Below are 115343 nucleotides of genomic sequence, written 5' to 3'. Positions count from 1 at the left end.
AGGACCGAAGGCGAAGAGTGCATCGATCTCGCCGGAGGCCAGCATCGGCTCGCGCACCGGCAGGCCGATCGTCTCGATCCTGATCTTGCTGTCGTCGATCTTGTTGAGGCTCTTGAAAAGCGGCCATTGCGCGAAGCTGGCATCGATGGCGGCCGTGCCGAGCTTGCGCCCTTCGAGGCTCGCCGGCGCGGTGGTTATCCCCCGGCTCTTGCGGCCGATCAGGGCATAGCCCGGCCGGTCATGGACGATCATCACCGCCTTGAGATCAGCGCCTGGATTCTCGTCGCGGAAACGGATGAGAGCATTGATGTCGCCGAAGCCGGCATCCTGCACACCGGCCGCCATGCGCTGCAGCATGGCGCGTGCGCCATTGCCCGGCTCGATCACGACATCGAGCCCCTCGGCGCCGAAATAGCCCTTGTCCTGCGCCGCCAGGAAAGGCGCCGTCAGCGCGTCGAAACGGCGATCCAGCGCAAAGCGGATGGCGGTGTTTCCCTCCGCATGAGCCGTCCCGCCCCCGGCGAAGCAGGCCAATGCAGCTCCTGCCGCCAATTGTCCGAACCCGCGCCGGCTCGGCATCGAGGAACGAGAGGGCGAAGCGATCGGCATGTCTAGCCTCCGGGCGCCTGGCTGGTTTCGGCACGACACATCCGTGCGTTCAGTCTTCCTGACATCATAAGATGTTGAAATGCCGTCAACACGATGGAAGTTCCGTTACGATTTCTGACCGCAGCCGGCCCTTGGTCCTCCCATCACGCTGGGGGGCCGGCCCATCCTACAGCGAATCAACCTCAGCCCCTCCTGCAAACGAACGAGGGGCCGCAAAGGCCCCTCGTCGGATCGTTCGGTTTTCGGATGAAGCCCTCAGGCGGCCCGGTAACGCGCCAGCCAATGCGCATAGGGCGGCGGCAGGGTCGCCCAGGCCGGGTTCTCGACGCCGAGGGCATGCGCCGCGGCATAGGGCCAGTGCGGATCGGCCAATAGCGGCCGGCCCAGCGTCACCAGATCGACCTTGCCCTCGCGCACCAGCGCGTCGGCCTGCTCGGGCTTGCTGATGTACCAGCTCGTCGAGGCTGGCAGGCCGGCCTCGCGGCGCACCCGCTCGGCGACCGGCGCCAGGAAGGCAGGCCCCCACGGAATCTTCGCCTCATTGGTCGAGAAGCCGACGCTGACATCGATGAAGTCGAGCCCTTCCGCCTTGAAGCGCTTCACCAGCTCGATCGCCTCGGCGAGCGTCTCCTCGTCGCGCCCGTCATATTCGATCACGCCGAGCCGGGCCGAGAGCGGCCGGTTCTCCGGCCAGACCTTGCGGACGGCCACCAGCGTCTCGATCAGGAAGCGGCTGCGGTTCTCGAAGCTGCCGCCATAGGCATCGTCGCGCTTGTTGGCATGCGGCGAGAGAAAGTTCTGCGCGAGATAGCCGTGCGCGAAATGCAGCTTCAACCACTCGATGCCGATGTCGCGAGCGCGTTCGGCAGCCGCGACGAAATCACCGCGCACGCGCGCTATATCGGCAGTGGTCATCGCGCGCGGTACGCGCGGCAGTCCCCCGCCATGTGCAACGGCCGAAGGCGCAATCGTCTCCCAGCCGCGCTCGTCATTGGCCGGGATATGATCGTCGCCTTCCCAGGGCAGGTTGGCGCTGGCCTTGCGCCCGGCATGGCCGATCTGGATGCCGGTGACCGCGCCGGCCTTGCGCATCTCGGCAACGATCGGCGCCAGCGCCTCAGCCTGCCCATCGTTCCAGAGGCCGAGGCAGCCGGGCGTGATCCGTCCTTCCGGCGAGACGCCGGTCGCCTCGATGACGACGAGGCCGGTGCCGCCGCGCGCCAGCCCGGCGAGATGCGCCCGGTGCCAGTCATTGGCGACGCCATCCTGGGCCATGTACTGACACATCGGCGAGGCGACGATACGGTTGCGAAGGGTGACGTCTTTCAGGCTGAAGGGATCGAACAGGCCAGGCATGATGCGGCTCCACACGGGTGGGTTTCTATGTTTCGATAGTTCGATATTTCTCGAACTTTGGCAAGTTCAAAACCCTGTGATAGATTGCAACCCATGCGCCATGCCCGCCTGCCCACCTCCGAAGAGATCGCGCTCGAAGACGTCTTCCATGCGCTGAGCGACCCGTTCCGGCTGGAGGTCGTGCGCCGGCTCGCGGTCGAGGGCGAGCAGAGCTGCCAGGCGCTGGAGGGCGACCGGCCGAAGTCGAGCGTCTCGCATCATTTCCGTGTGCTGCGCGAGGCCGGGCTGATCCGCACCCGCAACGAGGGCGTGACCCGGATGAACGCGCTGCGCCGCGACGATATCGAGCAGCGCTTCCCAGGCCTTCTCGCCTGCGTCGTTCCAAAGCCGAGCGATTGATCCGCTACCGGTTCCGCTTCGCGCGACGCCACCCTATGCTTGCGTCATGAGCCTCCCCTACCGTCCCAATGTCGGCATCGCCCTGTTCAATGCGCAGGGCCTCGTCTTCGCCGGCCGCTCGCATAGCGCCGGCCCCGAGATCGTCCTGCCCGGCTTCGACTGGCAGATGCCGCAAGGCGGCATCGATCCCGACGAGGACATCGTCGCCGCCGCCCGCCGCGAACTGGCGGAGGAGACCGGCGTCACGCAGGCCGATCTTCTGACCGTCACCGATGAATGGTGGAGCTACGATTTCCCGCCCTATGACGGTCCCTGGCACAAGCTCGCCGCTTTCCGCGGCCAGCGCCAGCGCTGGGTCGCCTTCCGCTTCATCGGCAGCGAAGAGGCGATGGATATCGGCAAGCCCAATGGCGACGAGCCGCCAGAGTTCAGCGAATGGCGCTGGCATCCGCTGGCGGAGATGCCGGGGCTGGTCGTGCCGTTCAAGCGGCCGGTCTACGAAAAGGTGGTGCAGGCCTTCGCGGCTTTCGCCGAGGCTTGAATGCAGAGCACGTCATTCTCGGGGCGAAGCGAAGCGCAGACCCGAGAATCTCACGCGGCATGAAGCGCCTCCAATTCCAGAGATGCTGGGGTCGAGCCCGAGCATGGCGCGAGTGTCGGCCGCTCACGAAAAAGGGCCGCTCGCGCGGCCCTTTCCAAATTCTCGAAGCTCAACGGCAGATCACGCCGCCTTGCGCTGCTCGAAGACGTGCTTGAACTCGCGCAACTGCACCAGCGTGTCGTGCAGGCGCTTCTTCTCGTCGTCGTTATGCGAGCCGGCGAGACGGGTCTCGGCAGTCAGGATCTCGGCGTCGAGCACGGCGGTGTCGACATCCTCGAGGAAGCGGCCCTGCTCCGCCAGGATCGTCGTCGAAGCCTGGTTGATCTCGACAAGACCACCGTTGACGAAGAATTCCTTGCCGTTGCTCTCGGTCGTCTGAACGAAGACGATCCCGGCCTTGAGCGTCGCGACCAGCGGCGCATGCCCCGCGAGCACGGTCATCTCGCCCTCGACCGAGGGGACGATGACGCTGACGACATCGCCCGAGAACAGGATGCGCTCCGGCGAGACGAGTTCGAACTTGAAGGTGGCCATCGCCTGTCTTTTCCTCCGACGTCACCCCGATCGCCGGACAGCGCCGGGGGCCATGCCAGATCTTTCAACAATCCATGCCGGGCATGGTTCCGGGCGGCCGAAGCCGCCCGAAAGGAAGAATGCGCGAAGCTTACGCGGCCTCGGCGGCCAGGCGCTGAGCCTTCTCGACGGCTTCGTCGATCGAGCCGACCATGTAGAAGGCCGCTTCCGGCAGGTGGTCGTACTTGCCCTCGACCAGGCCCTTGAAGCCCTTGATCGTGTCCTCGAGCGGGACGAGCTTGCCGGGCGAGCCGGTGAAGACTTCCGCGACGAAGAACGGCTGCGACATGAAGCGTTCGATCTTGCGGGCGCGCGCCACGGTCAGCTTGTCGTCTTCCGAGAGCTCGTCCATGCCCAGGATCGCGATGATGTCCTGCAGCGACTTGTAGCGCTGCAGGGTCTGCTGGACGCGGGTCGCGACATCGTAGTGCTCGTCGCCGACGATATCGGCCGAGAGCATGCGCGAGGTCGAGTCGAGCGGGTCGACCGCCGGATAGATGCCCTTTTCCGCGATCGAACGCGACAGAACGGTACGGGCGTCCAAGTGGGCGAACGAGGTCGCGGGCGCCGGGTCGGTCAGATCGTCCGCCGGGACGTAGATCGCCTGCACCGAGGTGATCGAGCCCTTGTTCGTGGTGGTGATGCGCTCCTGCAGGTTGCCCATGTCGGTCGCCAGCGTCGGCTGATAGCCCACCGCCGAAGGAATACGGCCGAGCAGCGCGGACACTTCCGAGCCGGCCTGCGTGAAGCGGAAGATGTTGTCGACGAAGAACAGAACGTCCTGGCCCTTGTCGCGGAAGTCCTCGGCGATGGTCAGGCCGGCGAGAGCGACGCGCATGCGGGCACCCGGAGGCTCGTTCATCTGGCCGTAGACCAGGGCGCACTTGGAGCCAGCGGTCGAGCCGTTGTTCTCCTTGGGGTTCTTGTTGACGTTGGACTCGATCATCTCGTGGTAGAGATCGTTGCCCTCGCGGGTCCGCTCGCCGACACCGGCGAACACCGAGTAGCCGCCGTGGGCCTTCGCGACGTTGTTGATCAGTTCCATGATCAGCACGGTCTTGCCGACGCCGGCGCCGCCGAACAGGCCGACCTTGCCGCCCTTGGCGTAAGGCGCCAGCAGGTCGACGACCTTGATGCCGGTGACGAGGATCTGCGCCTCGGTCGACTGCTCGGAATAGGCCGGGGCCGGCTGGTGGATGCCGCGGGTGGCGGAGGTCAGGATCGGGCCGGCTTCGTCGACCGGCTCGCCGATGACGTTCATGATGCGGCCAAGCGTCTCGTCACCGACCGGAACCGCGATCGGGGCGCCGGTATCGGTGACCGACTGGCCACGGACCAGACCTTCGGTCGAGTCCATCGCGATGGTGCGGACGGTGTTCTCGCCGAGATGCTGGGCGACCTCGAGGACGAGGCGGTTGCCGAGGTTGTCGGTCTCGAGCGCGTTCAGGATCTCCGGCAGGGCGCCGTCGAACTGCACGTCGACGACGGCGCCGATGACCTGGGCAACGCGGCCGGTGCCGGTGTTGGCGGGCTTCTCGGCGGTCTTCTTGGTGGTCTTGGTAGCGGCTTTGGCCATGGCGGAACCTCGGGACTAGCGCATTCGGATGTGACGGCAGCCGGTGGATCTCTCCACCGGCGAAGATTAGGCGGTTAGAGCGCTTCCGCGCCAGAGATGATCTCGATCAGTTCCTTCGTGATCATCGCCTGGCGTGAGCGGTTGTAGATCTGCGTCTGCTTCTTGATCATCTCGCCGGCGTTGCGCGTGGCGGAATCCATCGCCGACATGCGCGCGCCCTGTTCGGAGGCGGCGTTCTCGAGCAGCCCGCGCAGGACCTGGACGGTCAGGTTGCGCGGCAGCAGCGCTTCCAGAATCTCGCCCTCGTCCGGCTCGTAATCGTAGACGGCGTCGGTCTGCTTCGTCCCTTCGGGGATTTCAGCCGGGATGATGCGCTGCGCGGTCGGGATCTGGGCGATCACCGAGCGGAAGCGCGAGAAGAACAGCGTCGCGACGTCGAACTCGCCGTTGCCGAAGCGGGCCAGCACGTTCTGGGCGATCGCCTCCGCATTGGCGAAGCCGACCTGCTTGAATTCGCGCAGGTCGATGAACTCGATGATCTCCGCCGCGAACTGGCGCCGCAGGATATCGTAGCCCTTCTTGCCGACGCAGATGATCTTGACCGTCTTACCCTCGGCCTTCAGCGCATTCGCCTTGTCGCGGGCGAGGCGCGCGATCGAGGAGTTGAAGGCACCGCACAGGCCGCGCTCGGCGGTCAGCACCAGCAGCAGATGCACCTTGTCGGAGCCCGTGCCGGCGATCAGGCGCGGCGCGCTCGAACCGGACACGCCGGAAGCGAGGTTCGACAGCACCGTCTCCATGCGCTCGGCATAGGGCCGCGCGGCCTCGGCGGCCGTCTGCGCCCGGCGCAGCTTCGCAGCCGCAACCATCTGCATGGCCTTGGTGATCTTCTGCGTCGACTTCACCGAAGCGATGCGATTGCGTAGGTCCTTAAGGGACGGCATCCGATCTTGATCCCCTACTCGTCAGCCACGGCAGGCGCGGCAACGAAGCAATCCAGAGAAGCAGCGCGGCGGAGCTGAGAACTCGGCCGCGCCGGCAATGATGATCAGGCGAAGGACTTCGCGAAGCCCGCGACGATGTCCTTGAGCTTGGCGGCGTTGGCGTCCGACAGGTCCTTGGACGAGCCGATCTCGTTCAGCATGTCGGCATGCTTGCCGCGAACCAGCGCGAGCAGGCCGTCCTCGAAGGCGCGGACCTTGCTGACCGGCAGCGCGTCGAGATAGCCGTTCACGCCGGCATAGATCACGACGACCTGCTCTTCCATCTTCAGCGGCGAGAACTGCGGCTGCTTCAGGAGCTCGGTCAGGCGGGCACCGCGGTTGAGCAGGCGCTGCGTGACCGCGTCGAGGTCCGAACCGAACTGGGCGAAGGCGGCCATCTCGCGATACTGGGCGAGTTCGCCCTTGATCTTGCCGGCGACCTTCTTGGTGGCCTTGGTCTGCGCCGACGAACCGACGCGCGACACCGAGAGGCCGACGTTCACCGCCGGGCGGATGCCCTGATAGAACAGGTCCGTCTCAAGGAAGATCTGGCCGTCGGTGATCGAGATCACGTTGGTCGGGATGTAGGCAGACACGTCGTTCGCCTGCGTCTCGATGACCGGCAGCGCCGTCAGCGAGCCAAGGCCGGCGGCCTCGCCCATCTTCGCCGCGCGCTCGAGCAAGCGGGAGTGAAGATAGAACACGTCGCCCGGATAGGCCTCGCGGCCCGGCGGGCGGCGCAGCAGCAGCGACATCTGGCGGTAAGCGACGGCCTGCTTCGACAGGTCGTCATAGATGATGACGGCGTGCATGCCGTTGTCGCGGAAGAACTCGCCCATCGAGCATCCGGCGAACGGCGCCAGGAACTGCATCGGGGCCGGGTCGGAGGCGGTGGCCGCCACGACGATCGAGTACTCCAGCGCGCCGCGCTCCTCGAGCACCTTCACGAGCTGGGCGACGGTCGAACGCTTCTGGCCGACGGCGACGTAAACGCAGTAGAGCTTCTGGCTCTCCGGGGCGCCTTCGACGTTCAGCGGCTTCTGGTTCAGGATCGTGTCGAGCGCCACGGCGGTCTTGCCGGTCTGGCGGTCGCCGATAATCAGCTCGCGCTGGCCACGGCCGATCGGGATCAGGGCGTCGACCGCCTTGAGGCCGGTCGCCATCGGCTCATGCACCGACTTGCGCGGGATGATGCCGGGCGCCTTGACGTCGACGCGGGCGCGGGCCTTGGCCTTGATCGGGCCCTTGCCGTCGATCGGGTTGCCGAGAGCGTCGACGACGCGGCCGAGCAGCTCCTTGCCGACGGGAACGTCGACGATGGCGCCGGTGCGCTTGACGGTCTGGCCTTCCTTGATGTCACGGTCGGAACCGAAGATCACGACGCCGACATTGTCGCTCTCGAGGTTGAGCGCCATGCCGCGCACGCCGGATTCGAACTCGACCATCTCACCGGCCTGGACCTTGTCGAGGCCGTAGACGCGGGCGATGCCGTCGCCGACGGAGAGAACCTGGCCGACTTCGGTGACCGAAGCTTCCGAGCCGAAGTTCGAAATCTGGGCCTTCAGGATGGCGGAGATTTCAGCGGGGCGGATGTCCATCAGCCGACCTCTTTCATGGCAAGACGAATTGAGTTGAGTTTGGTTTTCAGCGAGGCGTCGACCATGCGGGAGCCCATCTTGACGATGAGCCCGCCGATCAGGGCCGGGTCGATCTTGATCGAGACGTCGACATCCTTGCCGGCGACGCCCTTCAGCGCCGCGCGGATCTCGTCGACGCGCTTGGCCGTGGGCTCCTCGGCGACCGTCACCTCGGCGGAGACGATGCCCTTGGCCTCGGCGACCAGACGCTTGTAGCCGGCGATCATGCCCGGCAGCGCGAAGAGACGGCGCTTGCTGGCGACGAAGCCGATGAAATTGGCGGCGAGGCCGGTGATACCGGCCTTCTCGAGCACGGCCTTGATCGCCGCGACCTGCTCCTCGGCGGTGAAGGCCGGGCTCTCGATCAGGCGGCGGAGGTCCTCGCTCTCGGCGAGCAGGCCGTTGAAGCTATCCAGAGCCGCCGCGACGGTGTCGATCGCACCCGCCTCCTCAGCCAGCTCGAACAAAGCGGTGGCATAGCGCTGAGCTACGCCCGACACCAATGTCCCCTGCGATCCGCCTTCAGCCACGCTTCCCGTCTCTCGTTTCAAGGAACCGCACCGGCGACCTTCAAGACGAAGGTGGAGTGCATGGTCCCGACGCTGCGAGTATCATAGGCGCGAAGCCGGCAAGACGACTTCGCGACCGAAATGTGGCGGTGCGATAGCATGTGGTTCCGGGCCGCGCAATCGCTGATTGCCCATCATAAGCGGCGATTTTGCCGCGCCTTTCAGCTCTTCAAAGGAAGCTTTGCGGATCGACATCGACCGCGACCCGGACCGAGCCCTTGGGCCTGGGCGCCCGTTTCAGCCAGCCGCGCAGGTAATCCTGCAGGTTGATCTCGCGCGCCGTCTTGACGATCAGGCGCATGCGATGGCGCCCCCGCAGCACCGCCAGGGGCGCTTCCGCCGGCCCCAGCACCATGATTCCGTCGCCGGCCTCGGCCGAGCGCGCCAGAGCCCGCGCATGGCTCTCGGCCTCCGCCTGGCTGTTGGCCGAGACGATCAGCGCCGCCAGTCGGCCGAAGGGCGGCAGGCCCGCCGCCTCCCGCGAGGCCTCCTCTGCGGCATAAAACCGCTCCGGATCGCCCGAGATCAGAGCTTTCAGCACGGGATGCTCGGGGTCATGCGTCTGAAGCAGGGCGCGGCCCGGCTTTTCGCCCCGCCCCGCGCGGCCCGTCACCTGTCGCAGCGCCTGGAAGGTTCGCTCCGCCGCGCGCGGATCGCCGGAAGTCAGCCCGAGATCGGCATCGATCACCCCGACCAGCGTCATTCCCGGGAAATTATGGCCCTTCGCCACGAGCTGCGTGCCGATGACGATATCGAACTCGCCTTCAGCCACCGCCATCAATTCCTGCTTCAGCCTCTCCGTCCCTCCCGGAAAGTCGCTGGAGAGCACGATCGAGCGCGCCTGTGGAAAAAGCGTCGCGACCTCCTCGGCCAGCCGCTCCACCCCCGGCCCGCAGGCGATCAGGCTCTCGGGCTTGTGGCAGGCCGGGCATTCATGCGGCCGGCGCTCGACATGGCCGCAATGATGGCAGACCAGCGCCCGCCGGAAACGATGATCGACCAGCCAGGCCGAACAGTTCGGGCACTGGAAGCGATGACCGCAGTCCCGGCATAGCGTCAGCGGCGCATAGCCACGCCGGTTGAGGAAGAGCAGCGACTGCTCCCTGGCCTCCAGGTTGGCCTCGACTGCCTTGATCAGCGCGCCCGAAAGCCAGCGCCCCCGTTCCGGCTTGTCGCGGCGCAGGTCGACGAGGCCGAGCTGCGGCAACTCGCGCCCGCCGAAGCGCTCCGGCAGCTTGAGATGGACATAGCGCCCACGCTCGGCATTGACGCGGGTCTCCAGCGAGGGTGTCGCGGAAGCGAGAACCACCGGCGCGTTCTCGATCCGGCCTCGTACCACCGCCATGTCGCGCGCATGATAGGAGACGCCGTCCTCCTGCTTATAGGCGCTCTCATGTTCCTCATCGACGATGATGAGACCGAGATCGCTATAGGGCAGGAACAGCGCCGAACGGGCGCCGGCCACGACCTTGGCCTCGCCTGATGCGATAGCCGCCTGCAGGCGCTCGCGCTTGCGGCCGGTCACGGCCGAGTGCCACAAGCCGGGCCTGACACCGAAGCGGGCCTCGAAGCGGTCGATGAACTGCGCGGTCAGCGCGATCTCCGGCATCAGGATCAGGCTCTGGCGGCCGAGCCGGATCGCCTCCGCGACGGCCTCGAAATAGACCTCGGTCTTGCCGGAGCCCGTGACGCCTTCGAGCAACGAAACGCCGAACGCCTTCGCCTGCACCGACCTGACCAGCGCCTGCGCGACTTCGCCCTGCCCGTCCGAGAGTTCCGGCACGGCATGGTCGGGATCGGGCAAGGCTGCGATCGCCTCGCGCGGCAGGGGCTCGATGATGAAGGTGCCGGCATCGACGAGGGAATCGATCACGGCCGCGCTGACCGAGGCCGCCTCCGCCAGCGCCGATTTCGCGATCAGCAGCCCGCCTTCGGCCGCAGCGATGGCCCGCGCCCGCGCTGGCGTCATTCGCCCCGGCGGTGGGCCCGCCAGCCTGACGCCAAGTTTAGGCCGCTCGGGCGTATCGTCGGGCTGCCGCCGCAGGGCCAAGGCCAGCACGGAGCCCTTCGGCGCCAGCGTATACCAGGCCACCCAGTCGACGAGCTTGCGCAGCGCCGGATCGAGCGGCGGCATGTCGTATTTTTCGGTGACCTTCTTGAGATTGCCGCCACGCCCGCTACCGACATCCCAGACGACGCCGACGGTCTCGCGCGGCCCGAGGGGCACCTGCACGACATCGCCGGGTTTCAGCACGAGCCCGGCCGGCACGGCATAGCTATAGGCCTGGTCGAGCCCGAGCGGGATCAGCACGTCGACCGTGCCGGCCGGCGCCTCTTCGCTCATACTGTCGTTGATCAGGTCGAACTGCGCCATCTTTACAAATAAGGCCGTGTCATCCCGGGCGACCGGAGGGAGACCCGGGATCCATGCCGGAACGGTTCAGGCATGGATCCCGGATCGGCACCGCTGACGCGGCTTGTCCGGGACGACGGCGTGTTTCCCAAGCCAGTGTCTAGCATCGATTCGGCTGGTGTTAAGGCAGGAGCGCCATGCTACCCGCATGACCGACTTCGACTCCTTCCGGCGCGACTGGCTTTCGCACCTCTCGGCCGAGCGGCGCCTCTCGCCGAAGACGCTTGAGGCCTATTCCCGCGATCTCGGCCAGTTCCACGTCTTTCTCACCGAGCATCTCGGCGGTGCGCCCTCGCTTTCCGACATCGCGGCGCTGAAGCCGGTCGACCTGCGCGCCTTCCTCGGCCAGCGCCGCCGCGACAATGTCGGCAACCGCACTTTGATGCGCCAGCTCGCGGCTTTGCGCTCCTTCGCCCGTTTCGGCGAGCGCCAGGGCAAGCTTACTGCCGCAGCCTTCGCCGCGACGCGGGGTCCGCGCCTCGGCAAGTCGCTGCCGCGCCCGCTCGAACCCTCGGCCGCCCGCGCCGTCACCCAGGCCGACACCCGCGCGGGCGAAGAACGCGAGCAATGGATACTGGCTCGCGACGCCGCCGTGCTCGGCCTGCTCTATGGTAGCGGCCTGCGCATCTCGGAGGCACTCTCGCTTGCCCGCACCCAGGCGCCGCTTCAGGCCGGCGATACGCTGACTGTCATCGGCAAGGGCAGCAAGACGCGGATGGTGCCGGTGCTGCCCGTCGTGATCACCGCCATCGCCGAATATCTCAAGCTCTGTCCCTGGCGCCTGCCGCCGGAAGGCCCGCTCTTCGTCGGCGCCAAGGGCGGGCCGCTCTCGCCGCGCATCATCCAGCTCGCGGTCGAGGGCTTGCGCGGCGCGCTCGGCCTGCCTTCATCGGCCACGCCGCATGCCCTGCGCCACTCCTTCGCGACGCATCTGTTGGGGCGCGGCGGCGACCTGCGCGCCATCCAGGAACTGCTCGGCCACGCCTCGCTCTCGACGACGCAGATCTACACCCGCATCGATTCGGCCCGCCTGATGGCGGCCTATGACGCCGCCCATCCGCGCGCCGGGCGCTGAGGCCACCCTGCCCTCTTGCTGCCCGAGCGGAAAGCCTTAAACAGCGCCGCCACCATGGCGCTACGAGGTGATTCGTGTCCGGTTCCGTCGAAATGCCCGAGGGCGGCAACAAGCGCATCGCCTTGCTGATCGCGCTGCTCGCGCTCACCCTCGCCTTCTCCGAGATCGGCGGCAAGAACGCCGAGCAGGAGGCCGTCGCCAAGAATATCGAGGCCTCCAATCTCTGGGCCTTCTTCCAGGCCAAGACGATCCGCGGCACGACGGTTCGCACCGCCACCGAGGCGCTGGAGGTCGAGCTTGCCGGCGTCACCGACGAGGCCGCCCGGCAGCGCCTGACTAAGCGCATCGAGAGCTGGAAGCAGACCGCCGCGCGCTATGATTCCGAACCGGAGACCAACGAGGGCCGCAAGGAGCTCGCCGCCCGCGCCAAGGCGGCCGAAGCTCAGCGCGACATCGCCGCCGCCCGCGACGACAAGTTTGACATCGCCTCGGGCCTGATCCAGATCGCGATCGTGATCTCGTCCGCCGCGATCATCACCGGCGTCAGCCTGCTCGCGGTCACCGGCGGCCTGCTCGGCATCGCCGGCATCGCGTTGATGGCGCTTGCCCAGTTCGCCCCGACCGCCTTGTTCTGAAGAGACTACCGGGCCCGCCGCAGCCGCGGATCGACCGCATCGCGCAGGCCGTCGCCGAGCAGGTTGAAGCCCAGCACGGTCAAGGCGATCGCCGCGCCCGGGAAGATCGCGAGCCAGGGCTGCGCCGCCATGAAGGTCTGGGCTTCGTTGAGCATCCGCCCCCAGGACGGGTTCGGCGGCTGGGTGCCCAGTCCGAGATAGGACAGGCCCGCCTCGGCCAGCACCGCCAGCGCGAACTGGATCGTCGCCTGCACCACCAGGATACCGGCAATGTTGGGCAGGACATGGCGCAAGGTGATCTGCCGGTTGTTCAAACCGGCCGCCCGCGCTGCCTGGATGAAATCCTGCGCCCAGACCTGCAGAGCCGCGCCGCGCGCGAGCCGGGCGAAATAGGGCAGGTTCAGCACGGCGATGGCGACGACCGCGTTGAGCATGCCGGGGCCGACGATCGCGGTCATCATGATCGCGGTGAGCACGGCCGGGAAGGCATGGGTGAAGTCGGCCGTGCGCATGATTGCATGGTCGAGGAGGCCATCGCGCCGGACAGAAGCCGCGAGCCCCAGCGTCGTCCCGACGACCATGCCGATGCCGACAGCACCCAAACCCACGGCCAGCGAATTGCGCGCGCCGACCATGATCATCGAGAAAACGTCGCGGCCGAACTGGTCGGTGCCGAACCAGTTCAAGGCGGACGGGCCCTTGAGCCGGTTCAGGATCATCATCTGCGTCGGCTGGTAGGGCGTCCAGACATAGGAGATGAGCGCCGCAGCGACGACGAGCACGGCCAGCCCCACGCCGATCACGAAGGAGGGCGCGAGCCACCAGTGCCGCTTGCCGCCCGGCGCCTTGTCCTCAACCGCGCTCATGCTTGCCTCAGGCGCGGGTCGAGCAGCCCGTAGAGCAGTTCGACCGCGAAATTGATCAGGATCGCCAGTCCCGCGAAGAGCATGACGAGGTCCTTGACCACGATCAGGTCATGCTGGGCGATGGCCTGAAAGACCAACCGCCCCAGCCCCGGCAGCGCGAAGACGTTCTCGATGATGATCGCGCCCGCGATCAGCACCGAGAACTGAAGGCCGAGGATGGTGACGACCGGGATCAGCGCGTTGCGCAGCGCATGCCGGCGCATCGTCGTGCCTTCGCTCAGGCCCTTGGCGCGGGCGGTGCGGACGAAATCCTCCTGCAGCGTGTCGAGCATGGAGGAGCGCGTCACCCGCGCGATGATCGCCGCCTGCGGCAGGGCGAGCGCCAAGGCCGGCATCAGCAGGGCTTTGAGCGAGACGCCGATCCCCGCTTGCCAGCCCGGAAAGCCACCGGCCGGCAGCCAGCCGAGGCCGACTGCGAAGACCAGCACGAGCAGGAGGCCAAACCAGAAATTGGGGATGGCGAGCCCGGCCTGCGCGAACGCCATGACACCGGCATCGGCCAGCCTGCCATGGCGCGAGGCTGCGAGCATGCCGAGCGGGATGCCGATCGCCATGGCCAGCGCGATCGCCATCAGCGCCAGCGGCAAGGTCACCGCCATACGCTCGGTGATGAGTTGCAGCACCGGCACGCGGTAGGTATAGCTCTGGCCGAGATCGCCCGTGACGAGCCCGCCGAGCCAGATGAAGAAGCGCAGCGCGGCCGGCTTGTCGAGCCCCATCTCGGTGCGCAAGGCCGCCAGCGCTTCGGGCGCGGCATTGAGGCCGAGCGTCACCGCCGCCGGGTCGCCCGGCAGGATTTCGAGCACGACGAAGATCACCAGCGCCGCCGCGAGCAGGGTCAGGCCCAGCGCGACGAGCCGGCGCAGGATATAGCCGATCACGCCGTGGCCCTATCCATGCGGTCATCCCGGACAAGCGGCGAAGCCGCGCCGATCCGGGATCCATGCCGGAACGCTCCCGAGACAGGTTCAGGCATGGATCCCGGGTCTCCCTTCGGTCGCCCGGGATGACCCGGTTGGGTCCACGACGGTGAGCTCACCGCCAGCGCAGTTCCGCCAGCGGCGTCACCGGTAGCGGCCAATCGGTCCACATGCCCTCGAGCGCGGCGTTCGCCACCGTGATCTTGGGCAGGATGAACAGGAAGCCGTTGACCGCGTCCTGAGCCAGCTTGCGCTGCGCCTGCTTGTAGAGCTCGTTGCGCTCGGCTTCCGGCAGGGTCACCGCGATCTTGGCGATCAGCTCCTTGAACGACGGGTCCTTGTACTGGAAGTAGTAGCCGTCACGGGCATAGATATCGATGTCGAGCGGCTCGGTATGGGCGATGATGCTGAGATCGTAATCCTTGTTGCGGAAGACGCGCTCCAGCCATTGCGGGAATTCCAGCGGCTCGATCGCCGCATTGATGCCGACCTGCGCGAGCAGCGCCGCCACGATCTCGCCGGAGCGGCGGGCATAGGAGGGCGGCGGCAGCTTCAGCGTGCAGTTGAAGCCATTCGGGAAGCCGGCCTCGGCCAGCAGCGCCTTGGCCTTGGCGGGATCGTAGGGATAGGTGCCGGTCAGGTCGACATAGGCCGGGTGCAGCGGCGAGAAATGGCTGCCGATCAGGTTGACGTCGAAGCCGTAGACGCCGAGCGCGATCGTCTTGCGGTCGAGCGCATGGGCGATCGCCTGACGCACCTTCAGGTTGTCGAAGGGCGGCTTGGCATTGTTGATGCCGAGCACGGTCTCGCCCTCGGTGCCGCCGATCGTGACCTTGAGCTTGGGATCGGCCTTGAGCTGCGGCACGGCCTCCGGCGCCGAGAGATTGGTGTGGGCATCCACGTCGCCCGCCCGGAGCGCCGCGACCTGCGCCTGCGGATCGGACATGAACCGGAAGACCGCCTTGGCCAGCGCCGGCTTCTCGCCCCAGTAGCTGTCGTTGCGGGCGAGTTCGAGCCGGTCGCCGCGGTTCCAGCGCACGAACTTGAACGGGCCGGTGCCGACCGGATTGGTCTTGTTGTTGGCAGCCGTGGCCGGCGCCACGATCACCGCATCGCCCCAGGCGAGGCCGAACAGAAAATTCGCCGTCGGCTGCTTCAGCTTGATCACCACGGTCGCCGGGTCAGGTGTCGTGATCTCGGCGATCGGCGTGAAGAGCTGGCGCTGGGCGTTGGTGGAATCGGCCGCGACCGCCCGCTCGAACGAGAACTTCACCTGCTCGGACGTAAAGGGCGTGTCGTCGTGGAACTTGGCGCCCTGTCGCAGCTTGAAGCGGTAGGTGACGTTATCGTCGGCGATCTGCCAGCTCTCGGCGAGGCAGGGTTGCAGCTTGCCGGTCCGGTCGATCTTGACCAGCCCCTCGAAGATGTTCTGCAGCGTCACTTCGCGGATCGCCTGCGCGGCGCCGGAGGTCGGGTCCAATGTCGGCGGCTCCAGCGTCTGGGCGATGGTCACGCTGTCCTTCGCCTGGGCCAGCGCGACGACGGGAAGCTGCGCCGCCAGCGCTGCCAGTCCCGCCCCTGCGAGGAGTTCACGCCGCGTCATCATGTCCATCGCTCCGGTGCCGTTGCGGCGCGAGGATGGCGCGGGAAACCCGGCGAACGCAAGCCCGCTTCCAACGCAATCCCCGCTGGGTATGAAACGGCATCTGGCGCACTAGTATACCAGGCGATTGACCCCCGTCGCAGCCGGCTCTAGAGATCGGGGCGACCGATGGAGATGCCCATGCTGCTGCACGACGATCGCCTCTTTCCCGCCGATCCGGTAACGCGCGGCATCGCGCGCCGGCTCTTCGCCACGGTCCGCGACCTGCCGATCATTTCGCCCCATGGCCATACCGACCCGCGCTGGTATGCCGAGGACAATGCCTTTCCCGATCCGGCGACCCTCTTCGTCAAGCCGGACCACTATATCTTCCGCATGCTCTATTCGCAGGGCGTCCGGCTGGAAGATCTCGGCATCAACAGAAAGGATGGCGGCGAGGTCGAGACAGATCCGCGCAAAATCTGGAAGCTCTTCGCGGATCACTGGCACCTGTTCCGGGGCACGCCGACGCGGCTCTGGTTCGAGCATGCCACCTCGACCGTCTTCGGCATCAACGAGCGCCTGACGCCGGAAAACGCCGACAAGATCTACGACAGGATCGCCGCGAAGCTGGAAGAACCGGAACTGCGCCCGCGGGCCCTGTTCGAGCGCTTCAACATCGAGGCGATCAGCACGACCGAGGGGGCGCTCGACGATCTGCGCTGGCACGACATGGTCCGCGAATCCGGCTGGAGCGGCAAGGTCGTCACAGCCTACCGCCCCGACAGCGTCGTCGATCCCGAGTTCGAGGGCTTCGCCGACAATCTCGACAGATTCGGCGAATTGACCGGGGAGGATATCGGTTCCTGGACCGGCTATCTCGCCGCCCATCGCAAGCGGCGCGCCTATTTCAAGGAGCGCGGCGCCACCTCCTCCGACCATGGCCATGCCACGGCCCGCACCGCCAATCTTTCGGATGCGGAGGCCGAGAAGCTCTACGCCAGGATCCTGAAAGGCAAGGTCTCGGCCAAGGATGCCGACCTCTTTCGCGGCCAGATGCTGACCGAGATGGCCAAGATGAGCCTCGACGACGGGCTCGTCCTGCAGATCCATCCGGGCTCCCATCGCAACCACAACGCGGCGCTGTTCGAGCATTTCGGCCGCGACATGGGCTGCGATATCCCGACCGAGACGAATTACGTGGAGGCGCTGAAGCCGCTGCTCGATGCGGTCGGCAACGAGCGCAATCTCACGGTCATCGCCTTCACGCTGGACGAGACCACCTATTCGCGCGAACTCGCCCCCCTCGCAGGCCATTACCCGGCGCTGCGGCTCGGGCCAGGCTGGTGGTTCCTCGATGCGCCGGAGGCGATGCTGCGCTTCCGCGAGCTGACGACCGAGACGGCCGGCTTCTACAATACCGTCGGCTTCAACGACGATACCCGCGCCTATCTCTCGATCCCCGCCCGCCACGATGTCGCGCGCCGCGTCGATTGCGCCTATCTCGCCAAGCTCGTCGCCGAGCACCGGCTGGAAGAGGACGAGGCGGCCGAGGTCGCCTATGACCTCGCCTATCGCCTCGCCAAGGAGGCCTACAAGCTGTGACCCGCCTCTCCGCTTCCGCTCTCGCCGGCCTGCCGGCTTCCGTCCGCCGCCCGGCCTATGACCGCGCCGCGCTCAAGCCCGGCATCGTCCATCTCGGCCTCGGCGCCTTCGCCCGCGGCCATCTCGCCGAGTACACCGAGGACGCGCTGGAGAAGCGCTTCGGCGCCTGGGGCATCACCGGCGCCAGCCTCCAGCGCCCCGACCAGCGCGACCGGCTGAAGCCACAGGATGGGCTCTACACGCTGCTCAAGCTCGCCCCGGCCGGGCCGGAACTGCGTGTCATCGGCTCCGTTCTCGACGTGCTCGTCGCGCCCGAAAGCCCGTCAGCGCTGATCGCCCGGCTCGCCGCGCCCGAGACCCGCATCGTCTCGCTGACCGTCACCGAGAAGGGCTATTGCCACGATCCGGCGACCGGGAGGCTCAAGGCCGATCATCCCGATATCGTCCATGACCTCGCCAATCCCCACGCACCGCGCTCGGCCGTCGGCATCCTCGTCGCCGGCCTGAAGGCCCGCCGTGATGCAGGCCTCGGCCCCTTCACCGCGCTCTGCTGCGACAACCTCCCCTCCAACGGCCATGTCCTGCGCGGCCTCGTCCGCGATCTCGCGGCGCTGACCGACGACAAGCTCGCCGCCTGGATCGAGGCCAACGGCGCCTTCCCGGCGACCATGGTCGACCGCATCGTGCCTGCCACGACCGAAGCCGACATCGCCGAGGTCGCCCGGCTGATCGGCGCCGAGGATGCGGCTCCCGTCATCGGCGAGCCCTTCCGGCAATGGGCGATCGAGGATGTCTTCGCTGCCGGCCGCCCGGATTGGCACGAAGTTGGCGCGCAGATGGTCTCCGAGGTCGCGCCCTTCGAGTTCATGAAGCTCCGGATGCTCAACGGCGCGCATTCCTCGCTCGCCTATCTCGGCTATCTCGCCGGCCACGAGACGGTCGCCGAGGCCAGCGGCGACCCCGTCCTCGCCCGCTTCCTTGGGGGACTCTGGGCCGAGATCATCCCGACCGTGCCGGCGCCGCAGGGCGTCGTGCTCGCGGATTACGCCAAGGCGCTGCTCACTCGCTTCCAGAACCCGGCGATCCGCCACCGCACCTGGCAGATCGCCATGGACGGCTCGCAGAAGCTGCCGCAGCGCCTGCTCGGGACTATCCGCGAGCGGTTGAAGGCAGGCGCCGGAATCGACCATCTCGCGCTCGGCGTCGCTGCCTGGATGCGCTACGTCACCGGCACCGACGAGAAGGGCGGCGCCATCGACGTGCGCGATCCGCTGGTGGCGGAATTGAAGCGCCGCACGGAGACCGCCGGGCGGGACGCCAAGGCACTGGCCGAGGCTCTCACCGGCATCGAGGCCATCTTCGGAACCGACCTGCCGGGCGATAGTCGGTTTACAAAACCGGTGGTCGCCCATCTCGCCTCGCTCCTCGACAAGGGCGCGAAGGCAACGGCAGCGAGCCTCGGCTGAGTTTTCTCCGCCGTGCTCGGGTCAAGCCCGGGCATGGCGGCGAGGCCTTGATCCGCATCGGCATCCGAAGCCACATAGGTGCGATGCTTCGCGCGCTCGTCCTCGCCGTCTCGCTTCTCACCGCCGCCACGGCCCTGGCGCAGGAGCCGCCGCGCATCGCCATTCCCAATCTCTGGGACCAGCGCATCCGGCTCGACCGGCCGGAGCCCGGCCCGCCGCGCGTCGTGCGCTTTCTCGCCGATGACGACTATCCGCCCTTTCATTTCGCCGGGCCGGACGGCGCGCTGACCGGCTTCTCGGTCGAGCTCGCCCGTGCCGTCTGCGACAAGCTGGCCTGGACCTGCACGATCCAGCCGCGCCGCTTCGATACGCTGGCCGACTCGCTGGCCGAAGGCCGCGGTGATGTGCTTGCGGCGGCGATGAACCTGACTCCGGCCCTGCGCGAGCGCTTCGCCGCGAGCCATCTCTATTTCCGTGCGCCCGCCCGCTTCATGACCACGCGCGGCAACGCCCGCGCGACGCTCGACGGAACGGCCCTGCAGGGGCGACGCGTCGCGGTCGTTTCCGGCACAGCCCACCAGGCCTTCCTCGAACAGCTCATGCCTTTCGTTCAGCGCCGCGAGAGTGCCAATCTCAACGCCGCGGTGGCAGCGCTCCGCAGCGGCGAGGCGGAATATGTCTTCGGCGACGGCGTGGCGTTGTCCCTGGCGCTCGGCGGCAGCGGCGGCGAGTTCGCCTTCTCCGGCGGTCCCTATCTGGAAAGCCGCTATTTCGGCGAGGGCGTCGCCTTCCTGCTGCGCAAGGACGACCCCGCCCTGAAGCGCGCCATCGATTACGCGCTGCAGGGCCTCTGGGACGACGGGACTTACGCCCGCCTCTATCTACGCTTCTTCCCGGTCAGCCCTTACTGACCGAGCCATACCTTTGTCATTCCGGGGTGCGCCGCAGGCGCGAACCCGGAACCCACGACGGGGTGGAACATCTGATACCCGGTTGCCGGCCGCTCACCCAGTCGTGGTTTCCGGGTTCTTCGCTGCGCGAAGCCCCGGAATGACAAGGCAACCCAATCTCACGGCGCGTTGCTGGCCAGGGCCTGCTTCGCCACCGCAGCAAACCAACCGGAAGCGGCAGGCAGGATCGCGTCATTGAAGTTGTAGCGATCGTTGTGCAGGACGCCGCCTTCCACCACCGGGCCGTTGCCCATCCAGATGTAGCAGCCCGGGCGCTTCTCCAGGAAATAGGCGAAATCCTCGCCGGTCGTGCTCGCCTTCATGTCGCGCCGGACGGGCAAACCCGCGGCCTCGCCGGCAGCGGCGGCCATGTCCTCCTCCGGAGCCGTATTGATCGTGGCGACGCCATAGTTGAATTCGACCGCCGCCGTCATCTCGAAGGTCGCCGCGATGTTCTCGGCGATGCCCTGGAGGCGCGCCAGCAGACGGTCGCGCACGGCCGGCACGAAGGTCCGGAAGGTGCCTTCGATAAAGACATTGGTCGGAATCTGGTTGGAGGCGAGCCCGCCATGCACCTGGCCGATCGAGACCACCGCCGATTCCATCGGGTCGACATTGCGCGAGACGATCGTCTGCAGGGCGACGATGAGATGCCCCATCGCCACGATCGGATCGTGGGTCTGCTCGGGCAGGGCCGCGTGGCCGGCCTTGCCGGTGAGCGTGATCTTGAAGCGCCCGGCCTCCGACATCACCGGCCCGCGATGCACCGCGACGGTGCCGGCCTCCAGCCCCGGCCAATTATGCAACGCGAAGACGCGCTCCATCGGGAAGCGCTCCAGCACGCCGTCCGCGAGCATCGCGAGCGCGCCGCCCGTGCCCTCTTCCGCAGGCTGGAAGACGAACTGGACCGTGCCGCTCCAGCCGTCATCGGCCTTGAGCAGCGCCGCCGCACCGAGCAGCGAGGTGGTGTGGCCGTCATGGCCGCAGGCATGCATTACATTCGCCGTCTTCGACTTGTAGGGGAGATCGTTGACCTCCTGGATCGGCAGCGCGTCCATGTCGGCGCGCAGGCCGACCGTGCGCTCGGACGCCCCCTTCGTCAGCGTCGCCACCACGCCGTAGCCGCCGACATTGGCGACGAAGGGCACGCCGAGCTCGGTGAGCTTCTCCTGCACGAAGGCGCTGGTCATCTTCTCCTCGCGCCCGAGTTCGGGATGGGCGTGGAGATGTCGTCGCCAGGCGGTCAGCTTGTCGAGCAGGTCGCGGTCCAAGGCGGCATCCTTTCAAAGGCATGGTCGAACTGAAAAAAGACGAATGCGAACCTATACCGCCACAGCAAGCCGGCAAGGCGCTTTGCGCGAGGGCCGCACCCTCGTTTGCCGCATTTCAGGCGCCTTCTCGCATTGACGGCGGCCTTCGCAATCTGCGAAAGCCCTTCTTCGCATAAGCGATATCGCTTTCTCACTCAGGAGAGGACACCGCCCCTCATGCCCGCCTTCGACGCAGCCCTCGTTGACGCCGCCCAGCGTTCGGCCGCCTGGCCGTTCGAGGAGGCGCGCAAGCTCGTGGCCCGCATCGAGAAATCCGGCAAGAAATCGGTGATCTTCGAGACCGGCTACGGCCCCTCGGGCCTGCCGCATATCGGCACTTTCGGCGAAGTCGCGCGCACCTCGATGGTCCGCCACGCCTTCCAGGTGCTGACCGGGAACACCATCCCGACCCGGCTCGTCGCCTTCTCCGACGACCTGGACGGCCTGCGCAAGGTGCCGGACAACGTGCCGAACAAGGAATTGCTCGCCGCCAATCTCGGCAAGCCCTTGACCGAGGTGCCGGACCCGTTCGGCACGCATGACTCGTTCGGCCGCCACAACAATGCGCGGCTCTGCGCCTTCCTCGACAGCTTCGGCTTCGATTACGAGTTCAAGTCCTCGACCGACTCGTACCGCGCCGGCGAGTTCGACGCCACGCTGCTCAAGATGCTCGCCCGCTACGACGCCATGATGAAGATCATGCTGCCGACTTTGCGCGAGGAGCGGGCCGCGACCTATTCGCCCTTCCTGCCGATCCACCCGAAGACCCGCATCGTGATGCAGGTGCCGATCGACGAGGTCGATGTCGAGGCCGGCACCATCGCCTGGACCGATCCCGAGACGAAGGAGCGCTTCGTCTCCCCGGTCACCGGCGGCCATGTGAAGCTGCAGTGGAAGCCGGACTGGGCGATGCGCTGGGTCGCGCTCGGCGTCGATTACGAGATGGCCGGCAAGGACCTGATCGACTCGGTCAAGGTTTCCTCGCAGATCGCGCGTGCGCTCGACGGCACCCCGCCGGAAGGCTTCAACTACGAACTCTTCCTCGACGAGCAGGGCCAGAAGATCTCGAAGTCGAAGGGCAACGGCCTGACGATCGAGGAATGGCTGACCTATGGCCCGCCGGAGAGCCTGGCACTCTACATGTTCCAGCGCCCGCGCGAGGCCAAGAAGCTCCATTTCGACGTGATCCCGCGCGCGGTCGACGAGTACCTTCAGTTCCTCGGCGGCTACGAGAAGCAGGACTGGAAGAACCGCCTCGGCAACCCGGTATGGCACATCCACGCCGGCAACCCGCCGGCGCCTGAGGTCATCGCCTCGGGCGAAGGCGACAATGCGGTCAGGACGCAGGTCACCTTCGGCCTGCTGATGAACCTCGTCGCCGTCGCGAATTCCGAGGACAAGGCGGTGCTCTGGGGCTTCCTCCAGCGCTATGCGCCAGGCATGTCGCCCGAGACGCATCCGCGCCTCGATGCGCTGGTCGGCTACGCCATCGCCTATTTCCGCGACTTCGTGAAGCCGGCGAAAAGCTACCGCCCGGCCGACGAGGTCGAGCGCGACGCCTTTTCCAAGCTCGACGCCGCCTTGGCCGCCCTGCCGGCCGATCCGACGCCCGAGATGGTGCAGGACACGGCGCTCGACGTCGCCCGCGCGATTCCCCGCTACCAGAACCTCACCGCCAAGAACGCGACGCCGGAACGGCCGGGTGTCTCCGGCGACTGGTGGAAGGCGATCTATCAGGTGATGTTCGGCGAGGATCAGGGCCCGCGCTTCGGCTCCTTCGCGGCGATCTACGGCCTGCCCAACACCCGCGCCCTGATCGCCAAGGCGCTGGCCGGCGATCTGGTCAAAGAACATGCCGCCTTCCTCGCGGCGCGCAAAGCCGACTGACGAGCCGACGGAGCCTGCCATGACCATTCCCGACGATGCGCTTGCGGCGCTGGCGGATGTGGTCGGGGCCAGTGGCCTGCGCAATGGCGAGGCGATCCCCGCCCGCAACCGCAAGGATGCCTCCAAGACCGAAGAGGGCCTGCCCGCCCTCCTCGTCATGCCGCGGACGACCGAGGAGGTCGCCGCAGTGCTGGCGATCTGCTCTCGGCATGCACTCCCCGTCGTCGTTCAGGGTGGTATGACGGGCCTCACCGGCGGCGCCGCGCCGCAAGCCGGCGAGATCGCGCTCTCGCTCGAAAGGATGACCGGCGTCGAGGAGATCGATCCGGTGACGCGGACGATGACCGTGCTCGCCGGCACGCCGCTCGCTGTCGTGCAGGAGAAGGCGGCGGCTGCCGGCTTCCTCTATGGCGTCGATCTCGGCGCGCGCGGGACCTGCACCATCGGCGGCAATGTCGCCACCAACGCCGGCGGCGTGCAGGTGCTGCGCTACGGCATGACCCGCCGCAACGTGCTCGGGCTTGAGGCGGTGATGGCCGACGGACGCATCGTCAGCCACCTCAAGAAGGTGGTGAAGAACAATGCCGGCTATGACTGGACACAGCTCTTCATCGGCAGCGAGGGCACGCTCGGCGTCGTCACCCGCGTGCTGCTAGCGCTCCAGCCGGCGGTGACCGGCACGCAGACCGCGCTCTGCGCCGCCGGCAGCGTCGCCAATGCACTCGCGGCGCTCAACCGTCTCGAAGCCCGGCTCGGCGGCGGCCTGCTCGCCTTCGAGGCGATGTGGTCGGAATACATGAAGGCCGCGACCGAACAGGGCGGCCTGCCCGTTCCCTTTGCCGGAGAGCCCGAACTCGTTCTCGTCATCGAGGCCGCGATGGGCCCGGGCAGCACGGGCGAGGAGGTCTTCGCCGAAGCTCTTGCCGAGCTGGCGGAGGAAGGCCTGCTGGACGATGCCCTGATCGCGCAGTCCGGCCGCGACCGGCAGCGCTTCTGGGCCTATCGCGAGGCGAATTACGAGTTCTATCGCGACCTGCCGCCGGGCGTTCATTTCGACGTCAGCATTCCCTTGGGCGCCATGGCCGATGCCGTCGCGCTGCTGCGCCAGCGGGTCAAGGCCCGCAGCCATACCGCCTTCCCGATCGTCTTCGGCCATCTCGCCGACAGCAACCTGCATCTCTCGCTGCACGACGAGACCGGCGACCTCTCCGGCTTCGCCGAGATCGTCTACGAATTGGTCCGGGAAAAGCAGGGCAGCATCTCGGCCGAACATGGCGTCGGCGTGCTGAAGCGGCCCTATCTCGGCATGAGCCGCTCGGATGCCGAACTCGCGCTGATGACGACGCTGAAGCGGACGCTCGACCCCGGCAACATCCTCAATCGCGGGCGCATCCTGCCGGCTTGAGCGCTGGCGATCGGCTATGGCGCAGCGCCATCGGCTCTGCCAGACTTCCGCATCGCGGAGACGCGGAGCATGATCGACGAGATGACGCCTGACCAAGCCATCGAGCGTGCGATCCGCGCGCGCCGCGCCATCCGCGCCTTCCGGCCCGACCCGGTCGAGCCCGCCCTCGTCCACCGCCTGATCGATCTTGCCGCGCAGGCGCCTTCCGGCACCAATATGCAGCCCTGGAAGCTCAGGGTGATCGGCCCGCAGACGCGCGCGCGTCTCGAAGCCGCGCTGCTCGCTGCTGTCGAAGCCGGCGAGCGGCCGGGCGTGGAAGAGTACCGCTACTATCCCGCCCAGTTCCGCGAGCCCTATCTAGCCCGCCGCCGCAAGGTGGGCTGGGATCTCTACAGCCTGCTCGGCGTGGTCAGGGGTGATACCGAGGGCATGAAGCGTCAGACCGCTGCGAACCTGCGCTTCTTCGATGCGCCGGTCGCGCTGATGCTGACCATCGACCGCGACCTGGAGATCGGCTCCTGGCTCGATCTCGGCATGTTCATCCAGACCCTGCTGATCGCCGCGCAGGGCCATGGCCTCGATTCCTGCCCGCAGGCGATCTTCGCGCAGTTCCACCCGATCGTCCGGCGCGAGCTCGCGATTCCCGAGGACGAGGTCGTGGTCTGCGGCATCGCCATCGGCAAGGCCGATCCCGATGCGCCGGCCAATCGCCTCGTACCCGAGCGCGAGCCGGTCGAGGGCTTCACCACCTGGCTGGATTAAGCGACGTCAGGCGCGCGTCTGCGCCGCTGCATCCCTCCGGAACAGCCTGATCAGAGGCCCGACCAGCCAGCGCATCGCGACGATGGTGAGGCCGCCGACGATCACTCCGAACACGGCCGCAAGCCCCGCTCCGGCCAGCCACTCCCCGGCGCCGGCGAGAGCCGCCGGCAGCGCGCGTCCGGCCGCGGCAGCGAGATCCTGCACGCCATGGCCGAGACCCTTGAGGCCATATTCTTCCAGCCCATGGATGATGATGCCGCCGCCGACCCAGAGCATCGCGGCCGTGCCGACCACGCCGAGCAGGTTGAGGAAATGCGGCATGGCGACGACGAGGCCGCGTCCGAAGGGCTGCGTCAGCCAGGACAGCGCGCGATCGAATGCCCCCGCCTTTCCGGCGTCCGGCCGCCTCAACCCGAGCAGGCTCGCCGCCGGCCGCTGGTTGGCGGCGAGCGCCATGCCTGCATCGTCGGCCTTCACGATCAGCGCCACGACGCCGTAGACCACCACGGTAATGCCGATGCCGACGATGGCGAGCACGGACGCCTTCATCCAGAAGGACTGGTCGGAAACGCCGGCGAGCGTGATCGCCATGATCTCGGCCGAGAGGATGAAATCCGTTTTCACCGCACCGGCGATCTTCTGCTGTTCGAGCGCCGCCGGATCGCCGGTCGCCTCGCCGGCCTTGCTGTCGCCATGGGCGCCATGCGGCATCACCAGTTCCAGCAGCTTCTCGGCACCCTCGAAGCAAAGAAAGACACCGCCCGCCATCAAGAGCGGCGTGATCGCCCAGGGCGCGATCAGCGCCAGCACGAGCGCGCCCGGCAACAGGATGAGCAGCTTGTTGCGCAGCGAGCCCATCGCGATCCGCCAGATGATCGGTAACTCGCGCGCCGCCGCGAAGCCGACGGCATAGCGCGGCGTCACCGCGGCATCGTCGATGACGACGCCGGCAGCTTTCGCTCCGGCCTTGCCGGCCTGCGCCACGACATCGTCGACCGAGGACGCCGCGATCTTGGCGATGCCGGCGACGTCGTCCAGCAGCGCAAACAGCCCCGAAGCCAAGCGGCTCTCCTCGGATGGTTGTCGATCAGGCGAGGATAGAGCGCTTTTGGCTCACCGCAATGACAGTGCGCCGCCTCACCCCTTCAGGCTGGCGAAACCCCTGCCCTCGGACGCCAGGCGCCTGAGCAGCGGCGCCGGCTCCAGCGCCTTGTCGCCGATCTCCGCCGCCAAGGCTTCCAGCCGCTTCACGATGACGTCGAGCCCGACGCTGTCGGCCCAGAACATCGGCCCGCCGCGCCAGGCTGGCCAGTTATAGCCGTTGATCCAGACGATATCGATGTCGCCCGGCCGCGCCGCGATTCCCTCTTCCAGGATGCGCGCGCCCTCGTTCACCATCGGGTCGAGCAGGCGGGCGAGGATTTCTTCCTGCGTGAATGAACGCCGCGTCACGCCCTGCTCTGCGGAGATGCGGGCGATCAGCGCCTCGACCTCGGGGCAGCGCTGCCCGGCGCGCGCGCCTTGCGGATAGATGTAATAGCCGCGCCCGGTCTTCTGGCCGAACCAGCCGGCCTCGCAGATCGCATCGGCCACGGCGGCCTTCAGCCCGCGCGCCTTGCGCGAGCGCCAGCCGATATCGTTCCCGGCGAGATCGGCCATGGCGAAGGGGCCCATCTTGAAGCCGAAGCCGACCAGCGCCGCATCGACCTCATGCGGCAGGGCGCCGGCGACCAACAGGCGCTCGGCGGCGCGGGTGCGCTGCTCCAGCATGCGATTGCCGACGAAGCCGAAGCCGTTGCCGACCACCACCGGCACCTTGCCGAGCTTGCGGCCGAGCACGACGGCGGTTGCGATCGCATCGTCGGCCGAGCCCTTCGGCCGGACGATCTCCAGGAGCTTCATGACATTGGCCGGGCTGAAGAAATGCATGCCGATCACGTCCTGCGGACGCTTCGTCGCCGCCGCGATCGTGGGCACGTCGAGATAGGAGGTGTTGCTGGCGAGGATCGCGCCGGGCTTCGCCACCTTGTCGAGCTCGCCGAAGATCTGCTGCTTGACGCCCATCTCCTCGAAGGCGGCCTCGACGACGATATCCGCGCCGGCCGCAGCCGCGAGCCCGACCGCCGGCTTGATCAGCGCCATGCGCCCGGCCTTCGCCTCCGGCGTCAACGATCCCCGCGACACCGAGATGTCATAGATCGCGCCAATGCGGTTGACGCCGTTGTCGAGCGCAGCCTGCGCAGTCTCGATCAGCGTTACCGGGATACCGGCATTGGCGAAGCACATCGCGATGCCGCCGCCCATCGTGCCGGCGCCGATCACGGCAGCACTGGCGATCTCGCGCGGCTTTACCTCCGGCCCGATGCCCGGCACCTTGGCGACCTCGCGCTCGGCGAAGAAGACATGGCGCAGCGCCTTCGAGCGCTCGTCGACGAGCAGCGACAGGAAGAGCCTGCGCTCGACGGCCGCGCCCTCGGTGAAAGGCAGCGTAAAGTTCGCGCTGATGGCCTCGACCAGCGCCGCGACGTTCGGCATGCCCTCGGCTTTCTTCACGGCATCCTTGGCCTGCGCCTCGAAAGCCTCGCGGTCGGCCTCGGTCAGTTCGCCGGTCGCTGCGCTCGTGACCGGGCGGCGCCCTTCCGCCGCCAGCGCCTCGGCCAGCCGGCTCGCGGCAGCGACGATATCGCTGGAGACGACCTCGTCGACGAGCCCGTATTCGAGCGCTTTGCCAGCCGAGATCGGCTCGCCCGAGAGCATCATCGGAAAGGCCTTGGCCGCCCCGATCAGGCGCGGCAGGCGCTGCGTGCCGCCGGCACCAGGAATGAGTCCGAGCTTGATCTCGGGCAGGCCGAGCCTGGCAGCCGCCAGCGCGACGCGGCCATGGCAGGCGAGCGCGACCTCCAGTCCGCCGCCCAGCGCCACGCCCTGGATCGCCGCGACGACCGGCTTTGGCGAATTCTCGATCGCGTCGAGCACATCCGGCAGGCTCGGCGGGGCCGGCGGCTTGCCGAATTCGCTGATATCGGCGCCGGCGATGAAGGCCTTGCCGGCGGAGGCGATGACGATCGCAGCGACGGCGGCATCGGCATTGGCTGCCTTGATGGCACTCGCCAACCCCTCGCGCACGGCCGCGCCCAGCGCATTCACTGGCGGGTTGTCGATGGTGGCGATCGCGACCTTGCCGCGAACCTCAAGCTGAACCTTCGTCATCGACGTCTCCGCAATCCCTGTCTTGCGCCCGACTCGCAAGCCGAGGCAGCGAAGGCGTCTGGGCAGGCAAGGGAGAATCCGGGCCGCGCGATGTCAAGCGCCGGGCGGCGACGAAAGGCGCATCCGGCCTCGCTTGACCCTCGCAGAAGGCCCATGCCATCCCGGCTGCACAATCAGGAGCGGACCGATGAGCGAAGTGCTGAGCGAAACCGTCGCGGCCGGCGTGGTGCAGGTCACCATGAACCGGCCCGACCGCAAGAACGCGCTCGACCGCGCGAGCTATGCCGGGCTGATCGCCGCGATCGCCGCCGCCGAGACTGATGCCTCCGTGCGCGCCATCCTGCTGACCGGCGCCGGCGGCACCTTCACCAGCGGCAACGACATCAAGGATTTCGCCATCGCCGTCGCGGCCGGCGAGGGCACCCGCGTCGCCATCGATTTCCTCGAGGCGATCTCGACGGCGAAAAAGCCGATCGTCGCGGCGGTCGAGGGCTTCGCGGTCGGGATCGGCACGACGATGCTGCTGCATTGCGACCTCGCCTTCGCGGCCCGCTCGGCTACCTTCCGCCTGCCCTTCGTGACGCTCGGCCTCTGCCCCGAAGGCGGATCGAGCTATCTGCTGCCGCTGGTCGCCGGCTCGAAGAAGGCGGCGGAACTACTGATGCTGGGCGAGGCCTTCAATGCCGAGACGGCGGCCGCAGCCGGCCTCGTCAACGCCGTCACCGAGGACGGCACCGCGCTGGAAGCCGGTCTCGCCAAGGCGAAGGCGCTTGCCGCGCTGCCGCCGGAATCGCTCGCCCTGACCAAGATGTTGCTGAAGCGCGGCTCGGCCCAGGCCGTGGCTGAGACCATTGCGACCGAGGCCCGCCATTTCGGCGAGCGCCTGAAATCGCCGGAGGCCATGGCCGCCTTCATGGCCTTCCTGAAGAAGTGAAGCGTGGCGGCCCCTCAGGCCGCCGCCACCCGCCTGCGGCCCTTCAGCCAGTCGCGCGTCCAGGAGAAGACCGGCCAGAGCAGCGCCGCGAAGGTCATCGCCGCCAGAACCGACGAGACCGGCCGGTCGAAGAAGGGCAGCACCGAGCCGTCCGACTTGATCAGCGAGGTCACGAAGTTCTGTTCCACCATCGTGCCCATGACGATGCCGAGCACCATCGCCGCGACGGGATAGCCGTTCTTCTCCATCACGAAGCCGAACACGCCGAAGAAGGCGACGCACCAGACCGCGAACAGGTTGTTGCCCGCTGTCGCGAAGGCGCCGACCGCGCAGAAGATCATGATCACCGGCATCACCGCCGAGCGCGGCGCGCCGACCACCTTGCTCGCCAGCCGGATCATGATGATGCCGAAGGGGATCATGATGATGTTGCCGAGGATGAAGATGATGTAGAGCGCGTACATGCTCTCGGCCTGACTGGTGAACAGCGTCGGCCCCGGATTCAGCCCCTTCATGTAGAGCACGCCGATCGCGATCGCGGTGATCGTGTCGCCGGGGATGCCGAAGAGCAGCGCCGGCACCCAGCCCGAGGCGAGCGAGGCGTTGTTGGAGGCACCGGCCTCGATCAGCCCTTCCGGATGGCCGGTGCCGAACTTCTCCGGCGTCTTCGAGAAGCGCTTGGCCATGGCATAGCTGACCCAGGCCGCCATGTCGGCGCCGGCTCCGGGCAGCACGCCGATGATGATGCCGACGATGTTCCCGCGCGTCTGCTGCTTCGGATATTCCTTGGTGAGCTTCCACTGCCCCTTCAGGATCGAGCCGAGCTTGCGGTTTTCGATCTTGGGCGGATCCCGCTCGGTCAGCGAACGCATCACCTCCGCCAGCGCGAAGACGCCGACCAGCGCCGGGATGACCTCGATGCCGCCCAGGAGATTGGTCGATCCGAAGGTGAACCGCGGGACGCCGCCGGGATTGTCGATGCCGATGCAGGTGATGAGGAGGCCGAGCAGCATCGCCGCGATCGCCTTGATCGGCGAGGAGCGCGCCACCAGCGTCGAGCACATCAGGCCGAGCATCGCGAGCCAGAAATTCTCGTAGGTCGAGAAGGACAAGGCCATCTCGGCCAAGAGTGGTGCGATCAGCATCAGCGAGAGCGTGCCGGCAATGCCGCCCAGCGCCGAGAACCACAGGCAGATGCCGAGCGCCGTCTCCGCCTGGCCCTTGCGGGTCATCGCATAGGCCTCGTCGGTATAGGCGGCCGAGGCCGGCGTGCCGGGAATGCGCAGCAAACAGCCCGGAATATCACCGGAGAAGATCGCCATGGCGGATGCGGTGATGATCGTCGCGATCGCCGCGATCGGCGAGAGATAGAAGGTGACCGGCACGAGCAGCGCCGTCGCCATGGTCGCGGAAAGGCCGGGCAGCGCGCCGACGGTCAGCCCGTAGAAGGCCGACGCCACGATGGCGATCATCACGTCGAATTGGAAAACCAGCCCGAAGGCCTTGATGACGGTATCCATCGTCAGGCCTCGCTCACCAGGGGAACGGCAGGATGCCGCCGGGCAGCGGCACCCGCAGCAGCTTCAGGAAGATCAGGTTGATAATGAAGGGCGCAATGATCGCGAGCGGCACGGCGAGTTTCGGCTTCGCGCCGAAGGCGAGACTGCACAGCAGCACCATGATCGCCGTCGTCGGCAGGAAGCCCAGCGTCTCCGAAGCCATCGCGTAAAAGGCAAGCAAGGCCGGCGGCAGCAGCGCCAGCCAGTTGCGCCAGGCCGGCAACGGCACGAGCTCTTCCGGCGTCGCGTGGCTGACCACGTCAGCCTCGGCGACCTCCTCGAAATGGCGGCCGATCCCGAAAACGATCAAGCTGCCGCAGATGACGAGCCCGGCCCCGACGACCATCGGAAAGGCGGAGGGGCCGACCTGCTGGCCGGGCACCGGCGGCAATTTCGAGCCGTAGAAGAAAGCGACGGCTCCAAGCGCGGCGAGCGCTGAACCGGTAATGCGGTCGGATAGTTGCAAGGGCGCAACCTCCCTGGACGATCAGATCATGACGAGACGAAAACGCCGGGAGCTTCGGCATCGACCCGAGAAGTGGAATCCGGTTCTCGGAGAAGTCGATGCCCAGCAAAGAACAGCAGCATCTACGATGCTGCTGTTGCTCCCGGCGCTCAGCGTGTCCGGCCGTTCAGCCCTTGGCGAGGCCTGCTGCCTTCATGGCGGAGGCCATGGAGGTGTCGCTAGCCGCCATGAAGTCGGCGAAGCCCTTCCCGTCCGCGAACTTCATGCCGAAGCCGCGCGCATTCATGAAGTCCTGATAGTCCTTCGAGTCGAAGGCCTTCTTCAGCGACGCCGTGAGCTTCGCCGCGATCTCGGGCGGCAGGCCCTTCGGCGCCCCGATGCCGCGCCAGGCGCCGATCGAGTAGTTGATGCCGAGCGTTTCGTTGAGCGTCGGCACGTCCTTGAACTGCGGGTTGCGCGCGCTCGCCATGATCGCCAGCGACTTGGCCTTGCCCGCATCGATCATGGCGCGCGCTTCCGGTACCGAGCAGGTCACGATATCGATGCCGCCGGCCGCCAGATCCTGCATGCCGGGCGCCGCGCCGTTCGACGGCACCCAGGCGACGTGATCGGGCTTCAGGCCCATGGCGACGAGCCAGCCGATCAGGGCGAGATGCCAGATGCCACCCTGGCCGGTGCCAGAGGCCTTGAGCTTGCCGGGAGGGGCGGCCTTGATCGCGTCGGCCAGCGCCTTGATGTCCTTGTAGGGGCCGGCGGTCGAGACCTGCACGCCCGGGGGGTCCTCGTTCATCAGCGCGAGCGAGGTATAGCTCGTCGATTTCAGGTCGGTCAGGCCCTGATGATGCATCATGGCGATCTCGACCGTCAGCATGCCGATATTGTAGCCGTCCGGCGCCGCCGTCGCGATGGCCGAATGACCGACCACGCCCGAGCCACCCGTGCGGTTGACCACGTTGACCGGCTGGCCGAGGTCCTTCTCCAGAAGCTGTGCGACGATGCGCGCGGTCGCGTCCGTGCCGCCACCGGCACCCCACGGGCAGACCATGGTGATCGGCCGCGAGGGATAGTTCGCCTGCGCTATGGCGGGCGCCGCGATCAGGCTCGCGCCGGCCGCGGCCGCGCCCTTGAGCACAGTTCGCCTGTCGATGAAATCGCTCATTCCCCAATTCCTCCCGTTAAATCGATTTAGTGTCCGGGCGCTCCTCGTCAGCGACGGGGCTCCCTTGATCCGACGGATGTCATCTGAGCCGATCACACGGCCAGTGACAACCTCTCATTTTGGCCGAGGCTACAGCCCGCAGACGATCGGCTGGACCGCGCCGGAAACCCGCTCGACCACCGCACCGGTGCTGAGCTCCGTGCCCGCCGCTGCCGCCGGCAACGACACTCCCGCCTTGCCGAGCATAGCCTGGATCGCGGCCGTGTCGGCGAAGGCATAGCTGCGCTGCGGCGCGACGCCGGCGATCAGGACCTTGTCGGAAGGGTTGTCGGTGACAACCCCGACGAGCCGGCCCTGCCGGTCGAAGGCCGGCGCACCCGCCTGCCCCGGCTGGAGCGGCGCACTGAGCGCCAGCTTGCCGCCGGCCTGCACGCCCAGCCCGGGCAATGCGACGGCAGCCCGCTTACCGCCATCGTTGCCGTAGGCCACCAGCACTAGCGCGTCGGAGGCGTTCGCCGCCTCGCTGCGCAGGCCCGGCGGTTTCGATGCGCCCGCGCCTTCCAGGTCGAGCAAGGCAAGCCCGCTGGCATCGTCCTTCAGGCGCAGCTTCGCGTTGCGATTGCCGACGCGCAGGCTGCGGCAGTTATCGACCGCAGCCCCAGCGCTCAAGGCCACCCGCTCGTTCAGCGCCAGGGCAACGCCATAGCGCTCATTGCTGCGCGCGGCAGGCGCAAGCAGCGACGACAGTCCCGAGGACGGAGTGGTAGCGGCGCCAGCGACCGCCGAAGGCTGGGCCGGAACCGCCCCGGTCGGGAAGGGCTCGAAGCTCGCGGCGATCGCGATGACCAGCTTGTCGACGGTCGGCGCCAGCGCCTTGTCATAGCCGATCGAGAAGCCGCGCAGGCCCTGCGGCCCGGCCGAGAGCCGGCGGTAGAAGCGCCCGGTCGGCGTCTCGCCGGTGACGACGAAGAAATCCGGTCGCAGCAGCTTGTAGGTGATCTTGCGCGGGCTGTTCGGATTGACCGCGATCGCCTTCTCGTAGATCGCCGCGAGGTCCTCGCCGCCGGGCGGCGTGGTCGAGGTGTCGAGCGTGACCTTCTGGTCGGCGCTCTGCCAGCGGCTGCCGCCGGCAGGCAGCGCCTCGCGCTTCGGCAGGAGCTTCATGGGAATGCCGATCTGCACGCCGCTCTTGTCGTCGGCCAGCACCTTGAACCCGGCCGTATCGCGCGCCGCCTGCGCCGCCCTGGCAAGCGCCGCCCGCTCGGCCGGCGGCAGCAGCCCGTCGGCCGGGCCCCGCGCGCCCTTGAAGGCGTTGATCGCCCGGAAGGTCAGCGGCCCATAGGAACCCGACACCGCACCGTTGAACTGCCCGGCCCAGATCAGGTCGTTCTGGATCGCCTTGCGCTCGGCTTCGGGCAGCGCCTCGAAACCCGCCTGCGCCGCCGCCATCTGGGGTGAAGGGCCCGGCGCGGGCGCCTGCGCAGAGACAAGCGGCGCCGACAGCAGCGCGAGCGAGAGCGTCACGCTGCGAAGCAACGTGATTCGCAGCGGGTGGAAAGGGGCGCGCGGCATGGGTCTCGTCCTCGAGAACGGGCGAAATGGCTGCATTGAGCGTCAGATCGCGCCGCACCGCAACCATGGCGAACGACTCCCGTAACGGCACCCGCCGCCCCAGCGCACCCTGCATTCGCATGACTTGAACGAACGCGGCACGGTGATAGCCTGCCGGCCCCGTCTCACGCCGTCATCGGCCTGAAGCCATGTCCGGCGATCCTGGCCGGGCCGATCGACGAAGAGGACCGACGATGACCCTGCTTTCCCGTCTCGCGCTCGCCCTCTCGCTGACCTTCGTGGCAGTGCCTGCCCTCGCCCAGAAGGCCTATGTGCGCAACGACCTGCTCGCAGATGGCCAGCGCCTGGAAGAGCGGCTGAAGCGCGAGGTCGCGTCCGGCAATCGCTCCGCGGCGGACGCCATCCGCGCCGGAGAGATCGCGCTCGGCCGCGGCGATGCCCGCTCCGCCCTGCCCCAGGCCAATGCCGCGATCGTCGCCGATTCCGCCAATGCCGCCGGCTGGCGCCTGATGGCGCGCGCCGCCAACGCGATCGAACCGCGCGACTATCGTGAGCGCTGGGAATTGCGCGAGCGCGCCGTCGCCGCCGCCTATCTCGCCTATCAGCGCTCGACCAACCGCAATGACGAAGCGGCCTCGCTCGGCGTGCTCGCCCGCACATTCGAGAAGAACGAGCTCTGGCGCCCGGCGCTGACCACCTATCGGCTCAGCCTCGATCTCGCCGCCAATGCCGCGCTGCAGAGCTCCTATGAGAGCCTGCGCGAAAAGCGCGGCTTCCGCCTCATCTCCAACAAGATCGATTCCGACGCTGCGAGCCCGCGCGCCTGTTTCGTGTTTTCCGAAGCCCTCGCACGGGGCAGCGTCGATTTCGCGCCTTATGTTGCGATTTCCGGCGGCAAGGGCGACTTCGCCGTCAGCGCCGAGGATCGCCAGATCTGCGTCGATGGCCTCAAGCATGGCGAGCGCTATGCCATCGTCATCCGCCAGGGCGTGCCCTCGGCGATTCCCGACGAAACCCTGCTGAAATCGGCCGACTACGAGATCTATGTCCGCGACCGCACGCCCTCCGTGCGCTTCACCGGCAAGAACTACGTGCTGCCGCGCACCGGCCAGCAGGGCATTCCGGTCGTCTCGGTCAATTCCGGCAAGCTCGATCTCGAGGTCATGCGGATCGGCGACCGCAACCTGATCAACTCGGTCCATTCCGAGGATTTCCTCAGTCAGATCGGCTCCTATTCCGCCCGCCAGATCTCCAGTGACAAGGGCCAGACCGTCTGGACCGGCACGATGGATGTGAAGTCCGAGCTGAACCAGGACGTCATCACCGCCTTCCCGGTGACCGAAGCGGTCGGCAGCCTCAAGCCCGGCGTCTACGTGATGTTCGCCAAGCCTTCGGGCGGGCCGGCAGCGGCAGCGCCCAGCGATGATGGCGATTCCTACGATGACGGCTCGACGCGGGCGACGCAGTGGTTCGTCGTCTCCGATCTCGGCCTGACCTCCTTCACCGGCCCGGACGGCGTGCATGTGCTCGCCCGCTCGCTGGCCGATGCCAAGCCCATCGCCAATGCGGAACTGCGCCTGATCGCCCGCAACAATGAGGTGCTCGGCACCGCCAAGACCGATGGCAACGGCTATGCCCGCTTCGATGCCGGACTGGGCAAGGGCCAGGGCGGCAACGCGCCCGGCCTCGTCACCGCCTCGCTCGCCGAGGATTACGGCTTCCTCGATCTTAAGCAGACCGCCTTCGACCTCTCCGATCGCGGCGTGAAGGGCCGCGTCGCGCCCGCCGGGCTCGACGCCTATCTCTATACCGAGCGCGGCGTCTATCGCTCCGGCGAGACGGTCTATCTCACCTCGCTGCTGCGCGATGCCAAGGGCGCCGCCGTGACCGGCCTGCCGCTGACCATCGTCGTCAAGCGCCCCGATGGCGTCGAATACCGTCGCCGGCAGGTCGAGGATCAGGGCGCGGGCGGCCGCGCCCATTCGATCCAGCTCGTCTCCGGCTCGGCGACCGGCACCTGGCGCGTCCTCGCCTATTCCGATCCGAAGGGACAGGCGATCGGGGAGACCTCCTTCCTCGTCGAGGACTATGTGCCCGAACGGCTGGAGCTGACGCTGACGCCGAAAGCGCCGCTGCTTCAGGCCGGCCAGCCCGCCGAGCTCGACGTCAACGCCCGCTATCTCTACGGCGCACCGGGCTCCGAGCTCGACGTCACCGGATCGATGACGATCCGCGCTGCGGACGCCAGCGCCATCCCCGGCTTCAAGGACTATCAGGTCGGCCTCACCGACGAGGCTTTCGAGCCGGTCCAGAGCGAGTTCGAGGAGAGCACCACGACCGACGCCGCCGGCAAGGCGACGATCTCCAATCCCGTGCAACAGGCCGACACCAACCGCCCGCTCGAGGTCGAGATGACCGTGCGCGTCGGCGAGCCCGGCGGACGCGCCATCGCCCGCTCGGTCACGATGCCGATCGTGCCTAAGGGCGCCGCCATCGGCGTGAAGAAGCTGTTCCGCGACGGCGATCTCGGCAACGGCCAGACCGCGACATTCGAGGTCATAATGGCGACCGGCGACGGCAAACGCCTCGCCCGGCCGGGCGTCAAATGGGTTTTGTCCAAGGTACGCCGCAACTACCAGTGGTTCTTCCAGGACGGCCGCTGGAACTATGAGGGCGTCAAGACCACCCGCCGCGTCGCCGATGGCGAGGTCGCGGTGGCGGAAGCGGCCGGCGCCAAGATCGCCGCCCCCGTCGAATGGGGCAATTACCGGCTCGACGTGACCTCGGACGGCGTTGAGGCGGCCGAAACCTCGGTCTCCTTCAGCGTCGGCTACGAAAGCGACAAGACGGCCGACACGCCGGATGTGCTCGATGTCGCGCTGGACAAGGCGTCCTATGCCGATGGCGAGAGTCTGCAGATCCGCTTGTCGCCGCGCTTCGCCGGCAAGGCGACGCTCGCCGTCATCACCGACAAGGTCGCGGATATCCGCACTGTCGACATCACGGAGGGCGGCACCTCGGCCAGCATTCCGGTGAAGGCGGAATGGGGCGCCAGCGCCTATCTCGTCGTGCTCGCCCATCGCCCGATGGACGCCGCCGCCAAGCGCCTGCCCGGCCGCGCCATCGGCCTCTCCTGGTTCCAGATCGGCAAGGAGACGCGCACGTTGGCGCTCGATCTCGGCGCACCCAAACTGGTCCGCCCGCTCACCACGCTCTCGCTCCCGGTCAAGGTCACCGGCATGAAGGCCGGCGAGGAGGCCTATGTCACGCTGGCCGCCGTGGATATCGGCATCCTCAACCTCACCCGCTACGAGAGCCCGGACCCGAGCCAGTTCTTCTTCGGCCAGCGCCAGCTCGGCCATGACCTGCGCGATCTCTACGGCTATCTGATCGACGGCATGCAGGGCACCCGCGGCGCGATCCGCACCGGTGGCGACGCTGCGCCCAAGATGGACGGCGAGAAGCCGACGCAGGAACCGCTCGCCCGCTATTCCGGCGTGGTCAAGGTCGGGGCCGACGGCACAGCGAAGATCGATTTCGACCTGCCGGCCTTCAACGGCTCGGTCCGCGTCATGGGCGTCGCCTGGTCTTCCGGCCGCACCGGCCAGGCCAGCGCCGACGTGATCGTGCGCGACCAGATCGTCGCCCAGGCGACGCTGCCGCGCTTCCTCTCCATCGGCGACCAGTCGCGCTTCCATCTCCAGGTCGACAATGTCGAGGGTCCCGCCGGCGCCTATACCGTCGATCTCGACGTGAAGGGCCCGGTTCTGGTCGCCGCCGACGCCACCCGCCGCACCATGCAGATGGGTGCCGGCGCCAAGACGCAGATGACGATCCCCGTTACCGCCGCCGGCCTCGGCCGCGCCGAGTTCGACGTGCGCGTCTCCGGTCCCAACGGCATCGGCACGGTGCAGAACCTCGCCGTGCGCGTGCAGCCCTCGGCCGCGACAATCGCGCGCCGCATCGTCCGCGCCATCCCCGGCAATGGCGGGGCGATCACCGTTTCGTCGGACCTGTTGGCAGATCTTGTGCCGAACTCCGGGCAGGTCTCGGTGACGGTCTCGCCCTTCGGCTCGCTCGACGTGCCCGCCCTGCTCAAGGCGCTCGATCGCTACCCCTATGGCTGCACCGAGCAGACCGTCTCGCGCGCCCTGCCGCTGTTGGCGGTCAACCAGCTCGCCTCGCTGGAACAGCTCGCGCTCGACGACAAGGCCGACGAGCGTGTCGTCAACGCGATCGAGCGCGTGCTCGCCCGCCAGGGCGGCAACGGCTCCTTCGGCCTCTGGGGTGTCGGCGGCGACGATCTCTGGCTCGACGCCTTCGTCACGGATTTCCTGACGCGGGCTCGCGAGAAACAGTTCGCCGTGCCGCAGATCGCCTTCAATCTCGCGCTCGACCGCCTGCGCAATCAGGTCGTCAACACCAGCGAGATCAACAAGGAGGAAGCGGCCGGCATTGCCTATGCGCTCTATGTGCTCGCCCGCAACGGCCGGCCGGTTATGGGCGACCTGCGCTATCTCGCCGACAACAAGCTCGGCGATTTCGCGACGCCGCTCGCCCGCGCCCAGATCGGCGCCGCGCTCTCGGCGCTGGGCGATCGCGGCCGCGGCCGTGCCGCCTTCGGCAGCGCGCTCGGCCTGCTCCAGCAGGCGAGCGATGACGGCTTCTCTCGTCCCGATTACGGCTCCCGCCTGCGCGACAGCGCCGGTGTGCTCGCCCTGATCGCCGAAGGTAATGGCGAGCGCGCCGATATCTCGCGCGCCGTCTCGATCGTCGACGCAACCCGCAACAGCGCCCGCTACAGCTATACCTCGACGCAGGAGCAGATGTGGATGGTGCTGGCGGCGCAGGCCATGGCCAAGGATGCCGAGGGCATGGCGCTGACCGTCGACGGCACGGCCCGCAAGGGCGCGCTCTACCGCACGCTCTCGGCCGAGGCGCTGGAGGCGAAGTCCCTGACCATCGTCAATCCCGGCGCCGGCAATGCCCAGGCGGTCATTACCGTCGCCGGCATCCCGACCGCACCGGAGCCTGCGCTGAACCAGGGCTTCGGGCTGGAACGCGTCATCTACACGATGAAGGGCGAGAAGGCCGATCCGGCCCGCCTGCGCCAGAACGAGCGCTATGTCGTAGCGCTGACCGTCACGGAGGCCGCGCCGCGCTACGGCCGCCTGCTGCTGGTCGACCCCGTTCCGGCCGGGCTGGAGATCGAGAATGCCAACCTGACCGAAGGTGCCTCGGTCGCGGGGCTCGACTGGCTGAAGCAGGAGGTCTACCCGGTGCATACGGAATCGCGCGACGACCGCTTCGTCGCCGCCTTCGAGCGCTCGGGCTCGCGCAACGACAAGCTCTCCTACACCGTCGCCTATATGGCGCGGGCCGTCTCGCCCGGCCGCTATGTCTCGCCTGCCGCCGTGATCGAGGACATGTACCGGCCGGATCGCTTCGGCCGCACGGGCTTCGGCGCGGTGGAGATCACCTCGGCGCGGTGAGATGAACGAGAGCGGGCAAACAGGGCCGTCATTCTCGGGCGAAGCGCAGCGCAGGTCCGAGAATCTAGATCAGGAGATGCTCGGGGCAAGCCCGAGCATGACGGCCCACACCGGCCGCTTTCGCAAACTGAAGATCGCAGCCGGCGTCCTGACCGTCTCGGCAATCGCGGCGACAACCGCCCTCGCCCTCTTCGCCCGCTCCCTCCCCCCGCTCGACCTCGCGGCCGCGACCGATCGCTCGACGGTGGTGCTCGATCGCGAGGGGAAACTGCTGCGACCCTTCCTGACCGCAGACGGGCGCTGGAAGCTCCCCCTCACATCAGAGGATGTCGACCCGCGCTATCTCGCCATGCTCAAGGCCTTCGAGGACAAGCGTTTCGATAGTCATCGCGGCATCGATCCGCTGGGCATACTGCGCGCTGCCGGCCAGATGCTCGGGAACGGCCGCGTCGTCTCCGGCGGCTCGACCCTGACCATGCAGGTCGCACGCCTGCTCGAACCGCGCGAGGAGCGCACGCTAGGCGCCAAGCTCCGCCAGGCCGTGCGCGCCGTCGAGCTCGAACGCCGCTTCGACAAAGCCCGCATTCTCGACCTCTACCTCACGCTCGCGCCCTTCGGCGGCAATCTCGAAGGCGTGCGCGCGGCGAGCTTCGCCTATTTCGGCAAGGAGCCGAAGCGGCTCTCGACCGCCGAGGCAGCGCTCCTCGTCGCCCTGCCGCAATCGCCCGAGACACGTCGACCGGATCGCTTCGTCGAAGCCGCCCGCAAGGCGCGCGAACGCGTGCTGGAACGGGTCGAGCAGGCCGGCCTCGCCACCCGTGACGAGGTCGCCGCCGCCCACAGCGAACCGATCCCGACCGCGCGCCGCCCCTTCCCGAATCTCAGCCCCCATATCGCCGAACAGGCTGTTGCCGAGGCACCGGCCGAGCGTGTGCAGAAGCTGTCGCTCGATGCACGCCTGCAGGCCGCGCTCGAAGGGCTCGCCCGCGAGCGCAGCCTCGGCCTCAGCCCCCAGGTCTCGATCGCGATCCTCGCCGTCGACAACGAGACCGGCGAGATCCGCGCCTCGGTCGGTGGTGTCGATTATTTCGCGACGGAGCGGGCCGGTGCGCTCGACCTGACACGGGCGCTGCGCTCGCCGGGTTCGGCGCTGAAGCCCTTCATCTATGCGCTCGCCTTCGACAACGGCATCGCCCATCCCGAGACGATGCTGGAGGACCGGCCGGCGCGCTACGGCATCTATATCCCCGAGAATTTCGACATGACCTTCCAGGGCATGGTCAGTGCGCGGAAAGCGCTTCAGCTCTCGCTCAATGTGCCCGCCGTCGAACTGCTCTCGGCGCTCGGCCCGCAACGCTTCCTCTCGCGCCTGCGCGATGCCGGCGTCGCCATCGCCATGCCCAGGGACAGCGGCGCGCCCGGCCTTGCAGTGGGTCTCGGCGGACTCGGCATCACCTTGCAGGATCTGACCCGCGCCTATGTCGGGTTGGCTCGCGGCGGTGAGATGCTGCCACTGCGCTTCCGGACGCAGACGACACAAACCGGCCCGGCGCCCCGCCTCGTCGATCCCGTCGCAGCCTGGTATATCGCCGACACCCTGCTCGGGGCGCCGCCGCCGCTCAACGCGGTGCCCGGGCGCATCGCCTACAAGACCGGCACTTCATACGGCTATCGCGACGCCTGGGCCGTCGGCTTCGATCGCAAGCATACGATCGGCATCTGGGTTGGTCGCGCCGATAACGGCGCAGTGCCCGGATTGGTCGGGCGCACGGTCGCCGCGCCGATCCTGTTCGACGCCTTCGCCCGGCTCGGCATCGACCCGCGCCCCTTCCCGCAGCCGGCCGACGCGATCGTCGCCAGCACAGGCCATCTGCCGCCACCACTGCGGCATCTCCGGCAGGACGTGCCCAAGACCGTGACGGCGATGACGACGCCTGCGCTGAAGCTCGCCTTCCCGCCGGACGGCGCCCGCATCGACCTCTCCGCCGCCGCGCTCGACGGCAACAGCCGGCTCAACCTCAAGGCCGCCGGCGGCTCCCCACCCTATACCTGGCTGGTCGACGGCACGCCGGTCACCGAGCCGCAGCGCCGCCGCGAGACGCAATGGCAGCCGCCCGGCAAGGGTTTCATGCGGATATCGGTGATCGATGCGACCGGCGCGAGCGAGAGCGTCTCGGTGAGGCTGCAGTAGCGCTCGCTTCCCACCGCGTCATCCCGCAGGAGAAGGCGCCCTCTCGTTACATGGTCCCGTGTCTGCGCCGCAGCGTTGCACGCTGCAGCGCGCACGGGATGACAACGAGAGCCGTTTACTCCGCCGGGGCCGGATGTGCCCCATGCGCGCCGTGCCCTTCCTCATGCGGAGCATGGCGCGAGCCGTGGATCTTGCGGGCGAGGTAGCTGTAGGCGACAGGCACCACATAGAGCGTCAGCAGCGTGCCGAAGGTCATGCCGCCGACGATGACCCAGCCGATCTGCGAGCGGCTTTCCGCGCCGGCGCCCTTGGCGATGGCGAGCGGCACGGCGCCGAGCACCATCGCGCCCGTCGTCATCAGGATCGGGCGCAGGCGCAGCTCCGCCGCCTCGACGAGGGCGTCGATCATCTCGCGGCCCTCCTCGCGGAGCTGGTTGGTGAACTCCAGGATCAGGATGCCGTGCTTGGTGATCAGGCCGACCAGCGTGATCAGGCCGATCTGGCTGTACACGTTCATCGTCCCGCCGGTGTAGTAGAGCGCCGCGAGCGCGCCGGTCAGCGAAAGCGGCACCGAGACCATGATCACCACGGGATCGACGAAGCTTTCGAACTGCGCCGCCAGCACCAGGTAGATGAAGCCCAGCGCCAGCAGGAAGACGATGAATATGCTGGCGCCCGACTGCTTGAACTCGCGGCTCTGGCCGGAATAATCGACCTGCACTGAATTCGGCAGGACACGCGCCGCGCCGTCCTCCATGACCTTGAGCGCATCGCCGAGCGAATAGCCGGGCGCGGGAATCGCGGTGACCGTCGCCGAGCGGAGCTGGTTGAAGCGCACGAGCTCCTTCGGCGCGACCGTCTCCTCGACCTTGACCAGGCTGGAGAGCTGCACCACGGCGCCGCCGCGGCCCATCAGGTAGATCGATTGCAACGCCTGCGGCGTGTTGCGCTCGGCGCCCTCGACCTGCAGCACGACGTCGTACTGCTTGCTGTTCATGTTGAAGCGGGTGACCTGCCGGCCGCCGAGCAGCGTCTCCATGGTCCGGCCGATGATGTCGACATTGACGCCGAGATCGGCGGCGCGCTGCCGGTCGATCGAGACCTTGATCTGCGGCTTGTCGAGGATGAGGTTGGTCTCGACATTGGTCAGGACAGGCGAGTTCGAAACCTCGGCGATGAGCTGATCGACATAGGACTTGATCTGCGTATACGGCTCGGACGAGCGCAGCACGAACTCGACCGGCTTGCTGTTCGCCTGGCCCTGGCCGAGCGAAGCCGGGTTGGTCGCGAACAGACGGATGCCGGGGATCTGCGATAGCCCCTTGTTGATCTCGGCGACGAGATCCTGCTGCTTGCGCTGGCGCTCTTCCCAGGGCTTGAGGCGGGCGAAGCCGATCGCGCGCGTCACGTCGGGGAAGCCGACGATGACGAGATAGGTGTCGACCTCCTGGATGTTCTTGAAATAATTTTCGACCTGCCGGGCATAATCGGCTGTGAAGGACAAGGTCGCGCCTTCCGGCGACACGCCGATCGCATTGATCGTGCCGCGGTCCTCGACAGGCGCCAGCTCGGCGCGCAGATTCGTGAAGAAGAAATAGCCGCTGCCGGCAACGCCGAGCGCGAGCAGGACAACGAGCGGGCGCACCGTGAGCGCAGCGCGCAGCGACGCCTTGTAGCCGCGCGACAGCCCCTCGAAACCGCGCTCCAGCACATTGTAGAGCCAGTTATGCTTCTCGTGATGGCGCAGCAGCTTGGCGCACATCATCGGCGTCAGCGTCAGCGCGACGAAGCCGGAGACCAGCACGGCGCCGGCCAGGGTCAGCGCGAACTCGATGAAGAGCTTGCCGGTACGGCCGGTCGAGAAGGCCATCGGCGCATAGACCGCGACCAGCGTCAGGGTCATCGCCACAACGGCGAAGGCGATCTCGTTGATGCCGCGGATCGCCGCCGGGGTCGGCTGCATGCCGTCCTCGATATGGCGGTGGACATTCTCCAGCACGACGATGGCGTCGTCGACGACGAGGCCGATGGCAAGCACCATCGAGAGCAGCGTCAGCGTGTTCACGGTGAAGCCGAATGCGTACATCAGCGCAAACGAGCCGATCAGCGAGACCGGGATCGTCACCAGTGGGATCAGGGTCGCGCGGACCGAGCGCAGGAAGATGAAGATGATCAGCACGACCAGTACGATCGCCTCGATGATCGTCTGGTAGACCGCCTTGATCGAACGGTCGATGAAGACCGAGCTGTCATAGGATTTGGCGATCGACATGCCTTCCGGCAGGTCCTCGATGATGCCTGGCAACGCCTCCTCGATGCCGGCGGAGACGTCGAGCGGGTTCGCCGTCGCCTGCTTGACGATGCCGATCGTGACCGAAGGCGTGCCCTTGAACCAGGCGGCGTTGCGCTCCTCGCGCGCAGCGAGCTCGACCTTGGCGATGTCCTTGACCTTGACCGGGAAGCCGTTGGCGTCCTTGACGACGATCTCGCGGAATTCCGCCGGCGTGGTCATGCTGGTCTGCGATAGCACCGTGAATTCGCGGTCGTTGCTCTCGATGCGGCCCGACGGAATCTCGATGTTCTGCGCCCGGACCGCGGCCTCGACCTCCTGGACGCTGACGCTGTAGGCCGACATGCGAGCCCGATCGAGCCAGATCCGCATCGCGTACTGGCGCTGGCCGAGGATGCGGACTTCCGCCACGCCGGTGACGTTCTGGACGCGGTCCGAGATGAAGCGGTCGGCGAAATCGGTCAGTTCGAGCGGCCCGTGCCGCGAGCTGGTCAGCGAGAGATAGAGAATCGGCTGCGAGTCTGCCTCGACCTTGGCGATGACCGGCTCGTCGATCTCGTCCGGCATGCGGCTGCGCACGCGGCTGACGCGGTCGCGCACGTCGGAAGCCGCGACATCGGGGTCCACGTCCGGGCGGAAGCGCACCTGGATGAAGCTGCGCTCCTGGCGGCTGGTCGAGGACAGGATCTCGATGCCCTCGATGCCGGCGATCGAGTTCTCCAGGATCTGCGTGACCTGCGTCTCGATGATCTCGGCCGAGGCGCCGCGATAATCGGTGCGGACCGAGACGATCGGCTCGTCGATATTGGGATATTCGCGGATCGTCAGGCGGCCGTAGGAGACGATGCCGATCAGGATCACAAGCAGGCTCAGCACCGTCGAGAGGACGGGCCGGCGGACGAAAAGTTCGAAGAGGCTCATGCGTCAGCCCTCAGAGCTGGCTCGTCTGGACGACCTTGTCCTTGATCGCGATGATCGCGCCATCGCGCAGCCGCATCTGGCCGGCGGTGATGACCTGCATGTCGGGCTTCAGCCCGCTGACGATCTCGACCTTGCCCGGCAGGCGCTTGCCCAGTTCGACTGAAACCTTCTTCGCCTTACCCTTCTCGACGACATAGACCATCTTGCCGACCGCATCGGGCACGACCGCCATCTCCGGAACCAGGATCGCGTTCTCGCGCTGGTCGACGGTGATGGCGAGCCGGGCGAACAGGCCGGGCTTCAGGGCGAGATCGGCATTCGGGATGTTGGCGCGCAGGCGGATCGCCCGGCCGTTGACGTCGACCACCGGGTCGATCGCATAGATATGGCCCTGGAATTTCCGATCCGGCACCGCATCGACGCGCATCTGCACGGGCTGGCCGGTCTTGAGGCGGCTGAGATAAATCTCGGGCACGCGGAAATCGATCTTGATCGGGTCGATGCTGGTCAGCACGATCAGCGGTTTGCCGACCGAGACATAATCGCCGACGCCGACGGAGCGCAGGCCGACGACGCCGTTGAACGGCGCCACGATGGTCGACTGGGCGAGCTTGGCCTTGGCGAGCTGGACACGAGCCTCGCTGGAGGCGAGCTTCGCGGCGGATTCGTCGAGAGCGACCTGGGTACCGGAGCCGCGCGAGACCAGCGAGCGCAGGCGCTCGTTCGTGTCGCGAGCGAGGCCCAGATCGGCCATCGCCTGCTTGAGCTCTGCATCGAGGATCGCCGTATCGAGCTTGACCAGTTCCTGACCGGCCTTGACGCGCTCGCCCTCCTTGAAGCCGAGGAAGACGACACGGCCGGCGATTTCAGGCGCGATGACGACGGATTCATCGGCGGCCAGCGTGCCGAGCGCCTCGACCTCCTCGCTCACGGTCGCGATCTCGATGGAGGCGACCTCGACCGGAATGGCGCGCGGCCCCGAGACCGCGCTGGCCTGTGCCTGCTGCGCGCCGGCGCGCTGGTTGCGGTAGGCATAATAGCCGCCGCCCGCGATGGCAGCGACGAGAACAAGAAGAACGAACCGCTTCATCAGGCTGGAGGCTCCGTTGCCGCCCATTGGTCTTAAATGGAACGAAAGGCGTTGCTAAGATGCCGGCGTGCCACAGCGGCACAAAAACAGCGGTTTTTGCGCCGATGCCGCATCGATCCGGCCTCACAGGCATCGATGCAAGATGCTTGCCGATAAGAAGCCCACCGTCACGGGCGTCTCCGCCGCACACAAACATCCACGTTCATCCTGCCGGTAAGCCGGGAAACGTCCAAGCGCATTCTGGAGACCTCACGAAACGTTGACCGGCTCCTGAGGCGGCAAATGGCTCCTTTCGGAGCCTTGGCAGGCCGTCATGTGGCTGTCATCCGCGGTCGTTAGGGCTCGCCGCGATCGAGACGCCTGACCCTCTGGCCTTGGCCGGACGGGGACGCGCTCATGCCCGTATCGAGTCCGAGAACCAGTTCATGCTCCGCATCGAAGGCCTGACCAAGCGCTTTGGCGACAGGAACGCGGTCGACTCCGTCACCCTGACCGTCCCGAAGGGAGAGATGGTCGGTGTCATCGGTCCTTCCGGCGCCGGCAAGTCGACGCTGCTGCGCATGCTGAACCGCCTGACCGAGCCGACCTCCGGCCAGATCATCTGCGAGGAGCAGGACGTCACCGCTCTGAAGGGTGCCTCGCTGCGCCGCTGGCGCCGCGACACGGCGATGATCTTCCAGCAATTCAACCTCGTCGGCCGCCTCGATGTGCTGACCAATGTCCTGCTCGGCCGCCTGAACCATCGCTCGGCTGCGCTGACGCTGGTCAAGAGCTTCTCCGAGGACGACAAGATCCGCGCCATCGCTGCACTTGAGCGCCTCGATATGGGGCATCTGCTGGCTCAGCGCGCCGAGACCCTGTCCGGCGGTCAGCAGCAGCGCGTCGCCATTGCGCGTGCCCTCGTCCAGGAGCCGCGCATCATCCTCGCCGACGAGCCGATCGCTTCGCTCGACCCGCGCAACACCCAGGTCGTGATGGACGCGCTGTTCCGCATCAATCGCGAGGACGGCATCACGGTGATGTGCAACCTGCACGACCTCGACATAGCCGCGAAATACTGTGACCGCCTGATCGGCATGTCCGCCGGCAAGGTCGTGTTCGACGACGTGCCGCAGGCGCTGACCCGCGAGATCGCCGCCGAACTCTACGGCATCGAGGCCAAGGATGCCGGCGCCGAGGCGCTGGACGCGCTCGACGCCATCGCCGCCTCCGAGGCGAAGCGCGCCCGCCAGAAGATCGCCTGACTCCCCGAGATCGCCGGACCGGCCAAGGGCCGTCGCCGCGAGAAGACCATCCCGCCTACGACTACAACCAGGAGCACATCGATGCTGACCCGTCGTCATACACTCTCGCTCGCCGTCGCCGGCCTGGCGCTCGCCGCGGCCCCGGCTTTCGCCCAGGACTGGAAGGCGAAATATCCCGAGATCGTCTTCGCGATCATCCCCTCCGAGAACGCCTCCGGCGTCACCGAGCGCTACACCCCCTTCGTGCAGTATCTCGCCAAGGAACTCGGCACCAAGGTGACCCTGCGCATCGCCAACGACTACGCTGCGATCATCGAGGGCCAGCGCACCGGCAACATCCACATCGCCTCCTACGGCCCCTCTTCCTTCGCCCGCGCCCGCATGACCGGCGCCAAGGTCGATGCCTTCGCCATCGAGACCAATCTCGACGGCACCAAGGGCTATCACTCGGTCTTCTACGTGAAGAAGGACTCGCCTTATCAGAAGGTCGAGGACCTCAAGGGCAAGAATCTCGGCCTCGTCGACCCGAACTCGACCTCCGGCAACAACGTCCCGCGCTTCGCGCTGAACGGCATGAAGATCGAGCCGGAAAGCTTCTTCTCGAAGGTCGTCTATACCGGCAGCCATGAGAACGCGATCATCGCGCTCCAGCAGGGCACCGTCGACATCGCCGCCAATTGGTGGAACGACGAGCAGGAATCGAACCTGCAGCGCATGGCCCGCAAGAACATGGCCAAGGCCGAGGATTTCCGGATCATCTTCAAGTCCGAGCAGATCGTGAACTCGCCGATGGCCTATCTCACCGACATGCCGGAAGAGCTGAAGGCCAAGATCCGCGACGCGGTCCTGAACCTCGCCACCAAGGACAAGGCCGCCTTCGACAAGATCTATGAAGGCAAGCAGGGCCCGCTCGTCGCCGTCGACAACAAGGCTTATGACCCGATCATCGAGCTGAACAAGTTCGTCGACGACCTCCGCAAGAAGAAGTCGTCGTAATTCAGCAAGCCGTCATGCCCGGGCTTGCCCCGGGCATCTCCTGATCGAGATTCCCGGGCCTGCGCTTCGCTTCGCCCGGGAATGGCACTCTTGTCCGGGGTCGCGCTCGCCGATCCCGCGACCCCTCGGAAGCGCCTCCCCATGACCCTCGCGATCGACAGCAACGACCCGGCCATCCGGGCCCATGCCGAGGCCTATCGGCAGGCTTCATCCGCAAAGCGCCGGCAGGCTATGATCGGCATCGCCGTCTTCATCGCCTGCGTGCTTTTGTCCGCACGCGGGGCGGAGGTCGATCTCGCCAAGTTCTTCGAGAACATCCACCGCTTCCCGAAATATATCTACGAGACGCTGCCGACGCTGCGCCTCTCCAGCCTCGGCGCAGATCTCTCCGAATGGTACTGGGGCCTCAAGGGCTGGCTGAAGCTGCTCTGGCAGACCGTGCTGATCGCCTATGTCGGCACGATCCTCGGCGTTGCCGGCGCCTTCCTGTTCTGCTTCGCCGCCGCCGCCAATCTCGGCCGCGCCTCCTGGCTGCGCTTCGCGGTACGCCGCTATCTCGAATTCTGCCGCACCGTTCCCGAGATCGTCTTCGCGTTGATCTTCGTCATCGCCTTTGGCCTCGGCCCGCTGCCCGGCGTGCTCGCCATCGCGATCCACACCATGGGTGCGCTCGGCAAGCTCTTCTCCGAGGTCGTCGAGAACATCGACCTGAAGCCGGTCGACGGTGTCACCGCTTCCGGCGGAAGCTGGTGGCAGATCGTGCGCTTCGCCGTCGTGCCGCAGGTGCTCTCCAATTTCGCCAGCTACGCGCTGCTGCGCTTCGAGATCAATGTCCGCGGCGCCTCGATCATGGGTTTCGTCGGCGCCGGCGGCATCGGCCAGGACCTGATCGAGGCCATCCGCAAGTTCTATTTCACCGATGTCAGCGCCATCCTGCTGCTGATCATCGTGGCGGTCATGCTGATCGACTATGCCACCGAGCGGCTGCGCCACGCCCTCCTCAGCCTGGAGCATGGCCGATGAGCCTCGCCCTCTCGACGGCCGAGCGCGCCGACATCCTGCGCCGCCACGATGCCGCCATCCGCGGCTCGTTCAGGACGAAGCTCGCGACCATCGGCACCATTGCCGCGCTCGCCGGCTTCTTCGTCTACGGGCTGACGACGCTCGAAACCTCGCTCTGGAAGATCATTGCGGGCTTCGGCAATCTCGGCACCTTCGTCATGCTGATGCTGCCGCCCGATCCCGGCTCCTGGGCGCGCGCCGTCATCTTCGTGAAGGCGCTGTTCGAGACCATCGCCATCGCCTTCCTCGGCACGATCCTCGCCGCCATCCTCGCCCTGCCCCTCGGCTTCATCGCGGCGCGCAACGTCGTCGCCAACCGCATCGTGCATTTCCTCGCCCGCCGCTCGCTCGACACGGTGCGCGGTGTCGATGCCCTGATCTGGGCGCTGATCTGGGTGAATGTCGTGGGTCTCGGCCCCTTCGCCGGCATGCTCGCGATCATGACCAGCGATCTCGGCGCCTTCGGCAAGCTCTATTCGGAAGCGATCGAGGCGGCCGACCGCAAGCCGGTCGAGGGCGTATCCTCCGTCGGTGGCGGCAAGGCCCATGAGATCCGCTTCGGCCTCCTGCCGCAGGTGCTGCCGGTGATCGCGAGCCAGGTGCTCTATTTCATCGAGTCGAACACGCGCTCCTCGACCATCATCGGCATCGTCGGCGCCGGCGGCATCGGCCTCTATCTCGCCGAGACGATCCGGACGCTGGAATGGCAGCAGGTCTCCTTCCTGATCCTGCTGGTCCTCGCCGCGGTCTCCGCCATCGACTTCCTGTCGAGCAAGCTGCGCTTCGCGATCATCGGCCGCCGGGCGAGCTGAAGCGTCCCTCTCCGCTCAAGGAGAGGGCGTTTCCCCGAACGGCTCGATCACCATCTCCACGCGCTCGGCGGCAAAGACGCTGCTCACGAGATGCACCGGTGTCAGGTCCGGCAACGCATCGACCGCCGTCGAGATCATCACGGCCGCTTCGGGCGCAATCTCCAAAAGCTCCGCCTCGCTTTCGTCGGCAAGCCGCGCCGTCAGGCGCGTCGACAGGCGGACGTAATCCGTGATGCCGTAGACCTTGAAGGCTGCCGTGATCGATCCGCCGGCCTCGCGATAGGCCTTGTCGAAATCGGGAAAGCGCTCGACCGAGAGCCAATGCGTGCCCGTCCCCATCGGCACGCCGTCCGCCATGCTGACACCCTGCACGCACCAAAGCGGCGTCCCGGCCTTCAGCTTGAGTGCCGTGCAGGCAGCCGCCTCGCCGACGACCACCTCGGCCGAGAGCATGCGGCTCGTGCCGGTGATGCCGAGCTTGCCCATGTTGGTGCGCATGCTGACGCGCCGGCCGATCGGATAAGGCAAGCGTGGAGCCGTTACCTGCGTGCCGCGCCCGCGTGAGACCGTCACCAGGCCCTGATCCGCCAGATGCCGAAAGGCCTGCCGCACCGTATGGCGATGCACGCCGTAACGCTCCGCAAGCGCGACCGAGGCCGGCAATGTGTCGCCGAGCTTGTATTCGCCGCGCCCTATCGCCTGCGCCAGCTCGTCGGCGATACGCCGCCAGGCTGTTCCGCTGTCGCGCTCCGCAAGTGCGGTATCCGTCATCGAATTGTCGCTCAAAAAGTATAGACCTTTGCCATCAACTCCCCTAGCATAGTCTAGACATTCGGAACTGACCAGCGAGCCCGCGCCGATGACTCCAAAAACCTCGAGGCAAAGCTGGATGGCGACGCTGGCGCGTGCCTCCCGCAGCGAGATCGAAACCCTGCTCGGCGATCCGCCGGACCACGACCTGCTCAAGGCGCCGGAGACCGGCACCGTGATGGTCGAGGGCCGCGCCGGCGGCGCCGGACGCCGCTTCAATCTCGGCGAAGCCACCGTGACGCGCTGCGTCGTACGCCTCTCCAACGGACGGATGGGCTTCTCCTATGCGCTCGGCCGCGACGGCCGGAAAGCGCGGCTCGCCGCACTGCTCGACGCCCGCCTCCAGGACGAGGCCGAGGGCAGCGGCCTGCATCGGGGTATCGCGACACTCGCCGCGCAGCAGGCATCGGCCCGCGACCTCGCCTCGCGCAAGGCGGCGGCGACCAAGGTCGATTTCTTCACACTGGTCCGGGGTTCCTGATGTCGGCTGAAACCATGATCGCTCCCGGCTTCTCAGATCCGGTCTTCCAGTCGCAGGCCGCCTTCCGCGCCCTGCTCGCAGCGCTCTCCGAACCCGGCACGTTGCAACAGGTCGCGGGCGAGATCGCGCCGCCGGAAGGTCTGGCGACCGCGACGGCCACCGCCCTGCTGACGCTCGCCGATTACGAGACCCCGGTTTGGCTGCCGGAAGCCCTGCGCAACGGCCCAGCCGGCGCCTGGCTGCGCTTCCATTGCGCCGCCGCTCTCGTCGACGATCCCACTGAGGCCGCCTTCGCGGTCATCGATGGTGCAGCCGATCAGCCCAAGCTCTCCGCCTTCAATCTCGGCACGGACCAGTTCCCGGATCGTTCGACCACCGTGATCGTGCAGGCAGCCGCGCTGGAAGGTGGCCCTGCCTTCACCCTCGCCGGCCCCGGCATCCTCGGCTCGCGCAATATCGCGCCGCAAGGCCTGCGCGCCGGCTTCATCGATGAGTTGCGCGAGAACGGCGCACTCTACCCGCTCGGCGTCGATGTCTTGTTCGCTCATGGCGAGGGCCTGATCGGCCTGCCGCGCTCGACACAAGTTGAGGAGGCTTGCTGATGTACGTTGCTGTCAAAGGCGGCGAAGCCGCCATCCTCGCCACGCATGATCTCGTTGCCGAGGCGCGCCGCGGCGACCCAGCAGTGCCGGAAATCTCCGTAGCCCAGATCCGCGAGCAGCAGGCTCTGGCCTGCGCCCGCGTGATGAACGAGGGCTCGCTCTACGATCAGGACCTCGCTGCGCTGGCGCTTAAGCAATCGCAAGGCGACGTCATCGAAGCGGCCTTCCTGATGCGCGCCTATCGCACCACGCTGCCGCGCTTTGGCTCGTCCGAGCCGCTCGACACGGCCGCGACGGCGATCCGCCGCCGCGTCTCGGCGACCTACAAGGACCTGCCCGGTGGGCAGGTGCTCGGCCCGACCTATGACTACACCCATCGCCTCTTCGACTTCGCCCTGATGGACGAAGCTGGCGAAGCCGCGCCTCGCACGGCCACTGCCCCGCTCGACGCCACCATGCCGCGCGTGCCCGACATTCTCGGCGCCGAGGGGCTTATGGAAGCCGAGGAGCCACCGGAAGGCGATCCGCGCCCCTTCGACCTCACCCGCGATCCCGTTTCCTTCCCGGCCGATCGCGATGTGCGCCTGCAATCCATGGCGCGTGGCGACGAGGGCTTCCTGCTCGGCCTCGGCTATTCCGTGCAGCGCGGCTTCGGCGGCACGCATCCCTTCGTCGGTGAGGTCCGCGTCGGCGAGGTCGCGGTCGAGTTCGTGCCGGAGGAGCTCGGCTTCGCCGTTGATCTCGGCGACGTCACCCTGACCGAATGCCAGATGGTCAACCAGTTCCAGGGCTCGAAAGAGGTGCCGCCGCAATTCACCCGTGGCTACGGCCTCGTCTTCGGCCATAGCGAGCGCAAGGCGATGTCGATGTCGCTGGTCGACCGCGCCCTGAAGGCGCGCGATTTAGGCGAGGCGACGAACTACCCGGCGCAGCAGGACGAATTCGTCCTCTATCACGCCGACAATGTCGAGGCGGCCGGCTTCGTCGAGCATCTGAAGCTGCCGCACTATGTCGATTTCCAGGGCGAACTCGAACTGATCCGCCGCATCCGCAAGGAGCGGGAAGAACGGCTCGCAAGCGAGCAGGCCAAGCTGCCGGAGGCTGCGGAATGACGATCCATCAGATGCCGGCGGACGATAGCAAGCCGGCTTACAACTACGCTTATCTCGACGAGCAGACCAAGCGGATGATCCGCCGCGCCTTGCTCAAGGCCGTCGCGGTACCCGGTTATCAGGTGCCGTTCGGCTCCCGCGAAATGCCCTTGGCCCGTGGCTGGGGCACCGGCGGTATCCAGATCACCGCCGCGATCATCGGCCCGGCCGATACGCTCAAGGTGATCGACCAGGGCGCCGACGACACCACGAATGCCGTCTCGATCCGCAGGTTCTTCGAGCGCACCGCCGACGCCCGCACCTGCGAGGCGACGGACGAGGCGACGATCATCCAGACCCGCCACCGCATTCCGGAAGCGCCACTGAAGCCCGGCCAGGTCATGGTCTATCAGGTGCCGATGCCCGAGCCGCTGCGCCGTCTGGAGCCGCGCGAGGCCGAGACCCGCAAGATGCACGCCTGGGCCGAATACGGGCTGATGCAGGTCAAGCTCTACGAGGACATCGCGCGCTATGGCGAGATCACCAAGACCTATGACTACCCGGTCATGGTCAACGACCGCTACGTGATGGCGCCCTCGCCGATCCCGAAATTCGACAATCCGAAGATGCACATGTCGCCGTCGCTGCAATTGTTCGGCGCCGGTCGCGAGAAGCGCATCTACGCGCTGCCGCCCTATACCAGCGTGCGCAGCCTCGATTTCGAGGACCACCCCTTCCGCATCCAGAGCTGGACGCAGCCCTGCGGTTTGTGCGGCGCGGACGACAGCTATCTCGACGAGGTCGTGATCGACGACCAGGGCGGGCGCATGTTCGTCTGCTCCGACAGCCATTATTGCGAGACCCGCCGGGCGGAAGGCCATCGCGGCACGATGCTGGGTGACGCGGCCACGAGCGGCCTGGTCGAGGAGACCACCCCATGACCCTGCATGTCGCAGCGGCCGAGATCGCGCTCGAACCCGCCCCCCTGCTCTCCGTCGACGGCGTTAGCCGCTTCTATGGCGAGCGTATCGGCTGCGCCGATGTCTCCTTCGATCTCTGGCCGGGCGAGGTGCTCGGCATCGTCGGCGAATCCGGCTCGGGCAAGTCGACCCTGTTGCGCTGCCTCGCCGGCATCGACAAGCCCGACGCGGGCGAGGTGCTGTTCAGGGGCGGAAGCGAACCGCTCGATATCTACTCGGTCTCCGAGCAGGAGCGCCGCCGCCTGATGCGGACCGCCTGGGGCATCGTCCACCAGAACCCGCGCGACGGCCTGCGCATGGACGTCACCGCCGGCGGCAATGTCGGCGAGCGGCTGATGGACCGCGGAGACCGGCATTACGGCCAGATCCGCGAGCGCGCGCTCGACTGGCTCAGCCGCGTCGAGATCGCCGGCGCCCGCATCGACGACCGGCCGCGCCAGTTCTCCGGCGGCATGCAGCAGCGCCTGCAGATCGCCCGCGTGCTGGTCTCCGAGCCGCGCCTCGTCTTCATGGACGAGCCGACCGGCGGCCTCGACGTCTCCGTGCAGGCCCGCCTGCTCGACCTGTTGCGCGTGCTGGTGCGCGACCTCGGCCTCGCCGCGATCATCGTCACCCATGACCTCGCGGTGGCGCGCCTCCTGACCGACCGCCTGATGGTGATGAAGGACGGCCGCGTCGTCGAGCAGGGCCTGACCGACCAGGTCCTCGATGATCCCCAACACGCCTATACGCAGCTTCTCACCTCGGCGGTGCTGAGTGTGTGATCTCGCGTCACACCCTCGTCACCTCGCCGGCACAAGGCACTGACCCCATGACCACGATGATTCAGGTCGAGAACGTCGCCAAGACCTTCACCCTGCACAACCAGGGCGGAGCGTGTCTGCCCGTCTTCGACAACGTCAATTTCCACGTCGAGGCCGGCGAGGCGCTGGTGCTGGCCGGCGCGTCCGGCGCCGGCAAGTCGAGCCTGCTGCGCATCCTCTACGGCAACTACAGGCCTACGAGCGGCGCTATCCGCATCACCCATGCCGGCCGCCCCGTCGACATCGTCGCCGCCGTCCCGCGCACCGTGCTCGACATCCGCCGCCGCACGCTCGGCTTCGTCTCGCAGTTCCTGCGCGTCATCCCGCGCGTCTCGACGCTCGATATCGTGCGCGACCCCTTGCTGGCACGCGGCGCCACACCTGACACGGCGACCGAGCGCGCCAAGGCCATGCTCGCCCGGCTCAATCTGCCGGAGCGGCTGTGGAACCTCGCCCCCGCAACCTTCTCCGGCGGCGAGCAGCAGCGCGTCAACATCGCCCGCTCCTTCGTCGATCCCTCCGCGATCATGCTGATCGACGAGCCGACCGCCTCGCTCGATGCCGCCAACCGCGACGTCGTCGTCGATCTCATCGCCGAGGCGCGCGCCGCCGGCTCCGCCATCGTTGGAATTTTCCATGACGAGGCGGTTCGCGAACGCGTCGCGACGCGCTATCTCGACATCACCGCTTTCCGGAAGGCCTGACGATGCAGACCGTTCTCACCAATGCCAAGCTGATCCTCGAGAACGAGGTCGTCACCGGCACCATCGCCTTCGACGCGAGCGGCATCACCGCCGTCGACCAGGGCAAGTCGTCACTGCCGGGCGCCATCGATGTAGGCGGCGACTATGTCGCGCCCGGCCTCGTCGAGATGCACACCGACAACATGGAAAAGCATTTCATGCCGCGCCCGAAGGTCTTCTGGCCGAACGGGCTCGCGGCGGCGCTGGTCCATGACGCACAGATGGCGGCTGCCGGCGTCACCACCGTCTATGACGCGGTCTGCGCCGGCACGCCCTTCTCCGCCAAGGACTACCGCAAGGACATCTTCTCCGACGTGATGAAGTCGCTGGCCTATGGCAAGCGCGAGAACGTCTTCCGCATCGACCACCGCATCCACATGCGCTGCGAGCTGACGAGCCCGGGCCTGCTTGAAGACATTGCCCCCTATCAGGACGACGAACTGGTCCAGCTCGTCTCGCTGATGGACCACACGCCCGGCCAGCGCCAGTGGCGCGATCTCCAGCACCTCAAGACCTATGCCGTCGGCAACGGCAAGACGGTCGCGGAATTCGAGGCGGACGTCGAGGTGCGCCAGCGCGAAGGCGCTGCCAACGTGGCGAAGAACTGGCAGGCCGTGGTCGACATCTTCCGCGCACGCGGCATCCCGCTCGCCACCCATGACGACACGATCCCCGAACATGTCGAGGAAGGCGTCGCTTCAGGCGCGGTGATCTCGGAATTCCCGACCACGGTCGAAGCCGCCGCCGCCGCCAAGCAGGCCGGCCTCGCCACGGTCGCCGGCGCGCCGAACGTCGTGCGCGGCGGCTCGCATTCCGGCGGTGTCTCGGTCTCCGAGCTGGCCGAGAAGGGCCTGCTCGATGGCCTCTCCTCGGATTACGTGCCGGCGAGCCTGCTCCAGGCCGTGGTCAAGCTCAATGCCGACCATGGCATCGCACTGCCGGAAGCGATGGGCATGGTCACCTGGAAGGTCGCCGATATCCTCGGCCTCCGGGATCGCGGCCATCTCAAGACCGGCCTGCGCGCCGATCTCGTTCGTTTCAAGGTACTGGGCGCGACGCCGGTCATCGCCGCCGTCTGGTCGCAGGGCGAGCGCGCATTTTGAGCAAGCCGCGCTACGCCGTCTATTACGCCCCCGCCGCCGACAGCGCGCTCTGGCGCTTCGGCAGCGCGACTCTGGGCTATGACGCGCTGACCGGTGAGGACCTGCCTTTCATGGTCCCGCCGGGATGCGATCCGGCCACTTGGCCGAGTTTCACCGAGGAGCCGCGCCGCTACGGCTTTCATGCCACGCTGAAGGCCCCCTTCGAGCTCGCCGACGGCCGCAGCGAGGAGCAGTTGCGCGCCTTCGCCCGCAACCATGCCGCCGGGCTCGATGCCGTCGAACTGACAGGCCTGAGCATCACCGCACTCGGCTCCTTCGTGGCGCTGACGCCGTCCGAGCCGAGCGAGGCCTTGCAACGCTTTGCCTTCGCCACGGTGCAGGCCTTCGAGCTGTTCCGCGCGCCGCTCTCCGAAGCCGACAAGGCCCGGCGCCTGAAAAGCCCGCTGACCCCCGCGCAGCACGCCTATCTCGAAGCCTATGGCTACCCCTATGTCGGCGACGCCTTCCGTTTCCACATGACGCTGACCGGTTCGTTGCCGGCCGAGCATGCGGGACCGGTGAAGCAGGCGCTCGAAACGGCCTATGCCGCGGCCGCCCCGTCTGGCCCGGTCAGGATCGACCGCTTCGCACTGTTCCGGCAGGGCGATCGCGCCGGCCGCTTCCGCCTGCTCGATTCCTATTCGTTCGGCTAGGAGCGATGTCGTCCGAGCGCGCGCAGGACGGCCAGAAGCTCATCGGCGGCCTCGGCGACGCTGCGGTCGTTCAGGATGGTGACGATCTCGGCGCGCTCCGCCGTCAGCGGCGCCTCGCGCTTCAGCCGGGCCGCGATATCGGCCTCGCTCTCGCGCCCGCGTGCCGCCAGCCGTTGCGCCAATACCGCGATCGGGGCGGTAATGTTGAGCACCACGACGCGCTCCGCCAATTGCTCGGCCACAGCGATCGCAGCGCGCGAGACATTGACGATCACCACGGCGCCCGCGCCGATACCGGAAAGCTCCGACGCCGGAATGCCGTAGCTCAGACCATGCGCCTGCCAGCTCAGTGCCAGCCCGCCATCGGCCTTGATCGCGCGGAAGCCGGCCTCGTCGCAGGAATCGTGGTCCTCGGCGCCGGCCATCGCCGGCCGGGTGATCAGGCGGCGGGCGAAGCGATAGCCGGGATTGCCAGAAAGGCCCGCCCGCGCCGCCTCCATCAGCGTGTCCTTCCCCGCCCCGGAAGGACCGACCACGAGAACGAGCACACCCGCCGCTGCGGGGATCGCGATATCGGAAGAGGATGAGGACATGGCCGCTAAGAAGCTGGGACTCGAACCGCTGATCGACCCGACTGCCCAGGTGAGGCAGGCGACGCTCGGCCGCTACACCGCGATCGGCGCGCGCACCATCTTCGCCGAGTCGACGATGGGGGACTACTCCTATGTCGTGAACGACGCGAATGTCATTTACACGACAATCGGCAAATTCTGCTCGATCGCGGCGATGACCCGGATCAATCCCGGCAACCATCCGATGCACCGCGCCAGCCAGTCGCATTTCACCTATCGCGCCGCGGCCTATTTCGACGATGCCGAGGATGACGAGGCCTTCTTCGACTGGCGCCGGGCGCATGCCGTCACCATCGGGCATGACGTCTGGATCGGCCATGGTGCAATCGTGCTCGCCGGCCGCTCGATCGGCACCGGCGCGGTGGTCGCGGGTGGCGCCGTCGTCACCAAGGATGTCGCGCCCTACACCATCGTCGCAGGCAATCCGGCCAGGCCAGTCCGGCGACGATTCGCTGAAGAAATCGCGACCAGGTTGCAGAATCTCGCCTGGTGGGACTGGGATCACGTCAGGCTGCGGGCCGCCCTCGATGATTTCCGGCACCTTTCCGTCGAAGGTTTCCTGGAGCGCTACGAATAAGCGTTTCGGGCGCTGTATTCATTTGAAATCGCAAATATTTTTGCCCCGAAAGGCCTCTCGGTCGCGCCGGTCATGACGCATAGTACGCGCCACCCCTGTAGAAATTGACCCAGATCAATACATGCTCTCATAGGTTGTTAATCTTGTTGGCCCATGGTCGGCCTCCGGCGGGAGCAGTTTCCGCCCGAGGCTGGGGACCTCCTGATGTCGGCAACAGATCATCTCGGCAAGCGGCTTGCCTTCATGCAGCTCGGCCCGGAGGCGCAGGCGCGCATCCGCGATGTCGGCGACGCCTTGGGAACGGCCGTTCCCGGCGCGCTCGACGCCTTCTACGCGCAGTTGCGCGCCTTCCCGGAAACCAAGGCGTTCTTCAGCAACGAACAGCATATCGAAGGCGCCAAGCAGCGTCAGGCCAGGCATTGGGGCGGCATCGCCACCGGCAAGTTCGACGAGAACTACATCGGCGCCGTCACCCAGGTCGGCAAGGTCCATGCCCGCATCGGCCTGGAGCCACGCTGGTATATCGGCGGCTACGCGCTGATCCTCGAGAAGCTGCTTGCCGGCGTGCTGGAGGCCCGCTGGCCGAAAAACGCGCTGGGCAAGCGCATGCCCGGCGCGGTCGAGCGTTCCGCCGAGATCGGCGCCATCGTCAAGGCGGCGCTGCTCGACATGGATTACGCCATCACCGTCTATCTCGAAGCCTCCGAGGAAGCCCGGCTCAAGGCCGAGGCCGAGGCCCGTGCCCTCGAACAGGCCAAGGCGGCCGAGCGCGACCAGGCCATCGCCTGCGTCAGCCAGAGCATGGCAGCGCTCGCCGAGGGCGACCTGACCTATCGCATGAGCGCCGAGATCCCGGCCGAATATTCGGAGATCCGCGATCATTTCAATGGCGCGATGGCGCGTCTCCAGGAGATGGTCGGCACGATCAAGGCGACGTCCGCAGCGATCGCCTCCTCCTCGCAGGAGATCAGCACCGGCGCGCAGGATCTCTCGATGCGCACAGAACAGCAGGCCTCGGCCCTTGAGGAGAGCGCGGCGACGACCGAACAGCTCGCGGCTTCCGTCAAGACCTCGACCCAGGCCTCGCGCGAATCCGTCTCGCTGGCCGACGAAGCCGCCAATGTCGCACGCACCGGCGGCGATATCGTCCGCGAAGCCGTCGAGGCGATGGCGCGGATCGAGGGCGGCTCGAAGCGCATCTCGGAGATCACCGACGTGATCGACGGCATCGCCTTCCAGACCAACCTGCTGGCGCTCAATGCCGCGGTCGAGGCCGCCCGAGCCGGCGATGCCGGGCGCGGCTTCGCCGTCGTCGCCGCCGAGGTCCGGGCACTGGCCCAGCGCTCGGCCGGCGCCGCCAAGGACATCACCGGCCTGATCTCCTCCTCGGACGCGGAAGTCGCCGAGGGCGTCAGGCTCGTTCGCCAGGCCGGCGAGACGCTGGACCGCATCGTCGCAGCCTCCGCCAAGGTCTCAAGCACCGTCGAGGAGATCGCATCCGCTTCCAGCGAGCAGGCCAACGGCATCGACGAGATGAGCCAGACCGTCAGCCATATGGACGAGATCACCCAGCAGAACGCGGCTCTCGCCGAGGAAAGCGCCGCCTCGGCACGCGTCCTGCTTGACCAGATCGATCAGCTCAACCGGCTGGTCGCGGCCTTCCGGACCGAGCAGGGCGGAGCCGCCGCCACCATGAGCGCGGCTCGGCGACGCGCGGCCTGATTAACCCCGATTGGCGGCGCGCCTACCCGGCGAGCCGCCAGACCGAACTGCGCTTGATCTCGGCATCCTCCAGTGCGCGCGTCACCGGCACCTCGTAGGTCGCGAGCGCTTCCAGCCTTTTGCGCGGCAGATAGCTGCGGCCGGGATCGCCGATCAGCACCGTCGCGCCCCGCACCGACAGCCCGGACAGCCAGTCGATGACACGCTCGGCCATCTCGCGCTCGTAGCAGACATCGCCGGCACAGACGACGTCCCAGCCTTCGTCGCGGCCGATCAGATCATCGCAACGCGGTGTCACCGCGATCCCGTTGGCTGCGGCATTGATGCCGATCGCCGCCGCTGCGAAAGCATCGATATCGCAGGCTTCGACCGACGTAGCGCCAACCTTCGCCGCCGCGATCGCCACAAGCCCCGAACCGGAGGCGAAATCCAGCATCCGCCGACCCGCGACAATCTGCGGATGGTCGAGCAGATAGCGCGCCAGCGCCTGCCCGCCGGCCCAGGCGAAGGCCCAGAATGGCGGCGGCAGGCCGATCACGGCGAGCTCGTCCTCGGTCTTCTGCCAGAGCTCCGTCGCCTCTTCGGCGACATGCAGCAAAATCTCCGGCGCATGCGGCACCGGCAGCAGCCGCGTATGCGTGCGGATAAAGACCTCGCGGTCGAGGACGGCCTCGCCGCTCATGCCGCGGCCTCGGGCGCGGCGCGGCCGAGCAGGCCGAGATAGAGTGCCTTCACGCCGTTCATCACGTCGCGCTCGGTATGACCGTCGAGCAGGCGCGCACGCGCGCTCTCGCCCATGCGCTCCGCGAGGCGCGGCGCTCCGGCGAGGGCGACGAGCGCCCGGGCCAGCGCCGCCGCATCATCGGCCGGAACGACCATGCCGTCCTGTCCGTCGCGGACGAAGCTGCGGCAGCCCGGCACATCCGTGGTCAGGATCGCCCGTCCGCAAGCCGCAGCTTCCAGGATCGTACGCGGCAGCCCCTCGCCGCCGCGCGAGGGCAGGACGCAGAGATGATGCGCCTTCCAGACACCCTCGATGTCGCGCGTCGGCCCGGCCCAGGTGATGCCCGGCCGCGCCGCCCATTCCTTCAGCGTCGCCTCGGGGATTGCCTTGGGATTGGACGGGTCCGGCGCGCCATGGATGGTCAGCGAGACCTTGGCGCCCTCGGCCCGCGCTAGCCTCACCGCCTCGACGGCGAGATCGACACCCTTCGACCAGAGCATGCGCGCGACCAGCGCGACTTTGAGCGGCGGCGCCGCCGGCATTGGCGAGGGCATCAGGATCAGCGGGTCGACGCCGGCCCCGCCGACGATCGCGACCTTCGCGGCGTCCTGGGGATCGAGCCCGAGCGTCACCGGATCGTCGGGATTCTCGAACAGGAAGCGGACCTGTGGCCCGTCGATGGCGCCGCGCAGCCAGGTGATCGCCGCGAAGCGCGCCATCGCGGCGAGCGCGCCCTGCTTCGCGCCGAGGAAGCCAAGCCCGGTCAGCGCATAGACGCGGCGCTCGACCCCGGCCAGCTTGCCCGCGAGCCCGGCGAGCGCGATCGGCTTCAGCGCGATGCAGTGCAGGATGTCGGGCTTCTCCGCCGCGATCAGGCGCTTCAGCGCCGCGACCTGCTTGAACAGCGCCCGCGGATCGAGGCTGCGCCGCTCCGCCTCCAGCCCGATCAGGCGGGCGCCTGTCGCCTCGATCACATGCCGGTGGTTGCGTTCGCGCGCGATCACCGCGACGTCGAAGCCGAGCTCGCGCGCGGCCCGCGCCATCGGCAGGAAATGCGAGGCGAAGAACCAGTCCTCGGTGGCGACGAAAAGGAGTTTCGGGCGCGGCATCGCGCCATCAGGCCGATGCGAGGGCGAAGGTCAAGCCCGCTTGCCCCTCAGGGCCGCGCCGTCGCGACCGGCAGCACGCGGGCGAGCGCCGCAGGCGGGTCGATCCGGCCCGCACCATAGACCGGGTCCCGCCCGCGCGAACCGAGATCGGTCGCGCTTTCGGCAAGCACCCGGCGCGCGCTGTCGGTATCGAGCTCCGGCTGCTTTTCGAGCAGGAGCGCGACCAGCGCCGTGACATGGGCGGCGGCGATCGAGGTGCCGGAGGTGAAGGCATAGCGTCCGCCGGGCTCCGCCGTCAGCACGTCGACGCCCGGCGCCGCGATCGCGACGTAGGAGCCGCGATTGGCATCGCTGAAGACCTTGTCCTCGGCATCGGTCGCGGTCACCGCGATCACGCTGGGATCGGCACCGGGATACAGCGGCGCCGAGCGGGCGCCGCCATTGCCGGCGGCGGCGACGGTGATGATACCGCGCTCCTTCGCGCCGGCCAGCGCCTTGGAGAGCAGGCGATCCTGCGGGCCGGCGAAGCTCAGATTGATCACCTTGGCACGCTGCTGGACGATCCATTCGAGCGCGGTGAGGATCTGGAACGACTTGCCGTTGGCGGAAGCCGCCTGCGGGCCGCCGAACGCACGGGCGACGATCAGGCGGGCGGCCGGGGCAATGCCCTGCAGTTCGCCATGGGCGACGATCGCCGTCGCCATCGAGGTGCCGTGCGCATGCGGCGTCGCCAGCCCGTCGACGGCATCGAGATAGCCGAGGACCGAGCCCCGGATCTCGGGATGCTCCATGTCGACGCCGGAATCGATCAGGCCGACCCGGATATTGCGCCCCTGCGCCAGCTTGCGCGCTTCGCTGAGACGCAGCTTCTCGACCACATATTGCGGCGGCAGGATGCGCCGCACCGCCGCGTTGCCGCGCGCCGCCGTCGCGGGGTCGGCCAGCCGCAGGCCCTGGGTCGGCGCAGGCGTGCTCGCGTCCGACGATGCGGTGGACGCACCGGCCGGCGTGCCGGGGCCGGAGAGCGAATCCTGTTGCAGTTCGAAGAGGAAATTCGGTTGTGCCCCGGCGATGCTGGTGTCGTCGGCCATAGCGGTCAGCACGGCGCGCAGATCGCGCCCGGCCTCGAGCTTCGCCCGGATGATGGTGACACCGGCGAGCTCGAAGCGCTGGCTGGCGATCAATGTCGCGCCATAACGGCGCAGAACGGCTTCGGCCTCGACATTGGGCGCGAGCTCGAACAGCACCTCGTCGGGCACGAAGCGGTTCTCGTCCATGGCCGGCACGATGCTGCGCTGGGTCCGTGGCTGCAGCCAGGAGCCGGGCGGCACGCGCATCGAGCGGTTGGTACCGCCGGCTGAGGGTTGCTGCGGGCTCGTCGTCGGCGCGATACGCTTGCCGTCGCCGGTTCCGCCCGCGGGCTGCGCGAAGGCCAGCCCCGGCGCGAGCGCAAGCGCGCATGCGACAAGGCCGGCGCCGACGAGGCACCGAAGCGTGGATTTCCGGCGGGCGAACGGGGACGGCAGCATGGCCTGACCCTCCTGCGACGACGACATCATGCCATGGCGCCCAAGAACCGCGCCAGCCGGATCACGGCGCCGGCGCGACGAAGCTGACGATGGCGCTCTCGCCCTTCATCCGCGCCGCGATCGCATCGAGCTGGGCGGAAGAGAGGGAAGCATCGCCAACGCGGACCTTGAAGAAGCCGTTGGCGCGCGGGCCGTCGACCACCGAGGCATCGAAGCGCTTGAAGAAGGAGGCGATCTCGCCGGCCCTCGCCTCCGGCGAGAAGCTCAGCAGCACATAGCTTTCCGACGGCCGGGCACCGGGGGCCGAGGCGGTCTGGAAGCCCGGGCCGCCATCGCGCAGCGCAAGGCCGGTGATCGCGACGCCCTGCAGAACGATCAGCGCGAGCGCGGCGGCGCTGGCATAGGCCAGTCGGCGCGGCGTCTGCGCAGCCAGAAGCCCGCCGAGCCACCCGAGCAGCCCGCGGCTGTTCTCCTGGGCTCGGGCTAGAAGAGGCACCGGACGGGCTTCGGCCTCGATGCCGGCCATCAGCTTTTCGAGGGCTCGCGGCGACGCCGCCCCGAGGCTCTCGTTGAGCAGGACCGTCTCGGCCATGTCGTCGCGGATCAGATCGAGCCGGGCGGACAGCTCGGCATCGACGGCGAGCGCGGTCTCGACGCGGCGCTTGTCGGCGTCCGAGATCCGGCCATTGGCATAGAAGGGCAGCAGCTCCTCGAGCTCGCGGCGCTTCGGATCGCTGGCGATGCTGTCGTTCATCACGCCACTCCCTGGGCGGCAGGGCCGCGCCTCTTAAAAACGAAAACCTTACGGCCAGCCCCGGTCGATGCCGGCTGCCTTGAGCATTTCGCCCAGCTTCTTGCGGGCGTGGAAAAGCCGGGTCTTGACGGTGTTCTCGGGGATCCCGACGATCCGCGAGACCTCCTCGACGGAAGTCTCGTGGTAGTAGACGAGGTCGATGACCTCGCGATGCTCGGCCGAGAGGCGTTCGAGGCAGGCCCGGATGGCGAGACCCTTGTCCTGCTTCTGCAGCACCACTTCGGGGCCGTCCGCATCGTCTTCGAGGCTTTCGGCATAATCCTCGTCCAGCTCGGCATCGCGGCGCTTGCGCAGCAGCGACCAGGCCTTGTTCCGGGCGATGGCGAGCAGCCAGGTCGAGACCGAGGCACGAGCCTCGAACCGATCCGCCTGTCGCCACAGATCCATGAACACGTCACTGATCACATCCTCGGCAAGCGTCTCGTCGCGGACGAGCCGCAGCACGAAACGGTAGACCCGCACCTGATGCCGCGAAAACAGCACCTTCATCGCGAGCCGGTCGCCAGAGGCGATCCGTTTGACGAGATCCTCGTCCGATTCCGTATGCATTGCCCCTCGAAGGCCAGGCATCCCGGCTCGCATCCGGTTGTCGCGGCGAGCGGGGAAAAGGTTCAACCCGACGCGCACATTAATCCGCACATCCGGATTTGCCGATAGCTGGATACGAAACGGATAGGAGTTTTTTGCCCGAAATTCAGCCGTCGGCCGGGGCAAGCGCTGTCATCGCGGTTAAGCGGATATGAAAAGGGGCGCTCGCAGCGCCCCAAATCGCATTCCAAGGATATGCGGAAATTCCTGGCGTCCGGCCTGTACAGGCCGAACTGCAAAGGCTTCAGCGGCGCTTGCCGGCCGTGCGCATCTGCATGTACTGCACGGCTTCCAGCAGCACCTTGCGCGGACGCTCGGCGTCGCGCTTGGCCTGCTCGGCCTTCCGGGCGGCTTCGCGGGCGATCTCTTCCTGGCGCTTCTCTTCCTCGATGCGCGCACGCTCGATCGCTTCCAGGCGCTCCTTCTCGGCCCGGATCTTCGCCTTCTCGGCTTCGCGCTCGGCGCGAGCCTGGGCGATGGCTTCCCGCTCCTCGCGTCGCTGCACCATCACCGGGTCGTCGGCCTTCGGCCGGGCCTGGAAACGCTCGAGCAGCGCCTTCTTGGCATTGGCGGAATTGGACTGGCGGTCGGTAAAGCTGCGGTCGTTCGGGTTCTTCAAGGGTGATCTTCTCTCGGGTTGTTACGGGCGTTCATCGGCCTGCGCGGGCGAGATAATCCAGATCCGGCCGGATTGGTATCGAAATCGACGCGCGGCAGCCCCGCTTCCAGCGCTTATCAGGCGGCAGGTCCTGCATACTGCACGCTTCAAACGCATGAGAACGGCAGGATCGGCACCCATCAGGCGGGCGGGCCGGGGTCTGCATATGGGCAGCCTGCCCTGCCCTGTCAATGCAAACCACCCATGACGGGCGACTTTGGGGCGAGAAAAGCAGCTCTATGCTTTACAAGCGCGGCATTTTCCCCAACAGGCAGGACGACTGCAGCAACAACGTCGTGCTCCCCGTGAAGACGCCCCAGCTCTCCGATTTCCGCCGCATCGTTGTCAAGGTCGGCTCCAGCCTGCTGGTTGACCGCGGCCGCGGCCGCCTGCGCCATGCCTGGCTCGCGGCGCTGGCCGAGGATCTCGCCGACCTGCACCAGCGCGGTGCCGACGTGCTCGTCGTCTCCTCCGGCGCGATCGCGCTCGGGCGCACCGTGCTCGGCCTGCCCTCCGGCCCCTTGCGCCTGGAGGAGAGCCAGGCCGCCGCCGCCGTCGGCCAGATCGCGCTCGCCCGCAACTGGGCCGAAGCGCTCGGCGCCCATGGCCTCACCGCCGGGCAAGTGCTGCTGACGCTGGCCGATACCGAGCAGCGGCGCCGCTACCTCAACGCGCGCGCGACGCTCGGCCGCCTGCTCGACCTGCGCGCCATCCCCGTCATCAACGAGAACGACACGGTCGCCACCACCGAGATCCGCTATGGCGACAATGACCGGCTCGCCGCCCGCGTCGCGACCATGGCCGGCGCCGACCTGCTGGTGCTGTTCTCGGATATCGACGGCCTCTATACGGCCCCGCCCGCCAAGGATCCGAGCGCGCGGCATATTCCAGTGGTGGAGCGCATCACGCCGGAGATCGACGCCATGGCCGGTGGCGCGGCCTCCGAGCTCTCGCGCGGCGGCATGCGCACCAAGATCGAGGCCGGCAAGATCGCGGCGGCCGGCGGCACCCATATGCTGATCGCCGACGGGCGCGCCAAGAACCCGCTGGCCAGCGTCGCCGAGGGCGGTCGCTGCACCTGGTTCCTCACCGCCTCGACGCCCGCCACCGCCCGCAAGACCTGGATCGCCGGCTCGCTGGAGCCGCGCGGCACGCTGCATCTCGATGCCGGCGCGGCCCGTGCGCTCCGCGGCGGCGCGAGCCTGCTGCCGGTCGGCGTCACCCGGATCGAGGGCGAGTTCGCGCGCGGCGATGCCGTGCTGATCCGCGACCCCGAGGGGCAATTGCTCGGCCGCGGCCTCGTCGCCTACGACGCCTCCGAGGCCGCCTTGGTGCTCGGCAAGGCCTCGCGCGATATCGAGACCGTGCTCGGCTATCCCGGCCGCGCCGAGATGATCCACCGGGACGACATGGCGCTCGGGCTAGGCTAAGCTTTCTCACGGGCCGGCCATCGCCGGCAAACCTTGGGCTGGAACGAGATGACCGGCGACAGCGCATTGCGCATCATCGCGACGAACGAGGCCACCGATATCGGCGGCGTCATGCAGGATATCGGCCGGCGCTCCCGTGCGGCCGCACGCAAGGTCGCGCTCAGCCCGGCCCAGCAGCGCAACGCCGCCCTCCTCGCCATGGCCGATGCGCTGCGCGCCCGCAGCGCAAAAATCCTGGCGGCCAACGCGCAGGATCTCATCGACGGCAAAGCGGCGGGCCTGAGCGGCTCCTTCATCGACCGCCTCGCCCTCGACGAGAAACGCCTCGCCGCTATCGCCGACGCCGTCGCCGAGGTTGCCGAGCTGCCGGATCCGCTTGGCCGCGTGCTGGCGGAATGGACCCGGCCGAACGGCCTGCGCTTCGAGCGCGTCGCGACCCCGCTCGGCGTCATCGCCGTGATCTTCGAGAGCCGGCCGAACGTCACGGCCGATGCCGGCGCTCTCTGTTTGAAGAGCGGCAATGCCGCGATCCTGCGCGCCGGCTCCGATTCCTTCCGTTCCTCGACCGAGATCGCCACCGCGATGCGCGAGGGCCTGGAGGCCGCCGGCCTGCCCGGCGACGCGATCCAGCTCGTGCCGACGCGCGACCGCGCCGCGGTCGGCGAAATCCTTTCCGGGCTCAACGGCAATATCGACGTCGTCGTGCCGCGCGGCGGCAAGAGCCTCGTGGCCCGCGTCCAGAGCGAGGCGCGCGTGCCGGTCTTCGCCCATCTCGACGGCAACTGCCACGTCTATGTCGATGCGAAGGCCGATCTCGCCATGGCGCGCGAGATCCTGCTCAACGCCAAGCTCCGCCGCACCGGCGTCTGCGGCGCGGCCGAGACCTTGCTTGTCGACGAGGCCTGCGCCGGCACGCATCTCGCCCCGCTGGTCACCGCCCTGCTCGAAGCCGGCTGCGCCGTGCGCGGCGATGAAGCGGCCCGCGCCGTCGATGCGCGTGTGAGCACTGCCACCGAAGTGGACTGGGCGACCGAATATCTCGACCGGATCATCGCGGTGAGGACGGTGCCCGGCCTCGACGCCGCGATCGACCACATCGAACGCTACGGCTCGCACCACACCGATGCCATCGTCACCGCCGACGAGGCCGCCGCCGCCCGCTTCCTCGCCGAGGTCGATTCCGCCATCGTCATCCACAACGCCTCGACCCAGTTCGCCGATGGCGGCGAGTTCGGTTTCGGCGCCGAGATCGGCATCGCCACCGGCCGCATGCATGCGCGCGGCCCCGTCAGCGTCGAGCAGCTCTGCTCCTTCAAGTACCGCGTCCATGGCGCGGGCCAGACCCGGCCCTGAGGCGAAGCCCGGCGCATGACGAGCGAGTTTGCGCGCCTGCCGTCCCGGCTGCCCACCTTCGCACCCGGGCTGCGCATCGGCCTGTTCGGCGGCAGCTTCAACCCGGCCCATGACGGGCACCGGCTCACGAGCCTCACCGCCCTGCGCCGCCTCCAGCTCGACCGCGTCTGGTGGCTGGTCACGCCCGGCAACCCGCTGAAGGACAATGCCAGGCTGCCCTCGCTGGCCGAGCGCATCCGCCAGGCCGAAGGCGTTGCCGGCCGTGCCCGCATCGACGTTACCGGCGTCGAGGCAATGCTGCGCACCCGCTACACTGCCGACACGTTGCGCGCGCTGAAGCGCCGCTGTCCGGGCGTAAACTTCGTCTGGATCATGGGCTCCGACAATCTCGCTGGCTTCCACCGCTGGAACGAATGGCGCACCATCGCCCGGATGATGCCGATCGCGATCATCGACCGGCCGGGATCGACCCACAGCGCCATGGCCTCGCCCGCCGCCAACTGGCTGTCGCGCTGGCGCCTGCCCGAAAGCCGGGCCGCGAGCCTGCCGCGCATGAAGCCTCCGGCCTGGGTTTTCCTGCACGGCAAGCGCTCGACGCTATCCTCGACGATGCTGCGCAAACAGGCCGGCCGCGATTGAACTCCCGCGCCTTCCGGCTTATTTTGGACCCATCGCGCCCAATGCGCATCAGGATCGAGAGGATACGTCACTGACCCGTCAAACCCTTGGTGAAGCCGAGCCGAAGCCGCTTCCCCAGGCTGCCGTCGCGGAGAATCCTTCTGCCGACAGCATCGCCCTCGCCCAGCGTGTCCTCGAGGACATGAAGGCCGAGGACATCACGGTGATCGACCTCGTGGGCAAGACCTCGCTGGCGGATGCGATGATCATCGCGTCGGGCAACGTCAACCGCCATGTCGCCGCGATCGCCGAAGCCCTGATCGAAGCCATCAAGAATTCCGGAAAGCCGTCGCCGCAGGTCGAGGGCATGCCGGCTTGCGACTGGGTTCTGCTCGATACCGGCGACATCATCATCCACGTCTTCCGGCCCGAAGTGCGCCAGTTCTACAATCTCGAGAAGATGTGGGGCACCGACCGGCCGAACGAACGCCTCGACAACTGACGTTCGCTTCGCATGCGGCTCGCGGTCATCGCCGTCGGCCGGCTCAAGGACGGGCCGGAACGCGACCTCTGCGAGCGCTATCGTGAGCGTGGCGTCGCGCTCGGCCGCGGCATCGGCTTCAGCGGTCCCGACATCCTCGAAATCGCCGAGGGTCGGGGCCGGCGCCCGGAGGAGCGCAAGCGCGAGGAGGCTCAGGCCATCCTCGCGAAGGCTCAGCCCGGCCTGATCATCGCGCTGGACGAACGCGGACGCGCACTCGGCAGCGAGGCCTTCGCCACCCGCCTCGCAACCGCCCGCGATTCCGGCACCGGCCATGCCAGCCTGATCATCGGCGGCGCCGATGGATTGAGCGAGGAGATCCGCGACAAGGCCGACATCACGCTCGCCTTCGGCGCCCTGACCATCCCGCACCAGATCGTGCGGGCGCTCGTACTCGAACAACTCTATCGCGCGATGACGATCATCTCCGGCCACCCCTATCATCGCGTATGAGCTTGCTGATTCGCCCCGGACTGCGCGGCCTGTGCCTTGCCGCCCTGCTGGCGACATCGTCCGGCGCATTCGCCCAGACGCCCCAGCCCGATCCGGAAGCGCTTCAACGCGAGGCGATGCAGAAGCTCGTAGAGAAACAGGCGCGCGAGAGCGAGCTCAAGGCGATCGAGCAGCGCCTCGCCGGCAATACCGAGGCCCGCGCCGCGCTGGAGAAGGAAATCGCGACGATCCGGGCCGACCGCGCCGCGCTGAACAAGGCACTGCTCGACACCGCCGCGCGCACCCAGGCGGCCGAGGAGCGGCTGGGTGCTCTGGAAACCCGGCTCGGCCTGCTGCAATCCAGCGAAACCGCGATTCGCCGCTCGCTCGAGGGCCGGCGCAACCTGATCGCCGAGGTGCTGGCCGCACTGCAGCGCATCGGCCGTCGGCCGCCGCCCGCCGTGCTGGTGCGCCCCGAGGATATCCTGGAAGCCGTGCGCGCCTCGATGCTGCTCGGCGCGGTCGTGCCCGATCTCCGGCAGGAGGTCGAGATTCTAGGCACCGACCTCGCCGAACTCGTCCGCCTGCGCGACGGCATCGCCACCGAAAAAGGCAAGATCGGCACGGAGATGGAGCAGATAGCAGGCGAACGCCAACGCCTGGCTTCGCTGGTCGAGGCAAGGCGCGAACGCGAGGCCAGCGCCGCCAAGGATGTCGAGCAGCAGGCCGCTCTCGGCAAGGAACTCGCCGGCCAGGCCCGCTCGATGCGGGATTTCGTCGAAAAGATCGAGAAGGAGATCTCCGTCGCCAACAAGGCAGCCGATGCCGCCCGCCAGGCGATCGAGCAGGAAACGCGCGAGCAGCGCGAGCGCATGACGGCGCTGGCCTTCAAGGACCCGGCGCGGCTCGCCCCCAAGATCGCCTTCGCCGAGGCCAAGGGCCTGCTTTCCCTGCCGGTAGCCGGATCACGATTGCGTGGTTTCGGCGATCCGGACGGTGCCGGCGGCACGATTCGCGGGATTTCGTTGGAAACCCGCGCCAACGCCCTAGTTTCGGCGCCTTCCGACGCTTGGGTGGTTTATGCGGGGCCGTTTCGTTCGTTCGGACAACTCTTGATCCTGAACGCCGGCGGGGGGTACTACATCTTGCTGGCCGGCATGCAGCGGATCGATGTCGCGCTCAATCAGTTCGTGCTGGCCGGAGAACCGGTTGCGACGATGGGCGAAACGTCGGAAGCTGCCGCGACGACGGTAGGGGTGGGAACCGGGCAGCCGGTTCTGTATATCGAATTCAGGAAAGACGGCGTCTCGATCGATCCGACGCCGTGGTGGACGAAATCGCAAGGCGAAAAGGTTCGCGGATGATGCGCAAGGTTTCCCTCGTTCTCGCCGGCGCCATCATGGGCGCGGGCCTGACCGGACTGGCCACCCAGACCCGGCTGCTCTCGTCGACCAGCGCCGTCGCCGCCTCGGCGGAGGTCTATCGCAGCCTGAACCTGTTCGGCGACATCTTCGAGAAGATCCGAACCGACTATGTCGACAAGCCCGACGAGCAGAAGCTGATCGAGGCTGCCATCAACGGCATGGTCTCCTCGCTCGACCCGCATTCCTCCTATCTCGACTCCAAGTCCTTCCGCGACATGGACACCGACATGCGCGGCCAGTTCGGCGGCCTCGGCATCGAGGTGACGATGGAGGACGGCGTGCTCAAGGTCGCCAAGCCGATCCGCGACACGCCCGCCTCCAAGGCCGGCATCCTCGCCAACGACATCATCCGCCAGATCGACGGCGCCGAGGTGAAGGGTCTGTCCCTGACCCAGGCCGTCGAGAAGATGCGCGGCCTGATCAACACCCAGGTCACGCTGAAGATCGACCGCCCCGGCAAGACCGAGCCGCTTGAATTCACCCTGACCCGCTCGACCATCGTCGTCCCCGCCGTCGAGGAACGAGTCGAGAGCGATATCGGCTATATCCGCATCGGCACCTTCTCCGAGCAGACCTATGACGGCCTGCGCAAGGCGATCGAGAAGATTACGAGCGAGATCGGCGCGGACAAGCTCAAGGGCTTCGTCATCGACCTCCGCAACAACCGCGGCGGCCGCCTCGACCAGTCGGTCCTGGTTTCCGATGCCTTCCTCGATCGCGGCAAGATCGTTTCGACGCGCGGCCGCAATGCCGAGGAGACCCAGGTCTTCAACGCCAAGTCGGGCGACCTGACCAAGGGCAAGCCGGTCGTGGTGCTGATCAACGGCTCGTCCGCCTCCGCGGCCGAGATCGTCGCCGGCGCCCTGCAGGACCACAAGCGCGCGACCGTGATGGGCACGCGCTCCTTCGGCAAGGGCTCGGTCCAGACCGTGATCCCGCTCGGCTCGAATGGCGGCCTGCGCCTGACCACCGCGCGCTACTACACCCCGTCGGGCAACTCGATCCAGGCCAAGGGCATCACGCCGGATATCGAGGTCCAGCAGGAGATTCCGCAGGAGATCAAGGACAAGCTCGTCGAGAACAAGGGCGAAGCCGCGCTCAAAGGCCATCTCAAGGCCGGCGAGGGCGAGGAGCAGTCCGGCTCCAGCTCCTATGTTCCCGCCGATGCGACCAAGGACACCCAGCTCATCGCCGCGCTGAACCAGCTCCGCGGCGTCAAGACGGGTGCCGCAGCCGTCACGGAAAAGCCGGCCGAGAAGCCTGCCGCTCCCGCCACGCCCGAGGCGCCCAAGCAGCCGAACTGAGCCTGCGGGCTCGACGCCGGGCTTCTTAGGCGCCAAGACTAGCGCGCGGGCTGGTGATTCGGGTCCGCGTCGCAACCTCGAGGACGGCCTCTCACGGCCGATACGCCGCTGACGGAGCTCAATCGACCGCTCGGCAAGGATCGCCCGGCGGCCTCTGGCAGGCCCTGGGGACGCTGGCTCGCGACGGCGGCAGCCGGCTGTGTCGGCGTGGCTGTTATCGGGCTCGTGCTGACGGTCGCACTGCGACGCGACCCCGATGGCGGCGAGCCGATGGTCGTGGCCGCGATCGAAAAACGCGCTGCCCCCGTCGCTTCGATTCCTGCTCCGGTCGATCCGGCCGCTGCCGCGCCACGCGGGACGGCCAGCGCCGCCCAGCTCGAGAACAGCGCGGGGGTGACCGTGGTGCGTGCCGGTGAAGAGGCGCCCGAGGCCATCGTCATCACCATTCCCGACGCCGCCGGCACGATCACGCTCGCAACGGCGCCCGACAATCGGCTGGTCGAGCGCTCGCGCTACGGCCTGCTGCCGAAAACGGGACCCGACGGCGCGACCCCTGCCAAGATCTATGCCCGCCCGCTCGGCACCGAGCCCATGGCGAAACCGGCGGGCCGGATCGCGCTGCTCGTCGGCGGCCTCGGCATCAGCCAGAGCGGCACGGCCGATGCCATCGCGAAGCTGCCTGCGCCTGTCTCGCTCGCCTTCGCACCCTACGGCACGGAGCTCGAACGCACCGTCCAGCGCGCCCGCAGCGAAGGCCACGAGGTCTTCCTGCAATTGCCGATGGAGCCCTTCGACTATCCCGACAACGATCCCGGTCCGCACACGCTGCTGACCGGCCCGAAGGCACCGGACAATATCGACAAGCTGCATTGGGCGCTCGGCCGCTTCACCGGCTATGTCGGCATCGTCAATTTCCTCGGCGGCCGCTTCACCGCGGACGAAAGCGCCCTCTCGCCTGTTCTGCGCGAGCTTGCCGGCCGCGGCCTGATGGTCGTCGACGACGGCTCCTCGGCACGCAGCCTGCTCGCCGGCTCGGCCGACCGCGCTCGCATCCCCTCTCTGAAGATCGACCGTATCATCGACGGCGTGACCCGCGCCGACGCGATCGACAAGGAGCTGGCCGCGCTCGAAAACCTCGCCCGCGAACAGGGCATCGTCGTCGCCGCCGCCAGCGCCCTGCCCGTCTCGATCGAGCGGATCAACCGCTGGGCGCAGTCGCTCGAAGCCAAGAAGATCGCGATCGTTCCCGTGAGCGCCGCCCGCGGCTTCCGCTCGCCCAAGAGCACCGGATCGATCAAGTCCACCGGATCGCTGCAATGACCGACACGGCCCCCGAAGGCTATCGCCCCTGCGTGGGCTTGGCCCTGTTCAACACGGAGGGCCTCGTCTTCGTCGGCCGTCGCGCCGACAAGACCAAGCGCGAGCATGTCGCGCCGGGTCATGCATGGCAGATGCCGCAAGGCGGCATCGACGAGGGCGAGACACCGCTGGAAGCCGCTCGCCGCGAGCTCGCCGAGGAAACCAACGTCACCTCGGTCGAGCTCCTCGGCGAGGCGCCGGGCTGGCTCTCCTACGACCTGCCCGTCGATATCGGCAAGGAAGCCTGGAAGGGCCGCTGGCGCGGCCAGGCGCAGAAATGGTTCGCCTTCCGCCTCACCGGCTCGGATGACGAGATCAACATTCTGACACCCACCGGTGGCCACAAGGCCGAGTTCGACGCCTGGCGCTGGGCCAGGCTCGACGAGACGCCGGAACTGATCATCCCTTTCAAGCAGGGCGTCTACCGGCAGGTCGTCCGGCATTTCGCCCCGTTCGCGAGCGGAGCCGTCAGGAAGGGCTGAGCCTGCGTCAGCCCATCGTGTAGACCACCCGCACGATCCAGTAGCACTGGTAGAGGATATGCACGCTGGCGAGCGCGATATGCACGCTGCGCCGCGCCGAGAGATAAGCCACGAGACACAAAGCCAGCCCGATCGGCACCTGCACGAGATAGTCGCCGCTGAGCTGGGTCCAGTGCTCGGTGCCCTTGATCAGGGTATCGACCACGTCGAGCAGGAAGGCGGCCGCCAGCAGACCGAAGAACCAGCGCCGGCGCCGGATGAAGAAATCCTCATAGCCGGCATATTCGGCGATGTTGTCCGGGAAGAGCAGCGCCGAGATCAGATAGAGCACGACGGCGTAGCCGATCAGGAAGAGATAGACGCCGAAGCTCCAGGCCGGGATTCGCGACAGTCCGAACTCCCACCACCAGAACAGCACGAGCTCGAGCAGGATCGAACCGACCCAGAGCATGTGGAGCAGCGAGACGCGGTGGCGGCCGGGATGCTGGATGAAGCCGGCGAGACCGGCCAGCATCCGCGTGATGCCCAGGCCGATGACCATGCCGAGCACGATGCGGATATGGGTGAAGAGTTCGTGCGGCGAGACGGTCTCCATGCCCCGTGCTTAGAACATCGACCGCGCCGCTGGCCACCGATTTCAGGAGGCTGACGCGGCGGCCACGCTTCTTCCGCAGCAGCAAGGAGTTCGGGGATTGACCGGGAAAGCCGCTGCTATCGCTTCAGACCGTCAGCTTGCCAGTCGCGCACGCGAACGCTAAAGCGCTTGTCACGAGGTAACGTCCTCGATCCCGTCACGGGATACAGAATGTCCGGGAACGGCCCGGCCCTTTTTCCTTCGGGCCGGCTGATGACGACATCCTCGACCAGCACGATCAACGCAGCGCCGCTGATCCGGTGGTTCATCTCCTCTGCGACCATGACGGTTCCGCAGGCGGCGGGACCGGTCGCCTTCGCGCTGGTCGCTCTGGCGCTCACCGGCGACACCAGCTCCGGCGCGGCCATGATCCTGTCGATGACGCTCGCTCAGGTGATCGGCGCCATCCCGATCACGCGCTCGGGCCGAGGCTTCCCGCCCACGACGTTCCTGCGGCTGCTGGTGGTCTTCAGGGCGATCGCGCTCGGGACGCTCGCCCTGCTCGCGCATTATGCAGCCCCCGTCATCTGGCTGGTTGCGGCGTCGGCACTGGCGGGACTGGTGAATGGCGCGGCCGCCGGATATCTGCGGACGATCCTCAACGAGCTCGCACCGGCGTCGAAGCTTCCCCGCGCGCTCGGGATCGCGGCGACGCTCAACGAGACCACATTCGTCCTGGCGCCCGTGGCGGCCTCCGGGCTGGGCACCATCTCGCCCGTCTTCGCGGTGCTGGCCATCGCGGTTCTCGGGGTGATCCCCGCACTCTTGCTTCCGACCGTACGGCCCGGAGCCTCTCCCGACGACGTGCATGCTCCGGACGCGTCGATCATCAGCCCACCGATCCTGCTTTGGCTCATGTGCGCGGCGGCAGGCGGAGCGACGGTGGCCGCGTTGGAGATCGGCGCCGTCGCGCTGGCCCTGCATTTCGGCTACGCGCCGACATTGGCCATCCTGTTCACCGTCCCGCTCTGTGTCGCTTCGGTTGCGGGTGGCATCTGGGTCAGCATCCGGAACCGCATGGCGAGCCGTCGGGCCGTCCTGATCCAGTTGGCGATCATGACGTCGGGAGCAATCCTGGCGGCGCTTCAGATTTCGATGATCGTGACCGTCATCGGCGCCGTCCTGATCGGTGCGGTCCTCGCGCCGCTCGGCACCTATTATTCCCTCGTCCTCGACACGCTCGCACCACCGAAGAGACGTGCGGAAGTCTTCGCCTTGCTGCGGACGGCGAATGCGGTCGGCGTGATCGTGGTGAGCGGGGTGATGACGGCGCTTTCGCTCTCGACGTCGCTGATCGTCGTCAGTTGCATGATGGCAACCGTCGTGATCGTCGTCGGCACCCTGTCGCGCCGGTCCTGAGCGGTGCCATCGCGGCAGCGCTGCCAGCAGTATCGCGGATGTTGGCCGCTATCCGTTGCTTAGAATGGCGTCCCGGAAGGGATTCGAACCCCTGACCTACGGTTTAGGAAACCGTTGCTCTATCCTGCTGAGCTACCGGGACGCACGAAACTCCGTGTAGCATAATCGCGATGCGGGTGAAGTCCATTCTTGCCATCGTCACATGCGCCGCCCTGCCGATCGCGCCGGCATGGGCCGCGTCCGGCTGCGCGCCCGATTCGGAAACCTCCACGACGGTGCAGCTTTCCGGGCTCGATCCTGCCGGCGACCCGGTTCTGGGCGATGGCCGCCGCTTGCGGCTCGTCGGCCTCGCGCCGCGCCAGAGCGCCGAGGAGGTCTCCCGCTTCGACGCAGCGCTGCGCGGCTTCCTCGGCCGCCCGCTCGGCCTCGTCATCGCCGGAGAACCCGACCGCTGGGGCCGCCTGCCCGCGCGCCTGCTGGTCCCGCCCGCATCACCGGCCGTAGCTACGCAGGATCTCGCGCAATTGTTGCTGCGGCAGGGAGCCGCCCTGCCCATGCCTGAATCCGGCGCATCCACATGCGAGACGCCGCAGAACGAGCCCGTTCAGAAAACGGTAACATCTCGCCCGCAAGTTTCGCCCCAGGCGGCGGTCGATGGCCATGATCTCGCCGCGGTAAAGGCGCAGGAGGGGCGATACGTCATGCTGGAAGGCCGGATCGCCTCGGTCGGCGAGCGCTCCCAGCGGACCTATCTGAATTTCTCCCGCCGCCCCAAGGAGGCTGCCTCGATCGCCCTGTCGCGCAGCCTCTGGCGCGAACTCAAGAGTGCCGGCTGGACCGCGAGCCATCTCGGCGGTAAACGGCTGCGCGCCTATGGTGTCCTGTCCGGGCGCGATGGCCTCCTGCTGGAGGTTTCATCCCGGACCGCGCTGGAACTGATCGACTGAGGATATGCAGCAGCTCCCGCGAGCATCGCTTTCGCGACTTTCGAAGCGGCTGGCAGCCATCGCGCTGCCGGGTTTGCTGCTCGTCGGCTGCCTCGGCGATCAAAGTCCGATCCTGCCGGCAAGCTCCACCTCCGAGAACGAGATCGCGCCGCGCATCAGCACGGTCCAGCGCGCCTCCGACCAGGAACACCAGCGCCTGCTCGCAGCCTTCGGCGGCGAGTACCGTGCGGCGCGGGCCCGCGCCGCCCTCGACGAGGTCGTGCAGCGCCTCGCCAAGGCCGGTGAAGGCCAGATCGGCCATTACGAGATCACCATCCTGAACTCGCCGTTGGTCAACGCCTTCGCGCTGCCCAATGGCCGGCTCTATGTCACGCGCGGCCTGCTCGCCTTGGCCAACGATACCTCGGAAATCGCGTCCGTGCTGGCGCATGAGATCGCCCATGTCACGGCGCAGCACGCCGTCGAGCGCGCCGAGAAGGAAGCGGAATCCGCGCTGGTCAGCCAGGTCGTCTCGCAGGTGTTGAAAGACCCGACCCGCGGCGCGGCCGTGAGCGCCGGCTCGAAGCTCTCGCTCGCCAAGTTTTCGCGCCAGCAGGAACTCACCGCCGACCAGATCAGCGTCCGCAACATCTCGCGCGCCGGCTACGATCCCTATGGAGCCAGCCGCTTCCTTGCCACGCTCGGCCGCAACACCGCCTTCCGCAACAGCGGCCAGAACCAGAGCGCCGACGACAAGCGGCTCGACATCCTCTCCAGCCATCCGCAGACGCCGGAGCGCATCGCCGCCGTCACCGCCGCCGCCCGCCAGATCGGCGCGCCCGGCATCGGCGAGCGCGATGCCAATCGCTGGCTCAATGCGATCGAGGGCCTGGCCTATGGCGACGACCCGCGCGACGGCGTCGTCCGGGGCCGTCGATACATCAACAGCGCGCTGCGCATCGGCTTCAGCGCGCCGGACGGCTTCAGCCTGGAAGCCGCGCAGGACATGGTCATCGGCGTCAGCGCCAATGGCACGCAGGCCCTGCGCTTCGATTCCGTCACGCTGAAGAGCGGCCAGACGCTGGAATCCTATGTCTCCGCCGGCTGGATCGAAGGTGTCGAGACCACCGGCATCGAGAAGAGCGAGATCGCCGGCCAGCCTGCCGTCCGCGCCAATGGCCGCGGCACCGACTGGACCTTCAGACTTGCCGCCGTGCAGATCGGCGAGCGGGTCTACCGCTTCATCCTGGCCGCGCGCGGCGGCAGCGACCCGGAGCGGCAGATGCGCAGCGTCACTGACAGCTTCCGGGTGATGACGCCGGCCGAGGCGCAGGCCGTCCGGCCCATGCAGATCCGGCTGGTCGCAGCCGAAGCCGGTGACAGCGTCGCCAGCATGGCCGAGCGCATGCCCGAGCAGGATCGGCCGGGCGAGCTCTTCCAGCTCCTCAACGGGCTCGACCGCAACGCCTCGCTGACGCCCGGCCAGCGTTACAAAGTCGTCGCCGAGTAGTCCTGCCTTTCACAAGGCCGCGAGTCCGTCTCACGCCCCTCCTTCATCGCTCGCGCCCCGCGCTATGATCGCGGAAAGCCACGACCAGGGGAGGCACGCATGGCGCTCGATCGCCGGATCGTCGAACTCTATGACGAATACACGCATAAGCCGCTCGACCGCCGCGTCTTCATGAACCGGCTCCTCGCCATCGCCGGTACCGCGGCGGCGGCCGAAGCCGCACTCGCCCTGCTGGAGCCCAACTACGCCCACGCCCAGCAGGTCGCGCCGGACGATGCCCGCATCACCGCGAGCCGGTTCGATCAGGCCGTCGATGGCGTCGCGCTGAAGGGCTATCTCGTCACGCCCAAGGCGGAGGCGAAGCGCGGCGGCGTCCTTGTCATCCACGAGAACCGCGGTCTCAATCCGCATATCGAGGACATCACCCGCCGCATGGCGCTGGAGGGCTTCACCGCGCTCGGGCTCGATTTCCTGACCCCGCTCGGCAGCACACCGAGCGATCCGGACGCCGCCCGCGCGCTCTTCCCGCAGCTTTCCGTCGAGACGGTCGTCACCCAGGGCCGCACGGCGCTGAAATACCTGGCCGCGCGCCCGGATGCGACCGGGCGCACCGGCGCAGTCGGCTTCTGCTGGGGCGGCGGCTCGGTCAACGATCTCGCGGTCTCCGTCCCCGAGCTCGCGGCCGGCGTCGTCTTCTACGGGCGCTCGCCGGATCTCGCCAAGGTGCCGCAGATCAAGGCCCGCCTGCTGATCCAGCAGGCCTCGCGCGACACCCGCCTCGTGCAGATGCTGCCGGATTACGAGAAGGCGCTGAAGGCCGCCAATGTCCAGTACGAGGCGATCGTCTATCCCGATGTCGACCATGCCTTCATGAACGACACCAGCGCCGAGCGCTACAACGCGGCTACGGCCAAGCAGGCCTGGGCGAAGACGGTGGCTTTCCTCAAGGCGGGAACGGGAACGGCCTGAGGAAAAAGGCGTCATTCTCCGAGCTTGACCCAACAAAAAACCCGGCGGTCGCCCGCCGGGTTTCTCGAAACGATAGAGGGGCGAAACCGCTCAGGCGGCCTCTTCCGCCAGATCGTCGTTGTCGCCTTCCATGTCCGCCTCGGCTTCAGCCTCGGCCTTGCCGGCACGGCGCGGCGACTTGGCGAGCTGGCCCTCGATCTTCTTGAGCGCCTCGGTCTCGGTGACGTCGTCGACGACAGCGATCTCGCGGGTCATGCGGTCGAGGGCAGCCTCATAGAGCTGGCGCTCGGAATAGGACTGCTCGGGCTGGGCCTCGGAACGGTAGAGATCGCGCACGACCTCGGCGATGGCGACGAGATCGCCGGAATTGATCTTGGCTTCGTATTCCTGAGCACGGCGCGACCACATGGTGCGCTTAACGCGGGCGCGGCCGGTGAGCGTGGTCAGCGCCTTGGCGACGGAGTCGGCATCGGCGAGCTTGCGCAGGCCGACGCTGGCAGCCTTGGCGGTGGGGACACGCAACGTCATCTTGTCTTTGGCGAAGCTGACAACGAACAGTTCCAGCTTGAAACCCGCGACTTCCTGCTCTTCGATCGCCGTGATCTGACCGACACCATGGGACGGATAGACGACGTACTCGCCCGTCTTGAAACCCTGGCGCACAACAGCTTTCTTCGCAGTGGACATGCCGTTACGACTCCTGACCGGCCCGCTCGACGCGAGCACGTGATGATCTGGTCCCCGGCCGGCCGGCAGGAGACTTTCCGCCTGATGCGACGCTGTGAAAACGCACCGCCTCACGCTCCCTAGTCGATTGTTTCATTGGGCCCCGGCGAGAACGACAATCAAAGCCCGGCGTCGAAGCCGGCCTTTCATGGTCTTTGATCTCTGGGGGCGCCCCGATTGCTGGAATCTCGCAGGGGCATGCGGAACGACTTCGACTAAGGCTAGCTTGTAGCACAAAAAACACGCCGAATCAAAGGTAAACGCCGGACGGCGCTCCCCTGCGGCGGCATGGCGAGGTCGTGGTTAATGCAGCGCGGCCGGAAAAGACCGGCCTGAATCAATCGCCTTCGCCCGGTTCCGGCGAGAGCATCTCGAGCTTGCCGGCCACCCCGTCGAACGCCTTGGCATCGGCCGGCGGGTCCTTCTTCTGGGTGATGTTGGGCCAGCTTGCGGCGAACTTGCCGTTGAGCTGAAGCCAGCTTTCGAGGCCGGGCTCGGTGTCGGGCTTGATCGCCTCGGCCGGGCATTCCGGCTCGCAGACGCCGCAATCGATGCACTCGTCGGGATGGATGACGAGCATGTTCTCGCCTTCATAGAAGCAGTCGACCGGGCAGACCTCGACGCAATCCATGTACTTGCACTTGATGCAGTTCTCGGTGACCACATAGGTCATGGGTCGGCCCTTCCAACACTTCTAAACAGCCCCATAAACCCTTGCCCGGCGCAGGTTTCAAGGTCGTTTTCGTGATCTCTTGCAGAACGATCTGTCATTCGGGAGGCGCCGTGGAGAAGATTTCATTCCCCGGCCCGCTTGCGGCGCCCGTCGGCTGACAGGGCGCGGATTTAATCCCCGTCCCCGGCCTCCGCAAGCGACGCATCGCCGCTGCCACCGTCGAGCCGCTCGTAGAGCTGCTGGGCGACCGTGAAGGAGCCGCGCCTCTCGGCGAAGCCGAGGACCCTGATCACGATGGTCGCGTGCGGCAAGGCGAGCGTCAGTACAGCCCCGAGCTTGATGCCCTGAGCCGGGTTATCGCATCGGCGGCCCTCGACACGAACATGACCGTCCTCCACCAGGCGCACGGCCATCGGGCGGTTGCGGGCGAAGCGCGCGAACCAGAGCCATTTGTCGAGGCGCTGACGATCGTCCTGCAAACGGCCCGCTCCTCCCTGAAGCATTTTCAAACGAAGTCGGCACCGGTTCGCGTGAAGAACCGAAGGTCCGCGTCAGCGAACATGCGATAACACGAGGAGCTGTTGCCATTCCGCGGTTCGGAGAAACGCGGAATGGCAACAGCGTCAGTTCTTGCTGCCTTCGAGCTGGGCCTTGAGGGCCGCGAGCTTGGCGAAGGGCGAATCCGGGTCCGGCTCGCGATTGGCCGGGCGCGGACGCGGCGCCTGCTGGAAGCGCTCGGCTCCACCCCGCTCGTCGCGGCGCGGACCGCCCGGGCGGCCATCGCGCTTGAAATCGGGACGCGGACCACGATTGCCCTCGGGGCGATCCTGGCGCTGCGGCCGATCGTCGCGACGCGGTCGCTCGTCCTGCCGCGGACGCGGATCCTGGCGCGGCGCCGGAGCGCCCTCGCCGGCGGCAGCCGCCGGCCGGTTGTCTGGCCGTCCATCGCGACGTGGACCACCGGGGCGGCCTTCGCGCTGCGGCCGGTCGCCGCCACGACGCTCGCCACCTTCGCGGCGCTCGCCGCCCTCGCGGCGGCCACGCGGATTGCCATGCTCGGGACGGCGCCCGCCCTGATGGCGATGCGGCCGCCAGACCTCGATCAACTCGGGCTCGGCAGGTGCGGCCTCGGCAGCAGGAGCTTCCTCGGCAACGGTTTCAACGGACGTCGCCTCCTCGGCAGCGGCAGCCGGGAGCGCGACCATGGCGTCGGCAGGCACGGGCTCGCGCGCCGCATCCAGTTCCGCCTCGGTCAGGATCGGCGTATCCGCCGTCTCAACGGCCGGCGCCTCGACGACGACAGTCTCGCCCTCAGTCAGACCATCCGCGTTGAGCGCGACCGCAGGCTCGCTTGGGCCTTCCGCAGCAGTGGTGGCCTCGACGGCTTCATCCTCTGCCGGAGCGGCCTCCGCCTCAGCAGCCACGACCGGCTGTGCCGGCTCGGTCGCGGCCGGGGGCGGCGCCAGCGGCACGGTGATCGCCGGTCCCGGGCGCTTGACCGAGACATAGCCGAGCGAACGCAGGATCGAAGCGAAATCCTCGCCCGCGCAGCCGACGAGCGAGGTCATCGCGCCGGTGGCGACGAAGCCGTCCTGATCGGCGGCGCCAACCGGCGGCGTGCCCTGCGTGACGCCGGGACGATAGGCGATCGCTGGGCGGATGAGATCGGCGAGGCGTTCGAGGATGTCGACGCGCACGGCCCGCTCGCCGCAGACGCGGTAGCCGGCGGCGCGGTAGAGCCCCTTCGGCACGGCCTTGTCGACCGGGAAGGAGGTCCGGCCGGACGCTGCGAGATGGGCGATGTCGTCGAGCCCGGCCGTCTCAGGCCCGCCATGCTTCAGCGCCCAGAGCTGGGCGGCGAGCGCCCGCGGCGCGGGCTTCAGCAGCGCGGGCATGTAGATGTGGAAAGCGCCGAAACGGATGCCGAGCTGACGCAGCGCGGCACGGCCTTCCTGATCGAGCGCCTTCATCTCTTCGCCGACCTTGGAGCGTTCGAGCACGCCGAGCGCCTCGGCCGCCTGATAGGCGATGCCGCGCGCGATGCCGGTGACGTTCTCGGCCGCTTCGAGAATCTGCACGGCGCCGAGCAGCTTGGTGATGTGATTCTTCAGCCAAAGATTGAGCCGGCCCTCGACCTGCTCGCGCGCCGGGCCATTGAGATGCTCTTCCACGAGCAGGCGCAGGCGCGGCTCCAGAACCTTCTCGCCGGCCGTCAGGCGCGCCACCGGCTCGCCGGTCCAGCGCACCAGCCCGTCATGCGACAGCACGAAGGCATCGTCGCCCGCGAGCACGACGCGCGCTGCACGGGCCTCGATCTCGGAGCCGAGCGCCTTCATCGCCGCCAGGTTCAGGGCCTTGACCTCGGAACCGCCGGCCTTTGGATCCGCCGTGAAGCGGAAGCCCTGCAGCATCCCCACATGCTGGCCCTCGACGAGCACGTCGCCCGTCGCGGTGACCTCAGCCTCCAACATCGCATTCTCCCGCAAGCGGCGCATCAACACGCTGGTGCGCCGATCGACAAATCTATGGGTCAGCCGCTCGTGCAGAGCGTCTGACAGCTTGTCCTCTACAAGACGAGCCATGCCCTGCCAATGCTCTGGATCAGGCAACCAGTCAGGACGGTTCGCGACATAGGTCCAGGTCCGGACCTGCGCGATCCGCGCCGAGAGCGTATCGATCTCGCCATCGGTGCGGTCGAGCGCGGCAAGCTGCGCCTGATACCAGTCGCTGTCGAGCCGGCCATGACGCATCAATCGCAGATACAGGGTCGTCGCGAGATCGGCATGCTGCATCGGCGATATCTTGCGATAATCCGGCAGCCCGCAGACCTCCCAGAGCCGCTCCACCGCGGCGCGTCCCTGCGCGAGCTTCGCGATATCCGGGTCCCGCGCCAGTACTTCCAGCGTCGTCATGTCCTCGGCGATCAGCGCCCGCGTCAGCCCCTGCTCGGATGGCTGAAGGTTCAACGTGTCCAGCAGGCCGCCGACCGAACGCAGGTCGAGATCGGAATTGCGCCACTGCATCTGGCGGATCGGCTCGAAGCGGTGATTCTCGATCGACTCGACCAGCTCGGCGTCGAAAGGCGGGCAGCGCCCGCTGGTGCCGAAAGTACCGTCGCGCAGATGCCGCCCGGCGCGCCCGGCGATCTGGCCGAACTCGGCCGGGTTGAGCTTGCGGTAATGGTGCCCGTCGAACTTCTTGTCGGCGGCGAAGGCGATGTGGTTGACGTCGAGATTGAGCCCCATGCCGATCGCGTCGGTGGCGACGAGATAATCGACATCGCCGGACTGGTAGATCTCGACCTGCGCGTTGCGCGTGCGTGGCGAAAGCGCCCCCAGCACCACGGCCGCCCCGCCCTTCTGCCGGCGGATCAGCTCGGCGATCGCATAGACCTCCTCGACCGAGAAGGCGACGATGGCCGAGCGCGGCGCGAGGCGCGTGATCTTGCGGTCACCGGCGAAGGTGAGTTGCGACAGACGCGGACGGGTGACGACATTCACGCCCGGCATGAGTTGCTCGATCAGCGGCTTCATCGTCGCGGCGCCGATCAGCATGGTTTCGGCCCGGCCGCGCCGGTTCAGCAGACGATCGGTGAAGACATGGCCGCGGTCGAGATCGGAAGCGAGCTGGATCTCGTCGATCGCGACGAAATCGACCGCGAGGTCGCGCGGCATGGCCTCGACCGTGCAGACCCAGAAGCGCGGCCGCTCCGGCTTGATCTTCTCCTCGCCGGTGACGAGGGCGACGGATTGCGGCCCGACTTTGTCGACGACGCGCTGGTAGACTTCGCGCGCGAGCAGGCGGAGCGGCAAGCCGATCATCCCGGTGGGATGGGCGATCATGCGCTCGATGGCGAGATGGGTCTTGCCGGTATTGGTCGGGCCCAGCACGGCCGTGACGCTATTGGCGCGGGCGGCGGGCGGCAGCGAACGAAAAGGAAGCAAGGCGAAAGAGCCGATCATCTCGCCCGCCCATGCGGGCGGGAGCGTGGACGGGGTTGATGCAGGTTTTAGAAGCCGACCATGCAAGAACGAGTCTGGAACGAAGCGGGGCCGAATCGCTGACTCCGGCAGAATCGGGTTTTGTTCCCTTTTCGGTGTCCGTTCCCCGGCGGCATGGGCCATGTCGTCATCGCGGCCTCCCGATTGGCGTGGCCAGGCAGTGCTCAACGCCACCCGGCAGAAACCCTATTTAAGCCTTTTCACCCCGGAGACGAGGGGCAAAGCAGATTTCCGACCTGCCGCACCGCTCAATGACGGAGTTGGTCGCAATGCCGATGATCGGCCAACGCCTCGATGATGGCGCAATCACAAGCCGCGACACCGCCCGAGCAGGTGGTCGCGATCCGCTCCAGCTCCTTCTCCAGCGAGCGCAGTTTCGCGATCTTGTCGCGGACCTCGTCGAGATGAGCGACCGAGATCGCATGCGCCTCGTCGCAGGCCATGCCGGTCGTGTCGGAAAGCTTCAATAATGTACGGATGTTCTCGACCGCGAAGCCAAGATCGCGCGCATGCTTGATGAAGGCGAGCCGCTCGGCATGACGCCGGCCATAGCGGCGCTGGTTACCCTCGGAACGCTCAGGCGGCGGCAGGAGCCCGACCTGCTCGTAATAACGGATGGTCTCGACCTTCACCCCGGTGCGATCGGCGAGCGCACCGATGGGCATCACGCGTTCGAGTTTGCCGGCAGCAGTCATGACAGCCTCCAAGAGCTATAGCTTCTGGAGCTTTAGATAGGAGAGCAGCATACCCTCGGCAAGTGATGAAACGCGGGGAGCTGGAGCTGCGTTGCGTTTGGCGACGTGCCGCCCGCGATCAGGCAACGCCCATCGCCAAGAGGTCGTGGACATGGACGAGTCCGGCCGGGCGGTCTTCGCCGTCGACCACGATCAACGCCGTGATCCGGCTGCGGTTGACCAGCTCCAGCGCCTCGACCGCGAGCGTATCGAGACCGACGCGGCGCGGATTTGCCGACATGATGTCGCGCGCCCGGAGCGAGATGCCGCCGCCCATCGCCGTCTTGCGGCGCAGGTCGCCGTCCGTGACGACGCCGGCGAGCTTGCCATCCAGGTCCATGACCACGGCACAGCCGAAACCCTTGTCCGAGATCATCGCGATGACATCGGGCAGCAGCGTGTCGAGCCCGATCAGCGGCAGGTCGGCGCCGCGATGCATGATGCTCTCGACGGTCTTGAGCTGGGCGCCAAGCTTGCCGCCGGGGTGGTAGACGAAGAAGTCCTGCCGCGAGAAGCCGCGTGCTTCCAGCAGCGCCACGGCCAGCGCATCGCCAAGCGCCATCTGCATCGTCGTCGAGGTCGTCGGCGCGAGCCCGTTCGGACAGGCCTCCGTCGCCTTGGGCAGGACCAGCGCGATATCCGCTTCCTTGCCCAGCGTGCTCTCGGCATTGGCGGTGATCGCGATCAGCCCGACACGGAAGCGGCGGGTATAGCCGACGAGCGCGGCAAGCTCGACCGCCTCGCCGGACCAGGACAAGGCAATCACCACATCCTCAGGCCGGACCATGCCGAGATCGCCATGGCTCGCTTCGGCGGGATGGACGAAATGCGCGGGCGTGCCGGTCGAAGCCAGCGTCGCCGTGAGCTTGCGTCCGACATGGCCGGACTTGCCCATGCCGGAGACGATCACACGCCCGTTCGAGGCGCGGATCATCGCGATCGCCTCGGCGAAAGGCCCGCCCAATCCATTCGCCAGCGCGTCGTGGAGCGCGTCGAGCCCGGCGCGCTCGGTGGCGATGGTGCGGAGGGCGGAGTCGCGGATATCGGCTGTCATGGCCGGCGCTGTAGCACGGCGACGCCGGCCATTTCCACCATCTGCCGACACGCCCAGACAGCGTTGACGGCTCCTTAACCCTGTTCGTTCTAACTCCATTAACCAAGCGCGCCATCGACGCGCCCCGCCCTCTGGAGCCCTGCGACGCCCGTGTCCGGCCGCGTGACGACCCTGCTTCTGTCCGGCACGGCCCTGGCCGGGCTCGCGCTCGCCCATACGGCAGCGCAGGCGCAGCAGATGCCGCGCGGCAATCTCAGGACCGGCACGCCGGCTTACGTTGCCCAGCAGCCCGCGGCCCCGCAGCCAGCCCTCACACCGGCCACCGCCGAGCCGGAAGCTGTTCGCGATCCGGCGGGCATGATCCAGCGTCAGGGCTCGGCCGTCTCGGGACGCCAGCCTCCCCGCGCCAGCCAGTCCATTCAGGCGCCGGCGCTTCGCGGCGTCACCCAGCGCCAGTTCCGGCCGCCGCAACCCGCCGTCACCGTGCTGCCGCCGCCTCCCCCTCCCGCTCCGCCGCCGCCCCGGCGTCGCCCGGCGAGCGAGGAAGACCCTTACGCCGCGCTCGGCATCCGGATCGGCTCGATAACCTTGCGCCCGGCGATCACCAACTCGATCGGCTACGACACCAATCCGCAACGCACATCGACACCTGGAGCAAAGGGTTCAGCCTATAGCCGGCACGAGGGCGAGCTGGCGATCCAGTCCGACTGGAACGTCCATGAGCTCAAGGGTCAGTTGCGCGGCGGCTATCTCGAATTCTTCCGCGCCAAGGACGCTTCGCGCCCCGATGCCGAGGGCAATCTCGACCTGCGGCTCGATGCGACGCGCGACACCCGCATCCTCCTGGAATCACGGGTCAAGCTCGACACGCAGCGCCCGGGCTCACCCGACTTGAGCGCCGCCGTCACCGGCCGCCCGCAGATCTACCAGTATGGCGCCTCCGCCGGCGTCACCCACGACATCAACCGGTTGCAACTGACGCTGCGCGGCTCGGTCGACCGCAGCGACTACGAGGATGCCCGCCTGTCGAACGGCGCGGTGCTCTCGCAGAAAGACCGCAACATGACGCAGTACGGCCTGCGTCTGCGCGCCGCTTATGAGGTCACGCCCGGCTTCAAACCCTTCGTCCAGGCCGAGATCGACCAGCGCGATTTCGACGAGAAGAGCGATTCCAGCGGTTATATGCGTTCCTCGAACGGCGTGACCGGGCGGATCGGCTCGACCTTCGAGATCAGCCAGCAGCTCACCGGCGAGGTCTCGGGCGGCTATCAGGACCGGAAATACGACGACACGCGCCTGAAGAACCTGCGCGGCTTCGTCGGCGATGCGGCGGTACTGTGGTCGCCGACGCCATTGACCACGGTGACGCTGCGCGGCGGCGCCGAGCTCGGCGACACCACGATCGCCGGCTCCTCGGGCACCACGGTGCGGCGCGCGACGCTGGAAGTGGCGCATGCCTTGCGCCGCAACCTCACCGTCACCGGCTTCACCAATTTCAGCCGCACCGAATATGACGGCCAGGGCCTGCGCGAGGACTACACCAATGTCGGCGCGCGGCTCGAATACAAGCTGACGCGTACCTTCGCCGTGCGCGCGAGTTTCACCCATGAGCGCCTGAACTCGACCGCGCAGGGCTCGGACTACACCGCGAATGTCTCGCTGGTGGGCTTGAGGGTGCAGTTCTAGGTCTTCGCCACACCACGACGGTCATCCCGGGCGCAGCGAAGCGAAGATCCGGGGTCCATGCCGGAACGGTTCAGGCGTGGATTCCGGATCGGCGCCGCTATCGCCGCTTGTCCGGGATGACCCGTGCTAGACGGCTATGGCGGCGGCAGTTCCCGCCCTCACTCCATCCCTTCCAGCTCGATGATCATGCCCTCGATCATCCGAAGGCCGATCTGCCAGAAGCCCGGGTCCTTCGCGTCGAGGCCGAAGGGCGCCAGCAATTCGCCATAAGGCTTGCTGCCACCGGCCGAGAGCAGCGCAAAATAGCGCTCCTGGAAGCCCTCGGCGGCGTTCTGGTAGACGCCGTAGAGCGAGTTCACCAGACAATCTCCGAAGGCATAGGCATAGACGTAGAAAGGCGAATGGATGAAGTGCGGGATGTAGCACCAATAGGGCTCATACCCTGCCGACAGCCGGATCGCCGGGCCGAGGCTCTCCGCCTGCACGCTCATCCAGATCTCGCAGAGCGCTTCCGGCGTCAGCTCGCCCTCGCGGCGGGCTTCATGGACCTTGCGCTCGAAGGTATAGAAGGCGATCTGGCGCACCACTGTGTTGATCATGTCTTCGACCTTGGCCGCCAGCATCGCCTTGCGCTGCTTCTTGTCATTGGTCGAGTCGAGCAGCTTGCGGAAGGTCAGCATCTCCCCGAAGACGCTCGCCGTCTCGGCCAGCGTCAGCGGCGTCGGCGCCATCAAGGCTCCGTTCGGCGCCGCCAGCACCTGATGCACGCCATGGCCGAGCTCATGCGCCAATGTCATCACGTCGCGCGGCTTGCCCTGGTAGTTCAGCAGCACATACGGATGCGCGGACGGCACCGTGGGGTGCGCGAAGGCACCCGGCGCCTTGCCCGGACGCGGCGGCGCGTCGATCCAGCGCTCGTCGAAGAAGCGCTTGGCGATCGCCGCCATCTCCGGCGAGAAGGCGCCATAGGCCGAGAGCACGGTCTCGCGCGCCTCGGTCCAGGGAATCGTGCGCTGCTCGACCTGAGGCAGCGGCGCGTTGCGATCCCAGAAGTCCAGCTCCTCGCGGCCGAACCACTTCGCCTTCAGCCGGTAATAGCGATGCGACAGGCGCGGATAGGCTTCGCGCACGGCAGCGACGAGAGCATCGACCACTTCTCGCTCGACCCGGTTGGCGAGATGCCGGGAATCCGCGACATCCTCGAATTTCCGCCAGCGGTCGGAGATTTCCTTGTCCTTGGCCAGCGTATTGGTGATCAGCGCGAAGATGCGGAGCTCCTTGCGGAACACCGTGCTCAGCGCTTCCGCCGCCTTGCGGCGCACTTCGCCATCGCTGTCCTGCAGCTTGTTGAGCGTGAGTTCGAGCGTCAGCTCCTCGCCATCGACGGTGAAGCGGAGCGAGGCGATTGTCTCGTCGAAGAGCCGGTTCCAGGCGGCAGAACCCGTCATCGACTTCTCGTGGAACAGCGCCTCGATCCGGTCGTCGAGTTGGTGCGGCTTGTCCTTGGCCAGGTCCTCCAGCCACGGCTTCCAGTGCGATAGCGGCGCCTGGGCAGCGACCTTCGCCAGCAGGTTCGGCTCGATCCGGTTCAGTTCGAGCTCGAAGAACAGGAGTTCGGTGATCGCGGCGTTCAGCTTGTCCTGCGTGTCGCCATAGAACTTGGCGCGCTGCGGATCGGTGGTGTCCCCGGAATAGACTAGGCCGGCATAGGCGCCGATCCGGCCGAGCAGATCGCTGAGGCCTTCATAGCTCTTCACCGCGGCCGCCAGCGTCTGGCTGCCGTCGGATGCTGCCGCGAGTTCCGCGAGCTTGCCGCGATAGCTGCCGGCCAGCGCCTGCGCTTCCACGAGGCCGCGTTCGAGATCGCCCTTGAACTCCGGTGATTCGGTGCCGGGATAAAGATGGGTCAGGTCCCATTCCGGCAGATCGTCGGTGGTCTGGACCGATTTTGCCGCCCCCGCCTTGGCGGCGGAACGCAGGACGGTGTCATGAAAACCCATTCGCTCGATACCTCTGCGAACTGAAACCAGCCCTATCCTTAGGCCGGCACAGGCCAAGCGATCAACGGCGGTCGCACCGCTGCCTTCGGCCGCAGCTTAAACCCCGCTTAACCCTTCTGGCCGACCATGCCCCAGAACGGAACAGGTGATTCCGCCTGCGTCCAAGATTTCTTTCATGTTGCACGGGCTTTCGAGGTGCCATGACCGACACCGTCCTCATCGTCGATGACGACCCCGTCCAGCGCCGCCTGCTCGACGCCATGCTGAAGCGCTTCGGCTATGATGTCGCCAGCGCCGAGAACGGCGATGCGGCACTGGCCCTGCTCGGAGTACCGGAGGGCGAGCGCTTCAGCGCGGTCGTGCTCGATCTCAACATGCCCGGTCTTGACGGCATGGGCGTGCTCGCGGCGTTGCGCGAACGCGGCATCGAGATTCCCGTCATCGTCCAGACCGCCAACGGCTCGATCGAGACCGTGGTCACTGCTATGCGAGCGGGCGCCGTCGATTTCGTGGTCAAGCCGGTCGGCGCCGAGCGTCTGCAGGTCTCGCTGCGCAATGCGCTGAAGCTCGGCGCGCTCGAACATGAACTGCGCCACATCAAGCGCCGCGCCTCGAACACGCTCGGCTTCCGCGACCTCGCGACCAAGAGTCCCGACATGGCCCGCGTCGTGCGCCTGGCCGAGCGTGCGGCGAAATCGAACATCCCGATCTTGATCGAGGGCGAGTCGGGCGTCGGCAAGGAGGTTTTGGCGCGCGCGATCCAGGGCTCCAGCGACCGCAAGGGCAAGCCTTTCGTCACCGTGAATTGCGGTGCGATCCCGCATAATCTCGTCGAATCCATCCTGTTCGGCCATGAGAAGGGCGCCTTCACCGGCGCGACCGAGCGCCATCTCGGCAAGTTCGTCGAGGCCAATGGCGGCACGCTCTTCCTTGACGAGGTCGGCGAATTGCCGCTCGATGCGCAGGTCAAGTTGCTGCGCGCCATTCAGGAGGGCGAGGTCGACCCCGTCGGCGGCAAGAAATCGGTGCGCGTCGACATCCGCCTGATCTCGGCCACCAACAAGAGCCTGCTCGACCAGGTGAAGCGCGGCGAGTTCCGCGAGGACCTCTACTACCGCCTCAACGTCTTCCCGATCACGCTGCCGCCCTTGCGCCAGCGCCGCGAGGACATCGCCGATCTCGCGCGTGGTTTCCTCGCCCGCTTCGCCGCCGAGGAGGGCCGCAAGCTTACCGGGCTCACCGCCGAGGCCGCGGCCCTGATCACCGGCTATGACTGGCCGGGCAATGTCCGCCAGCTCGAGAACGCGGTCTTCCGCGCCGTGGTCCTGGCTGATGGCCCCGAGCTCGACACCACCGAATTCCCGCAGATCGCCGCGCAGATGGACGGCTACGAGGTCCGCATTCCGCCGGCCCCTGCCCCGCTCGCACGCCCCGATGCGCAAGGCGAGCCGCCGCCGCGCATCATCCAGATGCCGGTGCGCGATCCCAACGCGCTCGATCTCGTCACTGGCTCCGACATGCGCAAGCTCGACGATCTCGAACGCGAGATCATCACCTTCGCGCTCGCGCATTACCGCGGCCACATGTCCGAGGTCTCGCGCAAGCTCGGCATCGGCCGTTCGACGCTCTACCGCAAGCTCAAGGATTACGGGCTGATCGAGAGCGAATCGAACGGCGATGAAACCGACGCGGCCTGAACCGCGACCAATCGAAATGAGGCGGTCTGTTGCGCCGCCGCATCTTGTCTCAACCAGCCGAGTCACGCAGGAATGGCGGGGTTCGGCAGCAATCGGGATAGCGACCATGCGTCCTCGCCAATGGGCGAAACTGACCTCGGCATCCGCCCTGGCCATCATCCTGGGATGCCTCCCGCTTAGCGCCGAGACCCCTCTCAACACCGATGCGACACTCGGCATCCCGCTGCCCGAGCAGCCGGAGCTCAGGCTGCCCGATGTGGCGCCGCAAGCTCCCGCCGCGCAGGCAGCGACCGCCGCTATCCCCTCCGCCGATGCCGAGATCGCCACAGGCACGGTGACGCCCGGCAGCCGCCCGCAGGACCCGACGAAGCAGGATGCAGCCGCCCCCCTCGACACCACCGAGGAAGCAGTCACGCTCGATATTCCCGCCGTCGAGATGCCGGCGGCCGACCCGGCCCTGACCCCTGTCGTCAAATCACCGGAACCGGTCGAGATCGCCCCGCAAGGCGGGCCGCTGCGCACCGTCGAGCCACTGGTGCCGTTGCCGGATGTGCCGAAGGTCGCCGTCGAATTGCCGCCGGGCTCCGAGTTCTCCGCCGCGATCGCCGCCGCCTTGCCCGAAGCCCTGATGCTGCGCCGCCTCGGCGAGCGCGAGCGCAACGAGATCGCCGCCGCCTACAAGGCCAATGAGAACCGCCCGTTCTGGGTTGGCGCCAAAGGCTGGAACGAGGCCGGCAAGCACATCGCGACGCAGCTCGGCCGTGCGGCCGAGGATGGCCTGCGCCCGAACGACTATGGCCTGCCCGCCTTCGAGGCGAGCGACAAGGCCAAGCTCGCCGAGGCCGATATCCGCCTCTCGGCCATCGCCGTGCTCTATGCCCGCGACGCGCGGGGCGGCCGGCTCAACCCGCGCCAGCTCTCGAAGCTGATCACTCCGACGCTCTACCTGCCCTCCGCGACCGAGGTGCTCTCGGAGCTTGCCGGTGCCAATGACGCCGGCGCCGTGCTCGCGGCCTACAATCCGCCGCATGAAGGCTATCGCCGCCTCAAGGCCAAGCTGGCGGAGATGCGCGAGCATCTCGACGACACGCCGCTGGTGCGCATCCCCGCCGGCCCGCCGCTCAAGCTCGGCATGCGTGACGAGCGCGTCCCGCTGGTGCGCGCCCGCCTCGGCCTGGGCCCGAGCGAAGAGCCCGTCTTCGACCGCTCAACCGCGCTGGCCCTGACCGATTTCCAGAAGAAAGCCGGCCTGCCCGCCAACGGCATCCTGAGCGAGCGCACGCTGGCCGCGCTCGGCAAACCCGCGAGTGCGCGCGGCGAGGAGGATATCGTCGCGCAGATGGAGCGCTGGCGCTGGCTGCCGCCCGACCTCGGCACCGACCATATCATCGCCAACATCCCGGAGATGCGCGTGCGCGTCATGCGCTCCGGCAAGGTCGTGTACGAGACCCGCGCCATCATCGGCAAGCCGGATTCGGCCACACCCATCTTCTCGCACAAGATGGACCACGTCGTCGTCAACCCGTCCTGGTACGTGCCGCCCTCGATCCTGAAGAAGGAGTTCCTGCCCGGTCTCGCGGCCGATCCGGAATATGCCGCCAAGCGCGGCTATGTCGTGACCCGGACCAAGGGCGGCGGCATCTCGGTGCGCCAGCCCCCGGGCGAGCGCAACGCGCTCGGCTGGATCAAGTTCATGTTCCCGAACGAGCATGCCGTCTACCTGCACGACACCCCGAATCGCCGCCTCTTCGCCGGAGAGCGCCGCGCGCTCAGCCATGGCTGCGTCCGCGTCGAGAATCCCTTCGCGCTGGCAGACCAGGTGCTCGGCCCGGAATGGTCGCATGAGCGACTGAAGCGCCTGATCGGCTCGGGCGAGCGCCGCATCAACCTGCCGCAGCCTCTGCCGATCCACCTCGTCTACAACACCATCGTTGTCGGCGATGACGGGCAGATCACCCGCTTCGACGATGTCTATGGTTTCCACAGGCTGGTCCGGCAGGCTCTGGAGCAGCAGGGCGGCTGAACGGGGCCCTCACCCATGGGCACCTTTTCGCCATGATCCGACTTTAGCCCCCTTCCGGAAGAAATTCTCGGCGTCGCGATTGCCGGCTCGCTAACGAGACGTTAACGCTTCTCCGCAACTGTTCGTTCACGTTTATCGCACCGCTTCGGCGGGGGCACCGAGACGGGTCAGACAGATTGGGCAGGACAATCGCCACGCTTGCAGGATGCGCGCCGTCCGGCATCAAGCCGACCGCGCGAAAGGCGCTGGCGCTCGGCCTGGCTCTGGTGGCATCGCTGGTCGGTATCCGCGGCACGCAGAATGCCGCCGCCAACGGCGATACCCGCACCATCACCATCCGGCACATGCATACGAAGGAAGATACGACCGTCACCTTCAAGCGTGACGGCCGCTACGACGGCGCTGCGCTGGAGAAACTGAACTGGGCCCTGCGCGACTGGCGCACTGACGAGCCGACCCGCATGGACCCGCGGCTCTTCGACGTCGTCTGGGAGGTCCAGCGCCAGCTCGGCTCCGACCAGCCCTTCCACGTCGTTTCCTCCTATCGCGCCCCCGGCACCAACGCGATGCTGCGTCGCCGGTCGCGGGCCGTCGCCAAGAACAGCCAGCACATGCTCGGCAAGGCAATGGATTTCTACCTGCCGGATACGCCGACCGCCCGCATCCGCGAAATCGGCATGCGGCTTCAGCGCGGCGGCGTCGGCTTCTATCCGAACGCGCATACGCCCTTCGTGCATCTCGATGTCGGCTCGGTCCGCTCCTGGCCGCGCATGACGCGTGACCAGCTCGTGCGGCTCTTTCCCGACGAGAAAACCGTGCATCTGCCGGCCGACGGCCAGCCACTCGGCGGCTATGAGCTCGCCAAGGCGGAAATCCTGTCCGGCGGCGGCGCCGTCGCCGGCTATGCCACCGCCGAGCTCGACGAGGGCGCCGTCATGGCGTCGGGCCGCAAGAGCCTCTGGGCGTCGCTCTTCGGCGGCGACGACGAGGAGGCCGATGCCCGCCCGGCCGCGCGCGGCCGCCGCGCCGCGCCGCGCCAGCAGCCGACGGTCATGGCCTATGCCAACACCAACGCCTATGGCGATGCGAATTCGCCGGATGGCGGCCGCCTCGCCGTCGTCCTGGGACAGCAACAACAGGCCGAGCCTGCCATGCGCGCGCTGACGCGCGAGCGCTCGGAACGTTTGGCGCCGCAGGTCAATGCCGCTCCGCCGCAACCCGCTCCCGCCCCGCAGGCCCCGGCTCAGGTGGCAGCCGCCGCGCCCCAGCGTGGCCCGCAGGAGATCCGGCCGCAACTGATCGACGCGCCACTGCCGCTGGCGCGTCCGCGTGGCCTGTCACTGCCCGCGGATGACGGCGCGCCCGTCCAGATCGCCGCGCTGCCCGCGGCCGGCGGCGCGCTCGCCTTCGCGCCTCAGCCCGAGCAGAAGCTGGTGCTCGCCTCCCTGCCGCCACGCCGCCCCGGCGAGGTTGCCAGCCCGAGCGAGATCGTCGTCGCGGGCCAGCCGATTAACGCCCCGCTGCCGCCGATGCGGCCGACCGCTCTCGCCGACGCCGCGATCGCCTCGCTGCGTGGCACCAGCGCTCCGGAGGCTCTCGCCCAGGCCAGCGAAGGGCGCCTTGTCACCGCCTCGCTGCCGCCGGTGCGCCCGCGCGAAGGCGGCGTCAGCTTCGCGACCGTGACGCAGCGCTCCGTTCCGGTCCCGGAAGAGCCCGAGGATACCGCCGAGATGGATCGCGGCGGCCTGAACTCCCTGTTCGCCGCCGTCTCGCGCACCGCAAGCACGCCGGGCAAACCGGTCAATGTCGCGACCGCCCGCGCCAGGGCCGCCGGCCCGTCGGGTGCGCCGATCGCCGGCCCGAGCCCGGCCGCGGCACTCGGCTTCAGCCATGCCGACCCGGTCGACGCCAAGCCCGGCACCTTCTCCGGCCCGGCTGTCCGTCCGCTGCCGACGAATTTCGTCCAGAACTGAGCTTATTCCCGGTCTATCGGCCAGGCCTTGAACACGTCGAGCGCCTCGCAGGCGCGCGCCTGTCCGGCCAGAGCCGGCCAGCGCTCCTCCGGCGCGAATTCCGGGATCACGAAACGGCAGAAGCCCCAGGCGATGGCGGCAGCGATATCGCTCGGCAGGAGTTCCGGTCCTGCGGTCAATTCGCCCTCCTTCGCCGCCGCATCGAGCAGGTCGAGCGCGACATGCAACTGGGCGACGATGCGCTCCTGCCAGGGCGTGTAGCGCTGCGCCTCGGGCCGCTTGCGCTCGTATTCGATCGAGACCGCTTTGTCGGCGGCGACGATGCCGATACCGGTCAGCGCCAGATCGCGCCGCCGCGCCACGCCTTCGAGCGGGCGTAGCGAACGTCCCGCGACATCCTCGAAATGCTGGATAATCAGCAGGGATTCGCTGATGGCGATGCCGTCATCCGTGACCAGCGTCGGCGCCTTGATCAGCGGGTTGATCGCCTGGAATTCGGCCATGTGCCGGAACACCGAGACCGAGCGATGCTCGAACGGCACCTCCAGCAAGGTCCCGGTGATCGCCGCACGGCGGACATAGGGGCTATCCAGCATTCCCACGAGTAGCATCGCGACCTCCGTTTCAAGACGGCGGGAGAGTGCCGAAGCCAGGCCGCAAAGCCACGCGAATTCACGTGATGCGCAGGATCACGCCGCTTGATGCTCAGGCTTCGGGGTGGGCGTGAGCTGGGCGCTCAACGGCTCGTCGAGCCTCGGCCTCGTTCATGCGCGGCCATCTGGCAGGGGTCCCAATAGGGCGTTCCGCCGAAGCGCTCGACCAGCAGGTCGATCAGCACCCGGACCTTGCCCGGCACATAGGCGCCGGGCGGGCGCACGACATGGAGCGCCCGCGTCGGCATCGGATAATCCAGCAGGATCGGCTCGACCGCGCCGGAGCGGATCGCGTCCGAGGCGATGAAGGTCGGTAGAACCGCGAGCCCCAGCCCCGCCACGGCCCATGAGAGCAGCGTGTCGCCGCTGTCGGACTGCATCCGGCCGGGCGGTCTGACCGTGATCCAGCGCTTGCCCGTGCGGAACACCCAGTCCTGATCGTTCGTGCCGCTATAGAGCAGGCAGTCATGGTCGTTGAGATCGGCGGGAATGGCCGGGCGTCCGCGCCGCTCGAAATAGGCCGGGCTGCCCACGACGGTCGCGTGGACCGGCGCGATCTTCCGGGCGATCAGGCTGGAATCCTTGAGCGAACCGATCCGGATCGCGGCGTCGAAGCGCTCGCCGATCAGGTCGACATAGCGGTCGCTTGCCTGCACGTCTATTTCGAGCCGTGGATACATCTGCGCGAGCTCGCCGAGCAATGGCGCGACATGCCGGTTGCCGAAGGTCATCGGCATGGCCAATCGCAGGCGCCCGGCGACACCGCCGGCCCTCTGCGCCACCGCCTCCCGCGCCTCCTCCAGCTCCGCCAGGATGCGCTCGCTGCGCGCCTTGAACTCGAGCCCGGCCTCGGTCGCGGCGACGCCCCGCGTCGTGCGGCTGAGCAGGCGCGTGCCGAGTTCCTCCTCCAGCCGGCTCACCCGCCGGCTGACGATCGACTTCGCCAGCCCCAGCGTCTGCGCGGCGCGGCCGAAGCCACCGGCCTCGACCACGGCGATGAAGCTCCGGATATCGTCGAGCTCCGCCATCGGCGTTCCTCCCACAGCAACAGTTTGGTTCCCATTATGAGGGTTCTGGTGCAGGAAGTGAACCGCTACCTCTCCCTCATCAAAGATCAACCCTGCTTTCGCCGGTGGGGGATCCGGAGCCGGGCTTCGAGAAACGAGCCCGCCCGGTCGTCCTGCCGGGCGAACCGCATTCAAGGATGAGGACGCCATGCTCGACAAACTCAAGAAGCGCCGCACGCAATACGCACTCGGCAAGACGTTGCCGGTTTCCGAAGCCCAGGTGGATGGCCTGATCCGCGAGGCGATCCGCCTGTCGCCTTCCAGTTTCAATTCGCAGAGCTCCCGCGCGGTCATCCTGTTCGGGAAGGAGAGCGACAAGTTCTGGAACATCACCAAGGAGGCGCTTCGCGCGGTCGTGCCCGCGGCCGATTTCGAGGGCACGAGCAAGAAGATCGATAGTTTCGCAAGCGGCGCCGGAACGGTACTGTTCTACGAGGATCAGGAGCCCGTGCAGGCCCTCCAGACGAGCTTCCCGCTCTATGCGCACAACTTCCCGATCTGGTCGGAACATTCGACCGGCATGGCGCAGTTGGCGGTTTGGACCGCGCTGGCCGATGCCGGCATCGGCGCAAGCCTCCAGCACTATCATCCGCTCGTCGACGCGGAGGCTGCCAAGGCATGGAACATTCCGTCGTCCTGGAAGCTCACCGCCCAGATGCCTTTCGGCGCCAACGAGGCCGGCTTCGCGGAAAAGACCTTCATCGACGACGAGATCCGCTTCCGCACCCACGCTTGACAGAGACCGGGCAAGGCCCGACGCGGGCCTCCAGCCGGAGGCCGTTGAGTCTCCTGTCCAACGAAAAACCCCGCATCGGGAAACCGATGCGGGGTTTTTTCATGTCCGCGTGGAAAACCGCTTACGCGGTCTCGCCCACCGCCTGCAGGTAGAGGTCGAGGATCGCTTCCTCTTCCTTGCGCTCGTCGAGGTCGCGCTTGCGCAGCGCCACGACCTTGCGCAGCACCTTGACGTCGTAGCCGGTGCCCTTGGCCTCGGCATAGACCTCCTTGATATCGTCGGCGATCGTCTTCTTCTCTTCCTCGAGCCGCTCGATGCGCTCGACGATGCTCTTGAGCTGGTCGCCAGCAACCGGATCGTCCATCTGATAACCTTCTCGGGTACGAAATTGGCGGGCAGCGTTCGCCCGGATGAGGGGCGCCCGTCAAGACCGAACTGGCCGATGGCCGGCCGCCCTCAACAGTCCTGATGCCGCATCGCCGAACGCCTTGCCGATGCCGGCCGCACAATTCTCCCGAAAAGTATGACTAGACCGGCAGGCGATGGATGACGGCGTATCCAAGTCACCCTACAACAGGGACAAGGAGCGAGCCGCGAAGCGGCCGGGACGCAAGGGAGCCGCGCGGCGTGCCTCATTCCACCGCCGAAATCGGAACAATGCGCGCAACCGCCCGCGCGATTTTCGATGCCGCCGTCGCCCGTGCCCATCCTGCCGGCAGCCTGCCGCAGCATCTGCCCGCGCCGCCCGCGACCGGGCACCTGATCCTGCTCGCAGCCGGCAAGGCCGCCGGCAGCATGACCGCGCTGGCCGAGGCGCATTATCTCGACCAGGGCTTTCCGCCGGAACGCCTCCTCGGGCATGCCGTCGCCCGCCACGGCTATACCGCCCCCACCCGGCACATCCCGATGGTCGCGGCCGGCCACCCCGTTCCCGACCAGGGCAGCATCGACAGCGCCGAGCGGGCGCTGGCGCTGGCGGCCTCCGCGACGGCTGACGACCTCGTGCTCGTCCTGCTCTCGGGCGGCGGCTCGGCCAATTGGGTCGCCCCGGCCGGCGGCCTCGCACTTGCCGAGAAGCAGGCGGTCAACAAGGCGCTGCTGCGCTCCGGCGCGCCGATCGGCGAGATGAATGTCGTCCGCAAGCGGCTCTCGCGGATCAAGGGCGGCCGGCTCGCATTGGCCGCCGCCCCGGCGCGACTGCTGACGTTGGCCATTTCCGACGTCCCCGGCGACGAGCCCACCGCGATCGCCTCAGGCCCGACCGTCGCCGATCCCAGCACGACAGCGGAAGCCCGCGCCATCGTCGCCCGCTACGGGCTCGACCTGCCGCCTGCCGCCCGCGCGCTTCTGGACGATCCCGGCAACGAGACGCCGAAGCCCGGCCACCCCGCCTTCGCCAATAGCGAGTACCGCATCATCGCCCGCCCGGCCGACGCGCTGGCGGCGGCCCGTGCCGTTGCGGAAGCCGCCGGCTATGCTGTGCATGACCTCGGCGCCGATCTCGAAGGCGAGGCACGCGATGTCGCTGCCGCTCATGCCGATCTCGCCCGGCGCCTGAAGCGCGAAGGCAAGCGCGCGGCGATCCTCTCCGGCGGCGAGCTCACCGTGACCCTGCTCGGCTCCGGCCGCGGCGGCCCCAACCAGGAATATGCGCTGGCGCTGGCGATCGCACTCGCAGGCGAGCCCGGCATCGTCGCGCTCTCCGGCGATACCGACGGCACCGATGGCGGCGGCGGCGAGGCGACAGACCCGGCCGGCGCGCTTGTCGATCCCCAGACTTTGACCCGCGCCGCCGAGATCGGCCTTGATCCCGCCCGATCCCTCGCCGACAACGATTCGACCGGCTTCTTCGAAGCGCTTGGCGATTTGCTGCAGCCGGGACCGACGCTGACCAATGTCAACGACTGCCGCGTGATCCTGATCGAACCGTGAGAATGCCGGGCTCTCCTCGAACGATCCTCCCCCTCGCCTTCTTCGCCGCCGCATTCCTCGGAGGCGTGGCGCCGGCGAAGGCGGACCTGCGCATGTGCAACACCACGTCGAGCCGCATCGGCGTGTCGATCGGCTATCGCGACGCGCAGGGCTGGATCACCGAAGGCTGGTGGAACATCAGTCCGCGCGGCTGCGAGACATTGCTGCGCGGCACGCTGGCGGCGCGCTTCTACTACGTTCACGCCGTCGATTACGACAAGGGCGGCGAGTGGACCGGCAAATCGGTCATGTGCGTGCGCAACAAGGAGTTCACGATCCGGGGCATCGAGGATTGCCTTGCCCGCGGTTATGACCGCGCCGGCTTCTTCGAGGTCGATACCGGTGAGCAGAAGAGCTGGACGATCCAGCTCACCGACACGAGCGGCGGCACGGCTCCCAGGCCCTGACCGGCTTACGCCGGGCGAAAGTCTCGGCATAAGGTAGACGACCGACGCAGGGTCAACCGACCTTGCGGACAAGAAACGGAAGCGAGGCCCCGGCGACGGGCTGACCGCGCTCCAGAACGAGCGAAAGGGTGCGGCCGGGGCCATACGGGCTTGTCGGCCGCTGGGCAAGAACAATGAAGCGCGAACGCCGGATCAAGATCATCGCCACCCTGGGGCCCGCCTCCGCGACCGAGGAGATGTGCGCAAAGCTGTTCGCCGCCGGCGTCGACGTCTTCCGCATCAACATGAGCCATACCCAGCGCGAGACGCTCAGCGAAAAGGTCGCGATGCTGCGCGGGCTGGAGGGCAAGTTCCGTCGTCCGGTCGGCATCCTCGCCGACCTGCAGGGCCCGAAGCTGCGCGTCGGCCAGTTCGGCGGCGACGGCGGCGTGATGCTGGAAAAGGGCGCGCGATTTACGCTCGATTCCGATCCCGCCCCCGGCGATGCCAAGCGCGTCCACCTCCCCCATCCCGAGATTCTGAGCGCCCTCGAGCCCGGCCACCACCTCATCCTCGACGACGGCAAACTGCGCCTCGTCGTCGAGAAGGCTTCCCCGAAGGAAGCGATGACCAAGGTTCTGGTTGGCGGGCGCCTCTCCTCGCGCAAGGGCGTCAGCCTGCCCGACACCACCATCGCCGTCTCCGCCATGACCGACAAGGATCGCACCGATGCCGAGGTCGCGGCCGAGGTCGGTGTCGACTGGATCGCGCTCTCCTTCGTGCAGCGGCCCGAGGATATGGCGGAATTGCGCAAGATCGTGCGCGGCCGCGCGCTGGCGCTCGCCAAGATCGAGAAGCCGCAGGCCGTGGCGCGGATGGAGGAGATCATCGAAGCCTCCGACGCGATCATGGTCGCCCGCGGCGATCTCGGCGTCGAGATGCCCCTGGAGAAGGTGCCGGGCACGCAGAAGCGCCTGACCCGCATGGCCCGCCTCAAGGGCAAGCCGGTCGTCGTCGCGACCCAGATGCTCGAGAGCATGATCACCAGCCCGGTGCCGACCCGCGCCGAAGTCTCCGACGTCGCCACAGCCGTCTTCGAAGGCGCCGACGCCGTCATGCTCTCGGCCGAGAGCGCCGCCGGCCAGTACCCGGTCGAGGCGGTGACGATGATGAACCGCATCGCCGAGGAGGTCGAGAACGACGCGGTCTACCGCTCGATCCTCGAATCGCAGCGCAACGAGCCCGAGGCCACCGGCGCCGACGCCATCGCCAAGGCGTCCCACGAGATCGCCGAGACGCTGAACCTCAAGGCGATCTGCGCCTGGACCTCGTCGGGCTCGACCGCCTTCCGCATCGCCCGCGAGCGCCCGAACTCGACGGTGATCGCGCTGACCCCCAACCGCGCCACGGCGCGGCGCCTGACGCTGGTCTGGGGTGTCCATGCCATCGTCACCAAGGATGCCAGCGACGCCGACGACATGGCCTTCCGCGCCTGCAAATTCGCGGTGCGCGAGCATTACGCCAAGCTCGGCGACCGGATCATCGTCGTCGCGGGCGTGCCCTTCGGGACGCCGGGCGCGACCAACATGGTCCGCATCGCCTTCGTCGCACAGGAGCATGTCGAGAAGGCGTGAGGCCGGAACGTCATTCGAGGGCGAAGCGCAGCGCAGACCCGAGAATCTCTTCAGGTCAGGCCTCGTCGAGAAGCCCCCTCCCGGAATGAGATGCTCGGGCCAAGCCCGCGCATGACGGCCGAGATTTCCGGTACTCAGGCGTCGCGGCCGTCGACATCCGTCTTCAGCGAATCGACGGCCTTCTTCACCGCATCGAACTGCGGATAGATATCCAGCGCCTTGCGGAAGGCCTTCATCGCGGCCTTGTCGTCGCCCTGCTGGCGCAGGATCATGCCGAGCCCCATCATCGCGCCGTAATGGCGCGGCTCACGCTTCAGCGTCTCGCCGATATCGAGCATCGAGCGGATCGAATCGCCCATCAGATAAAGCGCATTGGCGCGCTGGTTCCAGGCCTCCGCCCAGTCCGGCTGCAGGCTGATGACGCGGTCGAGCAGTTCGATCGCGAGCTCGTTCTGCTTGTCCTTCAGCGCCTGCTGGGCACGGGTCATCAGCAGGTCCGCCGTGTCGGAGCCGGAGCGGGCCCAGCGCCGCTGGATCAGCCGGGCGACGCCCTCGGCCTCTTCCTGCGTGGCGGCATCGTGCAGGCGCTGGAACAGCCGCTCCAGCGTCGCAGCCGGGCTGCGCTGGGGCGTGCTGGGCGTGACCGGATTGTCGGCCTTGTCATCGGGCGCGACGGTGCCCGGCCGCGACGGCGGCACGGGCTGGGCGAAGGCCTCACCAACCGCGAGCGGGCCGGCCAAGCCCAGCAGCAGCGCGAAGACGGCAGGCGCGATGCGAAAACGGATCATGCCCGCAACTCTAGCCCGAGCCGCCGCCCCGTCAAATCACAGCCGGGCGAGCGCGCAACGCAAAGAGCGGGCACGCCATCGGCGTCCCGCTCTTCAAAATCCCAACAGAGGCACCCGCGCGGCAGGAGCCGCGCGACGTCTCAGCCCTGACGCGCCTTGAAGCGCTTCTGGACCTTGTTGATGATGTAGACGCGGCCCTTGCGGCGCACGAGCTGGTTGTCGCGATGACGCGCACGCAGCGACTTCAGCGAATTACGGATCTTCATCGTCTCAACTCCATCGGCCCGCCCGTGTGAGATGGGCCGGTCAAAAACCTTCAGTCTGCGACGCGAACCTCAACGGTTCTCCCCGCCCATGCAATGGTGCGACTGATGCGATGCCGGCTGTATACGGATTTTTCCGTGGATCGCAAGTGGGATCGCGATCCGCTCCGCAGGAAATCCGCTTTTGCACCATGGGAACCTGAGCGACAGAATGGCGTTTAGATCCTCGCTCACACGGAGACCATCCATGCGCCTGCCCCTGCTTCTCTCGACCCTCGCCATGACGCTGATGCTCGGCGCCTGCGGCAACACGGTGGAACAACGTATCGGCGGCGCTGCCGTCGGCGCCGGAACCGGCGCGGTCGTGGCCGGCCCGGTGGGCGCAGTCGTCGGCGGCGCTGCCGGCGCCGTCTCCGGCCCCTCAGTCGTGCGTGCGACGCGACGCGCGACGCGCTGATCCGGCACTACCGGCATCGACAAGGCCGTCCGAGGCGGCCGCTTGCAGCGCGCGCATCCCGGCCGAGCCGGGATGCGCGTTGATCGTCGCGCCGGGGCGACAGATCGATACCCGGCTTCTACGGCGTCGGCCGGAGTCGTCTCCGTACGCGCTCACAACAATTCGATGACTTCTCGATTTTGAGGGTTGCCAAGACAAAACGGACCGGCTATCTCCCCCGTCATCAGGCCGGACGCAACGCGTCATGACGCTCTGAGACGCGCCCGTAGCTCAGCTGGATAGAGCATCAGACTACGAATCTGAGGGTCAGAGGTTCGAATCCTTTCGGGCGCGCCATTTTCTTCCTGCCAAACGTCCTCCAAGTGTTTGAGCGGCAAGCGGTTTTCACCGTTTGACCGTACTTGGAGTGTACCAAGTGGTAGACCAAAATGCGATTTATACCTTCACGAAGCGCGGAGTTTTTTACTTCACGCGGAGGGTTCCAAAGTCGCTCCAAGCTCGCTTCGATAAGCCCCGCATAGTCACCTGCCTGCACACGCGCTCGCTCCCGCAGGCGAGGAAATCCGCCCAGGCGCTGTCTTCACAGTTGGAGACGGTCTGGGCGCATATGCTGCTCGAAGGTGTCCTGCGGCCCGTCGCCGCTTCGTCGTTCCGCCCCACATCGAAGCCGACCATGGAAGCCGGACCGTCTGTGACACTGTCCGAAGCAGGCGATCTCTATCGTCGGCTGAAAGGGTCAGGGAAAGGCAAGGGCTTCAAAGCCTATGCCGACCGTCATCTCCGCTATGTGGTCGAAAGCCTCGGCAATGCCTCGATCGTCGAACTCAACCGTTCAGACGCGGGCCGTTTCCGCGACTTCCTTATCGCCAAGAAGCTGACGACAAGCTCGATCAAGCGGGTCTTCGCGACGGTCCGAGCGTCGGTGAATCTGGCGATCTCAGAACACGGGCTGGCTTGTGCCAACCCGTTCTCCGGCACCTTCATCCCCGAGGTTGGGACCAGAACGGTTCGCCCCCCAATCCCCAGCAACGTGATTCGCTCTGTGCAGAACACTTGCTTGGATATTGATGACGACAACCGCCTGCTGATCGCACTGATCAGCGACACCGGCCTACGGTTGGCTGAAGCTCTGGGGCTGGTGAAGGAAGATTTGAAGCTTCATGCGAGCGTTCCGCATGTCGCCCTCAAACCCCATCCTTGGCGTTCGCTCAAAACAGCATCGAGCACGAGGAGTGTGCCCCTTGTCGGCGCATCATTAGCGGCAGCCCGGCGGCTTGCCGGTAGCGCGCACGGCAGACTGCTATTCCCGCGATACGCGACGTTGACCGACGTGAATGCCAACTCGGCGAGCGCTTCTCTCAACAAGTGGCTGCGTTCTCGACTGCCCGAAGGCTGCGTCGTCCACTCCTTCAGACACAGTCTCCGCGATCGGCTGCGCGTTGCCGAGTGCCCGGCGGATATCGTTGATGCAATCGGCGGCTGGACAACCCAAGGGGTCGGTCACCGATACGGCTCTGGCTACACCCTGGAAGTGAAACATCGGTGGATGAAGCTCATCGAGCTTCAAGCTCCAAGTACGGTCAAACGGTGAAAACCGCTTGCCGCTCAAACACTTGGAGGACGTTTGGCAGGAAGAAAATGGCGCGCCCGAAATCGATCGACGCCTGCCTTCCTCCTTGCTGAGCGAGCAAGTTCAACGGGTTATGGCGGGCGCGAGGGCGCGACGCAATGGGCTCTGGTCAACCGGGCGAGGCGTTGGCCTCGTGATGGGTGATGCCGCGCTTGAGCGTTGAACGAAGTTTATTGCCAGGACGAAGCCGCTTCATGGATAAGTATGGACAGAGCGGGTTGCCGCTTCAGGTCCCTGGCGGGGTCGAGTGTCGTGGCGGCGCTAAATATACCTGTCGGGCAATTGCCGCCCGACCTTAGTTCGTGCGTGTCGCCAACGATCCTTGACCACTGAACCCGCGAGGTGCCGCCACCCCTCGCGGGTTTTATTTTAGGATCGTTGTTTTATGTCCATCCATTACCTGAACGCCCTGGCGGGGGCGGGCAAGACGCGTGCCTTTGTGCGCTATGCCGACCGCCTTGCCCGGAAGGGTCTGAAGACCCTCATCGTCCAGCCGACGAAGGACCTCATCGACAAGACCGTTGCAGACGAGCTTGAGCAGATCGGACCGAGCTATCCGGTGACACGCTTCCACGGCGGCAGGGGCTCCGGCTTTGTAGTCGGCGCGATTGTGCAGCACCTGAGGCAGGCCAAGCCCGACCAGGGCGAGATCGTGTTCATCACGCACGAGGCGTTCGTCAGGTTGCCCTACGTGCATCGGCCCGGCGATTGGGTGCTGCTGTTCGACGAGGTCCCGGCGGTCGATGTGTTCGACCCCTACGAGCTTCCCGTCACCCATTCGCTGATCACGGATCACCTCGCTCTGGAGGTTCGCGGTCCGGCCTATCCCCGGCTGAAGTGCCGGGACGAGGACGCGGCGAAGGTCATCGGCAAGATCGCCGACAACAGGCGTGGCGACGTGGTGCTGAAGAAGCTCCAGCCCCTGGCGCGCCGCCTCGTCTCCGAGCACTGGCAGGTCCATGTCGATCAAAGGCAGTACGCCCGGCTGATCCGGGGGGAGAAGACCGACAGCACCCTCAACACCTACGCGGTGCTGAAGCCGACCATCTTTGCGGGCTTCAAGCGGGTGATCCTGGCCTCGGCCTGCATCCAGGAGACCATGGCGTTCAAGCTGTTCGAGGCTCAGCGCTGCAAGATGCTGCCGGTGAAGGGGCGTCTGCTTCGCGATCTCCGCTACACCCGGCATGAGCACGGCGAGCGGATCACGATCTTTTATGCCTGCGACGAGGCGTGGTCGAAGCGCTACCGCGACAAGCTGGTCGAAGATGGCGTTGGCGGCTCGATCAAGCTCGGCGACAAAATCGGGATCGCGGTCCTGGACCAGTTCGGGGACGTGCCCTTCCTCTGGATGGGCAACAAGGACGTGAAGGACAACATCTTCGGCGTCGCCGGAGCGCAGCGGCTGCCGAACACGCCGCATGGCCTGAACCAGTTCCAGGGCTTCCACAACATCGTGGTGATCTCGGCGCTGAACCCGCCGCCGCAGCACTTCCGCTTCCTGGCCGAGCTTGGGATCGATGGTGACGAGGTCCGCACCGCCCATTATCGGACGGCGGTCTATCAGGCGGTGATGCGCTCCTCGATCCGCAACCCGGCGGATGCGGCCCCGAAGCAGGTCGTGGTGATGGATCGCGACACCGCCGAATGGCTCGCCGATCTCTTCCCCGGCGCGACGGTCGCGCAGCTACCCGGCCTGGACGTGGTGCCGCGCAAGGGCAAGGCCGGGCGGCCTCGCCAGCACAAGAGCGGCAGCGAGAGGACCAAGTCCTGCCGGGCCGAGAAGCACAAGGCCCTGCTCGCGGAACTCGACCGGCTCAACGGGACCGACTTCGCCATGAACGGGTATCCCGATCTCGATCCGAGCGAGTTCGGCTGTAACGATATTGCTTCTATAGAAAGGGATTACGTTACACCGATATCGCCTCTCAGCGGCACGGCCTTCGCGACGATCTACGACAAAACGCCGCTCAGCCAGATCGACTACCAGGATGACGACGCCTTCGTCGCCGAACTGCGTCGGCTCCACCAGGACGTGGTGGCGAAGGAGGACGCGGGCCTGTTCGCGCCTGCCAGCTTCGACGCGACCCGGTCGGGCGAGACCGCGCGCGGGCTCGCCAATGTCACCTATCTGCGCGGCATCTGGCTCGACAATGATGGCGGCGACCTGACCTATGCCGCCTTCGCCGACCTCTTCCCGCATCTCAGGGTCGTGGTCTGGAACACGGCGTCTTCGACGCCCGAGAAGCCCCGCTGGCGCGTGTTCATCCCGACGACATGCGCGATGTCGGTCGAGGTGCACAAGCTGATCATCGCGGAGATCGTCGGCGTCCTGGAGCGGGCTGGATATTGGGGCCAGCGGAAGCTGGAGAAGGACGCGCGCCTGAAGGGCAAGCCCTGCCACGGCTTCGACGAGAGCAAGTTCACGGCGAACTCGATGTTCTACCTGCCCTGTCAGGCCCGGCATCCGAAGGGGTCGTTTTTTACTGACTTCGGTGTGCGCGATCCGTGTCGCGGTCCGCTCTCCGTCCATGACTGGCTCGACCACGTCATCGGCAAGTGGAAGCCGGAGCCTGAGATCGGCCCGATCCTGCCGCTGACCAACTCCTCGATCGTGCTGCCAAACCCTGCGCCGACAGCGTCACCACCGACGAGGCTCCAGATGCTCCGCGAGCAGTTGGCGCAGGATCATCGCCAGAGCGCGGCCGGACGCCAGGACGAGAAGGTCGGGCGGGCGATCGAGGCGTGGCGTTCGACGCCGAGCGGAATGGGCCACCACAACTTCTTCGTCCTGGGCGCGGCGCTCTGGCGGGCTGGGCTCGAACCGCACGAGGTCAAGGCGAAGCTCCAGCACGAGGTGATGTTCTCGACCTCGCCGAGGGAGCGTCGCGGCGAGATCGGCGGCATCATCAAGAAGCTGGAGCGCTCGGGCACCTTCGGTCGGAGGGGCGCGTGATGCCGACGCTGTCACGGAAGCTCAAGATCGCTGAGGTCTATGCGGAGTGGGATCGCATCGAGGCAGCGCTGCGGCCCATCGGCGTGCCGGTGGACTGCATATGCTTCCTGGAGGAGGCCATCGACTCGCTCGCCTATCGCATGATCGAGCGCGCGCGTGCGCTTGGGATATCTTCAAGTTCCAGGGCTCGGAAACGCCCATTCCGAACTCCGCGAATTGGGTGGTCATGGTGGACGAGTGCCACCGCACCCAGGAGAAGGACCTCGGGGCGTATTTGCGGAAGACCCTGCCCGACGCACGGTTCTTCGGCTTCACTGGCACGCCGATCAAGAAAGACGATAAGGACACCTACGCCAACTTCGGCGTCGCCGGGGAGGGGTATCTCGACAAATACGGGATCGACGACGCTGTCGCGGATGGGGCCACGGTCCCGATCTACTACACCGGTCGGAAGATCGACTGGCGGATGGACGAGGCCAAGCTCGACGTACTGTTCGATCAATGGTTCGCCGAACTCGACGACGATGCCTTGAGCGAGGTGAAGCGCAAGGGCGTCAAGATCGCCGACCTCATCAAGCACCCCGAACGCATCGACTTGATCGCCTACGACATCTGGACCCATTTCAAGGCGTATGCCCAGCCGGACGGCTTCAAGGCCCAGATTGTCGCCATCGATCGCGAAGCCGTGGTGCTCTACAAGCGCGCCCTCGACAGGGTCATCGAGCGGGACCTGATCAAGGCGGGGGTTCCGGCAGACGAGGCGCAGCGGCGCGCGACAGCCATGTCGGCCTGCGTCTACTCGCCCTCGCAGGAAGACGCCAAGCCGAGCGAAGACCCGCATATCCAGGCCATTCGCGACGATCTTCAGCGGCATTATCTCGACCGTGTCGCCGAGACCGAGGCAAAACTTGCCTTCGGCAAGAAGGGCGTTCAGCCCGAATTCCTGATCGTCTGCGACAAGCTGCTGACCGGCTTCGACTGCCCGATCGAGTCCGTCATGTACCTTGATAAGCCGCTGAAGGAGCATGGCCTGCTTCAGGCGATCGCCCGGACCAACCGTGTCGCGGACTCAAAGAAGCGCAACGGCCTGATTGTGGACTATATCGGCGTCTCGTCGAAGCTCGATGAGGCCCTGGCCTCATACCGGGCCGACGATGTCGCCAACGCTATGCGCAATCTCGACGACCTGCGCAGCCAGTTGCGGGCCGCCCATGCCGTCGTGATGGCCGTGCTGAAGCCGCTGAAGCGGAAAGGCGACGGCAAGAGCCGGGAGGAGTGGAAGGCCGAGTTCGACGCGTTCATCGATGTTCTGGGCTCGGAGGACGAGTGGTTCGCGTTCAAGGCCAAGGCGCGGGGGTTTATCGCTGCCTATGAGGCCGTCAGCCCCGATCCCAGCGTGCTGGAATTCACGGACGACCTGAAATGGGTGGCGACGTTCCTCCGGTACGCGACCCAGGTGTTCGAGAAGCGCGAGGCGTTCGACCAGCGCGACTACAGCCAGAAAATCCGCCAGATGCTGGCCGAGCATCTCGATGCGACCGGCCTCACCGTCACAGTCAAGTTGCGCCATATCACCGATCCCGAATTCTGGGAGGACTTCAAGGTCGAGGGCATGACCGAGCCCGACCTCAAGACCGCCGCGATCCGCAAGACGACGGAACTGCGCCGGACCGTGACCGAGCGGATCGAGGCCAATCCTCACCAGTTCGAGAAGTTTTCCGAGCGCCTGCGCGAACTGCTTGAACGCTTGGACGATGCGCAACTGTCCTGGGGCGCGAAACTCCACATGGCGGAGAAGCTCGCCAGAGATATCCAGGCCGAGGACAGGGCGCACGAAAGCAGCGGGCTCTCCGCCGGAGCCTATGGCGTGCTGCAAATCCTGCGCTCGTACGGCGCGGAAGGCGGAGCCGAGGATTTGGCGGCCCAGATCGTCGTTCTCTACACGGACGGAGACACAGCCCCGCGCGGCTGGCCGCAGAAGGACGGTCTGCGCAAAACACTGCGGCAGGCCGTGCGCGGAATGGCGCACGAACATGGACTTTCCAACCTGAAGGACCTGCCGGTCGCCGTCGAGGAGTTCGCGCTGAAGCACTTTGTGGCAGGCTGACGATGCCAGTGTTGTGGGTCGGCGACACGGAGATCAGCTACACGCTGCGGCGCTCGGCCACGGCGAAGCAGGCGCGCCTCACGGTTTCGCCGAGCAGCGTCATCCTGGTCGTGCCCGACACTGCCACCGATGAACAGATAGCCGGGGTCCTCCAACGCCGACGCGCTTGGCTTGTGAGCGAGACGCGGCGGATGTCGGCAAAGGTGCAGAGCGCGCCCACCATTGCCCACTTCACGACCGGCGCGAAAATCCCTTATCGCGGCAGGATGGCGAAGCTACGGGTTGAGCCGACCGATGGCACCCTAGTCGAGGTCGCCTTTCGCAATGGCTTCATCGTTAGCGTGCCACGCAGCATCAATCCGAAATCTGCCGACAGCTTGATCGAGACGGGGTTGCGCCTCTGGCTGAAGAAGCGCCTGCGCGAGGATGTAGCGGCCTTCGTCGCCAAGCACGGTTCTCCGAACGGCCTGAAGCCCAGGGACGTGCGCATCAAGGACCAGAAGCATCTCTGGGGCAGTTGCGGCCAGGATCGGATCGTCAACCTGAATTGGCAGTTGGTGTTCGCGCCGAAGACCGTTCTCGAATACGCCGTCGTCCACGAGTTGTGCCATCTCCAGCATCGCAATCACGACACGGCCTTCTGGGTCTTGGTCGCGACCATCATCCCTGATTGGCAGGATCGGAAGGGATGGCTCGACCGCAATGAGCATCTCCTCGGGTGGCAGAAGGTTGAGACTTCGGCCCCGCACGTCCTGACGTGAACTGGACCCTGTCCTCGGCACAGGCTGGGCGTGACCATTGGCCAGAAACGTGCCCTGGCCATGGCGGTTACGGCTGGCGGGAAGCGCCGATGGACGAAGCTGCGGGAATGGATGGAGGCATATTAACGCTCGGGAGATGATGTCGGCGCACGGCGCTGAGGATTCGTTCGACAATTTTTAAATTGGTGAGAGGCTTGCTCGACTGAACGCGGAGCAAATCATTGGAACTAGTCGAACGGCAGCCTCATCTTCCTCGTCCTGTGCTGGGATATGCTCTCGATGTAGCCGCAAGACTTGAGTCCGCACACCCGAATTTCCTACTTAGATTATTGTATAGTAGCGCTCTCTCGCGACAAGTCTTCCACGCATTCTGCGTCGAGTGCGGTCTCGACCAATCGCAATTGTTCATTGACCGGATCGCAGAGCGCGCGCCGAACGTTTTGATTGGCACCGAATGCCTCGGCGAACTCGAAAGAACAGCCCGTGCCCTGATTTTGCTCAAACCTCGGCAAGTGATCGAGTGCGTCTACGGGCAATGCCCAAACGGCTTCCTTGGCCTGCTGTCTCGGCTCGGCTGCGATCCGCAAGGCACCAAGGAAACGTACCGCGCCGCGTTCGACCTGTTCTCCAATCCTCGTCATAGGCAGCGCGCCAAGGTCCTGGGGCAATTGCCGGGCCGCGTTACCGCCGAGCAAATCGCCGTGGTCGCCGGTCTCGATGACGCTCTCGTCCATCGTGCGGTGGTCGAAAAAGCAAAATCTGCGGAAGTTCGAGCCCTGAATCAGTTCGCTACCATGATCCGCGACTTCTGCGGCGCAACGCCAAGTTCGATCCGGGCGAGCCTCGACAAACTGAACGTCGGAACGAAAGGGGTCGGAATGGGCGAATGGGCACAGGGCTGGATTGGGAGGCAAGTTCGGCTCCCTTTCGATCCTCCGATTCCGGCAAGCGATCCCGATTTTCGGCTTTGCCTTGGGGTAGAATTGACTTCGTTGGGTCGTCGCCTGCGGAACTGTGCTGGGCAACGGCAGTCCTATACCTTTCTCGGCGAGAGGCTAATCTACGAGGTAGTTGGCTTCGGCGAACCGGCTGCCTTCGAACTTCTGCGGCTCACCACTGGCGCGGATAGCAAGTGGGTCTGTGAAGATTTGCGGGCTCCCCGAAACAGGCGTGTGAGCCCCGAACTGGCTGCCGCAGTCCAGTTCAAGCTGGATCACTATGGGATTCTGTACCAGTCGCTGGCGCATCCCACCGTCGAGGAGGAGGCGCTGCATAAGCTGATCGATCACACTACGCCTTTTGCTTGGGACGTGCGACGCGAAGAGGCGGATGATGCGGACGGTGATGCCGATCTTCATGCGCTCCTGAATGATCTGGAGCAGGAAATCCAGTGTAGCGAGGCGGCCTGATCCGTGCGGGCTTTCCTCGTCCTCGCCGCCCTCGGCTCGATCATGTCGCTACCCTGGGTGAACTTGTTCGCCTACTTCCTGCTGATCGTCATCGCGATCGCTGCGCTGTGGCTGATCTCGGTTTCGATCGAACGTCGTACCATCTCGCCACGGTCCAAGAGCAGGGCCATCGACCACCACTACGTCGCGGCGCTCGAAAGCATGGTGGCGGAGGCGGAAACGCAGGTGGAGGCCCTGAGGGCCGAGGTCGAGCAGCTTCGTGCTGCGGCAAACAGAAAGAGCCCCGATGCCGACGCCAGCAAAGCTGCGGCTCTACACGGGCGCGTTGGCCTCTGCGAGCATGCCCCGGAGTGGCTCGTCGCGGCTGCGCGTCGCGCTTATCGGGCCAAGTTGCATCCAGATCGGCACCCTCCTTCGGTGAAGGCGGATGCCGAGAGGCGCTTTAAAACGGCGGAGAGTGTCTTCGACGCCATAGCCGCGCAGCGCGCCTCGGCCTAACGACTTCAATGAAGATTGATCGCCGCGCGGGAGCCCCCAACAGCGGCCAGCCACTCATGCGCGGCATCGATGCGAACGCGCTGGAGCCGGTGCAGCACGTCATGATCGAAGTGCTGAGCGGTACAGCGTGAGCGGGCGTCCGCGCATATTCGCGCGAACAGGTGGGTGGTCACCCAGGTGTCTGCACTGGCCCGGTGGAGTTGCCCAGGAACGTTGATCCCGACCTCCCGCACGATGTCGCCGAGCCTGTAGCTCGCTCGGCCCGGAAACACGCGCCGGGCGAGCAGCAAGGTGCACAGCGTCAGAATTTGTCGCCCGTCGAGGAACTCCTGCGCCTCATACTCTAAAAACTTGCGGTCAAATCCTGCATTGTGGGCCACGATAGGCGATGCCCCGATAAAGTCGGCCAACGTGTGCATCACGGTGGAGGACCTCGGCGCGCCGCCCAGCATCGCCGTCGTGATGCCGGTGATCTGCGTGACCTCAGCAGGTACGCGGACGCCGGGATTGACCAGTGTCGAAAACTCCTGACCAGCCCTACCATCGATGATCTCGCGGGCCGAAACCTCGATCACGCGCGCTCCCAGGGCCGGGCTGAGACCCGTGGTCTCGAAGTCGAGGACGACGAAGCGCCCCATGGGGATATTGTCCAACTACCTCAGCCCCTCAAGCTTCCCGCATGGTTCCGCGTTCCCAAACGTTGCCGCCACCCGGCCGATCTCGGTAACACCAAAGCGGCCTTCGACGACAGGACCAACGAAGTGACCGTTAGGTTGACAGTCACGATTCCTTGCCAGAATCGCGGTCTGTTCCCTTCCTAGAATCACGACTTCCAGTTCATGAACCTGTACAATTTCGAAGCCGCTACGGCCATGCTCGGCAAGGAACTTGTCCGCGCGCGACAGCATCGCCGCATGACTCGAAGCGCGCTCGCTATGGATGCCGGAATCAGTCGGGTCACCCTGGCGAACTTGGAAGCCGGGCGTGGCTCGCTATCCTCATTGATCGCCGTTCTCACCATCCTGGGTCACCGTTTCGCCGACCAGCTTCCCGAGGTCGAGCTTGGCCGATCGATCGCTCGATCGCGGAAACGCGCAGCGCTGTCACAGGAACGTCTCTGCGCCCTGGCCCGAGTTTCGAAGCCAGCGCTGGTACGCGTCGAGCGTGGCGAGGGAAACGTCGCGACCCTGGTCGCGGCGATGGATGCGCTCAGTTTGTCGTTGTCGC

General features: G+C 67.1%; 98 protein-coding genes, 2 tRNA genes and 1 pseudogene (2 of these 101 cut by a window edge). 58 read left to right on the top strand and 43 right to left on the bottom strand.

The features are described 5' to 3' along the window. Together Q9235_RS15275 and Q9235_RS15270 are read right to left on the bottom strand one after the other, a co-directional pair. Positions 1–609, bottom strand: partial view of an ABC transporter substrate-binding protein gene (locus Q9235_RS15275; protein WP_306222616.1) — the 5' portion only. Its footprint begins 453 nt before the window's first position; the window shows 609 of its 1062 coding nt (coding positions 1–609); its start codon is at positions 607–609; its stop codon lies beyond the left edge, outside the window. A 255-nt stretch (positions 610–864) separates the two neighbouring features. Beyond that, the gene (locus tag Q9235_RS15270) at positions 865–1965 is read right to left on the bottom strand and encodes an NADH:flavin oxidoreductase/NADH oxidase (protein ID WP_306222615.1); all 1101 of its coding nucleotides are present in this window, start codon (positions 1963–1965) and stop codon (positions 865–867) included. Positions 1966–2058: 93 nt separating this feature from the next. Here Q9235_RS15270 and Q9235_RS15265 point away from each other — a divergent pair, with 93 nt between their 5' ends. Both Q9235_RS15265 and Q9235_RS15260 read left to right on the top strand, forming a co-directional pair. Further along, positions 2059–2364: an ArsR/SmtB family transcription factor gene (locus tag Q9235_RS15265; protein WP_306222614.1), complete on the top strand. Its 306-nt coding sequence runs from the start codon at positions 2059–2061 to the stop codon at positions 2362–2364. Positions 2365–2410: 46 nt separating this feature from the next. Beyond that, entirely contained in the window at positions 2411–2905 is a 495-nt protein-coding gene (locus Q9235_RS15260; protein WP_306222613.1) for an RNA pyrophosphohydrolase, read from the top strand. 180 nt (positions 2906–3085) lie between these two features. On the opposite strand, the gene Q9235_RS15255 is transcribed toward Q9235_RS15260, so the two are convergent. The 6 genes from Q9235_RS15255 to Q9235_RS15230 all read right to left on the bottom strand — a co-directional run bounded on the left by Q9235_RS15255 (position 3086) and on the right by Q9235_RS15230 (position 10677). Beyond that, positions 3086–3499, bottom strand: coding sequence for a F0F1 ATP synthase subunit epsilon (locus tag Q9235_RS15255; protein ID WP_306222612.1), 414 nt, complete (start codon positions 3497–3499; stop codon positions 3086–3088). Positions 3500–3629: 130 nt separating this feature from the next. Further along, positions 3630–5114 (bottom strand): F0F1 ATP synthase subunit beta, encoded by a 1485-nt coding sequence (gene atpD / locus Q9235_RS15250; protein WP_306222611.1) that lies wholly within the window; start codon positions 5112–5114, stop codon positions 3630–3632. A gap of 74 nt (positions 5115–5188) precedes the next feature. Further along, positions 5189–6058 (bottom strand): F0F1 ATP synthase subunit gamma, encoded by an 870-nt coding sequence (locus Q9235_RS15245; protein WP_306222610.1) that lies wholly within the window; start codon positions 6056–6058, stop codon positions 5189–5191. Positions 6059–6162: 104 nt separating this feature from the next. Beyond that, complete coding sequence (atpA, locus tag Q9235_RS15240) at positions 6163–7695, bottom strand: F0F1 ATP synthase subunit alpha (protein WP_306222609.1); 1533 nt, start codon at positions 7693–7695, stop codon at positions 6163–6165. After that, a complete protein-coding gene (locus tag Q9235_RS15235) occupies positions 7695–8264 on the bottom strand; it encodes a F0F1 ATP synthase subunit delta (RefSeq protein ID WP_306222608.1) in 570 nt (189 codons plus the stop codon). Before Q9235_RS15235 ends, atpA begins: the two co-directional genes overlap by 1 nt. 208 nt (positions 8265–8472) lie before the next feature. Next, positions 8473–10677, bottom strand: a complete 2205-nt coding sequence (locus Q9235_RS15230; RefSeq protein ID WP_306222607.1) for a primosomal protein N' — start codon at positions 10675–10677, stop codon at positions 8473–8475. A 187-nt stretch (positions 10678–10864) separates the two neighbouring features. Between Q9235_RS15230 and Q9235_RS15225 the strand changes: the two genes are divergently transcribed. After that, complete coding sequence (locus tag Q9235_RS15225; RefSeq protein WP_422678197.1) at positions 10865–11791, top strand: tyrosine recombinase XerC; 927 nt, start codon at positions 10865–10867, stop codon at positions 11789–11791. 92 nt (positions 11792–11883) lie between these two features. Continuing rightward, positions 11884–12426, top strand: a complete 543-nt coding sequence (locus tag Q9235_RS15220) for a DUF4337 domain-containing protein (protein ID WP_306228289.1) — start codon at positions 11884–11886, stop codon at positions 12424–12426. A gap of 5 nt (positions 12427–12431) precedes the next feature. Here Q9235_RS15220 and Q9235_RS15215 read toward each other — a convergent pair whose 3' ends face one another. The 3 genes from Q9235_RS15215 to Q9235_RS15205 all read right to left on the bottom strand — a co-directional run bounded on the left by Q9235_RS15215 (position 12432) and on the right by Q9235_RS15205 (position 15875). Beyond that, positions 12432–13292 (bottom strand): ABC transporter permease, encoded by an 861-nt coding sequence (locus Q9235_RS15215; RefSeq protein WP_306222606.1) that lies wholly within the window; start codon positions 13290–13292, stop codon positions 12432–12434. Further along, the gene (locus Q9235_RS15210) at positions 13289–14233 is read right to left on the bottom strand and encodes an ABC transporter permease (RefSeq protein WP_306222605.1); all 945 of its coding nucleotides are present in this window, start codon (positions 14231–14233) and stop codon (positions 13289–13291) included. Before Q9235_RS15210 ends, Q9235_RS15215 begins: the two co-directional genes overlap by 4 nt. 154 nt (positions 14234–14387) lie before the next feature. Further along, entirely contained in the window at positions 14388–15875 is a 1488-nt protein-coding gene (locus Q9235_RS15205; protein WP_422678378.1) for an ABC transporter substrate-binding protein, read from the bottom strand. Positions 15876–16055: 180 nt separating this feature from the next. Here Q9235_RS15205 and uxaC point away from each other — a divergent pair, with 180 nt between their 5' ends. The 3 genes from uxaC (at position 16056) to Q9235_RS15190 (ending at position 19836) form a co-directional block, all read left to right on the top strand. Beyond that, positions 16056–17459, top strand: a complete 1404-nt coding sequence (gene uxaC, locus Q9235_RS15200; protein WP_306222603.1) for a glucuronate isomerase — start codon at positions 16056–16058, stop codon at positions 17457–17459. Further along, entirely contained in the window at positions 17456–18925 is a 1470-nt protein-coding gene (locus tag Q9235_RS15195; protein ID WP_306222602.1) for a mannitol dehydrogenase family protein, read from the top strand. The genes uxaC and Q9235_RS15195 overlap by 4 nt, the downstream gene beginning before the upstream one ends. 83 nt (positions 18926–19008) lie before the next feature. Continuing rightward, the gene (locus Q9235_RS15190) at positions 19009–19836 is read left to right on the top strand and encodes a transporter substrate-binding domain-containing protein (protein WP_306222601.1); all 828 of its coding nucleotides are present in this window, start codon (positions 19009–19011) and stop codon (positions 19834–19836) included. A gap of 158 nt (positions 19837–19994) precedes the next feature. Here Q9235_RS15190 and Q9235_RS15185 read toward each other — a convergent pair whose 3' ends face one another. Next, complete coding sequence (locus Q9235_RS15185; RefSeq protein ID WP_306222600.1) at positions 19995–21146, bottom strand: amidohydrolase; 1152 nt, start codon at positions 21144–21146, stop codon at positions 19995–19997. Positions 21147–21362: 216 nt separating this feature from the next. Here Q9235_RS15185 and Q9235_RS15180 point away from each other — a divergent pair, with 216 nt between their 5' ends. From Q9235_RS15180 to Q9235_RS15170, 3 genes are all read left to right on the top strand, one after another. Further along, positions 21363–23072 (top strand): lysine--tRNA ligase, encoded by a 1710-nt coding sequence (locus tag Q9235_RS15180; RefSeq protein WP_306222599.1) that lies wholly within the window; start codon positions 21363–21365, stop codon positions 23070–23072. Between the two features lie 19 nt (positions 23073–23091). Then, positions 23092–24477: an FAD-binding oxidoreductase gene (locus Q9235_RS15175; RefSeq protein ID WP_306222598.1), complete on the top strand. Its 1386-nt coding sequence runs from the start codon at positions 23092–23094 to the stop codon at positions 24475–24477. Positions 24478–24546: 69 nt separating this feature from the next. After that, the gene (locus Q9235_RS15170; RefSeq protein WP_306222597.1) at positions 24547–25239 is read left to right on the top strand and encodes a nitroreductase; all 693 of its coding nucleotides are present in this window, start codon (positions 24547–24549) and stop codon (positions 25237–25239) included. Between the two features lie 6 nt (positions 25240–25245). On the opposite strand, the gene Q9235_RS15165 is transcribed toward Q9235_RS15170, so the two are convergent. Both Q9235_RS15165 and Q9235_RS15160 read right to left on the bottom strand, forming a co-directional pair. Next, a complete protein-coding gene (locus tag Q9235_RS15165; RefSeq protein WP_306222596.1) occupies positions 25246–26301 on the bottom strand; it encodes a DUF808 domain-containing protein in 1056 nt (351 codons plus the stop codon). A gap of 75 nt (positions 26302–26376) precedes the next feature. Then, positions 26377–28449: a 3-hydroxyacyl-CoA dehydrogenase NAD-binding domain-containing protein gene (locus Q9235_RS15160; RefSeq protein ID WP_306222595.1), complete on the bottom strand. Its 2073-nt coding sequence runs from the start codon at positions 28447–28449 to the stop codon at positions 26377–26379. A gap of 187 nt (positions 28450–28636) precedes the next feature. Here Q9235_RS15160 and Q9235_RS15155 point away from each other — a divergent pair, with 187 nt between their 5' ends. Further along, positions 28637–29383, top strand: a complete 747-nt coding sequence (locus tag Q9235_RS15155; RefSeq protein ID WP_306222594.1) for an enoyl-CoA hydratase-related protein — start codon at positions 28637–28639, stop codon at positions 29381–29383. Positions 29384–29397: 14 nt separating this feature from the next. Here the strand turns inward: Q9235_RS15155 and Q9235_RS15150 are convergent, their stop codons facing one another. From Q9235_RS15150 to Q9235_RS15135, 4 genes are all read right to left on the bottom strand, one after another. Then, entirely contained in the window at positions 29398–30903 is a 1506-nt protein-coding gene (locus tag Q9235_RS15150) for a tripartite tricarboxylate transporter permease (RefSeq protein WP_306222593.1), read from the bottom strand. 13 nt (positions 30904–30916) lie between these two features. Beyond that, entirely contained in the window at positions 30917–31408 is a 492-nt protein-coding gene (locus tag Q9235_RS15145; RefSeq protein WP_306222592.1) for a tripartite tricarboxylate transporter TctB family protein, read from the bottom strand. A 166-nt stretch (positions 31409–31574) separates the two neighbouring features. Beyond that, complete coding sequence (locus Q9235_RS15140; protein ID WP_306222591.1) at positions 31575–32567, bottom strand: tripartite tricarboxylate transporter substrate binding protein; 993 nt, start codon at positions 32565–32567, stop codon at positions 31575–31577. 129 nt (positions 32568–32696) lie between these two features. Further along, complete coding sequence (locus Q9235_RS15135; protein WP_306222590.1) at positions 32697–34139, bottom strand: serine protease family protein; 1443 nt, start codon at positions 34137–34139, stop codon at positions 32697–32699. Between the two features lie 233 nt (positions 34140–34372). Between Q9235_RS15135 and Q9235_RS15130 the strand changes: the two genes are divergently transcribed. Together Q9235_RS15130 and pbpC are read left to right on the top strand one after the other, a co-directional pair. Beyond that, a complete protein-coding gene (locus Q9235_RS15130; protein ID WP_306222589.1) occupies positions 34373–39631 on the top strand; it encodes an alpha-2-macroglobulin family protein in 5259 nt (1752 codons plus the stop codon). Positions 39632–39728: 97 nt separating this feature from the next. Beyond that, the gene (pbpC, locus tag Q9235_RS15125; protein WP_306222588.1) at positions 39729–41822 is read left to right on the top strand and encodes a penicillin-binding protein 1C; all 2094 of its coding nucleotides are present in this window, start codon (positions 39729–39731) and stop codon (positions 41820–41822) included. Between the two features lie 115 nt (positions 41823–41937). Here pbpC and Q9235_RS15120 read toward each other — a convergent pair whose 3' ends face one another. Then, complete coding sequence (locus Q9235_RS15120; RefSeq protein WP_306222587.1) at positions 41938–45033, bottom strand: efflux RND transporter permease subunit; 3096 nt, start codon at positions 45031–45033, stop codon at positions 41938–41940. A 10-nt stretch (positions 45034–45043) separates the two neighbouring features. Then, positions 45044–46123 (bottom strand): efflux RND transporter periplasmic adaptor subunit, encoded by a 1080-nt coding sequence (locus Q9235_RS15115; protein ID WP_306222586.1) that lies wholly within the window; start codon positions 46121–46123, stop codon positions 45044–45046. A 425-nt stretch (positions 46124–46548) separates the two neighbouring features. Here Q9235_RS15115 and phnC point away from each other — a divergent pair, with 425 nt between their 5' ends. The 4 genes from phnC to phnE (Q9235_RS15095) all read left to right on the top strand — a co-directional run bounded on the left by phnC (position 46549) and on the right by phnE (Q9235_RS15095) (position 50237). Then, positions 46549–47367, top strand: a complete 819-nt coding sequence (gene phnC / locus Q9235_RS15110) for a phosphonate ABC transporter ATP-binding protein (RefSeq protein ID WP_306222585.1) — start codon at positions 46549–46551, stop codon at positions 47365–47367. Positions 47368–47448: 81 nt separating this feature from the next. Next, positions 47449–48363 (top strand): phosphonate ABC transporter substrate-binding protein, encoded by a 915-nt coding sequence (gene phnD / locus Q9235_RS15105; RefSeq protein ID WP_306222584.1) that lies wholly within the window; start codon positions 47449–47451, stop codon positions 48361–48363. Between the two features lie 141 nt (positions 48364–48504). After that, positions 48505–49386: a phosphonate ABC transporter, permease protein PhnE gene (gene phnE / locus Q9235_RS15100; RefSeq protein ID WP_306222583.1), complete on the top strand. Its 882-nt coding sequence runs from the start codon at positions 48505–48507 to the stop codon at positions 49384–49386. Further along, complete coding sequence (gene phnE / locus Q9235_RS15095) at positions 49383–50237, top strand: phosphonate ABC transporter, permease protein PhnE (protein ID WP_306222582.1); 855 nt, start codon at positions 49383–49385, stop codon at positions 50235–50237. Before phnE (Q9235_RS15100) ends, phnE (Q9235_RS15095) begins: the two co-directional genes overlap by 4 nt. 15 nt (positions 50238–50252) lie before the next feature. On the opposite strand, the gene phnF is transcribed toward phnE (Q9235_RS15095), so the two are convergent. Further along, positions 50253–51008 carry a phosphonate metabolism transcriptional regulator PhnF gene (phnF, locus tag Q9235_RS15090; RefSeq protein ID WP_306222581.1) on the bottom strand — a complete coding sequence of 252 codons (756 nt, stop codon included), beginning with the start codon at positions 51006–51008 and terminating at the stop codon, positions 50253–50255. Between the two features lie 118 nt (positions 51009–51126). Here phnF and phnG point away from each other — a divergent pair, with 118 nt between their 5' ends. Genes phnG through Q9235_RS15050 form a run of 8 tightly spaced genes read left to right on the top strand, consistent with a single transcriptional unit; the run spans position 51127 to position 57542 of the window. Further along, positions 51127–51528: a phosphonate C-P lyase system protein PhnG gene (gene phnG, locus Q9235_RS15085; RefSeq protein ID WP_422678196.1), complete on the top strand. Its 402-nt coding sequence runs from the start codon at positions 51127–51129 to the stop codon at positions 51526–51528. After that, the gene (gene phnH / locus Q9235_RS15080) at positions 51528–52130 is read left to right on the top strand and encodes a phosphonate C-P lyase system protein PhnH (protein ID WP_306222579.1); all 603 of its coding nucleotides are present in this window, start codon (positions 51528–51530) and stop codon (positions 52128–52130) included. Before phnG ends, phnH begins: the two co-directional genes overlap by 1 nt. Next, a complete protein-coding gene (locus tag Q9235_RS15075; protein WP_306222578.1) occupies positions 52130–53242 on the top strand; it encodes a carbon-phosphorus lyase complex subunit in 1113 nt (370 codons plus the stop codon). Before phnH ends, Q9235_RS15075 begins: the two co-directional genes overlap by 1 nt. After that, the gene (locus Q9235_RS15070; protein WP_306222577.1) at positions 53239–54162 is read left to right on the top strand and encodes an alpha-D-ribose 1-methylphosphonate 5-phosphate C-P-lyase PhnJ; all 924 of its coding nucleotides are present in this window, start codon (positions 53239–53241) and stop codon (positions 54160–54162) included. The genes Q9235_RS15075 and Q9235_RS15070 overlap by 4 nt, the downstream gene beginning before the upstream one ends. After that, positions 54159–54965, top strand: a complete 807-nt coding sequence (phnK, locus tag Q9235_RS15065) for a phosphonate C-P lyase system protein PhnK (RefSeq protein ID WP_306222576.1) — start codon at positions 54159–54161, stop codon at positions 54963–54965. The genes Q9235_RS15070 and phnK overlap by 4 nt, the downstream gene beginning before the upstream one ends. Before the next feature lie 47 nt (positions 54966–55012). Continuing rightward, complete coding sequence (gene phnL / locus Q9235_RS15060; protein WP_306222575.1) at positions 55013–55708, top strand: phosphonate C-P lyase system protein PhnL; 696 nt, start codon at positions 55013–55015, stop codon at positions 55706–55708. A gap of 2 nt (positions 55709–55710) precedes the next feature. Next, the gene (locus Q9235_RS15055) at positions 55711–56850 is read left to right on the top strand and encodes an alpha-D-ribose 1-methylphosphonate 5-triphosphate diphosphatase (RefSeq protein ID WP_306222574.1); all 1140 of its coding nucleotides are present in this window, start codon (positions 55711–55713) and stop codon (positions 56848–56850) included. After that, entirely contained in the window at positions 56847–57542 is a 696-nt protein-coding gene (locus Q9235_RS15050; RefSeq protein ID WP_306222573.1) for a DUF1045 domain-containing protein, read from the top strand. Before Q9235_RS15055 ends, Q9235_RS15050 begins: the two co-directional genes overlap by 4 nt. Here Q9235_RS15050 and phnN read toward each other — a convergent pair. Next, positions 57539–58135: a phosphonate metabolism protein/1,5-bisphosphokinase (PRPP-forming) PhnN gene (gene phnN, locus Q9235_RS15045; protein ID WP_306222572.1), complete on the bottom strand. Its 597-nt coding sequence runs from the start codon at positions 58133–58135 to the stop codon at positions 57539–57541. The two genes, Q9235_RS15050 and phnN, sit on opposite strands and share 4 nt — an antisense overlap. Between phnN and Q9235_RS15040 the strand changes: the two genes are divergently transcribed. Both Q9235_RS15040 and Q9235_RS15035 read left to right on the top strand, forming a co-directional pair. After that, a complete protein-coding gene (locus Q9235_RS15040) occupies positions 58134–58751 on the top strand; it encodes an LbetaH domain-containing protein (RefSeq protein ID WP_306222571.1) in 618 nt (205 codons plus the stop codon). The genes phnN and Q9235_RS15040 overlap by 2 nt on opposite strands. 204 nt (positions 58752–58955) lie before the next feature. Continuing rightward, positions 58956–60473, top strand: a complete 1518-nt coding sequence (locus Q9235_RS15035) for a globin-coupled sensor protein (RefSeq protein ID WP_306222570.1) — start codon at positions 58956–58958, stop codon at positions 60471–60473. Positions 60474–60495: 22 nt separating this feature from the next. Here the strand turns inward: Q9235_RS15035 and Q9235_RS15030 are convergent, their stop codons facing one another. The 6 genes from Q9235_RS15030 to Q9235_RS15005 form a co-directional block, all read right to left on the bottom strand. Beyond that, positions 60496–61155: a class I SAM-dependent methyltransferase gene (locus Q9235_RS15030; protein WP_306222569.1), complete on the bottom strand. Its 660-nt coding sequence runs from the start codon at positions 61153–61155 to the stop codon at positions 60496–60498. Then, complete coding sequence (locus tag Q9235_RS15025) at positions 61152–62306, bottom strand: glycosyltransferase (protein WP_306222568.1); 1155 nt, start codon at positions 62304–62306, stop codon at positions 61152–61154. Before Q9235_RS15025 ends, Q9235_RS15030 begins: the two co-directional genes overlap by 4 nt. 47 nt (positions 62307–62353) lie before the next feature. Beyond that, on the bottom strand, positions 62354–63835 hold the full coding sequence (locus Q9235_RS15020) for a S8 family serine peptidase (RefSeq protein WP_306222567.1): 1482 nt from the start codon (positions 63833–63835) through the stop codon (positions 62354–62356). 61 nt (positions 63836–63896) lie between these two features. Continuing rightward, on the bottom strand, positions 63897–64589 hold the full coding sequence (locus Q9235_RS15015; RefSeq protein WP_306222566.1) for an anti-sigma factor family protein: 693 nt from the start codon (positions 64587–64589) through the stop codon (positions 63897–63899). 48 nt (positions 64590–64637) lie between these two features. After that, positions 64638–65219: a sigma-70 family RNA polymerase sigma factor gene (locus tag Q9235_RS15010; protein WP_422678377.1), complete on the bottom strand. Its 582-nt coding sequence runs from the start codon at positions 65217–65219 to the stop codon at positions 64638–64640. Between the two features lie 262 nt (positions 65220–65481). Next, the gene (locus tag Q9235_RS15005; protein WP_199092391.1) at positions 65482–65856 is read right to left on the bottom strand and encodes a DUF6481 family protein; all 375 of its coding nucleotides are present in this window, start codon (positions 65854–65856) and stop codon (positions 65482–65484) included. A 278-nt stretch (positions 65857–66134) separates the two neighbouring features. Between Q9235_RS15005 and proB the strand changes: the two genes are divergently transcribed. The 9 genes from proB (at position 66135) to Q9235_RS14960 (ending at position 74838) form a co-directional block, all read left to right on the top strand. Then, positions 66135–67325 (top strand): glutamate 5-kinase, encoded by a 1191-nt coding sequence (gene proB, locus Q9235_RS15000; protein ID WP_306222565.1) that lies wholly within the window; start codon positions 66135–66137, stop codon positions 67323–67325. A gap of 111 nt (positions 67326–67436) precedes the next feature. Further along, positions 67437–68678, top strand: a complete 1242-nt coding sequence (locus Q9235_RS14995) for a glutamate-5-semialdehyde dehydrogenase (RefSeq protein ID WP_306228285.1) — start codon at positions 67437–67439, stop codon at positions 68676–68678. A gap of 15 nt (positions 68679–68693) precedes the next feature. Next, a complete protein-coding gene (locus Q9235_RS14990; protein ID WP_306222564.1) occupies positions 68694–69317 on the top strand; it encodes a nicotinate-nucleotide adenylyltransferase in 624 nt (207 codons plus the stop codon). A 181-nt stretch (positions 69318–69498) separates the two neighbouring features. Beyond that, positions 69499–69798, top strand: a complete 300-nt coding sequence (gene rsfS, locus Q9235_RS14985; RefSeq protein WP_422678195.1) for a ribosome silencing factor — start codon at positions 69499–69501, stop codon at positions 69796–69798. A gap of 12 nt (positions 69799–69810) precedes the next feature. Next, positions 69811–70290 carry a 23S rRNA (pseudouridine(1915)-N(3))-methyltransferase RlmH gene (rlmH, locus tag Q9235_RS14980; protein WP_306222563.1) on the top strand — a complete coding sequence of 160 codons (480 nt, stop codon included), beginning with the start codon at positions 69811–69813 and terminating at the stop codon, positions 70288–70290. Continuing rightward, positions 70287–71633 carry a murein hydrolase activator EnvC family protein gene (locus Q9235_RS14975; protein ID WP_306222562.1) on the top strand — a complete coding sequence of 449 codons (1347 nt, stop codon included), beginning with the start codon at positions 70287–70289 and terminating at the stop codon, positions 71631–71633. The genes rlmH and Q9235_RS14975 overlap by 4 nt, the downstream gene beginning before the upstream one ends. Further along, positions 71633–72997: a S41 family peptidase gene (locus Q9235_RS14970; protein WP_306228281.1), complete on the top strand. Its 1365-nt coding sequence runs from the start codon at positions 71633–71635 to the stop codon at positions 72995–72997. The genes Q9235_RS14975 and Q9235_RS14970 overlap by 1 nt, the downstream gene beginning before the upstream one ends. A gap of 207 nt (positions 72998–73204) precedes the next feature. Beyond that, entirely contained in the window at positions 73205–74317 is a 1113-nt protein-coding gene (locus Q9235_RS14965; RefSeq protein ID WP_306222561.1) for a divergent polysaccharide deacetylase family protein, read from the top strand. Beyond that, positions 74314–74838, top strand: coding sequence for an RNA pyrophosphohydrolase (locus Q9235_RS14960; RefSeq protein ID WP_306222560.1), 525 nt, complete (start codon positions 74314–74316; stop codon positions 74836–74838). The genes Q9235_RS14965 and Q9235_RS14960 overlap by 4 nt, the downstream gene beginning before the upstream one ends. Before the next feature lie 7 nt (positions 74839–74845). Here Q9235_RS14960 and Q9235_RS14955 read toward each other — a convergent pair whose 3' ends face one another. Beyond that, entirely contained in the window at positions 74846–75433 is a 588-nt protein-coding gene (locus Q9235_RS14955; RefSeq protein WP_306222559.1) for a hypothetical protein, read from the bottom strand. A 252-nt stretch (positions 75434–75685) separates the two neighbouring features. On the opposite strand from Q9235_RS14955, the gene Q9235_RS14950 reads away from it, so the two are divergent. Next, positions 75686–76831 (top strand): MFS transporter, encoded by a 1146-nt coding sequence (locus Q9235_RS14950; RefSeq protein WP_306222558.1) that lies wholly within the window; start codon positions 75686–75688, stop codon positions 76829–76831. Between the two features lie 65 nt (positions 76832–76896). Here the strand turns inward: Q9235_RS14950 and Q9235_RS14945 are convergent. Next, positions 76897–76973, bottom strand: a tRNA-Arg gene (locus Q9235_RS14945). Positions 76974–77001: 28 nt separating this feature from the next. Here Q9235_RS14945 and Q9235_RS14940 point away from each other — a divergent pair. From Q9235_RS14940 to Q9235_RS14930, 3 genes are all read left to right on the top strand, one after another. Further along, a complete protein-coding gene (locus Q9235_RS14940; protein ID WP_306222557.1) occupies positions 77002–77778 on the top strand; it encodes a hypothetical protein in 777 nt (258 codons plus the stop codon). A 4-nt stretch (positions 77779–77782) separates the two neighbouring features. After that, on the top strand, positions 77783–79267 hold the full coding sequence (locus Q9235_RS14935) for a M48 family metalloprotease (protein ID WP_306222556.1): 1485 nt from the start codon (positions 77783–77785) through the stop codon (positions 79265–79267). A gap of 99 nt (positions 79268–79366) precedes the next feature. Beyond that, positions 79367–80236 carry a dienelactone hydrolase family protein gene (locus tag Q9235_RS14930; RefSeq protein WP_306222555.1) on the top strand — a complete coding sequence of 290 codons (870 nt, stop codon included), beginning with the start codon at positions 79367–79369 and terminating at the stop codon, positions 80234–80236. A 90-nt stretch (positions 80237–80326) separates the two neighbouring features. On the opposite strand, the gene Q9235_RS14925 is transcribed toward Q9235_RS14930, so the two are convergent. The 6 genes from Q9235_RS14925 to Q9235_RS14900 all read right to left on the bottom strand — a co-directional run bounded on the left by Q9235_RS14925 (position 80327) and on the right by Q9235_RS14900 (position 87424). Beyond that, positions 80327–80923 carry a CarD family transcriptional regulator gene (locus Q9235_RS14925; RefSeq protein WP_306222554.1) on the bottom strand — a complete coding sequence of 199 codons (597 nt, stop codon included), beginning with the start codon at positions 80921–80923 and terminating at the stop codon, positions 80327–80329. A 376-nt stretch (positions 80924–81299) separates the two neighbouring features. Then, positions 81300–81635 carry a ferredoxin FdxA gene (gene fdxA / locus Q9235_RS14920; RefSeq protein ID WP_265056525.1) on the bottom strand — a complete coding sequence of 112 codons (336 nt, stop codon included), beginning with the start codon at positions 81633–81635 and terminating at the stop codon, positions 81300–81302. A 170-nt stretch (positions 81636–81805) separates the two neighbouring features. After that, positions 81806–82114 carry an RNA-binding S4 domain-containing protein gene (locus tag Q9235_RS14915; RefSeq protein ID WP_306222553.1) on the bottom strand — a complete coding sequence of 103 codons (309 nt, stop codon included), beginning with the start codon at positions 82112–82114 and terminating at the stop codon, positions 81806–81808. 144 nt (positions 82115–82258) lie between these two features. Continuing rightward, entirely contained in the window at positions 82259–85597 is a 3339-nt protein-coding gene (locus tag Q9235_RS14910; protein ID WP_306222552.1) for a helicase-related protein, read from the bottom strand. Between the two features lie 287 nt (positions 85598–85884). After that, positions 85885–86304, bottom strand: coding sequence for a MerR family transcriptional regulator (locus Q9235_RS14905; protein WP_306228280.1), 420 nt, complete (start codon positions 86302–86304; stop codon positions 85885–85887). A gap of 145 nt (positions 86305–86449) precedes the next feature. Beyond that, positions 86450–87424, bottom strand: a complete 975-nt coding sequence (locus tag Q9235_RS14900; protein WP_306222551.1) for a KpsF/GutQ family sugar-phosphate isomerase — start codon at positions 87422–87424, stop codon at positions 86450–86452. 150 nt (positions 87425–87574) lie between these two features. Here Q9235_RS14900 and Q9235_RS14895 point away from each other — a divergent pair, with 150 nt between their 5' ends. Further along, positions 87575–89110, top strand: coding sequence for an outer membrane beta-barrel protein (locus Q9235_RS14895; protein ID WP_306222550.1), 1536 nt, complete (start codon positions 87575–87577; stop codon positions 89108–89110). 158 nt (positions 89111–89268) lie between these two features. On the opposite strand, the gene Q9235_RS14890 is transcribed toward Q9235_RS14895, so the two are convergent. Then, the gene (locus tag Q9235_RS14890; RefSeq protein ID WP_306222549.1) at positions 89269–91110 is read right to left on the bottom strand and encodes a M3 family oligoendopeptidase; all 1842 of its coding nucleotides are present in this window, start codon (positions 91108–91110) and stop codon (positions 89269–89271) included. A gap of 200 nt (positions 91111–91310) precedes the next feature. Between Q9235_RS14890 and Q9235_RS14885 the strand changes: the two genes are divergently transcribed. The 3 genes from Q9235_RS14885 (at position 91311) to Q9235_RS14875 (ending at position 96803) form a co-directional block, all read left to right on the top strand. After that, positions 91311–92807, top strand: coding sequence for a sigma-54-dependent transcriptional regulator (locus Q9235_RS14885; RefSeq protein ID WP_306222548.1), 1497 nt, complete (start codon positions 91311–91313; stop codon positions 92805–92807). Positions 92808–92913: 106 nt separating this feature from the next. After that, positions 92914–94830 carry a L,D-transpeptidase family protein gene (locus Q9235_RS14880; protein WP_306222547.1) on the top strand — a complete coding sequence of 639 codons (1917 nt, stop codon included), beginning with the start codon at positions 92914–92916 and terminating at the stop codon, positions 94828–94830. Positions 94831–95006: 176 nt separating this feature from the next. After that, positions 95007–96803, top strand: coding sequence for a peptidoglycan L,D-endopeptidase MepK (locus Q9235_RS14875; RefSeq protein ID WP_306222546.1), 1797 nt, complete (start codon positions 95007–95009; stop codon positions 96801–96803). Positions 96804–96805: 2 nt separating this feature from the next. On the opposite strand, the gene Q9235_RS14870 is transcribed toward Q9235_RS14875, so the two are convergent. Then, positions 96806–97414, bottom strand: coding sequence for a glutathione S-transferase family protein (locus Q9235_RS14870; RefSeq protein WP_306222545.1), 609 nt, complete (start codon positions 97412–97414; stop codon positions 96806–96808). A 125-nt stretch (positions 97415–97539) separates the two neighbouring features. Continuing rightward, a complete protein-coding gene (locus tag Q9235_RS14865) occupies positions 97540–98484 on the bottom strand; it encodes a LysR family transcriptional regulator (protein ID WP_306222544.1) in 945 nt (314 codons plus the stop codon). A 187-nt stretch (positions 98485–98671) separates the two neighbouring features. On the opposite strand from Q9235_RS14865, the gene Q9235_RS14860 reads away from it, so the two are divergent. Beyond that, positions 98672–99259 (top strand): nitroreductase family protein, encoded by a 588-nt coding sequence (locus Q9235_RS14860; protein WP_306222543.1) that lies wholly within the window; start codon positions 98672–98674, stop codon positions 99257–99259. Positions 99260–99380: 121 nt separating this feature from the next. On the opposite strand, the gene Q9235_RS14855 is transcribed toward Q9235_RS14860, so the two are convergent. Then, positions 99381–99623: a DUF2312 domain-containing protein gene (locus Q9235_RS14855; protein ID WP_061971296.1), complete on the bottom strand. Its 243-nt coding sequence runs from the start codon at positions 99621–99623 to the stop codon at positions 99381–99383. A gap of 293 nt (positions 99624–99916) precedes the next feature. Between Q9235_RS14855 and Q9235_RS14850 the strand changes: the two genes are divergently transcribed. The 3 genes from Q9235_RS14850 (at position 99917) to pyk (ending at position 103250) form a co-directional block, all read left to right on the top strand. Continuing rightward, positions 99917–101191, top strand: a complete 1275-nt coding sequence (locus tag Q9235_RS14850; protein WP_306222542.1) for a glycerate kinase type-2 family protein — start codon at positions 99917–99919, stop codon at positions 101189–101191. A gap of 2 nt (positions 101192–101193) precedes the next feature. After that, positions 101194–101637 (top strand): DUF1036 domain-containing protein, encoded by a 444-nt coding sequence (locus Q9235_RS14845; RefSeq protein WP_306222541.1) that lies wholly within the window; start codon positions 101194–101196, stop codon positions 101635–101637. A 173-nt stretch (positions 101638–101810) separates the two neighbouring features. Further along, the gene (gene pyk / locus Q9235_RS14840; protein ID WP_306222540.1) at positions 101811–103250 is read left to right on the top strand and encodes a pyruvate kinase; all 1440 of its coding nucleotides are present in this window, start codon (positions 101811–101813) and stop codon (positions 103248–103250) included. A gap of 134 nt (positions 103251–103384) precedes the next feature. Here the strand turns inward: pyk and Q9235_RS14835 are convergent, their stop codons facing one another. Continuing rightward, complete coding sequence (locus Q9235_RS14835; protein WP_306222539.1) at positions 103385–104038, bottom strand: tetratricopeptide repeat protein; 654 nt, start codon at positions 104036–104038, stop codon at positions 103385–103387. Between the two features lie 140 nt (positions 104039–104178). After that, complete coding sequence (ykgO, locus tag Q9235_RS14830; protein ID WP_038363015.1) at positions 104179–104304, bottom strand: type B 50S ribosomal protein L36; 126 nt, start codon at positions 104302–104304, stop codon at positions 104179–104181. Between the two features lie 244 nt (positions 104305–104548). Between ykgO and Q9235_RS14825 the strand changes: the two genes are divergently transcribed. From Q9235_RS14825 to Q9235_RS14790, 9 genes and pseudogenes are all read left to right on the top strand, one after another. Next, positions 104549–104758 (top strand): hypothetical protein, encoded by a 210-nt coding sequence (locus Q9235_RS14825; RefSeq protein WP_306222538.1) that lies wholly within the window; start codon positions 104549–104551, stop codon positions 104756–104758. 259 nt (positions 104759–105017) lie between these two features. After that, a tRNA-Arg gene (locus Q9235_RS14820) sits at positions 105018–105094 on the top strand. Positions 105095–105164: 70 nt separating this feature from the next. Then, a pseudogene (locus tag Q9235_RS26850) lies at positions 105165–105308 on the top strand (DUF6538 domain-containing protein); the annotation flags it as partial. A 57-nt stretch (positions 105309–105365) separates the two neighbouring features. Next, entirely contained in the window at positions 105366–106349 is a 984-nt protein-coding gene (locus Q9235_RS14815; protein WP_306222537.1) for a site-specific integrase, read from the top strand. Positions 106350–106773: 424 nt separating this feature from the next. Beyond that, positions 106774–109341: a DEAD/DEAH box helicase family protein gene (locus Q9235_RS14810; protein ID WP_306222536.1), complete on the top strand. Its 2568-nt coding sequence runs from the start codon at positions 106774–106776 to the stop codon at positions 109339–109341. Positions 109342–109387: 46 nt separating this feature from the next. Further along, the gene (locus tag Q9235_RS14805; RefSeq protein WP_306222535.1) at positions 109388–111448 is read left to right on the top strand and encodes a type I restriction enzyme subunit R domain-containing protein; all 2061 of its coding nucleotides are present in this window, start codon (positions 109388–109390) and stop codon (positions 111446–111448) included. A 2-nt stretch (positions 111449–111450) separates the two neighbouring features. After that, on the top strand, positions 111451–112209 hold the full coding sequence (locus Q9235_RS14800; RefSeq protein WP_306222534.1) for a M48 family metallopeptidase: 759 nt from the start codon (positions 111451–111453) through the stop codon (positions 112207–112209). 401 nt (positions 112210–112610) lie between these two features. Then, positions 112611–113618: a hypothetical protein gene (locus Q9235_RS14795; protein WP_306222533.1), complete on the top strand. Its 1008-nt coding sequence runs from the start codon at positions 112611–112613 to the stop codon at positions 113616–113618. Positions 113619–113621: 3 nt separating this feature from the next. Beyond that, the gene (locus Q9235_RS14790) at positions 113622–114116 is read left to right on the top strand and encodes a hypothetical protein (RefSeq protein ID WP_306222532.1); all 495 of its coding nucleotides are present in this window, start codon (positions 113622–113624) and stop codon (positions 114114–114116) included. Between the two features lie 5 nt (positions 114117–114121). Here the strand turns inward: Q9235_RS14790 and Q9235_RS14785 are convergent, their stop codons facing one another. Continuing rightward, positions 114122–114754, bottom strand: coding sequence for a 3'-5' exonuclease (locus Q9235_RS14785; RefSeq protein WP_306222531.1), 633 nt, complete (start codon positions 114752–114754; stop codon positions 114122–114124). Positions 114755–114955: 201 nt separating this feature from the next. On the opposite strand from Q9235_RS14785, the gene Q9235_RS14780 reads away from it, so the two are divergent. Next, positions 114956–115343: the beginning of a DNA methyltransferase gene (locus Q9235_RS14780; RefSeq protein WP_306222530.1), read on the top strand. Its footprint extends 1094 nt past the window's final position; only the first 388 of its 1482 coding nucleotides appear in the window; its start codon is at positions 114956–114958; its stop codon lies beyond the right edge, outside the window.

Origin of the sequence: Bosea beijingensis (assembly GCF_030758975.1) — a bacterium.
Taxonomy (GTDB): Bacteria; Pseudomonadota; Alphaproteobacteria; order Rhizobiales; family Beijerinckiaceae; genus Allobosea; species Allobosea beijingensis.
This window is presented reverse-complemented; position numbering and strand designations above follow the sequence as displayed.

What these genes read in the sequence shown, in the direction of transcription:
- Q9235_RS15270 (WP_306222615.1), bottom strand. Translation starts at nt 1,965, where the DNA reads ATGCCTGGCCTGTTCGATCCCTTCAGCCTGAAAGACGTCACCCTTCGC.
- Q9235_RS15265 (WP_306222614.1), top strand. Translation starts at nt 2,059, where the DNA reads ATGCGCCATGCCCGCCTGCCCACCTCCGAAGAGATCGCGCTCGAAGAC.
- Q9235_RS15260 (WP_306222613.1), top strand. Translation starts at nt 2,411, where the DNA reads ATGAGCCTCCCCTACCGTCCCAATGTCGGCATCGCCCTGTTCAATGCG.
- Q9235_RS15255 (WP_306222612.1), bottom strand. Translation starts at nt 3,499, where the DNA reads ATGGCCACCTTCAAGTTCGAACTCGTCTCGCCGGAGCGCATCCTGTTC.
- atpD (WP_306222611.1), bottom strand. Translation starts at nt 5,114, where the DNA reads ATGGCCAAAGCCGCTACCAAGACCACCAAGAAGACCGCCGAGAAGCCC.
- Q9235_RS15245 (WP_306222610.1), bottom strand. Translation starts at nt 6,058, where the DNA reads ATGCCGTCCCTTAAGGACCTACGCAATCGCATCGCTTCGGTGAAGTCG.
- atpA (WP_306222609.1), bottom strand. Translation starts at nt 7,695, where the DNA reads ATGGACATCCGCCCCGCTGAAATCTCCGCCATCCTGAAGGCCCAGATT.
- Q9235_RS15230 (WP_306222607.1), bottom strand. Translation starts at nt 10,677, where the DNA reads ATGGCGCAGTTCGACCTGATCAACGACAGTATGAGCGAAGAGGCGCCG.
- Q9235_RS15225 (WP_422678197.1), top strand. Translation starts at nt 10,865, where the DNA reads ATGACCGACTTCGACTCCTTCCGGCGCGACTGGCTTTCGCACCTCTCG.
- Q9235_RS15220 (WP_306228289.1), top strand. Translation starts at nt 11,884, where the DNA reads ATGCCCGAGGGCGGCAACAAGCGCATCGCCTTGCTGATCGCGCTGCTC.
- Q9235_RS15215 (WP_306222606.1), bottom strand. Translation starts at nt 13,292, where the DNA reads ATGAGCGCGGTTGAGGACAAGGCGCCGGGCGGCAAGCGGCACTGGTGG.
- Q9235_RS15205 (WP_422678378.1), bottom strand. Translation starts at nt 15,875, where the DNA reads ATGACGCGGCGTGAACTCCTCGCAGGGGCGGGACTGGCAGCGCTGGCG.
- uxaC (WP_306222603.1), top strand. Translation starts at nt 16,056, where the DNA reads ATGCTGCTGCACGACGATCGCCTCTTTCCCGCCGATCCGGTAACGCGC.
- Q9235_RS15190 (WP_306222601.1), top strand. Translation starts at nt 19,009, where the DNA reads ATGCTTCGCGCGCTCGTCCTCGCCGTCTCGCTTCTCACCGCCGCCACG.
- Q9235_RS15180 (WP_306222599.1), top strand. Translation starts at nt 21,363, where the DNA reads ATGCCCGCCTTCGACGCAGCCCTCGTTGACGCCGCCCAGCGTTCGGCC.
- Q9235_RS15175 (WP_306222598.1), top strand. Translation starts at nt 23,092, where the DNA reads ATGACCATTCCCGACGATGCGCTTGCGGCGCTGGCGGATGTGGTCGGG.
- Q9235_RS15170 (WP_306222597.1), top strand. Translation starts at nt 24,547, where the DNA reads ATGATCGACGAGATGACGCCTGACCAAGCCATCGAGCGTGCGATCCGC.
- Q9235_RS15160 (WP_306222595.1), bottom strand. Translation starts at nt 28,449, where the DNA reads ATGACGAAGGTTCAGCTTGAGGTTCGCGGCAAGGTCGCGATCGCCACC.
- Q9235_RS15155 (WP_306222594.1), top strand. Translation starts at nt 28,637, where the DNA reads ATGAGCGAAGTGCTGAGCGAAACCGTCGCGGCCGGCGTGGTGCAGGTC.
- Q9235_RS15150 (WP_306222593.1), bottom strand. Translation starts at nt 30,903, where the DNA reads ATGGATACCGTCATCAAGGCCTTCGGGCTGGTTTTCCAATTCGACGTG.
- Q9235_RS15140 (WP_306222591.1), bottom strand. Translation starts at nt 32,567, where the DNA reads ATGAGCGATTTCATCGACAGGCGAACTGTGCTCAAGGGCGCGGCCGCG.
- Q9235_RS15135 (WP_306222590.1), bottom strand. Translation starts at nt 34,139, where the DNA reads ATGCCGCGCGCCCCTTTCCACCCGCTGCGAATCACGTTGCTTCGCAGC.
- Q9235_RS15130 (WP_306222589.1), top strand. Translation starts at nt 34,373, where the DNA reads ATGACCCTGCTTTCCCGTCTCGCGCTCGCCCTCTCGCTGACCTTCGTG.
- pbpC (WP_306222588.1), top strand. Translation starts at nt 39,729, where the DNA reads ATGACGGCCCACACCGGCCGCTTTCGCAAACTGAAGATCGCAGCCGGC.
- Q9235_RS15120 (WP_306222587.1), bottom strand. Translation starts at nt 45,033, where the DNA reads ATGAGCCTCTTCGAACTTTTCGTCCGCCGGCCCGTCCTCTCGACGGTG.
- Q9235_RS15115 (WP_306222586.1), bottom strand. Translation starts at nt 46,123, where the DNA reads ATGAAGCGGTTCGTTCTTCTTGTTCTCGTCGCTGCCATCGCGGGCGGC.
- phnC (WP_306222585.1), top strand. Translation starts at nt 46,549, where the DNA reads ATGCTCCGCATCGAAGGCCTGACCAAGCGCTTTGGCGACAGGAACGCG.
- phnD (WP_306222584.1), top strand. Translation starts at nt 47,449, where the DNA reads ATGCTGACCCGTCGTCATACACTCTCGCTCGCCGTCGCCGGCCTGGCG.
- phnE (WP_306222583.1), top strand. Translation starts at nt 48,505, where the DNA reads ATGACCCTCGCGATCGACAGCAACGACCCGGCCATCCGGGCCCATGCC.
- phnE (WP_306222582.1), top strand. Translation starts at nt 49,383, where the DNA reads ATGAGCCTCGCCCTCTCGACGGCCGAGCGCGCCGACATCCTGCGCCGC.
- phnF (WP_306222581.1), bottom strand. Translation starts at nt 51,008, where the DNA reads ATGACGGATACCGCACTTGCGGAGCGCGACAGCGGAACAGCCTGGCGG.
- phnG (WP_422678196.1), top strand. Translation starts at nt 51,127, where the DNA reads ATGGCGACGCTGGCGCGTGCCTCCCGCAGCGAGATCGAAACCCTGCTC.
- phnH (WP_306222579.1), top strand. Translation starts at nt 51,528, where the DNA reads ATGTCGGCTGAAACCATGATCGCTCCCGGCTTCTCAGATCCGGTCTTC.
- Q9235_RS15075 (WP_306222578.1), top strand. Translation starts at nt 52,130, where the DNA reads ATGTACGTTGCTGTCAAAGGCGGCGAAGCCGCCATCCTCGCCACGCAT.
- Q9235_RS15070 (WP_306222577.1), top strand. Translation starts at nt 53,239, where the DNA reads ATGACGATCCATCAGATGCCGGCGGACGATAGCAAGCCGGCTTACAAC.
- phnK (WP_306222576.1), top strand. Translation starts at nt 54,159, where the DNA reads ATGACCCTGCATGTCGCAGCGGCCGAGATCGCGCTCGAACCCGCCCCC.
- phnL (WP_306222575.1), top strand. Translation starts at nt 55,013, where the DNA reads ATGACCACGATGATTCAGGTCGAGAACGTCGCCAAGACCTTCACCCTG.
- Q9235_RS15055 (WP_306222574.1), top strand. Translation starts at nt 55,711, where the DNA reads ATGCAGACCGTTCTCACCAATGCCAAGCTGATCCTCGAGAACGAGGTC.
- Q9235_RS15040 (WP_306222571.1), top strand. Translation starts at nt 58,134, where the DNA reads ATGGCCGCTAAGAAGCTGGGACTCGAACCGCTGATCGACCCGACTGCC.
- phnN (WP_306222572.1), bottom strand. Translation starts at nt 58,135, where the DNA reads ATGTCCTCATCCTCTTCCGATATCGCGATCCCCGCAGCGGCGGGTGTG.
- Q9235_RS15035 (WP_306222570.1), top strand. Translation starts at nt 58,956, where the DNA reads ATGTCGGCAACAGATCATCTCGGCAAGCGGCTTGCCTTCATGCAGCTC.
- Q9235_RS15030 (WP_306222569.1), bottom strand. Translation starts at nt 61,155, where the DNA reads ATGAGCGGCGAGGCCGTCCTCGACCGCGAGGTCTTTATCCGCACGCAT.
- Q9235_RS15025 (WP_306222568.1), bottom strand. Translation starts at nt 62,306, where the DNA reads ATGCCGCGCCCGAAACTCCTTTTCGTCGCCACCGAGGACTGGTTCTTC.
- Q9235_RS15020 (WP_306222567.1), bottom strand. Translation starts at nt 63,835, where the DNA reads ATGCTGCCGTCCCCGTTCGCCCGCCGGAAATCCACGCTTCGGTGCCTC.
- Q9235_RS15015 (WP_306222566.1), bottom strand. Translation starts at nt 64,589, where the DNA reads ATGAACGACAGCATCGCCAGCGATCCGAAGCGCCGCGAGCTCGAGGAG.
- Q9235_RS15010 (WP_422678377.1), bottom strand. Translation starts at nt 65,219, where the DNA reads ATGCCTGGCCTTCGAGGGGCAATGCATACGGAATCGGACGAGGATCTC.
- proB (WP_306222565.1), top strand. Translation starts at nt 66,135, where the DNA reads ATGCTTTACAAGCGCGGCATTTTCCCCAACAGGCAGGACGACTGCAGC.
- Q9235_RS14995 (WP_306228285.1), top strand. Translation starts at nt 67,437, where the DNA reads ATGCAGGATATCGGCCGGCGCTCCCGTGCGGCCGCACGCAAGGTCGCG.
- Q9235_RS14990 (WP_306222564.1), top strand. Translation starts at nt 68,694, where the DNA reads ATGACGAGCGAGTTTGCGCGCCTGCCGTCCCGGCTGCCCACCTTCGCA.
- rsfS (WP_422678195.1), top strand. Translation starts at nt 69,499, where the DNA reads ATGAAGGCCGAGGACATCACGGTGATCGACCTCGTGGGCAAGACCTCG.
- rlmH (WP_306222563.1), top strand. Translation starts at nt 69,811, where the DNA reads ATGCGGCTCGCGGTCATCGCCGTCGGCCGGCTCAAGGACGGGCCGGAA.
- Q9235_RS14975 (WP_306222562.1), top strand. Translation starts at nt 70,287, where the DNA reads ATGAGCTTGCTGATTCGCCCCGGACTGCGCGGCCTGTGCCTTGCCGCC.
- Q9235_RS14970 (WP_306228281.1), top strand. Translation starts at nt 71,633, where the DNA reads ATGCGCAAGGTTTCCCTCGTTCTCGCCGGCGCCATCATGGGCGCGGGC.
- Q9235_RS14960 (WP_306222560.1), top strand. Translation starts at nt 74,314, where the DNA reads ATGACCGACACGGCCCCCGAAGGCTATCGCCCCTGCGTGGGCTTGGCC.
- Q9235_RS14955 (WP_306222559.1), bottom strand. Translation starts at nt 75,433, where the DNA reads ATGGAGACCGTCTCGCCGCACGAACTCTTCACCCATATCCGCATCGTG.
- Q9235_RS14950 (WP_306222558.1), top strand. Translation starts at nt 75,686, where the DNA reads ATGACGACATCCTCGACCAGCACGATCAACGCAGCGCCGCTGATCCGG.
- Q9235_RS14940 (WP_306222557.1), top strand. Translation starts at nt 77,002, where the DNA reads ATGCGGGTGAAGTCCATTCTTGCCATCGTCACATGCGCCGCCCTGCCG.
- Q9235_RS14935 (WP_306222556.1), top strand. Translation starts at nt 77,783, where the DNA reads ATGCAGCAGCTCCCGCGAGCATCGCTTTCGCGACTTTCGAAGCGGCTG.
- Q9235_RS14930 (WP_306222555.1), top strand. Translation starts at nt 79,367, where the DNA reads ATGGCGCTCGATCGCCGGATCGTCGAACTCTATGACGAATACACGCAT.
- Q9235_RS14925 (WP_306222554.1), bottom strand. Translation starts at nt 80,923, where the DNA reads ATGTCCACTGCGAAGAAAGCTGTTGTGCGCCAGGGTTTCAAGACGGGC.
- fdxA (WP_265056525.1), bottom strand. Translation starts at nt 81,635, where the DNA reads ATGACCTATGTGGTCACCGAGAACTGCATCAAGTGCAAGTACATGGAT.
- Q9235_RS14910 (WP_306222552.1), bottom strand. Translation starts at nt 85,597, where the DNA reads ATGATCGGCTCTTTCGCCTTGCTTCCTTTTCGTTCGCTGCCGCCCGCC.
- Q9235_RS14900 (WP_306222551.1), bottom strand. Translation starts at nt 87,424, where the DNA reads ATGACAGCCGATATCCGCGACTCCGCCCTCCGCACCATCGCCACCGAG.
- Q9235_RS14890 (WP_306222549.1), bottom strand. Translation starts at nt 91,110, where the DNA reads ATGGGTTTTCATGACACCGTCCTGCGTTCCGCCGCCAAGGCGGGGGCG.
- Q9235_RS14885 (WP_306222548.1), top strand. Translation starts at nt 91,311, where the DNA reads ATGACCGACACCGTCCTCATCGTCGATGACGACCCCGTCCAGCGCCGC.
- Q9235_RS14880 (WP_306222547.1), top strand. Translation starts at nt 92,914, where the DNA reads ATGCGTCCTCGCCAATGGGCGAAACTGACCTCGGCATCCGCCCTGGCC.
- Q9235_RS14870 (WP_306222545.1), bottom strand. Translation starts at nt 97,414, where the DNA reads ATGCTACTCGTGGGAATGCTGGATAGCCCCTATGTCCGCCGTGCGGCG.
- Q9235_RS14865 (WP_306222544.1), bottom strand. Translation starts at nt 98,484, where the DNA reads ATGGCGGAGCTCGACGATATCCGGAGCTTCATCGCCGTGGTCGAGGCC.
- Q9235_RS14860 (WP_306222543.1), top strand. Translation starts at nt 98,672, where the DNA reads ATGCTCGACAAACTCAAGAAGCGCCGCACGCAATACGCACTCGGCAAG.
- Q9235_RS14855 (WP_061971296.1), bottom strand. Translation starts at nt 99,623, where the DNA reads ATGGACGATCCGGTTGCTGGCGACCAGCTCAAGAGCATCGTCGAGCGC.
- Q9235_RS14850 (WP_306222542.1), top strand. Translation starts at nt 99,917, where the DNA reads ATGCGCGCAACCGCCCGCGCGATTTTCGATGCCGCCGTCGCCCGTGCC.
- Q9235_RS14845 (WP_306222541.1), top strand. Translation starts at nt 101,194, where the DNA reads ATGCCGGGCTCTCCTCGAACGATCCTCCCCCTCGCCTTCTTCGCCGCC.
- pyk (WP_306222540.1), top strand. Translation starts at nt 101,811, where the DNA reads ATGAAGCGCGAACGCCGGATCAAGATCATCGCCACCCTGGGGCCCGCC.
- Q9235_RS14835 (WP_306222539.1), bottom strand. Translation starts at nt 104,038, where the DNA reads ATGATCCGTTTTCGCATCGCGCCTGCCGTCTTCGCGCTGCTGCTGGGC.
- ykgO (WP_038363015.1), bottom strand. Translation starts at nt 104,304, where the DNA reads ATGAAGATCCGTAATTCGCTGAAGTCGCTGCGTGCGCGTCATCGCGAC.
- Q9235_RS14825 (WP_306222538.1), top strand. Translation starts at nt 104,549, where the DNA reads ATGCGCCTGCCCCTGCTTCTCTCGACCCTCGCCATGACGCTGATGCTC.
- Q9235_RS14815 (WP_306222537.1), top strand. Translation starts at nt 105,366, where the DNA reads ATGCTGCTCGAAGGTGTCCTGCGGCCCGTCGCCGCTTCGTCGTTCCGC.
- Q9235_RS14810 (WP_306222536.1), top strand. Translation starts at nt 106,774, where the DNA reads ATGTCCATCCATTACCTGAACGCCCTGGCGGGGGCGGGCAAGACGCGT.
- Q9235_RS14800 (WP_306222534.1), top strand. Translation starts at nt 111,451, where the DNA reads ATGCCAGTGTTGTGGGTCGGCGACACGGAGATCAGCTACACGCTGCGG.
- Q9235_RS14785 (WP_306222531.1), bottom strand. Translation starts at nt 114,754, where the DNA reads ATGGGGCGCTTCGTCGTCCTCGACTTCGAGACCACGGGTCTCAGCCCG.